A 97967-nucleotide genomic window follows, 5' to 3' on the forward strand; every position below is an offset into this window, starting at 1 on the left:
GGCAGGCACTGCACGACACAATAACCCGGAATCATCGGTGCCGGACAATGTGGCAACTGCTGAGGAAGGTTAGCCATTTTATGGAAACCGTCAGTCCATTCCCCGGGGCGAAACATGGGCAGGCAAAAGTGTAGCGGTATTAGGCGCACCTATTTAGAAAGAAATTTTAATCCCACGTTGTAATAAAAACTTATTCGCCGGCCAGGCAAAGACGAATCCGGTTAACAACGCCAGCTGCATCATAAACCAGAAATTCATCGTTAGCGGCTCAAGTTGATTCTGTAAAATAAAGTGAAACGCCAGCGTCATATACAAAAACATGCCAGCCTGATAAACCATCAGAGAGAAAATATCGCTTTTGATCGCCTGCCAGAGGGTCCGAAAAAAAGCCATCCCAACAATCTGTTTTAACGCCAGATATTGCAATATTACGCCAAAAAAAAGTGACAGTATGAGTGAAAGGATTGCATGAGTGACTACCACAGAGTGGAAAGGTTGATGGCTTAGCAAGGGAAGCAGCGGCACGGCAAGGACATCGCCTAATACACAACCTGCGGCGCCATGGCTGGTCGCAAAAAAGAGCTGTTTCAGATCCGGCGATTCAACCCTGTGTTGCCGCAATCGGGGCGTCGCCGGGCGGTTATTACGGCCAAAATACCACCATGCCAGCCAGCCCACAAAAGGCATGTAAAGTCCGGTAACTGGCCATACCAGGTTCATAATTCGCAAGGGTTGAGGGGCGCGAACCAGGTCTTTAACGATCATCAACGAGGTGAAGATACCCAGTGAAATGAACAGCATCGCCAGTCTGTCTGACATCACTCATTCCTTAGCATGGTAGGCAAGCAAATGGATCAGTTAACTTATTTGTATCATTGATTCAGTCAGTTAGATTATGTATCAGCATGAAAAAACTTCCAGCCTTGATAAATCAGTCTCTTCAACGGGCAGAATCACAGATAAACCATAGTAAAATTAAGTGTTAAATTTATTTAATGCATGCTTACTAATGGAATGAATTTAAGTCAAATTTGATTAATCATAAAATAAATATATATAAATTAATGTTTTATTTTTTATACGATGATGTTTTTTTATCGATATTCTCTGGATACAACAAATCTTCGAGGATTTCTTAGTAAATTACTTAACAAAAGAGTGGCTCAGGTATATTGAATATTTATAAGAGAAATCCTATCCTGAAATACACATCTCTGTGTGCAAATTTAATGATTATTATCACCTTGCTCAGCGCTAATACATTTGGCCGCCAGTGATAATTTCAGCCGTTATTGATTCCGGGAATTCTGCTGCTGGTGAAGGATTAATGATAAGGATGTACAGAAATTTTTGTTAATGATGTCCGTGCCGCCAGGAGCCTTTTACCGGCGCTGCACCTTTATTTCCTTATTAAGGATAAGTGTTGATGCAGTGAATAACTCTTCTTTATTGTTGTTGCGAGGCTGGAATGACCGTTGAAACTTATTTCAGTTGGCGAAATGAAGTGCAATCGGCTTTTCATTCTGCCAGAGAGGCTGAAGACATCATCCTGCTGACGGAACAACAGACCCACCGACTGGGATTTGATTTTTATGCCTTGTATATCCGCCATCCGGTTCCCTTTACCCGGCCACGAATATTTATCTACAGCAATTATCCGGAAAAATGGGTGAAAACATGGCAGAAACAAAACTTTGCGGAGATCGATCCGATTATCAAATACTGCCAAATCCCAGGGACGCTTCTGGTCTGGAATGATGCGGTTGTCAGGGAAGGGTTACAGGTTTTTGAAGCGGCGAAAGAACATGGGGTACGTTCTGGATTTTCCTGTTCAAGGATGGTGAAAAATCGGGCCATCGGCGTATTATCTATGGCGTCCGAAAAGTCTTTTGATGATATGGTATTTACCCAGGAAAGCTATCTTAAATTACAGTATCTTACGGACCTGATTCTGGAAGCGCTTCAACGTGTGAAAGACACGTCGATGTCGGTGAGCGATGTGGAAATGAGTCAGCGAGAAATCGAGATCCTCAGATGGACCGCTGAAGGCAAAACGTCAGCAGAGATTTCGTTAATCCTCTCCATTTCGGAACATACGGTAAATTTTCACCAGAAAAATATGCAAAAAAGATTCAATGCATCTAACAAAACTCAGGTGGCCTCTTATGCTGCCGCCATCGGTTTGATTTAGCTGAGTGACAACTACCAGATTTAGTAGTTTCAGATTGACAGCCGGTTGTCTACCCTGCGCCTGGGTAACAGCCCTGAATGCGCTACAGGAGTGGCAGGAGAAGGAATGCGAGCGGGAATCAATAATAATGAAAATTATCCAAACTAAATTTAAGGACATGCCATCCTCCTTATTGGCAGAATTGGGTAGCTATCGCTACAGTGTTTTCGCCCGCGGTGAAGGATGGCCTGTGCCGCCTCGTTTAAATACCCCAGGGCAGGAATATGACCGATTCGATCGCTCTGAAGTCGTCTGGCTGATTGCCTGGCATGCACAACAGGGCATTTGCGGCTGTGCCCGGCTGATGCCCTGGGAAGATCCAACAGCAGCGAACGCCAGTGATGTTAAAAGCAAACTGCCCGGTGGCGCGTCACGACGCGTGTGGGAAATGTCACGTTTTTCAGCGCGTCTGGATGTTGACCCAGAGCTACCGCTTACTATTCTGTGGCACTGTGTTCAACTGGCAGAACAGTCTGGCATCGATTTTTTGTACAGCGCCGCCACGCCAATGCTGGAGCAGATGTTTGCTCAACATCTGGTGGAGTACCAGCCATTAACAGCTGGCATCATTCAGTCCGAAGAAAATTTGTTTGCGGTAAAAATACCGACACATCAGCCACATCTGGCAACGCGTTTTCGGGGCGCACGGCGTTTCAGTCCTGAAGAGGTCCTGCCCTCGTTGGGCGTGTCTTTTAACTGGCAAGGGCGAGGGCGTTAACCGTGCCATTTAGTCCACAAAGCGATCAGTACCCATGCAGCAAGCCCCCAGCAAGCCACGGCGCTGCACAGCGCCAGCGGCAGTTTCATCATGCCCACAAACAGCCATAGCGAAAGCAGATAGAAAAAGTAGGGAATAATGGCCCACATGCCAAAGAGGATGGTGGTTCGTAGCGCCTCAATACCTCGCTCACTGGCGACAATATAGTGTGCGATAAGGGCAAATGTCGGAAAAAGGGGAAGGAGTCCTGCGATGTAGTAGTTGCGGGTTTTGGACAGGATAGCGATAGCGATCACCACCAGTGCGCCCAGCACAGCTTTAAATAATAAGCCCATTGTTTCTTCAGCATCAGTTAAAAACCTGAGATTGTGATAACCGCTTACGAAAAGCAATGGGCGGAGAGAAATTACTGGCGATAGGCTTGTTTTATCTGCCCGATGGTGTGGGTAAACACATCTGCCTGTTGGCGGTCGGTTAACTGAGCAATATATTTTTCCATGTTAATAATGACTTTACCGGCGTCTGCCTGTCCCATTCCTTTAAGCATAAATGTTACCAGCGCCTTCATGCAGGCCATCTCCTGAGCCAGAGCCTCTTTGCTGGTAGAAAAATCAGTGTCACCCATGTATTCCCCTCTTTTTGACTGTTCAGACGCAAATGTTTTTGGCAGCAAGTATATCACAAATTGTCCTGTGGTATGGGGCCATGGACAGGAACTCGTCTGTGGTCTGTTCCGGAATAATGGCGTTTTTTTCAGTTCTAACAGTAGTGAAAAAGAGGTAAGATCGCTGATTCAAATACCATCATCAACGTCGCTGGTATTACCCTTTTGGAGAGACCTGTTTGATAAGCGTTCTTCTTGTTGATGACCATGAACTGGTGCGTGCAGGTATCCGCAGGATACTGGAAGATATCAAAGGTTTTCAGGTTGTCGGTGAAGCTAACTGCGGCGAAGACGCGGTGAAATGGTGCCGGTCTAACCCTGTTAATGTGGTATTGATGGATATGAATATGCCGGGTATTGGCGGTCTTGAAGCAACCCGCAAGATCGTGCGATATAACCCGGATATCAAAATCATCATGCTGACTATCCACACTGAAAATCCTCTGCCGGCACGTGTAATGCAGGCGGGAGCCGCTGGCTATCTGAGTAAAGGTGCTGCGCCACAGGAAGTGGTGAATGCTATCCGCCAGGTTAATGCCGGACAGCGCTATATAGCTTCAGATATTGCACAACAAATGGCACTCAGCCAGATTGAACCGCAAAAAACTGATTCGCCTTTTGACAGTTTGTCAGAACGTGAACTACAAATTATGCTGATGATCACCAGGGGACAAAAAGTCGCGGAAATTTCTGAGCAACTCAGTCTTAGTCCCAAAACGGTCAACAGTTATCGTTACAGAATGTTTAGTAAACTTAACATCAGCGGCGACGTTGAATTAACTCATCTGGCCATCCGTCATGGCCTGTTCAACGCGGAGTCGTTAACCAGTAGTGAATGACGTTTTTGATGCCAAATCCTTTCTCAAGTCGGTGACCAGCCAGCCCGGCGTCTATCGTATGTATGATGCTGGCGGTACGGTCATCTATGTCGGTAAAGCAAAAGATCTTAAAAAGCGCCTTTCGAGCTATTTCCGTGGTAATCACGGAAGTCGTAAAACCGAAGCGCTGGTGGCAGGTATCCATCAGATTGACGTTACAGTAACCCATACCGAGACCGAGGCGTTGCTGCTTGAACATAACTATATCAAGCTGTACCAGCCTCGTTATAACGTGCTGCTGCGCGATGATAAGTCGTATCCATTCATTTTTCTCAGTGCCGACAAACATCCTCGTCTTGCCAGCCATCGCGGTGCAAAACATGCGAAAGGTGAGTATTTCGGCCCATTTCCGAATGGCTATGCGGTGCGGGAAACATTGTCTTTATTGCAGAAAATTTTTCCGGTACGCCAGTGTGAAAACAGCGTCTATCGCAATCGCTCTCGCCCCTGTCTGCAATATCAGATTGGTCGCTGTCTTGGCCCCTGCGTTGCGGGTCTGGTCAGTGAAGAAGAGTATGCACAGCAGATTGAATATGTTCGCCTGTTTCTTTCTGGCAAGGATGACCAGGTTCTGAACCAGCTGGTGAGTCGGATGGAAGCGGCCAGCCTGGCACTAAAATTTGAGGAAGCAGCCCGGTTACGCGATCAAATTCAGGCAGTCAGGCGCGTTACTGAAAAACAATTTGTCTCCAATAATGGCGACGATCTGGACGTTATGGGCGTGGCTTTTGATTCGGGCATTGCCTGTCTGCATGTTTTGTTTATCCGTCAGGGGAAAGTATTGGGCAGCCGCAGCTATTTTCCTAAGGTGCCGGGCGGAACCGAACTGGCCGAAGTGGTACAGACTTTTGTCGGGCAATTTTATTTGCAGGGAAGTCAGGTTCGCACGTTGCCCGGTGATATTCTTCTTGATTTCACACTGCCTGAAAAAGAGCTGCTGGCTGAATCGCTCAGTGAAATGGCAGGACGTCGGGTGACTATTCAGAGTAAACCCCGTGGTGACCGGGCGCGCTACATGAAACTGGCACGCACCAACGCCAGCACGGCGCTTAGCAGTCGTTTGTCTCAACAGTCGACAATCCATCAACGATTACAGGCGCTGGCAGAATTACTGGATTTACCGGCGATAAACCGCATGGAGTGCTTCGACATAAGCCATACCATGGGGGAGCAGACGGTGGCCTCCTGCGTCGTGTTCGACAATAACGGTCCGCTGCGGTCAGAATATCGTCGCTACAACATTAGCGGCATCACACCGGGTGATGACTACGCGGCGATGAATCAGGTTTTGCGCCGGCGTTACGGCAAAGAACTGATTGAGACTAAGATCCCTGATGTGATCCTGATTGATGGCGGTAAGGGGCAACTGGCGCAGGCGAAAAATGTTTTTGCCGATCTTGATGTGAACTGGGATAAAGATCGGCCCATTTTGCTGGGCGTGGCCAAAGGTACCGATCGTAAGGCCGGATTGGAAACGCTCTTTTTCGAACCTGAAGGTGAAGGGTTTTCACTGCCGCCTGATTCGCCAGCCTTACATGTAATACAGCATATTCGTGATGACTCTCACAATCATGCAATTACAGGACATCGCAACAAGCGGGCAAAAGTGAAGAACACCAGTGCGCTGGAAACCATTGAGGGAATTGGTCCTAAACGTCGACAGATGCTGCTCAAGTACATGGGGGGCCTGCAACCGCTGATGAATGCGACCATCGATGAAATAGCGAAAGTTCCGGGAATCTCGCGTCTTCTGGCGGAGAAAATCTTTTATTCGCTGAAACACTAGGCATTGCAACCCTGCCGCCATTGTAGGAACATAGGGACAAATTCTACTCTGCCCAGATAGTTAGCGTAATTATGCATTTTAACATTCCGACGTTACTGACTCTGTTTCGTGTCGTCCTGATCCCGTTCTTTGTGCTAGCCTTCTATCTGCCGTTTCAATGGGCTCCACTGGTTTGTGCGTTGATTTTTATTTTCGCAGCGATCACTGACTGGTTTGACGGTTACCTTGCCCGTCGATGGAAACAGACCACCCGTTTTGGTGCGTTCCTCGATCCGGTGGCTGACAAGGTCATGGTGGCGATGGCACTGGTGCTGGTTGCCGAATATTTTCATTCATGGTGGATAACCCTGCCTGCCGCAACGATGATCGCGAGAGAGATTATTATCTCTGCTCTGCGCGAGTGGATGGCAGAAATTGGCAAACGTAGCAGTGTGGCCGTGTCATGGATTGGTAAAGTGAAGACAACGGCGCAGATGCTGGCCTTATTTGCGCTGCTGTGGCGACCTGACAGTACTGTTGAAGGCATTGGTGTGATTGCTCTGTACATTGCGGCAGTGCTGACATTCTGGTCAATGTTTCAGTATTTGAGCGCGGCACGTGGCGATCTGTTTGAACGCTGATCGATGCGATTTAAAAAGCAGCAAACAGATGGATAGTGAGGATAATTGTGTTGACTCATTTCTCCAGGTCAGTAGAATGCAACGCATCGAAAGCAAGCTGATTGCCAGAAGATAAATAAAATCAGCGTCTTCTGAGAAGTTGATAAGTAAATGCGGGAATAGCTCAGTTGGTAGAGCACGACCTTGCCAAGGTCGGGGTCGCGAGTTCGAGTCTCGTTTCCCGCTCCAGATTCCATCATTAGCTAATGTTGATGATAAAAGATTATGGCGCGTTGGCAGAGTGGCCATGCAGCGGATTGCAAATCCGTGAACCTCGGTTCGACTCCGGGACGCGCCTCCACTTTACACCCTGCCCGGGTGGTGAAATCGGTAGACACAAGGGATTTAAAATCCCTCGGCTTTATGGCTGTGCGGGTTCAAGTCCCGCCCCGGGCACCACCGATTAAAATATATAAAAACAAGCACTTAGAAAGCAATGTGATACCGCCGCAAGGCGGTTTTTTTGTCTTCAGATTGCCTTTTCAGAATATTATTTCCCTCTACTGCCCACCAACGACAGGGACGATGGCTATTTTTCTGTCATAACGAGCGGTCTGCTCAACGTTTTTATGACCTGATATAACCTGCTTATCGTACAGATTGCCGCTCAAATCAGAGATTCCTTTTGCCTTCAAATCGTGAAAAGTGAAATTAAAATCCGGTTCAGGAAATGTTTTTTTTGCTTCCAGCCTGGCTTTCATCTACCGACTGTTAAAACCATCCCTTGTATATTTTGCACCGCTATCCTGATGTATTATAAAAACGCCGCTCATTCCTTTTTTGAGAGGGAGGGAATTAGCGTCCTGGATCACGCCTTCAAGGCGAGGAGTCCACCCCTTGATCTGAGCAACGCTTGTTTTGCTCTGTTTTATCATTATTCCTTCAGGCATTATCTGGCTTTTTTTCATATCCAACATGTGGTGAGACGCTGTAGAGCACCTGATACTCAGCATTTGTTATATATCGGTCTCTCGCCACTACTTTAAATTGTTTAATACCTTTGTAGGATTTTCTTTCACTAACCCCCGCTCATACCCCCATCGAAAAACGCGGGACATAAAAGCTTTTTCCCTGTTGGCCTGAGTGCGACTCTTTAAACCTCGTTTATCCATGTATTTACGGACATGTTCAGGCTTAATACTGTCAGGCGGCATCTTTGCAAAGACAGAAAGAAATTTTTTAGCATATTTCAGGTAATCTTTTCTTGTTTCTGGTGACAACTCGAAAAAGTCAGCAGATTTAAAAAATCTTTCTGTTAGCCCTTCAAAGAGGCTTTCGTCTTCACGGTCATTAATCAACGCTTCATATGCTGACTATACTTGAGCAGGGGTAGATTCAGGGCCACACAGGCAAATGGTCCCACCATTTTTCGGGTTAAACTCATATGCAGGCCTGCCACGATAGGTTCGTGGTGGAATCCACGCATCATCCCTGCTCTTACGTGTACGTGCCATTTAATCCAATGCTCCAAAATCAGGCTCAAAACTATCCACAGCCCCTAAATTTTTTTGTGCATTGAAAAGCCCCAGCCAGGCTGGGGGTTCAGTAAAGCTTTCAGCTTTGGGCCAGTTATAAAAACCCCTTTTGATTTGTTAAAACACCTTGCGGTCTGGCAACTGCAAAGGTCTAACAAGAAATCAAAAGGGGGTCCCAATGGGGGACGAAAAGAGCTTAGCGCACACCCGATGGAACTGTAAATATCACTTGGTTTTTGCCCCGGAGTACCGGAGGCAGGTGTTCTGAGGTGAAAAACGCAGGGCAATTGGTACTATTTTAAGAAAGCTGTGTGAGTGGAAAAACGTGAATATCCTGGAAGCCGAATGTTGTGCTAATCACATCCATATGCTTCTGGAGATCCCGCCGAAGCTGAGCGTGTCGGGTTTCATGGGATATCTGAAAGGTAAAAGTAGCCTGATGCTCTATGAGCAGTTTGGCGATTTGAAATTTAAATACAGAAACCGTGAGTTCTGGTGCCGTGGGTATTATGTAGATACGGTGGGTAAAAATACATCGAAAATCCGGGAGTACATAAAGCACCAGTTGGAACAGGATAAATTGGGAGAGCAGTTATCAATCCCGTATCCAGGTAGCCCGTTTACGGGCCGTAAGTAAGGAAGTTGGATGCAAATGTCAGATCGTATGCGCCTGTCAGGGCGCTGCTGGTAACAGAGCTTTAGAGGCGCATATGAAAAACCTCCGGCTATGCCGGAGGATATTTATTCTGGCTAAGAGTATTACTTAATCAGGGTCACAGATCTGACTTTCCATTTTCCTGCGTTCTGAACCATGCAGTCCGCTACAACATGATTTTTATTTTTCCCGAAGGCAATGTAAACATTTGTGCAGGCTGCATCAAAATCTGAAGAGATCACGCTGATTTCTTTCCAGTCGTTGTCGTAATCCTGCGCCTTAATGAACATATCCGCATCAGGCATATCTTTGTCGTTGCTGTCTCCGGAATTAAGCTCCTTCAATGCTTTGATTGTGTCGCTGGTAACGTACTCACCCAGCGTTTTATAATCAGTCAGAGGCGATTTATCTTTCAGCAGCTGCCCCATATACCACTTATTAAACACAAGGGCTGCGGCTTCCTGCTGAGAAAGTTCGCCAGCTGAGACGACCAGCGGTGACAGCAGCAATAATGTGAGGATAATTTTTTTCATATTAGTTGTGCCTGTAAACAGCGTAAGAGGGGTGCAGATTTCTGTAACTCTGACCCGGGTACATCGTGCGTTGAATAAAATCGCTGATCCACTGGCGACCGTCGTAGATGCAGGCGTGGCCGTATGGATGACCGGGGATCGCCTGAATAACAGCAATGTCTCCCTCCTTCGGTTCGCCGGACACCTTGAATAGCTGGTTTTTCCTGGCTCTGAAGTAACAAGTCTTTCCTTCTTGCATCTAAATATATTTGGCACATTTTAGGAAGAAGGGTGGCTGCATAACCTTGTTTTTTTTCGAACCGTCGATATAAATTATTAACTTTGTCCGGTCTATAACATCATGAGTAATCGAGGTTTCTAAGTTCTTTGCGGCAAGAAAAGGGGGGTAGTCCCATCAATTTCCAGCCTTCCATTCATTCCTTATCTGGAGCGTCCGAAGGCATTGAGTATTGATGTTGCTGACGAAACCCTTGTACCATCTTCAAGAACAGCACAGTCAAGCATCGTGTCACCAACAGGTAAAGAACCCTGGTAGATCGCTTTAAGCAAAATCTGTTCCTCTGACATTTTTTATCCTTATCAAGTCAAAGTATCGTGTGTCCATCACCCGAACGTCTCATCCGGCCACTAAATCACTGTTTCCGTTTGCTATAAATCCACGATGCTGTGAACGCAAGCAATACAGACAAAGCAACCTTGATAAGGATGACAGTGAATTCAAAACTGTTCATAGCTTCTTCGCCGTCACCGCTAATAGTGATGTTGTGATCAACGAAACCACCTATGAGACTATCTGGAACCAGAACCATTGCGGCAACGAATACGATAAGAAAAATGATAATTTTCATCTTGCAGTACATTTAGAAAAGTCAGGAACACCACGCACATCAATCCGACCATAAGCCATAAGACCATTACTGCCAGGCACGCGAACCTTTTTGCGATTGAGTAATGATCTTCTGAGTATCTGGAATTCAGAAGATCGATAAAAAGTGATACAGCCCCATGACACACCAGACCCATCTGTATTGAGCGGGTGAAGTCTGAAACTTCCACGTCGAGCCCCGTTAACGAAAACGTGATCGCTCATTGTCTGGGCACTGTACAGGCCAAACCATTCTGAATGGTGATTTTTATAGAGATGGTACATGTCAATCGCCTCAGAGCGGATCTGATTAAGTAAGCTACCTGTTGGCCTGTCAACAATCCAGTATGTGCCCGGTGGAATAGCCGCTTTCTCAATGTCAGAGCAGTTGGGCTGATTGATGAACCGGTCAATACCTGACAAAACGTCATAGGAACCGACCCCATAGCATTCCAGTTTCAGGCTTTTACCTTCCTTTGAGAGCTTTCCATAATCCATTTGGCAAATTTGCACTTCTGCGCTCCTGTTGAAAGTCATTCAAACCATAACTTACTGTCAGTTCACGCTGATAAATCGATCATAACCTGGCCTTAACATTAGTGAGTTATGGTGATTTAAACAGTCTGGATGGGTGTACAGATACAGGATAGGTGGGGAAATCAGTTGCCCGGATTTCCGGGCTTAGGACTGTTTATCAAACCTCATTGACCAGCCTCATATCGGCCTCTTCAAACATTTCCTCAAGCAGCCTGTTTAGCTTCTCTTTTTCACTTTTAGGTGATCGCGTTTTATTATCGTCTGCTTGCAGCACTCCCGGGAGTACAGGGGATGGCCGAACCGAGCAGGGCAGAGGCAATTATATATCGTGTTCAGGATCAGCTTTATTAAGGTGGGCCAGTACCGCAGGGGATAAAAGGCAGCACATCTCGGGCAGGCGTCTTAATTCTGTCTGACCCGGTTGTGGGAAAATATGCCAGTTGCTACTCTGTTTCCCACACCATTGATGGGCGGAAATTAACAGGGAAGGAGTTTTATTATGCTGGAACCAAAAGAAGGACTACTGACCTTCAGGGCTGAAGGAAATAACCTGGCTTGCAGTCGTTATTACTCAAGAAAGTTGCACTGGCCCGGCGTGGCATCGAAATGTAATGCATATGGCCAGGGTGTTACCTTTGGACGTGGTTATGACATGAAGCACAGATCTGCCGGAGAAATCATTGCTGATTTAACCTATGTAGGTATCCCTCTGGGTCAAGCGAAAAAAATAGCCGGAGGCGCTTATAAAAGTCATTGCGCGGCCAGCGATTTCGTAAAAAATAACACAGGTTCTACGATTGAATTAACCGAACATCAACAGCTGAGGCTGTTCGAAAAAGTCTGTGCCAGGTATGTAAAAGATTCCATCCGGTTTTATTATAAATATAAAAAACAGAATTCGGTTTTATGGAATAAACTGCACGGGACGCTTCAAGAGGTATTTGTTGATATGAAATATCAGGGGTATTAAGGCAGGAAATGGTTGCTGTTTTTGGGAGGGGAAATAAGAATGATATCATCACATTAATAAAAAATGACCCAACTCTTTTCAGGGATGAAGTGGGCCAGGGGGCGTATTAAATTCATACAGGAAAATATGAAATGAAAAAATATCATTTAATGGTAACATTTCTCTTTGCAATGTTTGTATCGGGTACATGGGCCAGTGCGAAAGATAATAATCTTCCCTGTATGGGTTTTTCGCACACGGTCGAAGTTTCCGCGTGTATGTTTGATCTGGCTGAAAGTAAAAAAGAAGCCTACACAAAGGAATATAAAGTTTATCTCGGAACCATTACCACCAAAGAAGAACGGCCTTATGATAAGGTGGTTATTGCAAATCTGGTAAGAGAGGCCAGAAAAAACTGGGACATCTATAATGAGAAGGAGTGTCGTGCGGAAGCTTCAATATATGAAGAAGATTCTTATGGCTTCAACGATAAATACAATTCCTGCCTGATAAAACATTATGATGAAAGAATAAAATATTACAGAGAAAATAAATTTTAAACTTACTTTAAGATTCTGACGCTTCAGATGACAGGGAAAAACTGACAAATCCTCGTCATTTCGTCGCGTACGCGCGCGTATGTCCTGTAAATACCCGGGCAGGAACAAGAACATCATCATTAAATCGACGTTCGGTCACATCTGTTAACTGATTATGGCTATTTCTGGTTAGGGTGTCTTTTGTCCTGAATGAAAATTAAGCAGGTGCGTAAATTATTTCACTGCAATAAAGGGAACACTGCTGTCCGGGAGCATCGTTGCAGGCAATTTTCCATCCCAGCGCTCAGCGGCGGTAAGCGCTGTCAACTGGGAATTATTTTGCAGTGCTTCGGCCCTGAGCCGGATAGCCTCAGCTTCGGCCGCCCCTTTTAATTTGATTGACTCTGCTTCGGCCTTTGCTGAAACCAGCTGACTGTCCGCCAGCGCCTGTGCCTGAGTTACTGCAATTTGCGCTTCAATTCTGGCTGTTTCAAGATTTTGTTTATGGGTGGCAATAGCCACTTCGGCTTTCATCCGATCTTCTATTGAATTTTCATAGTCTGCGGAGAAATTGATCCCTTCAATCTGGACGCTGTCGATTATTACCGGGCCGGTGATATTATTTTTCAACGCATTCTGCACGTCCTGAATGAGCATTTGCCGATGCTGAACCGCACTCAGCGCCGTATGCTGTCCAAAAATGATTTCAACCTGTGCAGGTATTTTTCGCGCAATCAGACGCTCCTTAAGGCTTTCAACGGTTAAATAGGAGGTATAAAGATTTCTCACTTCTGATGAGGGGATATGAAAATTGACGGAGACAGAGAGGGTGGCAGGCTGCTGATCCCGGCTGTAGGATTGAATGTTTTCAAATAACATTGCCTGCTTCTGAATAGAAATTTTATGGACTTTTTCAATCAGGGGGATTTTGAAGCCAAGTCCCGGATCTGTCACCCTGATGATTTTTCCATATCGTAACAGCACACCCCTTTCGCCCTCGCTGATGGTGAAGCATCCGCTGAGAACCAGGACCAGAGTAATAAATAATATACCTGGAATGATAATTCTTTTTTTGTTTCGTTCCAACATGAAAGCTCCTTTTCATATCGCTGTCGGTTCAGCTTTTGGTGTTTACTTCATTGTTTTGCTGCTGGCATCGTAATCAATATCGTGGTGAACTGGATTGTAATGCAGGAAAGAAGAGAGGTGTGTATTTTTTGCGTAAATCTCACTTTATTGCATGTGATATTACCGTCTGTGTTGTTTCTGAGATTTCCGGATAGTGCAAAAAATGGCTGATTGATGATGAAACAGTTGCCGAAATTCAGCGTAATGGTAGCAGGCGTTATTCAGATCAGAAGCAGAATCAATCGCTGGTTACAGAAAACTTGAAGGAGTATTTATCCATGAAAGGAAGTAAGGCAGGAAAATTCAACGTGTATGCTATTCCCTTCTCAGCGATGATTATTGGCGTTGCATTGATCTTTGCTGCCCTGATTGAACAGGGATTGATATTGCAACCCGCCGGGAGTCTGGCAAAAGGTCAGGTCATAGCGACGTCATCGGGACACGTTAACCTTGGAACCATCTATGCTGAAAATAAAATGCTCGACGTTATTCTTACCACCAGTCAGAAATCCGGACAGGAGATGATACTCATGTCGCTAACAGGAATAAATCCATGGGATTACGAGGCGTTAATTGGTGAAGCGTTAAAAAAAAGCATTATTACCAGTAAGGCAGGTTATAAAGTTCAGTACAGTATGAAAGGAGATATTGATAATGTTACCCTGGCCTCTGAGGGGATATTGGTGGTTAAAACATACATTAAATATCAGACAGAGTATCAGCCAGATTTTGACTATTCGATTATTGCCAGAAAATATAAGCTGCCCATAAACGAGCCTGTTAAAAGCTTTACAGTGAAAAAAGTTAAAAGAATTGTGGATAACAGTCAGAAACAATATAAAAAAAACATGTTCCTCGTCGGCGATAATGATGACAGAAAAAGCAGGCGCAACACTGACTGATTTCAGGCGGCGCCGATCAACAATCCTTAATTACTGGCGGGATTTTCTCCTGCCGGTGAGCACGACAGGGTTGCCAGAAAAAAACAAAGCTGTCATATTTTGCCGGTGTTGTTGTGAATATCACCGCGTTGGAACACGCCTTGCTGGTCGCTTTTCCTTTCTCAGTTTCTGCTTCTCTTTCTTTAGCAACGAGTGCTAATATGCCGCCGCCTGAAAAGTATACGCCGGTATCAGAGTTTTTTTCAGCTGAACAATGCGGAAACCCTCCGCCTGAAAATCCCTAACGTCATTTACAGGATTCGAATGAACAATAAACCTGCCTGGGCCTTACTGGCTGCTGTGCTGACATTAACGGGCTGCGCCCGCACTGAGCCGGTTCGCAATATCAATCAGACAGTTTCCAGCCAGTACAGTAGCGAACAAATCAAAAATGCTATTTTGCAGGCCGGTATGTCACGTCAGTGGATGATGCGAGTGGCAGGGCCGGGAGTCATTACCGGTCAACTGGCGCAACGCGGTCATCAGGCTGATATCCGTGTGACTTATGGCAAAGGTCACTACAGTATTGATTATGTAGGAAGTGACAACCTGCGCGCTGATAAAGGCCAGATCCATCGCAGTTATAACCGCTGGGTAAACAATCTGGACCACGATATCCGCTTTTATTTGTCTGCGCAGACCGGCAATTAAGCGCAGAGCCGTCAGGCGGAAAATTTTATCAGCAACCGGAAGTAAAGATACGGCTCTGCAGGCCGACAATCTGATTAACGCTAACGCTTCAACATTGGGTGGCCGCTCGCAAATACGGTCAAATCCGAGTGCTAACCGGGTTGGGCGGACGTTATGCTGTGCGAATTGCCCGTGCAGTATGAATACCAGATTGCCCAGAGAAGATTTGAAGTATGAAATTAGCTTTTTCACTCTGTGACTGGCAGGCAAGTGCTCCTGGCCTTGCCGGACTGGCTGACTGGCAACAGTGGGCCACGAAGTCTCCCGCCATTGACGAAACTTTGCCGCTGGCTAAAGCACAACATCTGCCCATGATGACCGCACGCCGGCTCTCCAGCGGCAGTCGCGCCGCAGTAGAATGCGGTCTGGCCCTGATAAAACGTCAGCCAGTGGATGCCGTGGTCTTTACCAGCCGTCACGGAGAGCTGGAGCGTAATTTGCGCATTTTAACCTCACTGGCAAAGGAGGAGAGCCTGTCTCCGACTGACTTTGCCATGTCGGTACACAATGCCGCCGTTGGCAGCCTGACCATCGCTGCGGCCTTGCCACTGGTCAGTACTTCTCTTGCTGCCGGGGCGGATTCCTTTCAGCAGGGGCTGCTTGAAGTGGCCACTCTGCACTCTGCGGGATATCAACAGGTATTGCTGGTGGACTTTGACGGCGCAATCCCGCCATTTTATCAGCACTATCTGCCTGAAGGCGCGTTGCACAGTCCTTATGCGGTGGCATTGTTGCTGCGCCAGGGAACAGACTGCCGCTGCCAGGCCATTCCGTCAGAAGATCAAACCTCAGACGTTTTGCCGCAAAGCCTGCTTTTTTTACATGCCTGGTTACGACGAGAACGGTCATTTGTGGTGACCGGCGATCGCTTTCACTGGCAGTGGGAGTGTCAGCATGGCTGAATCTCCTGAACGCCGGTCTTCAGTCGCATCTGCGTTAAACCGGCTGTGGCGCATTATGATGACAGGTTTCTGTTTTACGCTGTTCGGCGTGGGTGGCTTAATGCTGTCGCTGGTGTGGTTCAATTTGTTACTGATTTTTCAGCGTGATATACAGCGTCGCAGGCAACTGGCCCGCCGCAGTATTTCGTTCAGCTTCCGTTTTTTTCTGCGCACCACCCGGGCAACAGGCGTACTGGACTACCGTATCGAAGGAGCCGAACTGCTCAGAAGCGACCGCCGCTGCCTGGTAGTAGCGAATCATCCTTCCCTGATCGACTACGTCATGCTGGCCTCGGTCATGCCGGACGCGGACTGCCTGGTTAAGGCGGATTTACAGCGTAATGTCTTTATCTGTGGGGTGATACGAGCCGCCAACTATCTGGTCAACAGTCAGGCAGAAACCCTGTTGCCCGACTGCCAGCAGCGCCTGGATAACGGTGATGCCATTATTCTTTTTCCTGAAGGCACCCGCACACGCTATGGCGAACCACTCAGACTACAGCGTGGGGCGGCGAATATTGCCGTGCGTTGCGGCTGTGATTTACGTATCGTGCGTATCAGTTGCAGCCAGAGAATGCTGGACAAACAGAGTCGATGGTATCAGGCACCGCCGGAAAAACCGCTGTTCACCGTCAGGGTGGGCGAACGGATCGACAGCCAGCAATTTCTGGCCGGGCATGAAGATGCACAGCCGCTGGCCGCCCGGCATCTGACCCAATTTTTACAGCAAACATTAACACCACAATAATTATTCGGAATCAGGTATGGAACAGCTGGCAGTTGAATTAAAACAGATGATCATCGACACCCTCAATCTTGAAGAGATTACGGTGGCGGAGATTGACAGTGATGCACCTTTGTTTGGTGACGGGCTGGGCCTGGATTCCATTGATGCACTTGAGCTGGGGCTGGCAGTGAAAAATCGCTATGGCGTGATCCTTTCAGCTGAAAGCGAAGAGATGCGTCAGCATTTTTACTCGGTCGCCACGCTGGCGTCTTTTATTCAGGCCCGGCGTAAGCTGGGTGCCTGAACCAACACCTGCGAGAAAGTTATGGACAAGAATCAAATCAATCAGGAAGTTACCGATCTGTTGGTTAAACTTTTTGAACTTGACGCTGCTGATATCACCCCGGAATCCCGTCTTTATGAAGATCTGGAGCTGGACAGCATCGATGCAGTGGACATGGTGGTCCATCTGCAAAAGCGAACCGGAAAAAAAATCAGGCCGGAGATGTTCAGAAGTGTTCGCACCGTGCAGGACGTGGTGGACGCTGTTGAACAACTGATCCACGAAGGCTGAAGCGAAATTTACGCGGGTGCAAAGGTTAAAACATACAGCCAGTGTGCTGCTGATGGTTGCCTGGCCGATAGTTATCTGGCTGGCGCTGACCCACCCGGGCTGGCGCTGGTTGCTGCCGCTGGCTGCCGTACTGTTTATTCTGCGATTGATGATGCTCAACGGCGGTAAAGGGGTGTTAGCGCTGGCCGGAAGAGGCGTGGCGCTGATCGGCGTTTTGCTCAGCGTGGTCAGCCTGTTGCTGAGCAATTATCACCTGTTGTTGTGGTATCCGGTGGTGGTTAACGCAGGAATGCTGTTGCTGTTTGGTTGCTCACTGTTTTCTACCATGCCGCTGGTCGAACGGCTTGCCCGTCTGCGGGAGCCGGAACTGTCGGCGGATGGCGTTGCCTGGACACGGCAGGTCACCCGCGTCTGGTGCCTGTTTTTCATTTTCAATGGCAGCGTCGCGCTGGCGACCTGCCTGTCAAATAATCTTCTCTGGTGGACGTGGTGGAACGGGCTGATCGGTTATCTGTTGATGGGGCTGTTGATGGCAGGCGAATGGCTGTTGCGCCAGCGTCTGATAAAGCAGACATGAGCAGCACCCTCACAGCCACCGGCGACTGGTTGTCACTGGCCGGGGATGCGGCGATCGCCCGACGGGGAGCGCTGATACTGGGCAGAACGCAGTGGCGGCAACAGATCGTCAGCCTGGGTCAGCGCCTGCTCTCACGGCCTGAATCGCGCTGGGCGCTCTGTTTTGACGACAGCTACCTGTTCAGCGTTGCGCTGCTCGCCACACTGCATGCCGGTAAAGTGCCGGTCATCCCGGGGCACTGCCGTCAGTCATTGCTACTGGAGCAGGCGGATGAGTTTGATGCGCTGCTGTGTGACCAGCCGCTGTCGCTTGATTGTCCGGTCTGGCAGCTCAATGAAGCAGTCCCGGCACAGCCTGACGGGACAAAAGCTGCGGCGTTAGCGGGTGACGCGTTACTGCCGCCGATAGCCGCAGATGCCTGCATTATTCTGTTTACATCCGGTTCTACGGGCAAACCGCGAAAAGTCAGTCGTCCGGTAAGCTGTCTGGATGAAGAGGCCCGCTGGCTGGCCGGGCTGTGGGGCGAACGTTTACTGAACTGTACCTTTGTCGCCTCGGTCAGTCATCAACACCTGTATGGTCTGACTTTTCGTATTATTCTGCCGCTGGCGTTGGGACAGCCCTTCGACAGTCGCCAGATTGCTTACAGTGAGCAACTCCCGGCTCTTGATAGCGCTCAGCGTTATGTTTTTATCACCAGTCCGGCATTTATCCGTCGTCTGGACACCGGATTACCGGCTCCGACCTGTCAGCTGATTGTCTCCGCTGGTGGCGTATTACCCCGGGCGGAGGCGCAAAGAGCCGAGGCCTGGTTGCAACAGCCGGTGGCGGAGATTTACGGCAGCACCGAAACCGGCGTACTGGCATCACGCATCGCCACCGCTGAAAACCGCTGCTGGCAGCCGTTCAGCCAGGTGCGGTTTTCAGCCGAAAACCAGCACTGGCGGGTGCGCTCACCGCTCATCCCGCATGATGAGGGGCTGTTGCTGGATGATCGACTGACGTTCAGCGGTACAGGTTTTGACCTGGGTGAACGTCATGACCGGACGGTTAAAATTGAAGACAAACGCGTTTCACTCAGTGATATTGAGCGACGGCTGCTGGCCCTGCCTGGCGTGCAGGATGCGGCGGCGCTGGTGATCAGTCGCCCCGGACGCAGCAGTATCGGGGTGGTGCTGGCGCTGGAAAGCGTTTTCAGTGAGGTCGCGCTGAAACAATTAAAACGCCAGTGGGGGGAGGAACTGAAGCGCTGGCTGGAGCCGGTCGCCATCCCCCGTTACTGGCGTGTGGTCGACACTATTCCGCAAAACAGTCAGAGCAAACGTGCCTGGCCGCAGATACAGGAGTTATTTCATGCTGCCCGTTGAATTAAGTTGTCAGCAACAGGATGGACAGGCGCAGATCCTGCTTCGTGTTGATGCTGAGCTGTTCTGGTTTCGCGGCCATTTTCCCGACCAGCCCATTCTGCCCGGTGTTGCGCAACTGGACTGGGTGATGCACTACGGTTGCAAATTGCTGGCGCAGGGAAAGGTCTTTTCGGCCATTGAAAACATCAAGTTTCAGCAACCGGTCTTACCGGCCAGTCAACTGCTGCTGACGCTCAACTGGGACGCGGCAAAAAACGGGTTGCTGTTCAGCTATCAGACTGCCGACACGCCAGAAGCGCAGCGCGTCAGCAGCGGGAAGATTCTGTTGTGTTAGCGGAGCAGGCGCGCCCGACGGACGCCGTGGATTTCAGCCCCTGCGTGGTGATCCCTTGTTACAACCACGGCGCAACAATGGCTGCGGTGCTGCAACGGCTGGCACCTTTTGCACTGCCGGTATTCATCGTTGATGATGGCAGCGACGAAACGACGCAACGTCAGCTTGCCGCGCTTAGCGACGCGCGAACCGTGCTAATCCGACTGCCACACAATCAGGGTAAAGGCGTGGCGGTGGTGCGGGGATTGCAGGCAGCGGCGGCGGCAGGGTTCAGTCATGCCGTGCAGCTGGATGCTGATGGGCAGCATCAGATTGAAGACTGCGCACGACTGCTGGCAGAAGCCCGACGTTACCCTGAATGTCTGATTTCGGGCCAGCCGATTTATGACAACTCCATCCCCAAATCCCGGTTATATGGCCGCTATATCACCCACTTCTGGGTCTGGATTGAGACGCTGTCATTTTCCATCAAAGACAGTATGTGTGGCTTTCGCGTCTATCCGCTGCAACCCACGCTGGCGCTGGTAGCAGAACAGCCTGTCGGGCGGCGGATGGACTTTGACACTGAAGTGATGGTCAGGCTGTGGTGGCGTGGCACCACCAGTCGCTTTGTGCCCACCCGCGTCACCTACCCGGCGGATGGGCTGTCGCACTTTGATGCGTTGTACGACAACCTGCGGATTTCCTGGATGCACACCCGATTGTTCTTTGGCATGGTGCGGCGCATCCCCCTGTTGCTGAAAAATCGGCCTGACAAACACTGGGCGGGTGTGCAGGAGCGTAAAGGGCTGACGGGTCTGAAACTGATGCTGGCGGTCTGGCAGTATGCCGGACGCATCCCTTTTACCTTGTTGTTGTGGCCGGTTGTCGGCTTCTACTGGTTAAGCGGCGGCCCTCAGCGCACCGCCTCGCGGCAATGGCTGCGGACGATAAAGCGCTATGCCACAGCGCATCAGCGGGATCTGCCCGCTGGCCGCTACACCAGCTTTCACCATTTCCTGCGTTTCGGGGAATCGATGCTGGAGAAAATGGCCAGCTGGCAGGGCTCGCTGCGCTGGGGGAAAGATATCGATTTTGCGCCGGGAGCAGAAGCCGCGCTGGACGCCGACAAACCGGGTGGCCGGTTGATCCTTGCCTCCCATCTTGGCGATATCGAAGCCTGTCGTGCGCTTGCCCGGCAGAAAAGTGGGCTGGTGATTAATGCGCTGGTGTTTACCGATAACGCCAGGCGCTTTCGCCAGCTGATGGATGAAATCGCCCCACAGGCCGCCAGCCAGCTGATCCCGGTTACCGACATCGGACCGGAGACGGCCATGCTGATCCAGCAAAAGCTGGACGCGGGGGAGTGGATAGCCATCGTCGGCGATCGCACGGCGGTGAACCGCCAGCGCGGCGGCGTACGGCGGGTAATATGGAGTGATTTTTTGGGTAAACCCGCGCCGTTTCCGCAGGGACCCTTCGTGCTGGCTGCGGCGCTGCGTTGCCCGGTGCTGTTGATGTTTGCGCTGCGTGAGCAGGGAAAATTGCAGCTGCATTGCGAACCTTTTGCCGATCCGCTGCTGTTACCCCGAGGCAACCGGCAGGTCTGTCTGCAACAGGCGGTGGATCGCTATGCCTCCAGGCTGGAACATTACGCCATGCGGGCCCCGTTGGACTGGTTTAACTTTTTTGATTTCTGGCAGTTGCCGGAACAGACACAACAGCATGATAAGGAGTAACGGTGTTAAACGACCCGCGTTTATCTGTGGAAGTTGAGCTGTGCATTCCGTTTCACGACGTGGATGCAATGGGCGTGGTCTGGCATGGCAATTACTTCCGCTATTTTGAGATTGCCCGCGAGGCGCTGCTGGCGAAATTCAACTACGGCTACCGGGAAATGAAAGCCTCAGGCTGGCTGTGGCCGGTGGTGGATACCCGGGTAAAATACCGCGCGGCATTAACTTTTGAGCAGCGCATTCGCGTTCGCGCCACGGTGGAAGAGGTGGAAAACCGTCTGCGTATTGCCTATCAGATTTTCGATCTGCACAGCGGTCAGCGCACCACCACCGGTTACACCATTCAGGTGGCCGTGGAGGAGGGCAGCCAGACGCTGAGTTTTGTCTCGCCGCCGATTCTTTTTGAACGACTGGGAGTGACCCCATGATCAGATGGTTGTTAAGCGGGCTGCTGATGTGCAGCGCAGCGGTGCAGGCCGTCACGCTGGAAGAGTTGCAACAGCGTTTCGCCAGCCAGACGCAGGTACGGGCGGACTATACGCAGCTACGCAGCATTAAAGGCATGTCGCAGCCGCTGAAGTCTGACGGCAGCATGTTGATTGCTCAGCAGAAAGGATTGTGGTGGCATCAGGCCAGGCCCTTCCCGATGACGCTGGTGCTGGACGACAGGCGGATGGTGCAGGTGATGAACAACCAGCCGCCGCAAATCATCACCGCTGACAGTAATCCGCAGATGTTCCAGTTCAGTCATCTGCTGCGGGCCTTGTTCCGGGCTGACCGTGCGGTGCTGGAGCAAAATTTCAGGCTGGATTTTCACTCTGTTGACCAGCAGAAATGGCGTCTGGTGCTGACACCGAAAACCTCGCCGCTGGATAAGTTGTTTAACACCATCACCCTGCAAGGGGCTGAGTATCTGGAGCAGATCCAGCTTAACGACCGCCAGGGCGACAACACGGAGATCGTACTGCGCAATCAGCGTCTGCAACCGGCCGGTCTGAGCGCAGAGGAGCAGCAACGCTTTGTTTTCTGAACATCCGCGCAGGCTGGCATCGGGGTGGCTGGCAGTCTGCCTGCTGATGCTGGTTACCCTGACGATATGCTGGCCGAAGGCGATCATCAACAGCAGCGTGCTGGCGCTGCTCCCTTCGCAGACCCTGGGTGAGGTGCCCGCCGAACTGCAACAGGGTTTTATGCAGCGGCTGGACAGGCAGCTGGTCTGGCTGGTCAGTGCAGGCGAACGCCCGGATGCTGGCGTTGCCGCCTGGTATCAACAACAGCTTGCCGCTTTGCCGTTACTGCGCAATGTACAGGGAGTAATGGATGCCGGACGCCAGCAGGCATGGGGGCAGTTCGCCTGGCAGCACCGCAACGCGCTGATTGATCCGGCGACGCGGCTCAGGCTTCAGGACGGGGGCGCAGCGCAGGCAGACTGGGTGCTGGCGCAGCTCTATTCTGCTTTCGCGGGCGTCAGTGGCCGGGAGTTAACACAGGACCCGCTGCTGTTGGTGCGCGGGGCGCAGCTTGCCATGCAGCAGAACAGCGGCCAGATGGGGCTGAGTGACGGCTGGCTGACCACCACCGATCAACAGGGCAGGGTCTGGTATTTTCTGCACGCGGAACTGAACGGCGATTCCTTCGATATGCAACAAAGCCATGCTCTGGTCAGCCAGCTGGCAGCGTTGAAAAGTCGTTTACAGCAGCGGTGGCCGCAGGCGCAGCTGCTGTCACGCGGTACGGTCTGGTTCAGTGACTATGCCAGCCAGCAGGCGCGTCATGATGTTTCCACGCTGGGGGTGGTGACCATTGTGGGCGTGTTACTGCTGGTGTTTACTGCGTTTCGTTCATTCCGGCCGCTGTTGCTCTGTGCGCTTTCGGTGGCGGTGGGGGCCGTCGCCGGACTTACTGTGACGCTGCTGGTGTTTGGTGAACTGCACCTGATGACCCTGGTGATGAGCCTCAGCATCGTTGGCATTTCGGCAGATTACACCCTCTATTATCTCACCGAACGTATGGTACACGGCGCTCAGGCCACCCCGGCGCAAAGTATGCAGAAAGTCGTTCGCGCGTTGTTGCTGGCGCTGGGCACCACGGCCATCGCCTGGCTGATTATGGTTTTTGCGCCTTTCCCCGGTATCAGGCAGCTGGCCGTTTTCGCCGCCGCCGGATTGACTGCCTCCTGCCTGACGGTAATTTGCTGGTATCCGCTGCTGGTCAAAGGCCTGCCGGTACGTCCTGTCCCCGCGCTCTGGCTGCTGGCTCGCTGGCTGTCAGCCTGGCGGCGAAAGGCGGCGCTGCGTATCGGGCTGCCGCTGATGGTGGCCGTCATCGGCATTGCCGGGCTGCTGAAGTTACAGGTGAATGATGATATTGCGCAGTTACAAACGCTGTCGCCTGCACTGCTGGCACAGGAGCGGCAGGTGACCCGTCTGACCGGTCAGAGCGCAGATCAGACCTGGATGGTGGTGTACGGCACTACGCCGGAACAGACGCTGCAACGACTGGAAGCGCTGGCACCGCAGTTGGCACGGGTCAGAGCGCAGCACGGGTTGCGGGAATATCGCCTGCTACCTCTCTCCTCGCTGGCGCAACAGCAGCGCGACAGGCTGCTGCTGCAACAGGCCGCGCCAGCCGTGACTGCCCGCCTGCAACAGGCGGGGGTGCCGGTCGGCGCTGTCGATCTGAGCGCGATGCCGCTCAGTCCGCAACAATGGCTGGACAGCCCGAACAGTGAGGGCTGGCGTTTACTGTGGCTGACACTGGCCGACGGGCGCAGTGGCGTGCTGGTTCCGGTGAGCGGCGCCAGCAACAGCGCCGCGCTGGCTGAGCTGGCCGCCTCGCTGCCCGGCGTCAGTTGGGTCGATCGTAAAGCGACGTTTGATCAGCTGTTTGCTTTTTATCGTGCGCTGCTAAGCTGGCTGCTTGGCGCGGCGCTGCTGGCGATTGCTCTCAGCTATATGCTGCGTCTGGGGGTGCGACAGGGGCTGATCTGCGTGTTACCTTCGGTGCTCTCGCTGGGGGGCGGGCTGGCTGCGCTGGCGCTCTCGGGCCACCCACTGAACCTGTTTTCACTGCTGGCGCTGGTGCTGGTGCTGGGCATCGGCATCAACTATACCCTGTTCTTCAGCAATCCCCGTGGTACAGCCATTACCTCACTGCTGGCGGTAACGCTGGCGATGAGTACCACCTTGCTAACCCTGGGGATGCTGGTGTTCAGCCAGACTCAGGCCGTCGCCAGCTTTGGTATTGTATTGTGCAGCGGTATTTTTAGCGCATTTTTACTGGCACCGCTGGCGATGCCGTCCGCGAGGAAGAAAAGATGAGAATGACAATACTGCTGTTGCTGGCCCTGACCTGGCTCACAGGCTGTGCCACTCAACCGGACAACAGTACGCCACAGGCGTGGTTAAAACCTGGCGTGCGGGTCAGCCTGCCCGTGCCGGAGAACGCCGTGCCGTTCAGTCAACAGCAACTGTTGACCGGCACTTTTAAAGGCAAACAGCAGTCGCTGCTGGTCTTGTTAAATGTTGAACGGCAGCAGCTGGTGCTGGCCGGACTCTCTCCGCTGGGGATCCGCCTGTTTCAGGTGCGCTATGATCGCCAGGGGATCCATAGCGAACAGTCGGTGGTGCTGCCGGAAATGCCACCGGCCAGCCAGGTACTGGCCGATATTATGCTCAGTCACTGGCCGGTATCCGCCTGGCAACCGCTTCTGCCAGCGGGCTGGACGCTGACCGACAGCGGTGACCGTCGACAACTTATGGATAATCACGGTGCGCCGGTTGCTGAAATTCGCTATCTGCAACGCGGAGCGCAGCGTCAACCGGTGAGTATCCGGCAGTTCGCTTTTGGCTATTTCATCACTATTCAATCTCTGGATTCACAATGATCTACATTGCGGCGGTCGGCATGCTCAGTGCGCTGGGCAACGATATGGCAGAAACTGCCAGCAATCTGTCGCAGGGAATAGCGCCGGGGATGGGGCCGGATAGCGGCTGGCTGCTGCATGGCCGATCCTGCTGGACAGGGCGGGTCAATGCTCCACTGCCAGCGATCGGCGGCGAGCTGGCGGCGCACAGCTGCCGTAATAATCAGCTGCTGCTGGCGGCGCTGGCGCAAATCCGCCCGCAGGTTGATCAGGCCATCGCACGTTTTGGCCATCAGCGGGTGGCGGTGGTGCTGGGCACCAGCACGGCGGGGCTGGACGAAGCTGATGGCTTTGTTTCCGGCCGGGTGGAGAATTATCACTATTTCAGGCAGGAGCTGGGCGATCCTTCCCGCTTTCTGGCGCAATACCTTCAGCTGACCGGTCCGGCCTATACCCTGTCAACGGCCTGCTCCTCCAGCGCCAGAGCACTAATCAGCGGTAAAAGGCTGATCGAGAGCGGGCTGGCTGATGTGGCGATTGTCGGCGGTGCAGATACCCTCAGCCGGATGCCGCTGAACGGTTTTGACAGCCTGGAGTCGCTCTCACCCGGTCGCTGTGCGCCTTTCAGCACTGAGCGTGATGGGATTACCATCGGCGAAGGGGCCGCGTTGATGCTGCTGACCCGCGAACCACAGGCGGTGGCAGTGTGCGGAACGGGCGAGTCCCCGGATGCTTACCATATGTCGGCCCCGCATCCGCAGGGCGATGGCGCGGAACGTGCTATCAGCATGGCGCTGCAACAGGCGGGGCTGGAACCCGGCGCGCTGGGCTATATCAATCTGCATGGCACCGCCACCCGGCTCAATGACCAGATGGAAGCGGCGGTGATCGGCAGGTTGTTCGGTGAAGCGGTGCCCTGTAGCTCAACCAAACATCTGACCGGACATACGCTGGGGGCCGCAGGAATTTGTGAGGCGGCACTGTGCTGGCTGCTGCTGTCCGGTGATATCCCGCTGCCTGCTCAGGATTTCAGCGACGGCGAACCGGACGAAAGCCTTGCCGCCTGCGGGTTGCTGCTTTGCCCCGCACCGCTGGCGCGACCTTTTGTGATGAGTAATTCCTTTGCTTTTGGTGGTAACAACACCTGTCTGATACTGGGAAAGTATGATGGTTAACTACAGCGCGGCGGCGGCATACCTGCCCCATGATACGCCAATGGTGTTGCTGGATGAGGTGGTGAGCGTTGATGACGACAGTGCCTGCTGTCTTGCCAGAGTCAGGGCTGACGGGGCGCTTGCGCCGTTTCTTGACCGCCAGGGGGAACTGCCAGGCTGGTTTGGTATTGAGATTATCGCCCAGACTGTTGGCGTCTGGTCCGGCTGGCACGGACGGCAGCTCAGTGACACAAAACCTGATCCGGGGATGCTGCTGGGGGCACGCGGCTATCGTTGCCAGCAGCCCTGTTTCCCCGCCGGCGCTGAACTGACGGTCAGTATCACCTTACTGATGCGTGACGAAAAAATCGGCAGCTTCGAGGGGCTGATCACCATTAACGGTGAGCGCTGGGCCAGCGGCAGACTCAACACCTGGCAGCCGTCCAGGCAACAATTACAACAACTTTTGCAACAGGGTAAAAACAGATGACGCGTTCCGTTCTGGTCACCGGTGCCAGCAAGGGTATCGGCAGGGCGATAGCCCTGCAACTGGCCGCCGATGGCTTTACGCTGGTGGTGCATTATCACCGTGACAAAGCAGGGGCAGAGGAGACGCTGCGCCAGATCGTTCAGTCGGGTGGATGCGGACGCTGCCTGGGCTTTGATATTGCCGATCGCCAGCAGTGCCGTGAGCGTCTGGACGCGGATATCGCCGCGAACGGGGCGTATTACGGTGTGGTCAGCAACGCCGGTATCGCTCGCGATGGGGCTTTTCCGGCGCTCAGTGATGAGGACTGGGACAGCGTTATCCATACCAATCTCGACAGTTTTTACCATGTCATTCATCCCTGCATTATGCCGATGATTGGCCTGCGGCGGGGAGGGCGCATCATCACTCTCTCCTCCGTCTCCGGACTGATGGGCAACCGGGGGCAGGTGAACTACAGCGCGGCGAAGGCAGGGATTATCGGTGCGACCAAAGCGCTGGCCATCCAACTGGCGAAGCGCAAAATCACCGTTAACTGCATTGCGCCGGGACTGATTGACACCGGGATGATCGATATGGAACCGCAGGCGAAGGAAGAGGTGATGAAAATGATCCCGATGAAACGAATGGGGCAGGCGGAGGAAGTGGCGGGTCTGGCGAGCTATCTGATGTCGGACAAGGCCGCTTACGTCACCCGGCAGGTGATTTCAATCAACGGAGGCATGTTCTGATGCGTCGCGTGGTGGTAACCGGCATGGGCGGGGTGACGGCTTTTGGTCACCGCTGGTCGCAGGTGGCAGAGAAGATCCTTAGCGGACGCAACGCGGTGCGAAAAATGCCGGAATGGCAGGTGTATCAGGGCTTAAACACCCTGCTGGGCGCGCCGGTAGATGATTTCACCCTGCCGGAGCACTACACCCGCAAGCGCATCCGCTCGATGGGACGGGTTTCCCTGCTGGCGACCCGCGCCAGCGAACTGGCGCTGGAGCAGGCTGGCTTGCTGGCCCACCCGGTGCTGACCAGCGGTGAAACCGGCATTGCCTTCGGCTCATCTACCGGCAGCACCGGCCCGGTCAGCGAGTTCGCCACCATGCTGACGGAGAAGCACACCAACAACATCACCGGCACCACCTATGTACAGATGATGCCGCACACCACGGCGGTTAACACCGGTCTGTTTTTTGGCCTGCGTGGCCGGGTTATCCCCACCTCCAGCGCCTGTACGTCCGGCAGCCAGGCAATTGGCTATGCCTGGGAGGCAATCCGTCACGGATACCAGACGGTGATGGTGGCGGGCGGCGCGGAGGAGCTTTGTCCTTCTGAAGCGGCGGTATTTGATACGCTGTTTGCCACCAGTCAACGTAACGATGCGCCACAGACCACCCCGTCACCTTTTGATCAGGCGCGGGATGGTCTGGTGATTGGCGAAGGTGCCGGAACGCTGATCCTTGAAGAGCTGCAACATGCGCTGGCGCGTGGCGCAACGATTTATGCCGAGATGGTAGGATTTGCCACCAACTGCGATGCGGCGCACATCACCCAGCCTCAGCGGGAAACCATGCAAATCTGTATGGAGAAAGCCTTGCAGATAGCGGATTTACAGCCGGAGCAGATTGGCTACATCAACGCCCATGGCACCGCTACCGATCGCGGTGATGTGGCGGAAAGCCTGGCGACGGCGGCCATTTTTGGCAATCACACGCCCATCTCATCATTGAAAAGCTATTTCGGGCACACCCTGGGGGCCTGTGGTGCGCTGGAAGCGTGGATGAGCATAGAGATGATGCACGCCGGATGGTTTGCGCCCACGCTGAATCTTAACCGACCGGCAGAGGATTGTGGCGAGCTGGATTACATTATGCATCAGCCGCGTGTGCTGCAAACGGACTAAATTCAGTCGAACAATTTTGCGTTCGGCGGCATTAACACTTCACTTATTTTTCGCCGTTATGCGCAGTGAAACCCTCCGTCGCAGCGGCGCGGTCGGCTAAAATCTTTTCCCGCGTCCTGCCCTTTGATGACGGCATTGAACAGCAAAATTCCTTGCCGCTCAGAACATTAGTCTGAAACCCCTATAAATCCTGATGATTATCTTCTCAGTCAGTGACTTACTGGTCGAAAATTGCGCTTGCATTTAGCCGTTCTCTCAGCATAATCCGAATCCGAATAAAAACGATTATCACTTGCATTCTTAATCAGGGAACAGCAATGGCTCAGGTTTTATCAGCACAACACCGCTTCCGACTGACGCTACTGGCGGCAGTGATCGGCTCTCTTACCGCTCCGGCGATAGCCGCAGTAACACAAAGCCCTAACAGCACGGACGAAACCACACAGGATGGCGCAGCGGCCAGCCGCGAACAGACCATGACCGTGGTGGCGAAACCGGACAGCAACTTTACCCCCGGTGGCGATCAGCTGGTTCCGGCTTATCTCGATGGCCAGATCGCCAACGGTGGTCGTCTGGGAATGTTGGGCGAACAGGACGCGCACAGCGTCCCTTTCAACGTGATCGGCTATACCAGCAAAATGATTCAGGATCAGCAGGCCACCACCATCAAAGACGTGGTGGCGAATGATGCCTCCGTCCAGAACGTGCAGGGCTATGGCAACTTTGCTGAAACTTACCGTATCCGGGGCTTTGATCTTTACGGCGATGATATGACGCTGGGTGGTCTGCCCGGTGTGATGCCGCGTCAGGTGGTTTCCACGCAGATGATTGACCGGGTTGAAGTGTTCAAAGGTTCGAATGCCCTGATCAACGGCGCGGCATCCTCCGGTGTGGGTGGGATGATCAACCTTGAACCAAAACATGCGGATGATGTTCCTCTTACCCGCGTTGGCGTGGATTACAGCTCCTCTTCTCAGGTGGGTACTTCACTGGATGTGGGCCGTCGCTTTGGCGATAACAATCAGTGGGGCGTGCGGGTTAATGTTCTGCACCGTGAGGGTGAAACCGCCATTGAGAATGAAAAACGGCGTGCAACCCTGGCGTCCATTGGCCTGGATTATCGCGGTGATAGGCTGCGCACCTCGCTGGATCTGGGTTATCAGAAACAGGCTTTTGACGGTGGTCGCACCGGCGTCAATATCGGCAGTGTGGATTTTATTCCAGCGGTGCCGCGTACGACCAGCAACTACAGCCAGAAGTGGGTTTACAGCAATCTGGAAAGCAAGTTTGGTATGGCGCGGGCAGAGTATGATTTTGTTCCGGGCTGGACGGCATATGGCGCAGTAGGTGGACAGCATTCCCATGAAATGGGGGCCTATGCTGCTCCGACACTGACCGATGAAGATGGCTCAGCCACCATCGGCCGCATGGATACGGCAAAATATGTTGATGCGTTCAGTGGAATGGCTGGGGTGCGCGGTAAGTTTGACACCGGCGTGGTCAGCCACAGCGTTAACCTTGGTTACTCAGCACAAACCAAACGTGAGAAAACTGCCTATGGCATGGCGCTGACCTCTGAAGCGACCAATATTTATGACACCACGGCGGTGCCCGAACCTGAAAATACTTATTTTGGTGGCGATTTGAGTAACCCACGGCCAACCAGCCGGGTGCGTACTGAAGGCGTGCTGCTGGCGGATACGCTGGGCTTTATTGATGACAAAGTGCTGTTCACCGTCGGTGCCCGTCATCAGAAAGTGACGGTGCGTAATTACGCCTACGGCACGGCGGTGGAAGATACCGCTTCTCGCTTTGATCAGTCCCGCTGGACGCCGGGTTATGGTCTGGTGGTGAAAGCCACCGACAGTCTCTCCCTGTATGCCAACCATATCGAGGCATTGCAGCCTGGCTCCACCGCATCCAGTACCGCGCTTAACGCCGGCCAGGTTACCGGCATTGCCCTGTCGAAGCAAAATGAAGTCGGCATGAAGCTGGATTACGGTCGTGTCGGCGGGACGCTGGCGCTGTTCGAAATTAAAAAGCCTACCGGTATTATCGATCCACAAACCAATCTGTATGGCCTGTATGGCGAGCAGCGTAACCGTGGCGTGGAGCTGAATGTGTTTGGCGAGCCGCTGTACGGTGTTCGTCTGAACGGCAGCGCGACCTGGCTTGATCCAACAATGACCAAAACGCAGAACGGTACATACGATGGTAAACAGGCCGTTGGCGTGGCGAACTTCTACACGGTGCTGAGTGCGGAATATGACATTAAGCCTGTTGAGGGACTGACCGCACTGGCACGGATGACGCATTCGGGTTCGCAGTATGCCGACCAGGCTAACAGCAAAAAGCTGGACAGTTACACCGTGCTTGACGTGGGGATGCGCTACCGGATGAAAGTACAACAGAATGACCTGACCTGGCGTCTGGGCCTGGAAAACGTCACCAATCAGAAGTACTGGTCCGGGGTGGAGAGCTATGGCACCTACATTACTCAGGGCGATCCTCGCCAGTTGAAGCTGTCCATGACTTACGATTTTTAATGCGGCGGGCTGCCACGGCAGCCCTTCTTTTGCCTGGTTAAAATTTTTACAGGGTAACGGAAAGAAATTATTTACAAGAAGAACCAAATAAAACGATAAAAATTCCAGATAAACAGTGCAAATCCCGACTCAGGGGCGCGACAGCGGTTTTTTTAGCTGACGCTGTGATACACTCCTTCTTTGCTGAAATTCAGGGGCATGGAGCCTGAAGAAAATGGAACTGCCAAAGCATTAATGTTTTTCATTTAACCGCTCAGGTCACGCTGATTTTTCAGATTTCTCCTGCTTCACCCGGATGGGTATGAAGCGAATCCACCGATACAAGACTGGCAGCGGGCAGAGGATGTTCAGCCAGCAGATAATGGCTGTCATGAGCGACCTTCCCGAAAATGAGCCACCAGAAGAGATTCGCTATCCTCTGGATGATGCACAGTTTGCCATTGTGGTGCTTGTCGTCACTTCTTTTACCCTGATAATGTTTGTTCTGGCGATTACGTTACTGATTACGTAATGGGCTCCTGCACATCGCGGAGAGCGAAATGGAGAAGTAATAAGAATGGATACGAGAGAAGATCGTCTTTTAGCGCTGGTCGGCCTGCTGGTCGCCGTGCTGATTGTTGTCGTGGTGCTGTTTACGCTGACCTGGTTATCTGATGTGCGGCGTGCGCCCGGCAGTTATCCCGGTGCGCAAAACTGCCAGCCTGCTGGCGTTAAATCATCCTGAGCCAGTCTGGCGACTGAAGGTCGCAGCTCAGGCTTCCACCCTGATTCCGTTGCGTCACTGAACGGGCCTGAACTGCATTCAGGCCGTCGCCGACTGCGCTTTCCTCGCGCCATACCCTGCGGATAAGTCACTTCATTTTCATCATCCGGCTGGGATTATTAGCGGCAGTCGGATCGATAATGTATCCTTCAGCATCAAGGTTATTCTGTTGCCCGCAAGGACAGACTGACCGCCCTGGAACCAGTTAAGGAGCACCCGTGGCTGAAGCCTTTATGCCGGAAACAGACAGGCCAGAATCTTCCCGCACGCGTCTGAGGCGGGCCGTTTCCGGGCTGACAGAGAGTCATCCCGGGTACAGCGGTATTCATTCTCTGGAAGAGGGACTGGACGCTTTTGCTGCGCGTTATCTCCTGCTGTCGATGGCTGAGCGCAGCCTGGATATCCAGTATTACATCTGGCAAAACGATATGTCTGGTCGGCTGCTGTTCAGTGCGGTGCTGGATGCTGCCGATCGCGGGGTTAAGGTCCGTTTGTTACTGGATGACAACAATACGATGGGGCTGGACCAGACCCTGAGTGCGCTCAACAGTCATCACAATATCGACGTCCGGCTGTTTAACCCTTTTTCTTTTCGGACGCTGCGGGCGCTGGGTTATCTTACTGATTTTGCGCGCCTTAACCGGCGTATGCACAATAAAAGTATCACCGTGGACGGTGAGGCGACCATCGTTGGCGGTCGTAATATTGGCGATGAGTATTTTGGTGCCGGAGACGAGCCGTTGTTTTCCGACCTTGATGTGCTGGCCGTCGGGCCGGTGGTGCAAGAGGTCACCCTCGATTTCGCACGTTACTGGGACAGCCGGGCGGTACAGCCGCTCAGCGCCGTGGTGGACACCGTACCAGAGCGTGCGGCCATCACACTGCCGGAAGCCTGGCGTAATGATGAGAAAACCCAGCGCTATTTACAGCGCATCCATGCTTCGACCTTTGTCAGCCAGCTTGAAAGCGGAGAACTGCCGCTTATCTGGGCTGAAACCCGTCTGTTAAGTGACGATCCCCGCAAGGGACTGGGGCGGGCGAGGGCCGGTTCGTTGCTGCCGCAACGTATGCTGGAGGTTATCGGTCAGCCGCAACATCAGTTCGATATTATCTCGGCCTATTTCGTGCCCACCCGTGCCGGGGTGGCGCAGCTGCTGTCACTGGTCAGAAAAGGGGTCAGAATAGCGATTCTGACCAATTCCCTGGCGGCTAATGATGTCTCTGTGGTGCATGCAGGCTACGCCAAATGGCGTAAAAAGCTGCTCCGTCATGGCATTACGCTGTATGAACTGAAACCGCATTCTGATTCGCGTGACAAGCCCCATGACCGGGGACTGACCGGTAATTCCGGCTCCAGTCTGCATGCGAAAACGTTCAGCGTCGATAACGAAAAAGTGTTTATAGGCTCGTTTAATTTCGATCCGCGTTCGGCGATGCTCAACACCGAAATGGGCTTTGTGATCAACAGCGATTTACTGGCTACCCGCATCCATCAACGCTTTATTACCCGAATGCGCGATCGCGCCTGGGCTTTGCGTCTGGATAAATGGGGGCGGATCAACTGGATGGAATACCCCGGCGAAAAGGGCGAAGTCGTGCACAAACACGAACCCCGCACCCGTTTTATCCAGCGTTTACTGGTGCGCCTGGTCTGGCGTTTACCGATTGAATGGCTGCTGTAATTTCTGCACCACGCCTGGCTGAACCCCGTGGCTGCGGATTCCATTGCGCAGCCGCCGGGATTTAACGCTGGGGTTTACCCGAGAAGAGAAAACGTAGCAGCGGAATGCGCAGGTGGATCTCATACAGAATAAAGGCAATGCCAAAGACAAACAGCAAACCGGTAAAGAAGCCCAGCGTGTTGTTGCTGATATCCGGCACCAGGAAAATGCCATACAGAATGGTCAGCGGGTGGTGCACCAGATAGATAAACAGTGACGCATTCACCAGGTAGGTAACGCGGGGCGAATGACTGTTCAGCAACCGGTGGCCCAGTGAAAACACCACATTCACCATCCACAATCCCATCATCATCGACACCACGGCATCAATCTCATACAGCCAGCCTTCACCCTTATTCCAGGTCTGATTGGCGACATAAGCGACAAACGCCACGGCCGAACCGATAAATGTCCAGGGCACCGGTTTAACAAATAACGCCTTGAGTGCCGGATATTTCCACGCCATCGCCCCCAATATAAAAAATGGCAGGAAGAACAGTGATTGCATCACACCATAATTGAACAGCCCGTTCCCCAACAGCTGAGGTTCATAAAGAAACAACAGGCGGCGTACACCGCCCCATGCCAGGCTGCACAGCAGAATAACCATGCTCAGTTTTATCCAGCCGAGGCTGGCAAAATCGTTTTCGTCAGCCTCACCACGGCTGAGCCAGCGAAACAGCCAGACCCCGGCCACCGTCAATACCACCAGTACCAGTAAAAACCACAGATGAGAAATCAGATCCCAGCTCAGCGCATTGAGTTTGTCGTACAGCGTAAGGTTGTGCCAGTCACCAATTTTCGTGGTCCAGGCTTTAATCATAAAAAACTGTGGCACCGTCAACAGAGGAACCGCCGCCAGCATGGGAATACCGACCCGCTCCAGGCGTACTTTCAGCCACTGCGGGCGGCTGTAGCGCAGAAACAGCATGTAGGAAAAATAACCGGAAATGACAAAGAACACCTGCATACGAAAGGCGTGGATAAAGTCATTTAAAATGGTCAGCCATTCGGAAGGTGTCGGACTGTTTACAGACCAGGACTGACTGGAATAAATCAATGAGACGTGAAACGGAACGCCTAAAAGCATCAGATAGGCTCTGATTGAATCGAAAAAATACTCTCTTTGCTGTGTTTTTTTTGTCATATTTGTCCACTATTCAAAACGTTACAGCACTGGCTCACCCTGAGCCACGCTAAAGCTTAACGCTTACTGTAGTTGAGAGAACGCGCCTGTACTATCAGGCGAATCTGTATCCGCTAACCACCTGAGAAGCGGGCGACAAAAGCGGCTGTCAGGCGGAACTAAAAGTGTTCTTAAGCTGTCGGAATGCGGAATAATCCATTAAGATGGGTGGATTCAATGAAGGCACGCGAAAGGGGGGGATGTGCTGAGTAAAATTAAGAATAAGCCAGAACTGAAAAAATTAAGCTGGCTTGGTGTTGGCGTTATGTTGTCAATGTATGCCAGTTCAGTTTGGGCTTTTGGCATTGATGACGTTGCAAAACAGGCGAAAGATTTAGCTGCAAAAGGTTACGAAGCGCCAAAAAGCAATTTGCCTGCTCAACTGCATGAAATGAAGTATGCAGATTATCAGCAGATCCAGTTTAATCATGACAAAGCCTGGTGGGGCAAGCTGAAGACCCCGTTCAAGCTGGAGTTCTACCACCAGGGGATGTATTTCGATCAGCCGGTCAAAATAAATGAAGTTGCCGCCTCAACCTCTCGTGAGATCAAGTACTCGCCGGACTATTTCAATTTTGGCAATGTAAAGCACGATCCGGAAACGGTTAAAAACCTCGGTTTTGCCGGGTTCAAAGTGCTTTATCCACTGAACAACAAAAACAAGAAAGATGATGAAATCACCAGCTTTCTTGGTGCCAGTTATTTCCGGGTAATTGGCGCAGGCCAGGTTTATGGCCTTTCCGCACGCGGACTGGCTATTGATACCGCACTGCCTTCCGGTGAAGAGTTCCCGCGTTTTAGAGAGTTCTGGGTTGAGCGGCCAAAACCTGCGGATAAGCATCTGGTGATTTATGCGCTGCTGGATTCGCCACGGGCCTCCGGCGCATACCGCTTCCTGATTACGCCCGGTAAAGAAACCACGGTTGACGTCCAGTCTAAAGTCTATCTGCGTGACAAAGTCGGTAAACTGGGTGTGGCCCCTCTGACCAGTATGTTCCTGTTTGGCGCGAATCAGCCGTCACCTCAGGTTAACTACCGGCCTGCGCTGCATGACTCCAGCGGTCTGTCCATTCATGCCGGAAACGGAGAGTGGATCTGGCGTCCTCTGAATAATCCAAAACACCTGGCGGTCAGTACCTTCACCTTTGAGAATCCTAAAGGCTTTGGCCTGCTGCAACGCGGCCGGGATTTTGCTCAGTATCAGGACCTGGACGATCGTTACGATCTGCGCCCAAGCGGCTGGATTGAACCACAGGGCGACTGGGGCAAAGGCCACATCGAGCTGGTGGAGATCCCCACCACCGACGAAACCAATGACAACATCGTGGCCTTCTGGACGCCGGAGAGCCTGCCAGATAATGGCAAAGAGATGAATTTCAGCTATCGCCTGCATTTCACCCGCGATGAAAATCAACTGCACTCGCCAGAAACAGCTTTTGTGAAGGATACGCTGCGCTCAACGGGCGATGTGAAACAGTCTAATCTGGTGCGTCAGCCAGACGGCACCGTGGCCTTTATCGTTGATTTCACCGGTGAGCAGATGAGTCAGCTGCCGGATAACACCCCGGTGACACCGCAGGTGAGTATCGGAAACAACGGTGAGCTGGTGGAAAACAGCGTGCGTTACAATCCGGTCACTAAAGGCTGGCGGTTGATTATGCGTCTGCGTGTTAAAGACAGCAAACAGCCGACGGAAATGCGTGCTGCACTGCTTAACGGTGATAAAACGCTGACAGAAACCTGGAGCTATCAGTTGCCTGCCAATGAATAAGACTACTGCGATACCCACAGAATATACAGATGCGTTGCCCCTTTCAGCTGAGCGTAAAGGGGCGCTGAAAGATGCGCTGCCGGTTGAATCTGAAGAGATGTTCAGCCAGCTGCACCAGTCGCTGGCTGAGGATGCCTTGCCGCCGGGGCGCCCTGATGATGCGCCGATGGCGTCGGTTAAAACGCGGATCGATATGACATGGCCTGATTCCGTGGGCAATGGCGAACAGTTCGCGAAGGACGCGCTGGATCGTACCACTCTGAAGGCGATGCCACGTCACACCCGTTCATCCATGTATCCGGAAGCCTGGCGCACCAACCCGGTGTCACGCGCGTGGGACTCCCTGCGTGGGCGTAAAAGCAAACCGCGTTACAGCAACAATGCAGAAGTACAGCGTTCAGAAGAAAAGTGGCGACATGTTGGTTCAATTCGCCGCTATATTCTGCTGATCCTGACCATTGCCCAGACGGTGGTGGCAACCTGGTACATGAAAACCATCCTGCCTTACCAGGGATGGGCGTTGATCGACCCGGTTGAAATGATCAATCAGAACTGGCAGCAGTCGCTGATGCAAATCCTGCCTTATATCCTGCAAACCGGCATACTCTTCCTGTTTGCGGTGCTGTTCTGCTGGGTCTCTGCCGGTTTCTGGACCGCACTGATGGGCTTCCTGCAACTGTTGATCGGCAAGGATAAATACAGCATTTCGTATGCCTCCAACGGCGATGAGCCCATTAACCCGGCGCACCGCACCGCGTTGATTATGCCTATCTGTAACGAAGACGTGGAACGCGTGTTTGCCGGTCTGCGCGCCACCTGGGAATCGGTGGTCAGAACCGGTGAACAGCAGCATTTCGACGTTTATATCCTCAGCGACAGCTACAACCCTGATATTGCCGTCGCAGAGCAGAAAGCCTGGATGGAGCTGGTGCGCGATGTCGGTGGGGAAGGGCGCATTTTCTATCGCCGCCGCCGTCGCCGTGTGAAACGTAAAAGCGGTAACATCGATGATTTCTGCCGCCGTTGGGGCAGCCAGTACAGCTACATGGTGGTACTGGATGCGGACAGCGTGATGAGCGGTGAGTGTCTCACCGGTCTGGTACGCATGATGGAAGCCAATCCTAAAGCCGGGATTATTCAGTCTTCACCAAAAGCGTCCGGGATGGACACGCTGTATGCGCGTTGCCAGCAGTTTGCCACCCGCGTTTACGGGCCGCTGTTTACTGCCGGTCTGCACTTCTGGCAGTTGGGGGAATCCCACTACTGGGGGCATAACGCCATTATCCGCGTGAAACCCTTTATTGAGCACTGTGCGCTGGCACCTTTGCCTGGAGAGGGCTCCTTTGCCGGTTCGATTCTGTCTCATGACTTTGTGGAAGCTGCGCTGATGCGTCGTGCCGGTTGGGGCGTATGGATAGCCTACGACCTGCCTGGCTCGTATGAAGAACTGCCGCCAAACCTGTTGGATGAGCTGAAGCGTGACCGTCGCTGGTGCCACGGTAACCTGATGAACTTCCGTCTGTTCCTGGTGAAAGGGATGCATCCGGTTCATCGTGCGGTGTTCCTAACTGGTGTGATGTCCTATCTCTCTGCACCGCTGTGGTTTATGTTCCTGGCGTTGTCCACGGCATTGCAGGTGGTGCATACGCTGATGGAGCCGTCCTACTTCCTGCAACCCCGGCAACTGTTCCCGGTGTGGCCGCAGTGGCGACCTGAACTGGCGATTGCGCTGTTCTCAACCACGCTGGTGCTGCTGTTCCTGCCGAAGCTGCTGAGCGTGGTGCTTGTCTGGTGCAAGGGCGCGAAACCTTACGGTGGTGCATTGCGGGTCTTCGTCTCGTTGTTCCTTGAGATGCTGTTCTCCGTGCTGCTGGCACCGGTAAGGATGCTGTTCCATACGGTGTTTGTGGTCAGTGCGTTTCTCGGCTGGGAAGTGGTCTGGAACTCACCGCAGCGTGACGATGATGCCACACCGTGGAGTGAAGCCTTTAAACGTCACGGTTCACAGATGCTGCTGGGCATTGTCTGGGCTGCCGGGATGGGCTGGCTTGACCTTAACTTCCTGTGGTGGCTGGCACCGATTGTCTTCTCGCTGATTTTGTCGCCTTTTGTCTCGGTGTTCTCCAGCCGGTCTACCACCGGAATGGCGTCCAAACGTGCCCGACTGTTCCTGATCCCTGAAGAGTACGATCCGCCAAAAGAGCTGTTGGATACCGAACGCTACAACGAGCTGAATCGTTCGCGCGCGCTGAAAGATGGCTTTATGCATGCGGTGTTCAACCCGTCGTTTAATGCGCTGGCCAGCGCGATGGCAACCTCCCGGCACCTGAAAAGTGACATTCTGGAATTTGCCCGCGACCGCCGTGTTGAGCAGGCGTTGAGTGAATCACCGGCAAAACTGGACCGCGATCGTCGTCTGGCGCTGATCAGTGACCCGGTTACGCTTTCCCGGATGCATTACCAGCTGTGGCAACATGCCGATAAGTATCACGACTGGTATAACCACTATCAGTCGCTGAAAATGAATCCTGACGCTATCCAGACCGTGAAGTCCTGACGGCGCAGGTGCTGAAAAACCGGGAATTTTTTTCCCGGTTTTTTTATCTCTGAAGTTAACGAATTTACAGAAACTTTGCGTTTTAGCGTCTTTCTGACGCAAGATGTGGCTGTACAATGACGCGTTTTTATTCAGCCGATGGGAAATGATGATTACAACACTACTGCGGGCAACATTACTGGGGCTTTGTATTGTAATGCTGAGCGGTTGCGGCAGCAATATCAGCCGGACTATGCCGGGCCAGGGGCATGGAAATCAGTTCTATCCCGGTGTGCAGTGGGACGTCCGTGATACGCCCTGGCGCTTCCTGACCATTATCGACCTGCCGCTGTCGCTGGTGGTCGATACCTTATTACTGCCAGTGGATGCCCACCACGGTCCGTATGAGTGACCTCAATCAGGCGTAGTTATCGGAGTCAGTATTGTCGTCTTCCCACTCTGACGCGGCCGCTTCTCCCTCTTCACTGTCAGCGGGCGGCTCCAGCTGAAATTCGCCTTCATCCCACTCGTGCAGGGTATTCTCCGGCAGCCACTCCTGACGCAGGTCTGTTTCATCAAAATCACCGTCAAAAATAGCCTGAGCGGCTTCTCCGCTGCGAAGGGCCAGGCACTCGCCATCATCCCCTTCATCAGTAAAGAATTCAGCCTGCCACATGATATCGCCATCCTGCATGACATATTTTTGCAGGTTAAACTGGCTGACTGAGGCATCCTCTTCATCGGTTTCCGGATTGGCAGCCAGGTACTCTTCTCGCGCCGCATCAATGGCTTCTTCCAGCGTTGCATACAGGTTCATCAGGTTTCTCCATTACACAGGTTGCGGTTTCAGAAAGGATAGTTGAAGACTGACAGGAGGAAAGGTGGCAGTAAAAAAAAACGAAAAGAAAACAGTGCAGTGTGTCAGCCGTTTAGCAAACAGGGTTCGCTTTGCAACAGCAGATAATGCGCCGCAGATTGCAGCGCGGGTGGTTAACATTAATAGAAGGAGGACTCTCCCGCCGGACGGGTCTTAAAGCGCCGATGGAGCCACATATATTGCTCCGGGGCCATCAACACGCCGTGCTCCACCACTTTATTCATGCGGGTGGCGGTGGCGGTTTCGTCGGTCAGCGGTATAGCCTGTTCTTCTGGCAGGATAACCATCTCATAACCTCTGCCATGCGGCAGACGACGCGGAACGAAGGGGATCACCGCCGGATTACCACTGCGAATCAACAGATAACTTCCTTTCGTTGAGGCGGCCTTGTCCACGGCAAAGAAGGGGGCAAACACGCTGCTCTTCGGACCGTAATCATGGTCCGGCGCATACCAGATAATATCGCCATTTTTCAGCGCACGGATCATGCCCTTCAGGTCTTTGCGATCCAGCATACTTTTGTTGGAGCGCATCCGTCCCCAGGTCTGAAGCCAGTCCAGCAACGCATTATCATTGGGACGGTAAACACCGATCCCCGGATTATGGATGCCAAAAATACGTGCGCCCAGCTCCAGCGTCAGAAAATGCATACCGATCAGCAGCACCCCTTTGCCATCCTGATGTGCCTTGTCAATGTGCTCCAGCCCGCTGACCTGAAACCATTTGCTGATACGCCAGTCTGGCCAGAACCAGGCCATCCCGGTTTCCAGCAGCCCCATGCCCACAGATTCGAAATTGCGTTTCACCATTGCTTCACGTTCGGCTTCCGGCATGGCAGGAAAGCAGAGTTGCAGATTGCGACGGGCTACTTCAACGCGACGTTTCAGAAAGCGCATAGACAGGCGGCCAAGCCCACAGCCAAGATGATAAAGCACCGGATAAGGTAGCAGCACCAGCAGGTAGAGCAGACCAATACCCAACCAGGTAAACCAATAACGGGGATGCAACAACGCACGTGTAAATTGAGGCAGCTGAGTCATGAGTTTCCAGATCGTAACAAAGGGGCACCATTATGCTGCCCGGAATGAATTGTCCTTATAACCTATTGTGCCATTTATTAGCGACGAACTGAAATAACACGCTGACTTTCGGCGTGTTTACCATAGCAGAATGAAAAACTGATCGCTGACTGCTTACTGATTTTTACGGCAAAAGGGAGCGCACATTGCATAAACCCGCACAGAAAAACCGCCGCGTCTGACCGCAATCCGGCATCGCCACGGCACAATTCGACGGCAACGGGATTGTGCGCTGAACAATTTCAAATGTGCCCACTATGTTTTACGCGCTATTCAGGTATGATATCGCCCGCAAAATTTCTCTGACGAACCCAGGAAAGTACACCATGCCAGTGTTACATAACCTTGTTTCCAATGAAGAGCTGAAGGCGCGGATGCTGGCCGAAACCGAGCCGCGCACCACAGTCTCTTTCTACAAGTATTTCACCATTGCTGATGCCAAAGCTTTTCGCGACGCGCTGTACGTGCAGTTCACCCGTCTGAATGTATTTGGTCGCGTCTATGTCGCCACCGAAGGGATCAACGCGCAAATCAGCGTGCCTGCCAGCCGTTACGACGCGCTAAAAGCGATGCTGTACAGTTTCGACCCGGCGCTCAACAATCTCAGGATGAATATCGCGCTGGACGACGATGGCAAATCCTTCTGGGTGCTGCGGTTAAAAGTACGCGAGCGCATTGTTGCTGATGGCATCACCGATGAAACATTTGATGCCAGTAATGTCGGCGGCTACCTGAAAGCGGGAGAGGTCAACACGCTGCTGGACGATCCGGATGCGCTGTTTGTGGATATGCGCAATCACTATGAGTATGAAGTCGGCCATTTTGACAACGCGCTGGAGATCCCGGCGGATACCTTTCGCGATCAGCTGCCCATGGCAGTAGAGATGCTTCAGGACAATAAAGACAAAAAAATAGTGATGTATTGCACCGGCGGTATTCGTTGTGAAAAAGCCAGCGCCTGGATGCGTCACAACGGTTTTGAAAACGTCTATCACATTGAAGGGGGCATTATTGAATATGCCCGTCGTGCGCGGGAACAGGGTCTGCCGGTGCGTTTTAAGGGCAAAAACTTTGTTTTCGATGAAAGAATGGGAGAGCGTATCTCCGAAGATGTGATTGCTCACTGCCATCAGTGTGGTGCTCCCTGTGACACGCACGTTAACTGTAAAAATGATGGCTGCCATCTGTTGTTCATTCAGTGCGCGGCCTGTGCAGAAAAATACCATCACTGCTGTAGCCCAATCTGCATGGAAGAACTGGCGCTCTCTCCGGAGGAACAGCGGGCAAGACGTGCCGGGCGTGAGAATGGCAATAAAATCTTTAATAAGTCGCGCGGTCTGCTGAATATGACGCTGAATATCCCGTCAGAGAAGTAGCCTTTGCGGCCTGATGAAGCAGAACAAGCCCGCCAGCCACTCGCTGGCGGGCTGTTTATTACTGGCGGAGTCCTTCAACAGAAATCATCAGCTGAACCTGTTGTGATGCCGGACCCAGATCGGTGGTGATATTAAAATCCTTCAGTTTCAGAGTGGTGTCTGCGGTGAAACCGGCACGATAACCCCCCCACGGATCCTTACCTTCACCCATCTTTTTAGCTGCCAGCGTCACCGGTTTTGTGAAGCCATTCAGCGTCAGGTTGCCGGTAATTGCCAGCCCGTCACCCTCTTTTTTCACTGACGTTGACACAAAGGTCGCCTGCGGGAATTTTGATACGTTCAGAAATTCCGCGCTGCGCAGATGTTTGTCACGTTCAGCATGGTTGGTATCCACACTGGCGGTCTTGATAGTGACATTGACTTTATCTTTCGCCGGATCGGCTTCATCGAAAGTGAAGCTGCCGTCGAAGTCTTTAAACGTCCCGTACAGCCAGCTGTAGCCCAGGTGCTGAATGCGGAACTGTACAAAAGCATGTTGCCCCTGCTTATCAATCTTATAGTCGGCGGCATGTGCGGCACCCATGCTCAGCATCAGCGTGGTGGTCAGGGCTAACAGGTTTTTTTTGATCATCTTTCCTTCCTTTTGCAGAGGTTAGTCGGGTGATTTACCCAGCATCCGTTTCAGCGTGCTGTCCCGGTCGATAAAGTGGTGCTTGAGCGCAGCCAGCGCATGCAGCACGGAGAGGATCACCACGCTCCAGGCCAGCCACAGGTGGATTTCTCCCGCCAGATCGGCCTGCTCACCGAGCCCTTCAAGCGTCGCAGGCACGGAAAACAGACCAAAGACTTCAATGGGTTGACCATCGGCAGTGGAGATGAGATAGCCGCTAATGAAGATGGCAAACAGGATGCCGTAAAGCAGCAGGTGCACCGCAACGGCACTGATGCGGGTCGCAGTAGAATAGCTGGCAAGGGGTTTCGGCGGCGGGGAAATAAAGCGCCAGATAACCCTTGCCACCATCACCGTAAACAGGGTAATGCCGATACTTTTATGCAGCTCGGGAGCCGGGTGATACCAGCTGTCATAATAGCCGAGAGTGACCATCCACAGGCCGAGGGCAAACATGCCGTAAACAGCGAGTGCCACCAGCCAGTGCAGCAGCACACTAATATGACCAAAACGGGTTGGGGTATTTTTCCACTGCATCAGGGGATCCTGTCAGCAATTTTTGCCCAGACTGAACGCGCTGAAACATAAAATCAACAAATAAATACCATCACTAAATAAATTTGTTATTTTTTTCAAAAAAACTGAAATAAACACGGCTTGCTGTGCATTTAATTCGTTGTAGGGTGACTTTAGCCAACAAATCCTTTCATCATATCATTGCGACGGAACGATCCTGACGGGATTGATTCCTTCGGTTTATTTGACCTTGTTTTATCTGTGTTAAGCAGGTGGTCGTATTTTACTTATCATATTCAATGTTAACAAAGCAGGAATGCTTGACAGTTGACAGCCGGTAATGCCAGAAAACTGGTGTTCAAAACTCGCCTGCACCGGGGTGATGCCAGAAGCTTTGGCTGGTGGAGATTGCAGCGAAGGTCATTCAGTTTCTGCTGGCTTAAAACCAGCACAGTGATGCATCAGCAATAAACTTTACCCGTGCGGAAGAGGGGAAGCGCTGCCCGGCAACCGGTCATTTCTGCTAATCGATGGCTGCTCAGCCAACGCTGTCGAACAGCATTACCGCAAAGGCAGAAGGAGATCAGAGATTCGCCGTTATCCGGCCCGAATTAATCGGTAATAACAAAAAGGCGGGCTAATTCATCCGGGAAAACGGCGCAAATTACGCCGTCTTTATTCTTTTAAAATCGTGCAAGTGAAAAGGGAGATAAATCAAATTCCGTCGGTTTACCCTGCGCGAAATTAGCGGCAATTTCGCCGAGTACCGTGGCAAATTTAAAACCGTGACCGCTGAGCCCACTTATTAACAGCCGGTCAGAAGAATCGGAAAATGTATCAATAATAAAGTCTTCATCAGGCGAATTATCATAGGTGCAGGATTCGCCATGCAGGCAAACGCCGCACCCGGGCAGGAACTGGCGCAAAAATGAAAACAGTTCACTGCCATCTTCCGCCCGGCTACCGAAAGAGGTGCGCTGCTGTGGTGTGCTGATCGGTTGACCGCCGTCGTGCTTACCAATTTTAATCGCGTTATTTTCCGCCGGGAAGCCATAGTAATGGCCGTCTGCTGTTTCAACGGTAAAGGCCGGAAAACGGTTATTTTCACTGTAGCGTCCGTCAGCCTGATGCCATGCAAACACTTTTCTCACCGGCGTGATCGGTAACTGTGGCAGCAGGGTTTTTACCCAGGTACCGGCGCTCAGCAGCAATTTGCGACCATGAAATGTTCCCTCCGCGGTATGCACCAGCTGAAGTCCGTCACGTTCTTCAAGTCCATCGACCGCGCAGTTAAACAGCTGAGCACAGCCTGCTTCTCTGGCAAGGCGGATTAAATGGCGCACGGCCACTTCCGATTTAAGGTAGCCAGAACTCGCCTCAAAAACCCCAATATAGTCTTCAGGCACAGCAAGTTGCGGCCAGCGGCGGCTAATCTCTTCACCACGCAGGGTTTCAACCGGCAGGGAAAAAGCCGCCGCGCTTTGCAGGACACCGGCAATAAAATCAGACGATTCGGGCGCGAGGTTAATCACGCCGCAGCGCTGCATAATACGTTCCCCGCAGGCCGCCTCCAGCTCATCCCACAGTTGCTGAGCCCGCAGCAGCATGGGGACATAGCGAACACCTTCGCCATAAGCATGGCGGATCAGGCGTGATTCCCCATGGTGGCTGCCCTTGCGATGGGGAGGATGCGCCCGGTCAATCATCAGCACATTCAGGCCTGCCCGGCGTGCGTACCAGCCCGCAGCTGCACCGACCGAACCACTACCTGCCACGATTAAGTCATACACCATCTGGAGCAGATTCCTTTATTCAATGCTTAAAGCAGGGAGGATAACAAAATGCAGCCATAATGAAAAAGGCACTCCGGAGAGTGCCTTGCGGAAAACAATCTGAAAATCAGTGCTTACGGTAATCGCGGTCCTGGTAACCGGTCGCTTCAATCTTGGCAATACCAGCTTCAAGAATGGAGATAAACTGCCGGGCGACATCAGTGGTTAGCCAGTAGGTCTGACCGACCTCGGCCTCATCAGTCTGCTGCTCGTCACTGGAGAGCGAATGCAGACGGATCATCATGGCATCATAGCTGTCGACGGTACTGATATCCCATCCGATGAGGGGATGTGTCTGGATAACATCTTTGTTTCTGTCCATTGTAACCCCCTTTATAACTCGTATTAGTAATGACGACGTCATTGAGGTTCGATGCGGCCTTTTTTTACAGAGCAAAGTAATTATAACAGGATTTTAAATTCGCGCAGCAGCGAAATTTTTATCGCCGGGAGTGAACTTTTAATTACTGTTTATTTAATTCTCAGCCGATAATAATCGTCCGTACACAAACAGAAAATACGCCTTCAGTATAGTCTGAATATTATTTCTGAGGTGACAATTTATCCGCTTATCATCCGTGCACGATGTACGGGAGTGATGCCAGGGATAAGGGCTGAAAGAAAGACCAGAGAATCTGCGCGGGAATAAAATAAATGGCGGTAAAAAGTCGCCTCACAGAGCATCATTTTTTAATTGCATTTGAAAGGTTACCGAAGAGTAGAATCTGGCGGGTTGTGGTGGAAAGCATGGTGATATGGCAAAGAGAGAATGTGCCTGAAACCTTTATACAAGAAGAAATTTTAATGAAAGGGCTGTAAAAAAGCCGGATGGCGAAATCCGGCAAACAACGGAAAAAAATGGGCAGTGCCGATTAATCGTGAGTAAACCAGTCGTCTGCGCTTTCCCAGATTTCCTGCAAAATTTCCGTCACGCGACCTTTCACCTCATGACTGCCACCCATCACCGTCAGGTTGTTGGCTCCCGCATAGCGCACCGAGACGCTGTGAACAGATTCAGGAAACTGCTGGTTAATTCGTTTACCCAGCTCGGCGCTGAGTGCCTCGATGGCACCCGCTGGCAGCGGGGTGGTTTTTGCTACAGTGACTTCAACACGCATAAAAGCCTCCGAATAAGATACTGTAAATATATACAGTTAAATCATCCGAAGCAATCTCTCTGGCAAAAAAATCAGCGCGCCACACGCCAGTTCAGTGTCTCTCCTGCCAGAAACGGCACCAGCGTATCATCACCCAGTTGGACACTCTCCGGTACGGTCCAGGGTTCGCGCACTAACCGAACCGTGCCCTCATTCAGCGGCAGGCCGTAAAAACGCGGACCGTTTTCGGAGCAGAAGGCTTCAAAAAAGCGCAGGGCATCCATCTCTTCAAACACCGTAGCGTAGGCTGGCAGCGAAGACGGCGCATTGAACACCCCGGCACAACCACAGCTGGCCTCCTTGCGATGGCGCAGATGGGGGGCGGTGTCAGTGCCAAGAAAGAAGCGATCGTTACCGCTGGCGACCACTTCGCGCAGCGCCTGCTGATGGGTATTGCGTTTCAGGACCGGCAGACAGTAAAGATGCGGACGTACGCCGCCAACCAGCATATGGTTGCGGTTGAACATCAGATGTTGTGGCGTGATGGTCGCAGCAATAAAGCGATTACCTTCCCGCACATAGTCGGCGGCTTCTTTGGTGGTGATGTGTTCGAACACCACTTTCAGTTCCGGATACTGCCTGCGCAGTGGCTCCATGACCGTGTCGATAAAGCGGGCTTCCCGATCAAAAATATCAATATGTGCCTCGGTCACTTCGCCGTGAATTAACAGCGGCATACCGATTTTCTGCATGCGATCCAGCACCGTGGCGATACGGCTAATGTCAGTCACCCCGTGACTGGAATTGGTGGTGGCATGGGCCGGGTAGAGTTTGGCGGCGGTGAATACGCCGCGGCTGAAACCGTCTTCTATTTCATCTGCATTCAGCGAGTCGGTCAGATAACAGGTCATCAGCGGCGTGAAATCATGTCCGGCGGGTACGGCGGCAAGGATACGCTCACGATAGGCTTCCGCCGCCGCCACGCTGGTAACGGGCGGAACCAGGTTAGGCATCACGATCGCCCGGCCGGAAACCTCGCTGGTAAAAGGCAGCACGGTTTGTAACATTTCATCGTCACGCAGATGAATATGCCAGTCGTCAGGGCGACGGATCAGAAGTTCCTGGGGTTTTGCAGTCATAACAGGCTCCGGCAGAAGTGAGATCGGTATGGCGAATTTGGCCGGGGCCAAGCATAAGCAGAAAGGCGTCGGTTTGCACCTGCTTTGTTGATATGCAGACTAAAAATTGCCGGAGAGCGTTCTCTGTCCGCCAGCGAACAGAGAACGAAAGATTAATCAGTGAAAGGGATAATCAGCTTGCCCGGCTGCACTTCCAGACCTTTGGCGAAGCGTTTTGCCAGCGATTCGGTTTTGCTGCGGTCGGCGCTGAGCACATAAGCCGGTTTCTGATTGAAGTAATCTTTCAGCGACTGGTTGAGATAAGGCGTCAGGGTTTTCAGCACACCCTGCATTTTTTCGGGTTGCACCTGCACATCCACCAGTTGCAGATCCTGCAAATAAATCGCCCCCTGTTCCTTGTTAAACACCGGCTGCGCCTTCATGGTCAGCGTCATCGTCGCTTCCTGCGGCCCAAACAGCGAACTGATATTCACTTTTGCATGACCGGTCAGCGTCACTTTGTTGGGCTCCTCGCGGCCAATCTGACTGCTGAGGTCACTGAGCACGATGTGCGCATCCACCAGTCCGGCGACACCAAGCTGTTTTTCGTAATTATTGTGCTTTTGCAGCGCCTGATTGATTTCCTGTTCACTGATGGTGTACTGCGTCAGTTGGTTGCAGCCGCTGAGTAGTCCCACCAACAGCAGGGCGCTCAGCCCGGCAAAAAATTTTTTCATCATAATCCTCATCATGTTATGCGGTCAGTAACCCTCCTGACCGGAGATGACAGCTTGCCCGACATTGCGGTCAGAGTCACCAGGATTACTGCTCAGAGTCAGGCCATATACCCGTTATCGCGCACCAGGGTGTCGCGCAGTATCCGGAGGGAGAGCCAGCTGCGGTCACGCCACAGGATTATTTTACGGGTAACAGCGGGGATGTTTATAATCATTAAGGGAAATCAGACGTGGTGGCTGGATAAGGTCAGGTCTGCGCGACACCGCGCATGGGGATTTCTGCCGTTTTCAATTATCACCTAAAGGATTCAGGAGAGAAGATGTTTGGCTATCGTTCTGCTGTCCCGAAAGTCCGCCTGACAACTGACCGGCTGGTGGTTCGTCTGGTTCATGAGCGCGATGCGTGGCGTCTGGCTGATTACTATGCTGGTAATCGTGCCTTCCTAAAACCCTGGGAACCCATTCGCGACGACAGCCACAGTTATCCTTCCGGCTGGCAGGCGCGTCTGGGATTAATCTCCGAAATGCACAAACAGGGCAATGCTTACTATTTTGCGGTGATGGACCCTGATGAAACGGAGATCCGTGGCGTGGCGAATTTCAGCAACGTGGTCAGAGGCTCATTTCACGCCTGCTACCTTGGCTACTCTCTGGCGGAGAAGTGGCAGGGGCAGGGGATGATGTTTGAGGCGTTGCAGTCGGCTATCCGTTATATGCAGCGCCAGCAGCGCATCCATCGCATCATGGCTAACTACATGCCACACAACCACCGCAGCGGTAACCTGCTGGCCCGGCTTGGCTTTGAAAAAGAGGGCTATGCCCGGGATTATTTACTGATTGATGGTCAGTGGCAGGATCACGTGCTGACCGCACTGACCACCAAAGAGTGGCAACCCGACCGACGTGGACAATCATCCTGATGAAAATCGTACTTTCCGCCCTGGAGGCGAGGGTGGTGGGCTGCCTGCTGGAAAAGCAGGTCACCACCCCGGAGCAGTATCCGATGTCGCTGAATGCGGTCGTTACCGCCTGCAACCAGAAATCCAACCGTGAACCGGTAATGAGTCTGAGCGACGCAACGGTGCAGGACACGCTGGATATGCTGATAAAAAAACATCTGGTCACCGCCCTGAGCGGCTCAGGCAGCCGGGTGGTGAAATATGAACACCGGTTCTGTAACACGGCTTTTGGCCAGTTAACGCTGAGTCCGGGGGAATTCGCGCTGGTGACCACGCTGCTTTTACGTGGTGCGCAGACGCCGGGCGAGCTGCGGATCCGCAGCGGCAGACTGCATGAGTTTGCTGATGTAAGCCAGGTGGAACAGCGACTGGCGACGCTGGCCTCGCGCGATGACGGTCCATTTGTGGTGCAACTGGCGCGCGAGCCGGGTAAACGCGAAAGCCGCTATATGCATCTGTTCAGCGGCGCAGTGGAACAAACGGTGGACGAAAGCCCTGCCGATACCGATGAAACGCTTGCCGATCGGGTCAGCGCGCTGGAGCACGAGGTGGCGCAACTAAAACAACAGCTGGCAGATTTGTCAGCAAAAATCTGACTGCTGGTTTACCGCGTAAAGGAGAATGAGATGGGCAGGTTGAGAACGGGAATCGTCGGGCTGGGTGCTATCGCACAGAAGGCCTGGCTGCCGGTGGTGACCCGGACAGAGGGCTGGCAGATGTCGGGAGCGTTTTCGCCGGACCAGCAAAAAGCCGCCAGAATTTGCGACAGCAATCGCATCCCGCTTTTTTCCTCGCTGGAACAACTGGCCGCCGCCAGCGATGCGGTATTTGTCCACACCTCCACCGCCAGCCATTTTGCCGTGGTAAAACAGCTGCTGCTGGCGGGCGTCGATGTCTGCGTCGATAAACCGCTGGCGGAAAGCCTCGAGCAGGCGGAACAGTTGGTGGAACTGGCGCAGCGCAAGGGGCGCAAACTGATGGTGGCGTTCAACCGCCGTTTCGCGCCACGCTACCTGCAACTGAAGGCGGAGCTGCATCAGCTGGCCTCACTGCGCATGGAGAAACATCGCTGTGACAGCGTGGGCCCACAGGATCTCTTTTTTACCTTACTGGATGACTATCTGCACGTCGTGGACACCGCGCTGTGGCTCGGTGGCGGCGCGGCTGAATTGCAAAGTGGCAGCCTGCTAACCACCGATGCAGGTGAAATGCTCTACGCCGAGCACCATTTCCGTCACGGCGACAGCCTGATAACCACCAGTATGCACCGCCGGGCAGGCAGCCAGGGAGAAACCGTGCGGGCGGTGGCCGATGGTAGCCTTTGGCAGGTCGATGAAATGCGTGATTTTCAGCAGGAGACGGCAGGGCAGTTGATTATCGACCCGCCGCCCGCCTGGCAAACTACCCTGCAACAACGTGGATTTGCCGGTGTGGTGCGGCATTTTATCGACTGCGCTGCCAATCAGACCGAGCCGCAAACGTCCGGAGAACAGGCGCTGATGGCACAGCGCGTGGTGGAAAAACTCTGGCGCGACAGCCGGGGTGAATAACGCTGTAACAATCGGCTGTGGTTATTTCCTTGCATATCAGTAGACTGTGCCCCTTGCGCCTTTGTGAGAAGGGGCAACGAACCCTAAAACTGCACCTATGTTGTCGTAACAATCAGGAAACGCATGAACCTGTTGAAATCACTGGCAGCGGTCAGCTCAATGACCCTGTTTTCTCGCGTGCTGGGATTTGCCCGCGACGCCATTGTGGCGAGAGTTTTTGGCGCAGGGATGGCAACGGATGCCTTCTTTGTGGCGTTCAAACTGCCTAACCTGCTGCGTCGCATCTTTGCTGAAGGGGCATTTTCTCAGGCGTTTGTCCCCATCCTCGCGGAATACAAAAGCAAGCAGGGAGAGGAGGCCACGCGAATATTTGTCTCCTATGTCGCCGGATTACTGACGCTGGCCCTGGCGGTGATCACCCTCGCCGGGATGTTTGCTGCGCCCTGGGTGATTCTGGTTACCGCACCAGGATTTGCCGACACGGCGGATAAATTTGCGCTGACCTCCTCGCTGCTGCGGGTGACCTTTCCTTATATTCTGCTGATCTCGCTGGCGTCGCTGGTCGGCGCGATCCTCAATACCTGGAACCGTTTTTCGGTGCCCGCTTTTGCGCCGACGCTGCTTAACGTCAGCATGATCGGTTTTGCCCTGTTTGCCGCACCGCACTTTCATCCCCCGGTGATGGCGCTGGCGTGGGCGGTGGTGGCCGGTGGCGTATTGCAACTGGGTTATCAGTTACCGCATCTGAAGAAAATTGGCATGTTAGTGCTGCCGCGCATCAATCTGAAGGATGCGGGCGTATGGCGGGTGATGCGGCAGATGGGACCGGCGATTCTTGGCGTGTCGGTCAGCCAGATCTCACTGATTATAAATACGATTTTTGCCTCCTTTCTGGTTTCCGGCTCGGTGTCCTGGATGTATTACGCCGACCGTCTGATGGAGTTTCCTTCCGGCGTACTGGGCGTGGCGCTGGGTACAATTCTGTTGCCGTCACTGGCGAAAAGCTTCGCCAGCGGCAATCATGCGGAATACAACCGCCTGATGGACTGGGGACTGCGCCTCAGTTTCCTGCTGGCGCTGCCCAGTGCGGTGGCGCTGGGTATTCTGGCGAAACCGCTGACCGTCTCCCTGTTTCAGTACGGCAAATTTACCGCCTTTGATGCATCGATGACGCAACGTGCGCTGGTGGCTTACTCGGTCGGGCTGATGGGACTGATTGTGGTAAAAATTCTCGCGCCTGGCTTCTATTCCCGTCAGAACATTAAAACACCGGTCAAAATCGCCCTTTTTACGCTGCTGATGACGCAGCTGATGAACCTGAGCTTTATCGGCCCGCTGAAACATGCCGGGCTGTCGCTGTCGATTGGTCTGGCGGCCTGTCTTAACGCCCTGATGCTGTACTGGCAGCTGCGCAGGCAAAAGATCTATCAGCCAGAGCCTGGCTGGTTCAGTTTCCTGTCACGTCTGATTATCGCCGTGTTGGTGATGGCGGCCGTGCTGCTGGGGCTGATGTGGGTAATGCCGGACTGGGATCAGGGCAATATGCTGTGGCGGCTGACTCGCCTGGCTGGCGTCTGTGCGGCGGGTGGCGTAGCCTATTTTGCCGTGCTGGCGCTGCTGGGATTCCGTGTACGTGATTTTGCCCGCAGTACGGTGGCATAAGATCATTATTATTGTCATACCTTTCAATGCAAGCTGAACCCGCCAAAACGGGTAGGCTGATAAAATGCGTGCGCTGACAATATTACGTTGAGCACAGGCTGCCAGCGGCAGCCTGAAAATATAAAATACCTCAGCCCAGCCTGAACTGTTGCGTTGCTGTCTGATTACGTTGCCAGAGACGAATGGCAGTAGCGTATTCCGTGGGAGAATTATAAATATCAAGGACCATTTCAGGGTTTCTGTAGTTTGAAATAACATAGCTACCGTTGCTCTGGTATTCTAAATGCCAGTAATGCTCATCTTTCCATTGGTTGTTTTGAAGCCAAACTACGTCTCCAAGTGATACAATCCAGGCAATGATTTGATTGTCATCAAGGCAGGCAATTTGATAAACGTTATCTCCTTTTTCTGAAGCTTTGATGAAACGGAACTTCTGTTTATTATCGGTATTATTAATGTCCATAATAAGAAGCGAAGGTGAAATCCCATTTTGGGTTATGACTTTATTGGCATCAGACGCTGTGATCAGGCGGTGGATACTTTGATCTTCAGGTGCGCTTTCCTCCACGAAAAAACGTTGAGCTGAGGTTTGGTTTCTCCCCCAGATTTGAAGTCTGTTACCATTATCAGTTACTGAAGAAGGCACGTCCAGAACCTGATCATCCATTGCGTAATTTTCAATAACATATCCTCCCTCGCGTTGGTTAATTAAATGCCAGTAGTGCTCATTTTTCCATTGGTTCTTGTGCAGAAACACCTCATTTCCGTTCGTTGTATTCCAGGCAATAATATGTTCGCTTTGTGGGTGAGCAATCTGGAAAACGTCCGGACCTTTATCAGGTGTTTTGATCAGCTGAAATGTGCTATCACTCATTTGAACATCGAAATCCCAAACAATCAGTGCTGAACTGGACGGGGATTTTTTTATTAATTTATTGGGGTTAAGACTTGTTTTTATTACCACGTTACTTTTATCTTCTGGTATTTTTCGTGTCCAGAGATTAATAGTATGAATAAGTGTCTTGTTCCGCCAGTCATTGGCTTTGACCAGATATATAAACATATTTTCATCAGTTATTTCTGTGATGAGATACGTTTGTTGAGAAGCGGACCCTGAGAGAAATACTGGCACGTTAGCATCAAGATAATTAGTATAGGCACGACTGTAACCCGAAATGGTGTGATAGTGGCCAGCAAATACTGCTTTAACATTATATTGCTCAATCAGCCTTTTCAACTGTAGCCTTGCCTGCTCCGGCCAGCCATTCGGTTTATGTACATTGATAAAGCAAGCTCTTTCACCTGCATTTCGCAAAACATTCTCCAGCCAGCTAAACTGATTATCTGCACGTAAATGCATACTGAGTCTTTGCCAGTCGTTAACACCCTGGGCTGAACGTGTTCTTGGGAAATCATAGCCGGTCATGCCGGGAAAGTTATTGAGTTGGATGAAACGTAAATAGGGTCCTTCATCCCATGAATAACTGAAGCTTCCGGTCCAGGTTTCCTCAAAGAGATGCCTTCTGGCCTCTAAGGATTTATTGGTCAGGGAAAGCTGACGATAGTGAGTGTAGAAATTGTGCATGGAACCAATGGCCGCCTGATTTTGCCATGTATCGTTATAATTATTTTCAATATCATGGTTGCCCAACCCGTAACAGTAGGGAGGCCGTAAAGTGGCTAATAAGGAAGCCATAACATCTCTTTGCCATTGATGACCATATGCTGTCATATCACCATTAATAATAACCCGTGTATCAACTCCCATTGTTTGATGATATGAATTAATACTTGAATATTGACTGCTGATTAATTGATGAGAACGGCTTTGCTGTACATCGCTGCTTTCACTTCCACCTGCATCTGTCACGTTGGTCCATGGATATTGAGGGTCAGAAGTTATTACAATACTTTTTAAATTCATGGCAGGTTTCCTTTATATGAATAAAACGATGAGCCTTTCATTTTTACTTTAATTTTACAGGGTGTGATGTTGTGGAAATCAGATGTTCATCCCCTGGTTTTTATCAGTTATTTTTATCGACTTTTATATTTGAAATTTAATCAGTGTTATGATTTTAATGTGTGGATTTAATTTTTCAATTTCGAAAATTAACGCTGGATGGTAATTTTTGATGGGGGTAAATTTCAGGCAGATAAAGGTATTTCTCTGCCGCTTAAAATGAGAAAAGTATGTGCTAATGTCTTAATACTAATAATAAATATCAAAAATGAGGCTGAATGATACGGTGAACTCTTCCTGAATAGCTGTACCTGGTACAGTTGCTGTTTATTGACAGCACAACGGATACATCATAAGCCTGATGCAGTAAGAACCGACTAAAACAAAGTCAAAGATAGACTGGGAGAAAGAGAAGTATCATTCCGCATAGCTATTAAGTGGCTCTTGAGCAAAAGGGGATTTTAAGACAGTCATAAGCGAGGGGGATTTTCAGCAGCAGGATGTCAGTCCCGGCGCTATCATCTGATTTGATGTTATGCAGGATGCAGGGGATACAAAAAGATCATCAGAATGTCTGTTTACTGCTGATTACGCATGACTGTGAGCCAGCCATGCGCATCGGCTTATCTTATTACTTACACCATTCATGCCCTTTAAACCTTACGGCTGATAAAGGCGCTTGAGGTAGCCTGACCGTCCGGGCCATAAAATTTCTGCGTCTGATGCGGGCGCAATACCTGCAACGCCTGATCAGTGAAGCTGATTTGGTGATTCAGTAACAGCCCGTTATGCAGATTGGTGTCACGCAGCTTCATGGTCTGCTCCTGAATGGCAGCCCAGCGACGCGACAGTTCGCTGTGTCGGCTGTAAGGCGCATGGAAGCCAGCGTCTTTTTCAGCGTCGCGGCGCATCTGCTCAAGAAAGTTGAGCGTCGCCAGCAGGGAGTTTTTATCTTCGGTGATACGTTGCAGTAAGCTGCTATTTATCTGGCCGCCTGAGAGCTGTTGCTGCTCTGATGTCATTACGTCGGCCAGACTTGCCAGCACTTCCAGCATCTTATCAAGGGCGGTCAGCAGCTTGTTCATTTACTCAGTTACCTTCTAAAGAATCTTTCGCCTGCTGAATCAGGGCATCAGCGATTTTGCCGGTGTCCATTTTCAGTTCGCCATTACGAATAGCGGTTTTCAACTGTTCCACCCGCGCGGTGTTGATATCCTGCGAACTCGATTTAGTCAGCTGTGACTGGGCACCACTCAGCACAACCTGAGAAGCGGTGGTGGTGGCAGTCGCTTTGCTCTCAACCTGACGTGTTTTCGGTGCAGACGTGTCGGCAGTATCACGGGTCTGAACGGTACTGGCTGGATTCAATGGTTGAGTTCTGTCAATGCTCATATCTGACTCCTGTAAGCTCAGGCAAATTGTCACCTGGAAAATTAGTATATTGCGTCTGTTATTTATTCTATCGGCAGAACTAAGGCTATCTTTAGCCCTTTATAGCGTTATAAGAATATTCCCATCCGCAGCCACTTTTCCGCTGACAATCTGCCCTGAATTCATGCGCACCCGCACCGGCTGTGTCGAGGTCGCATTATTCATCGCCCGTCCTTCGCTGGAGATATTAAACCCTTCCCCGCTGGCGATGACCGTCACGTTTTGTCCCGCCTTAACCCGCCACGGCTGGCGAACCATCATCAGGGTTACCGGCTGGCCCGGTACGATATCCCGCAGCGTCACCGCATCGGTCACCTCAGCGGCCGTCATCACCGTGCGGGCGGGCAGGGTATCCAGACGACCGTGCTGGACCTTCAGATCGGCAGCGGCGATCGCTGAACCGCGTGCAACCTGACGGGCTGCGACGATGTAGTTGCCGGTCACCTGCACTTCAATTTGCAAATAGCGGCGGTTCTGCCCACAGTTGGCGGCGACGCTCATGTTGCCCCACATGCGGCTGTTGCCAGGCAGGGAAAATTGCGGCGTGTCGCAGGCAGGCCACTGCGTCTGAGGGGTTTTCACCACCACCACCAGGGTATCGGCATTCTGGCCGCTTTCTCCATACCGCGTTTTAAAAAACTGATTCAACTGATCCGTCAGTGAAGCGGCACTGGCCGACAGCGTGACCAGGCTCAGCAGCCCGGAGATCAGCAAAGTAAACCCACGCATCGTCTTCTTCCCCCCTTTATCAGATGGCATCGATTCTACTCGTGAGTCTGCCTGGTCAAGGCGCAAATTAGCGACGCTTTTTAGCGCTATTCCGTCGATAGCAGTTTGCCTCCCGCGATTATGCTGTCAGCTCTGAATGCTCACTATGCGGAGGAAGCATGCTCGACAAACTCGACGCCGCACTGCGGTTTAATACCGAAGCGTTGAACCTGCGCGCCCAACGGCAGGAGGTTCTGGCGTCCAACATCGCCAACGCGGACACCCCCGGCTATCAGGCACGCGATATCGATTTCGCCAGCCAGCTGAACAAGGTGATGGAGCAGGGGCGCGCGCAGGGTTCGGGCCTGCAACTGGCGGTGACATCTGACCGCCACATTCCGGCGGAGTCCAGTCAGGCAGCGTCGATGGACCTGATGTACCGGGTTCCTGACCAGCCGTCTGCTGACGGCAACACCGTCGATATGGACCGCGAACGTACCCAGTTTGCGGATAACAGCCTGAAATACCAGACCGATCTGACCGTCATCAGCGGCCAGATCAAGAGCATGATGTCCGTGCTACAGGGGCAATAATTTATGGCACTGATGAGTATTTTTGATATTGCCGGTTCAGCGATGAACGCCCAGTCACAGCGTCTGAACGTGGCGGCCAGTAACCTGGCCAACGCCGACAGCGTGACCGGACCTGACGGACAGCCTTACGTGGCGAAGCAGGTGGTTTTCCAGACCGCTGCTGAGTCAGGTTCTGCTACCGGCGGCGTCCGCGTGGCGCAGGTGGTGGACGATCCGACCCCGGCAAAACTGGTTTACGAACCAGGCAACCCGATGGCTGATGCCAAAGGTTACGTGAAGATGCCTAACGTCGATGTGGTCAGTGAAACGGTGAACACCATGTCCGCTTCACGCAGCTACCAGGCCAACGTCGAGGTGTTGAACACCGTTAAACAAATGATGATGAAAACCCTGACGATGGGTCAATAAGGAGCTGCCTGATGAGTATTGCAGTAGGCGTTAATGAATCCACAGACAACACGGCGATTACCACCACGTCGTCGACCACCGACACCACGGCGGCCGACCTGCAAAGTAACTTCCTGACCCTGCTGGTCACGCAGTTAAAGAACCAGGACCCGACGAATCCGATGGATAACAGCCAGTTAACCACACAGCTGGCGCAGATCAATACCCTCAGCGGTATTGAAAAACTGAACACCACGCTGGGATCGATCTCCGGTCAGATCAACAGCAGCCAGACGCTTCAGGCATCCACGCTGGTCGGTCACGGGGTGATGGTTGATGGCTCGCAGGTGCTGGTTGGCACCAGCAGCGGCAGCACCTCCACCACGCCGTTTGGCGTCAGCCTGGAGCAGGCGTCCACCAGCACCACGGCCACTATCAGTGACTCGTCCGGCAAGGTGGTGCAGACCATCAATCTGGGCGCGCTCAGTGCGGGTGTTCACACGTTCTCCTGGGATGGTTCACAGGCCGACGGCACCACGGCCACCGATGGAAAATACAGCGTAGCGATCAGCGCCAGCAACGCCAGCGGACAGCTGGTGGCGCAGCCACTGAACTATGCACTGGTTAACGGGGTAACTAACGACACCAGCGGTGCCGTTCTGGACCTCGGCACGATGGGCACCACTACCGTCGCGAATGTTCGTCAGATTATATAAATAACCCCTTTTCAGGAGACTACACATGGCATTTTCCCAGGCAGTGAGTGGCTTAAACGCCGCCGCCAGCAACCTTGACGTTATCGGCAACAACATCGCCAACTCGGCGACCGTTGGTTTTAAATCTGCCAGCGTCTCTTTCGCCGATATGTTCGCCGACTCGAAAGTGGGTCTGGGAACCAAAGTGGCGGCGGTGACGCAGGATTTCAGTGACGGAACCACCACCTCTACCAGCCGTGGCCTTGACGTGGCGATCAGCCAGTCCGGCTTTTTCCGCCTGGCTGACACCAGCGGTGCGGTTTACTACAGCCGTAACGGCCAGTTCACGCTGGATTCAGACCGTAATATCGTTAACTCCGATGGTCTGAAACTGACCGGCTACCCGGCAACCGGTACACCGCCAACCGTGCAGACCGGTGCGAACCCGGTGGCGCTGAGCATCCCAACCACCGCGATGCCGGCAAAAGCCACCACCACTGCGGCGATCACCGCTAACCTGAACTCAACGGATACCGTGCCAACCACCACGCCGTTTGATTCAACCAATACCGCGACCTACAACAGCAAAGCGTCAATGACCACCTATGACTCGCTGGGTAACGCGCACACTATCAACCTGTACTTTGTCAAGGGTGCAACCGACAGCACCACCGACCCGACTAACCCGACCACCACCTGGAACGTGCAGGCTGTGGACTCGAGCACCGGTGCCAGTGCGGGCAGCTGGGATATGACCTTTAACAGCAGCGGTCAGCTGACCTCCACCGCCACCCAGACGATCAGCATGGCCACGCTGAACGGTTCTTCTCCGAGCACCTTCGCGCTGGATCTGACCGGCAGTCAGCAGCAGAACACCGGCACCGACACCTTCGGCAACCCAACGCAGAACGGTTACAAGCCAGGCGACCTGACCAGCTACCAGATCAATGACGACGGCACCGTGGTCGGCAACTACTCCAACGAGCAGACCCAGACGCTGGGACAGATTGCGCTGGCTAACTTTGCCAACCCGGAAGGGCTTAAATCTGAAGGTAACAACGTCTGGTCAGCTACCGCTTCTTCCGGACAGGCGCTGGTCGGTCTGGCGGGCACCGGTAACCTCGGCACCTTGACGGCAGGCGCGGTGGAGTCTTCCAACGTTGACCTGAGTAAAGAGCTGGTGAACATGATCGTGGCGCAGCGTAACTATCAGTCTAACGCCCAGACCATCAAAACCCAGGACCAGATCCTCAACACCCTGGTCAACCTGCGTTAACCTGGCTAACAGGGGAGTCAAATGGATCACGCGATATATACCGCAATGGGGGCTGCCACTCAGACCCTCGATCAGCAGGCAGTGACGGCAAGCAACCTTGCCAACGCCTCCACGCCGGGTTTCCGTGCGCAGCTTAATGCGCTGCGTGCGGTGCCGGTGGAAGGGCTGTCGCTGCCCACCCGCACGCTGGTGACGGGGTCCACCCCGGGTGCCGATATGACGCCTGGGGCAATGGACTATACCGAGCGCCCACTGGATGTCGCCGTTCGTCAGGATGGCTGGCTGGCAGTGCAGGCGGCAGATGGCACAGAGGCCTATACCCGCAACGGTAACATGGAACTCAACCCGGCCGGACAGCTCACCATCCAGGGTAACCTGGTGATGGGCGACGGCGGGCCGATTGCCGTGCCGCAAGGGGCGCAGGTGACCATCGCGGCTGACGGTTCGATTACCGCGTTGAATGCAGGCGATGCCCCTAATGCCACAGTTCAGTTGGGCCGTCTGAAACTGGTGAAAGCCACCGGTTCAGAAGTGACGCGCGGTGATGACGGCCTGTTCCGTCTCACCGCCAGCGCCCAGGCGCAGCGTGGTGCCGTGTTGCAAAACGATCCCACCGTTCAGGTTATGCCTGGCGTGCTGGAGGGAAGCAACGTCAATTCAACGCAAACCATGGTTGACATGATTGCAAACTCACGCCGCTTTGAGATGCAGATGAAAGTGATCTCCAGCGTCGATGACAATGAACAACGCGCTAACCAGCTGCTGTCAATGAGCTGAGGACAGAGGAAAACCCAATGATTCGCTCTTTATGGATTGCCAAAACCGGTCTTGACGCCCAGCAAACTAATATGGACGTCATCTCCAACAACCTGGCTAACGTCAGCACCAACGGCTTTAAACGCCAGCGTGCCGTATTTGAAGATTTGATGTACCAGACCATTCGTCAGCCCGGCGCGCAGTCGTCCGAGCAGACCACTCTACCTTCCGGGATGCAGTTAGGTACGGGTACGCGTCCGGTGGCGACGGAACGTCTGCACACCCAGGGCAACCTGAACAAAACCGACTCCTCAAAAGACGTGGCGATCAGCGGCCAGGGTTATTTTCAGGTGCAGATGCCTGATGGCACCACCGCTTACACCCGTGACGGTTCATTTCAGACTGACCAGAACGGTCAGCTGGTCACTAACGCTGGCTTCCCGGTGCAGCCGGCCATCACTATCCCGGCTAACGCCCTGAGCATGACCATCGGTCGTGACGGTGTGGTCAGCGTCACCCAGCAGGGCCAGACCGCCGCCGTTCAGGTTGGTCAGCTGACGCTGAGCACCTTTATTAACGACGCCGGTCTGGAAAGCATGGGTGAAAACCTGTACCAGGAAACCCAGGCCTCCGGTGCACCGACCGACAGCACGCCGGGTAACAACGGCGCGGGGCTGCTCTATCAGGGCTATGTTGAAACCTCTAACGTTAACGTGGCGGAAGAGCTGGTCAGTATGATCCAGACCCAGCGTGCCTACGAGATCAACAGTAAGGCAATCAGCACCTCCGATCAGATGCTGGCGAAATTAACTCAGCTGTAACAGTAAAAGCCGGGTTCGCCCGGCGCTAATGACAAGAACTTTTTCATTAAGGTCGTGATTCCATGGCGCAGCAAATCTCAATGCCTGGACGTTTGTTGGTAGCCACGTTGCTCCTGACGCTTAACGGTTGTGCTTTAGTTCCCCGTAAACCGCTGGTCGAAGGATCGACAACGGCCGAACCGCTGCCTGCGTCACCGCAGGTGGTTAACGGTTCCATTTTTCAGGGCATCATGCCGATGAACTACGGCTATCAGCCGCTGTTTGAAGACAGACGCCCACGCAATATTGGCGATACGCTGACCATTACCCTCCAGGAAAACGTCAGCGCCAGTAAAAGTTCTACCGCGTCGGCCGGACGCGATGGCAGCGCCACGGCGGGCCTGACGGCGGTCCCCAGCGCGATGGCTGGTCTGCTGGGTGGCGACAAAGCCACCGTTGACGGCAGCGGCAAGAATACCTTTGCAGGTAAGGGTGGCGCGACGGCGAATAACACCTTTACCGGCACCATCACCGTTACCGTGAATCAGGTTCTGCCCAACGGCAACCTGAAAGTGGTCGGTGAAAAACAGATTGAGATTAACCAGGGCACCGAATTCATCCGCTTTTCGGGCGTGGTCAACCCACGCACCATCAGCGGCAGCAACAGCGTGATTTCGACCCAGGTGGCGGATGCCCGCATTGAATACATCGGCAACGGTTATATCAATGAGGCACAGACGATGGGCTGGCTGCAACGGTTCTTCCTGAACCTGTCACCATTCTGAGAGGCGATAATGCGTAGATTTCTTCAACTCACCCTGCTGCTGCTGGCGACCGTCAGCTCACTGGCCTGGGCCGATCGCATCCGCGATCTGACCACCGTGGGTGGCGTGCGGGATAACTCCCTGATTGGTTACGGGCTGGTGGTGGGACTGGACGGCTCCGGTGACCAGACCACCCAGACGCCGTTTACCACCCAGAGTCTGAACAACATGCTGTCACAACTGGGGATCACCGTCCCCAGCGGCACTAATATGCAGCTGAAAAACGTTGCGGCAGTGATGGTCACCGCCAAACTGCCGGCGTTTGGCCGTCAGGGCCAGGTGATTGACGTGGTGGTCTCCTCGATGGGTAACGCCAAAAGCCTGCGCGGCGGAACGCTGCTGATGACGCCTTTAAAAGGGGTTGATAATCAGGTCTACGCGCTGGCGCAGGGCAACATTCTGGTGGGGGGAGCGGGTGCGTCAGCCGGTGGCAGCAGCGTAACCGTTAATCAGGTAAACGGCGGACGGATCACCGGGGGCGCGACCATCGAGCGTGAACTGGCCAGTAATTTTGGTACTTCCAACGTCATCAACCTGTTCCTTAATGAAGAAGACTTCAGCATGGCGCAGCGCATTGCTGATGCGATCAACGCCCGCTATGGCTCGGCGCAGGCGCTGGATGGCCGTACCGTACAGGTGCGGGTTTCTGCCAACGGCACCTCTCAGGTGCGGTTGCTGGCGGAGATTCAGGACATTGACGTCTCGGTTCCGCTTCAGGATGCCAAAGTCATTATCAACTCGCGTACCGGCTCGGTGGTGATGAACCGCGAAGTGATGCTCAGCAGCTGTGCCATCGCGCAGGGTAACCTGTCGGTCACCGTTAATCAGTCACAGAACGTCAGTCAGCCCAATACGCCGTTTGGCGGCGGGCAGACGGTGGTAACACCGCAAACCCAGATCGATATGCGTCAGAGCGGCGGCTCGCTGCAAAGCGTCAATGCCAGCGCCAACCTGAACAGCGTGGTGCGTGCCCTGAATGCGCTGGGGGCATCGCCTATCGACCTGATGTCCATTTTGCAGGCGATGCAGAGTGCAGGCTGTCTGCACGCCAAACTGGAAATAATCTGATGGGTGATTCTCAATCTCTGATGAGTGCGGCTTACGACAGCCGCTCACTGAACAACCTGAAACGTCAGGCCAGCAGCGACCCGAAAGCACACGCAAGGGAAGTAGCAAAGCAGGTGGAAGGGATGTTTGTACAGATGATGTTAAAAAGCATGCGTGACGCGCTGCCGCAGGATGGACTGCTCAGCACCGAGCAAACGCGCCTGTATACCTCAATGTACGATCAGCAGATTGGGCAGCAGATTGCCGCAAAAGGACTGGGACTGGCCGACATGATGGTCAAACAGATGGAACAGGCCACCACGCCCGATGAAAAAGCGGGCACCGTGCCGATGCTGCTGGATAAGAACTTTATTAATACCCTGCCGCCGCTGGCGATGGAGCAGCTGGTACGCAAAGCGGTGCCGCGCCTGCCCGCTGCTGATACCCCGCTCAGCGGTGACAGCAGCGATTTTATCGCGCAGCTGTCGCAACCTGCGCAGCAGGCCAGTGCGGAAAGCGGTATCCCGCACCACCTGATCCTCGCCCAGGCGGCGCTGGAATCAGGCTGGGGACAGCGGCAGATCCGTACCGCAGATGGCAAGCCAAGCTACAACATTTTTGGTATCAAAGCCTCCGGCAACTGGCAGGGGAAAACCACCGAAATCACCACCACCGAATATGAAAACGGCGTGGCGAAAAAAGTGAAGGCCACCTTCCGGGTTTACGACTCTTATTTCGACGCGCTGAACGACTACGTCAGACTGATTGGTAACAACCCCCGTTACGCGGCGGTCACCACGGCGTCAACGCCGGAGCAGGGCGCAAAAGCCCTACAGGCGGCCGGTTATGCCACCGATCCTAACTACGCGCACAAACTGGTGGGGATGATCCAGCAGTTCAAATCCATGGGCGAGAAAGTGGTGAAAGCCTACAGCCAGGATATTGGTGATTTGTTCTGATTAAACGATGTGCTGAGACGCCAGTTTTTTCGGTTTTTTCGCTCAAGTTTATCGCGTCTGAACCGATAACGATAAGAGGCCGGATTTGTGTTAAAGCAGACCGGCACCGATTTTAATGCCGGCCCGTGCTGTCAGGGTAAAAAAGGAACCGACATGTCTAACTTAATCAATACCGCGTTAAGCGGGATAAACGCCGCCTCGGCAGCGTTGAATACCACCAGTAACAACATCAGTAACTACAGCGTTGCCGGCTATTCACGTCAGACCACGGTCCTTGCCCAGGCCAACAGCACGCTGAGCGGAACCAATTACTACGGTAACGGAGTGTCGGTAGCCAGCGTTAACCGTGAATACGATGCGTTTATTACCAACCAGCTGCGCGCGGCGAGCACCAGCTCCAGCGCGCTGACCACGCAGTATTCACAGCTGTCAAACATCGACGATATGTTCTCCAGTTCGACCAACACCCTGTCGACCAACATGCAGGACTTCTTCGCCTCGCTGCAAACGCTGGTCAGTAATGCCGATGACTCCTCATCGCGCCAGGCGGTGCTGGGCAAAGCGGATGGGCTGGTCAACCAGTTCCAGGTGACGGATACCTATCTGAAAAATCTCGACAGCAGCCTGAACACCTCAATCAGTTCGACGGTGGACCAGGTTAACGGCTATGCCAAACAGATTGCCAACATCAACCAGCAGATCACCAAGCTGAAAGGCGCGGGTGACGGCAGCGCGCCTAATGCACTGCTCGATCAGCGCGATCAGCTGGTCAGTAAACTGAACGATCTGGTCGGTGTTACCGTCAGTCAGCAGGATGGTGGCAGCTACAACGTCAGCATTGGTAATGGTATCAGCCTGGTGCAGGGCGACAGCTATAACCAGCTGGCAGCGGTGGCCTCCAGCGCCGATCCGACCCGCACCACTATCGCGACGGTGGATGCCTCTACCGGTGCTAAAACTGAAATTCCGGAAAAACTGATCACCACCGGTTCTCTTGGGGGGCTGCTGGCCTTCCGGACCGATCTGGACAACACCCGCAACCAGCTGGGGCAACTGGCATTAGGCCTGGCCAGCAGCTTTAACACCCAGCACGAGGCAGGTTACGACAGCAACGGTGATGCCGGTGAGGCCTTCTTCAACTATGGCAGCCCGTCGGTCACCACCAACACCAGCAACAAAGGCACTGCGTCGATGACGGCGACGGTTACCGATGCCAGTGCGGTGCAGGCTTCCAACTACAAAGTGAGTTATGACGGCACCAACTGGAACGTCACCCGCCTGTCGGATAACGCGTCCGTAACGGCCACCTCTGGCACCGACAGCTCCGGCAATGCCACCCTGAGTTTTGATGGATTACAGCTGACGCTGGGCGGTACGCCAGCCAGCAAAGACAGCTTCCTGGTGAAGCCGGTTGCTGATGTGATCAGCAATATGAGCGTAAATATTACCGATGAAGCTAAACTTGCTGCCGCCGGTGCCGATGATGGTGTCAGTGACAACACCAACGCCCAGTCACTGCTGAATTTACAGACCAAAAAAGTGATTACCGGTAACAGCACCCTGACGCAGGCTTATGCCAGCATGGTGGCGGATATTGGTAACAAAACCAGCACGCTGGAAACCACCAGCACCACGCAGACCAACGTGGTGACGCAGCTGACCAATCAGCAGCAATCTGTTTCCGGCGTAAACCTGGATGAAGAATACGGTAACCTGACCCGCTATCAGCAGTACTACACTGCCAATGCCCAGGTGATCCAGACCGCCAGCACGATCTTTAACGCACTGATCACCGCGGTCAGCTAAGGATAAGGAGTTAACTATGCGTCTCAGTACTTTGATGATCTACGATCAGCAGATGCGGGGTATCTCAACCTCCCAGGCCAGCTGGTTGAAAGTGGGTGAGCAGCTGTCATCTGGCAAGCGTGTGGTCAACCCGTCTGACGATCCGGTTGCTGCCGCGCAGGCGGTGGTGTTGTCACAGGCTCAGGCCCAGACCAGCCAGTACAAAACCGCCCGTGGCTTTGCCACCACCAGCATTTCGGAAGAAGAGAACAACCTGCAACACGTCACCAGCACCATCCAGGATGCGCAGACCATCGTGGTTGCCGCCGCTAACGGCACGCTTTCCGATGATGACCGCGCCTCTTACGCGTCGCAGCTGACCGGTCTGCGTGACCAGTTGCTCAACCTTGCCAACTCCACCGATGGCAACGGACGCTATCTGTTTGCCGGTTACAAGACCAATACCGCGCCTTTTACCCAGGATTCCAGCGGCAATGTCACCTACACCGGCGGCACCACCGCCATCACCCAGCAGGTGGATTCCAGCCGCACGATGGTGACCAGCCACACCGGCGATCAGGTGTTTATGGCCCTGACCAGCAATGCCAAAGCCGAACCCGATGGCAGCGCCAGTGAAGCGAATATCTTCACCACGCTGAATACGGCAATCAACGCGCTGAACACGCCGATTGCCAGCGCTGACGATGCTGCGGTACAGGCTTCGTCCGATGCGCTGGACAAGACTAACCGTGGCCTGAGCAACTCGCTGAACAACGTGCTGAAAGTGCGTTCAGAACTGGGAACGCAGCTGAATGAGCTGAGCAATCTGGATGCAAAAGGGGACTCCACGCTGGTCAATCAGACCACGCAGATGAGTAACCTGGTGGATGTCGATTACACCAGCGCTATCTCCTCTTACACCATGCAGCAGACGGCGCTTCAGGCGTCGTACAAGGTGTTCACTGACATGTCATCCATGTCACTGTTTAAACTGAACGCCTGATCATTTTTGTTTTTGAACGTGCTTAAACCGGGTACGTTTAGTTTCCCCGTCATCAGCCTAACCTGCTGTTGACGGGTTTTTTTTGGCTGTTTTCAGCCGGTGTCGACGCTTGCAAGAAAAATGGGGGCGAGGCGGTAAGAGTCCGTGAAAGGAATATCTTTGACAGAGGTGACTATTTACCCATGCTGATAAATTTCTGGTTTTTAAATCCGTTTTATTTTATGAAAAAAAGGCGGCGAATGCATATTGGTTGTAATTGATGCGTTATTAACATGCCAAAATAAAATATAAATAACTTTGTTTTTTTAACGTAATTGTTATCGAAATGATTGCTTTTTTATTTTCAGTCATTGCCAGTCTGACGTTAAATGTTTCATAAGAATCATTTTTCATCCGGTTTATTGATTAAAAAAATGGACCTGTCAGGAATTTTTTTTATTTTTCATCTGTTGCGTTGCTTTATTAATATCTGGTATTACGATTGTTAAAATTATCAGTATTATTCTTTAAAGGATGAGTTCGGACTCTGTTTTTATTACCTGATAGCATCAGCGTCACTGTTTTCCTGTTCGTTGAGAAGACTTCCCATCACCATCCGGAGATTCTTTTCACACTCCTTCAGGCAGTAAATATAGGTTTTCAGTTCCGGGAAAGAGCGGTCAATACTGTAGTTAAAATCGGTGTTAAGACAGTGTTTATTTTTATAAAACGACACCATCGATTCGCTGATCAGACCGACCGCATCGCCGCTACTAATCAGAAAAAGATAGTTATCAATATCATCAACGATAATCACCTGGGCAGCGGGGCAGGCGGTGAGGATCTTCATGTGGGCCGTTTTAATGTAGTGTTCATGGAAGCCGTTACGGGGAATGATAATCGGGATTTTTTTCATATCGCTGATTTGGTAACGTTCAATCCCCTTTGCCAGCAGATAACATACCGGCTCACTATAGAACTCCATCGAACTTAGCCCATTTTCGGTTATCTCCCGGTGAGAAATAACCGCCTGAATTTCACCTGAGAGCAGGGATTCCAGCGAGTTTGTCGCATCACTGGAACAGTAAGAAACTGACTCTGTTTTCTTCCTTTTTTTTATTAATATGTTGAACAAAAAATGATTCAGATTCTCGACGCCAATCATCAGACTCCTTTTAAGGTTCAGGCTGTTGGTTTTCTGGGAAAAGCTGGCTTCGATTTCAGATATTTTCATGTAGTGAGGCATTATCTTTTCATACAGCTCGAGCCCCTTTTTCGTCAGGGTAAAATCATGGTCGGTGCGTGAAAATAGTTTATATCCCAGTTCGTCTTCGAAGAGCTTTATTCTTCTTGATATTGGTGATGAGGTGACAAAAAGAATTTCGGACGCTTTTTTGAGCGATTTTTCTTTCGCCAGAACAATAAATCATTTCAGATTAGATGAAACAAACATACTGCCTCCTGGTGGGGGTATTTAGCGTCAACTTTAATCAGTTGAAATATAACACACTACAGAATTGTCTGAACGGGATTAATCCTAAGATTTTCTGATATTTATCAGTGTTTTCATCATGATACTATTTTTTAAATGACATTTTTAATTTTTAAACTTGTGCGTTTTTTATCATCTGCATAAGCTGCGCGAAGATTCCAGTGGTGACAACATGAGTTAACAGTACCAGAGATTAAAATAGTATGAAACAGGAGGTGAAATCTGAGGCGGTATATTTTATTTTTCATTGAGGTATATTCTCTTATTTATTTTTTATGGTGGCTAAAAATAAATATTTTTATCTGTAATTCTGGAATATGTAATAATCCTGAGCAGCCTCGCACTGTGATTAACCCTTTTCATCTTAACACGATGCTCAGTAACATTTCGGCCCAGCTCAAATGGCTAATTTCCCCCCGACTGAAAGCAGGGTGCACAAACATCTTAAGATGAACGGCGCAGTTGCACAGTGAAAGAAAAAGAATAAAAAAGAACCAATACAAAATACAGATAAGGTTTTTTCAGCTGTTATAACTTCATCAGTCCATGATTGTCTTCTCCTCATTGCAGATAAAAAGATCGTCTGATTTTAAGACCTGCCAGGCACCAGAGATAAATGGGTCAGGCTTATTTACTCTTCTTTTAACCGGCCTGCGCTAGTCATATTTTGATTTGCCATTTAAATATTTTTTCCGCATGTAATTTTTCTGTTAAAACCCCCAGCCTTTTTCTTAACAACAGCCCTGATCTGTTTTTTATCCACAAATAAAAATCTTTTTATGCTTATTTTAATGAGCTTAATTTGATTGTCTCATTTTGAATTGATATTGATGACGATACCCTTATGTCTCCTGTTTATATTAAATCCCGATAATAATCATCCGTTTCAGTCAGTTGCCAAAAAATCATTTCATTACGGCAATTATTGAAATTGAATGTGTTCTTTGTGCGGTTAGTATTAATTGCATAAGAGTTTTCAGGAAAAAATTATTTTTCTGAGGAAAGTAAACAACATCGTGAAATTCACGATGTTTCTGGTTAATTCAATACTACAATCGGAGTGGTTATGTCTGAGAGAGGAAATTCACTACAGAGTGGTGATAATAAAATTGTATTGGGTTTCTGGCACAACTGGCCATCAACAGGTGGTCAGGGATACAGGATGGGCAGCTTTACCGAAATGACCCTGTCTGAAATTCCCGTGCAGTACAATGTGATTGCCGTGTCTTTTATGAAAGTGCTGGATGTTGGCGATCGTATTCCGGACTTCAAACCCTATAAAGGGTCTGAGGCTGAATTCCGTCATCAGATTGATCTGGTCCATGCTCAGGGGCGTAAAGTGCTTATTTCTCTGGGGGGCGCAGATGCGCATATTGAACTGAGCCATGGTGATGAAGACGCACTGGTAGAGCGTATTATTGCGCTCACTAATCAGTATGATTTCGACGGGCTGGATATTGACCTCGAACAGGCGGCGATCACCGCAGCTGATAACCAGACGGTTATTCCTGCTGCGTTAAGAAAAGTAAAAGATCATTTTCGGCAGCAGGGAAAATACTTCACCATCAGCATGGCTCCGGAGTTTCCCTACCTGACTCAGGGGGGGCATTACAGTCCCTATATTAAAAACCTGGAAGGTTATTACGATTATGTCGCGCCACAATATTATAATCAGGGCGGTGATGGACTATGGATCGATGGTGTCGGCTGGCTGGCACAAAATAATGATGCGCAGAAAGCGGATTTCCTGTTTTACCTGACTGAAAGCCTGGTCACCGGCACCCGCAATTTTATTAAAATCCCGCACGATAAATTTATTATCGGTCTGCCGACCAATAATGATGCGGCGGCGACAGGCTATGTAGTCGATCCGCAGGATGTGTACAGTGCGCTCGACCGTCTGGACGCAGCCGGTTTGCCGATTCGTGGCCTGATGACCTGGTCCGTCAACTGGGATGCGGGTGTGACTGCGCAGGGACAACCCTACAACTGGGAATTTATCAACCGTTACGGTTATCTTGCTGGTGACGGCACTGTACCGCAACCCTCTCCACAGCCCGATCCCGCACCACAGCCAGAACCATCGCCACAGCCGGATCCGGCACCAGAGCCAGAACCGTCGCCACAGCCCGACCCGGTGCCACAGCCGGACGAACTGCCGCAATGGCGAGCCGGTGTCCGCTACAGTGATAACGATCGGGTCAGCTGGCAATCACAGAATTACCTCTGTGTCATGCAGCACGATTCCAATCTGTTCTGGTCGCCTGACGTGGCGCATTCACTCTGGCAGCCTGCATTGCGAACCGCTCTGCGTCCGGGCGCTGCTGCGGATGCCTTCACCCAAAGCGGCACGCCCGCATTGCGCCACGGCCATATCGCCACGCCGGCATCCCGCGCCTGGTTTGCATGGCGCAAAGGCCAGCTGAATGCCGGACAGCTTAACCAGCGTGAAGCAGGTAAATTCTTCCCGCAAACTGCCCGTGGCCTGGCCGATGTGGTTGCGCCAACCGATTCCACCAATGCGCTGCCGCCGCCCGATGGCAGAATTGCCAGTGCCAATCAGGGCGATGGCCTGTTCCTTGATGAACCGGGCACACACTGGGAAAAACATACCGTTTCTTCCTCCTCGCTGTTGCAGTTTACCTGGACCTACACCGCCGCGCACTCTACCCGACGCTGGAACTATTTCATCACCCGGGAAGACTGGGATCCGCAACTGCCGCTGAGTCGCGCCCAGTTTGAAGAGACGCCATTCTTCAAAGTGGAGTTTACTGAACAGCCATTCTGGAGCTTTGGTTCCCTGCTGCGTCCATCCGGCCCAAGCGTGCATGACGTTCCTCTGCCGGTGCGCAGTGGCTACCACGTTCTGCTGGCAGTCTGGGAAGTGGCGGACACCGGTAATGCCTTCTATCAGGTTATCGACCTCGATTTTGTCGGCGGTGAAAATCCGGGTGATACAGGCCCTGTTTCCCCGGCGGGTTTGCATGCCAGCCATGTCACCAGTGATTCGGTATCCCTGGCCTGGAATGCGTCAGTCACGGCGGGAGCCTCTTACCGTCTTTATTGCAATAACACCCTGATCCACAGTGGTTCATCGCTGTCGTTCACCGACAGCGGACTGGAGGAAAATACCGCTTACACCTATGCGGTCAGCGCGGTCAATCGGGCCGGGGTGGAATCAACTCGGAGTCAGGAAATGATTATCAGCACCCTTGCTGCGGCTGTGCCGGGCACCACGCCGCCAACGGCACCGTCTCATCTGCACAGTATGGCGGAGACCGCCACCAGCATTTCGCTGATGTGGGGCGCGTCCGATGCCAGCAATCCGTTACAGCACTATCTGATTTACCGTGAAGGTTATGAAATCGCTCGTGTACCCGCATCGCAACTGCGTTATACCGATGTCGGCCTGTCTGCGGAAACCACGTACCGTTACTTTGTCGCCGCGCTGGATTCACGGGATCTGCTCTCTGTACCCAGTAATGTTCTGTCGGTCACCACCAGCAGTGCTGGCGGTAGTGACAGCGGCGGTGGTGACAGCGGTCTTTATCCACAGTGGACGCTGGGCACATTCTATGCCACGGGGGCGAATGTCAGCCACGCAGGTAAAAACTGGCGTTGTCTGCAAGCGCATACCGCCTGGGTACAGGACTGGGCACCTGGTGAAGCCCCCGCACTCTGGGCAGAAATTCGCTAAGCCCGAACGGAGGTAGTGAAACTGGCCAGAGGGAGCTGGTCAGTTTCCGAGCCTGGCCCATCAGGACTGTTTTACCTGCCATTCTGAACCCGGGCAGTGCCCGAAATCCTCACGTACGAGCTGTACGCTCCGGTTTCTGCGCGCTGCCCGTGTCCGGACTGGCTGCGACAATAACGCCTGGTGGGACCTCTTAATATCTTTTATGTCGCCATAACAGCAAGAAGCTGTGCCGGCAGAGGTAACTGTTGCGGATTATTCAGAATGCCATTCACTTCCCGCTACCGGAGGCGAATGCCAGACTCTGTCCGATCGGATATTCAGATACGCTGACGGCACAGTTTTTTATTATTTCTGACCAGAAATTGGGTTGAATTAATCAGAGGTGCCAATGGTTTCCCTCTATGACACTATTTTGCAGCATTGCTCAATATGGGCGGTGGCTTATTTACCGACGCTGTTCTCGGCATTATCTGCGCTTTGTATCGCTTTTTTTATGGGGGTATATGACCGCAGAAAACCCTGGGAAATTATGTCCGGTCCTTTTGTCTGCGCCATATTTACCCTGGCTATTTCGGGGTCGCTGGAATCTCTCGGCCTGCCTGATAACGCGGTAAATCTGGTCGGCGGCATTATCGGTTTTATTGGTGTGGATAAATTACGTTACCTCGTCGAAGGGAAATTATTTAATCGCTTTGGAGTGACAAAAAATGAAAATCAGTGATAACGGTATTGCCTTTATTAAAAAGGAAGAGGGAGAGAAACTGCACGCCTATCTTGATGTGGCAGGTATTCCGACCATTGGCGTCGGTCATACCGGTGAGGTAAATGGCATGCCGATTGCCCGAAATACCCACATCACCGCAGAAAAATCGACCGAGCTGCTGAAAAAAGATTTAGCGACGGCGGAAAGAGCGATTGAAAAGAATATCACCGCGCCACTGTCTCAGAATCAATATGATGCACTGTGCAGCCTCATTTTTAATATCGGTGCGGGTGCCTTTGCCGGTTCATCAGTGAAAAGAAAACTTAACGCCTGGGATTATCAGGGAGCGGCAGACGCTTTTCTGTTGTGGAAGCGGGCAGGTAAAGCGCTGGATATCCTGCTACCGCGCCGCGAAAGAGAGCGCCAGCTGTTTCTCTCCTGAAAAGGCGTACCAGACAAGCAGAAGAAAAAAGAATAATAAGAAGATAATCCGGAGGCCGTAGCGCTTCCGTTACCAGTCCCGTCGCCGACGGGTTTTTTTTTATCTGGCAATAGGCGGTACTCCCGGAAATTCATCACGCTGTCATGCGCCGTTAACCCGGCTGTCATCTTTTCCCCTGATGCTGTTTGTTGAAATCACCACGCGATTACCGCGTTGTCACATTGTTCAGACCACGAAGGGGTAAGCGATGCTGAACAAATCCGCACATCCACTCCCGGTTTACCGGGAGGCCACTCCGCAATCCTGGCGATGCCCACTGTCTGCGCCGGTGCGTCTCAGCCAGCATCTGCCTGAGCAGCACAGTCATCCCGACGGTGAGAAGCTGCTGGCGGTACTGCGTCCCTGTAACCCGGAAGTGGCCACCGCCCTGGGGCTGGTCGAGGGGGCAACCGTGATCCACCTTCGTATGCTGCGCCGGATCGAGGGCGTACCGGTGTCGGTAATAAACCACTATCTGACCGATGCCAGCGGCTGGCCGCTTTTGCAGCAGTTCAGCGGCGGATCGCTGCATCAGTTTATGCAGCAGGAAATGGGGATGGTGTTGCATCATGACCAGACCCGAATTGCAGTGCGCCGTGCGCAGGCCAAAGAAAGCAGGTTGCTGGAGGTGTCACTCCATTCGCCACTGCTGTGCGTGCGAACGCTGAATCGCTGCGCCAGCGGTGCAACGCTGGCGGAATATTCCGTCAGCCTGACCCGCGCCGATATGATTGAACTGACGGTAGAAAACTGAATGGTGCGACTGAAAGCAGGAACCCACAAATGACCTTACTTGCCTGTTTTAACCCTCTGGCGGGGGATGGCGAGGATACCCGCCGACGTATTCGTAAAGCTGTCAATGAACCTGGCGTGGTGGTTTCTTTGCCTGCGCAACCGGGATGGGGCGATGCCTCTGCGGCGGCAACCACGCTGCTGATGACGTTGCCGCAGTGCGAAACGCCGGTCTGGCTGGACAGCGGCCTGCACAGCGAGGCACTGCTTAACACTCTGCATTTACACACCGGGGCTTCGGTGTCAGCTGATAAAAGGGTGCCGTTTGCCCTGCTGCATACCGAATCAGACATCGCTCCCGACGGCTTTTGCCATCAGCTATCGGCAGAAAAACGCACCACCCTGATTATCGAGGTCACGGCGCTGAGTGGCGGTCTGACCCTGCGGCTCAGAGGGCCGTCGCTGAGGGAAACGCGTGCGGTGGCTCCCCGGCTGTCGGAAACGGTGCTGCATTATCTGCGTCAGCGTCCACAGGGTATGGCTCAGCGAGTGGATATGATTTTTACCTGCAAAGAGAAAATGATGGCCCTGCCATCCACCACCGATGTGCAGGTTTGCTGAAGCTGGCCAACAAGGCCTGCTGTCAGCTGGCCTCCCCCGCTGGCGGTGTTGAGCGGGGGAGTGATGCGCGCGGCTGGAGGCTTATCCCAGCGCCGTTTCCCACCACAGCCTGTTCAGCGCATAGTCGCGATTATCGGGATTGGGTGCTTTCTCCCACGGCTTATCAATGATGTAGTGAATATTCTTCACCTTCGCCATATCCCAGATGGCCGCATGCTGGAACGGCAGAGTTTTCAGCGCATTGTAAATCCAGGGCAGCGGTTGCCAGCGCTGATGATAGAAATCGTTGAGGAAATCCTGCTCGGCAAACAGATAGCGCGATAAATCATCCAGCGAGCAAAGATGCTGCATCATATCCTCAAACACCTGCTGGTCTGGTTTCACCACCAGCAGGCCGCCGTTAAGGTAGTTTTCCACTTCGTCAGGTTGCTCGGTGTGTTCCACACCCCGACAGTAGCTGTAAAAACAGTTCTCGGGCCGCCAGCTTTTGGGATAGCTGGCAATTTTGCCAGGATTGCAACGGCAGGCGTGGCAGGCGGCGATCCAGCCCTCAGGCAGCGTCAGTTCAAACAGCTCATCCATGTTACGGGTGACCAGCATATCCGCATCCAGAAAAACAATGCGTTCAAACTCGGTCATCCGCCAGATGTTCAGTTTGGTCCACACCTCAGAAAAGCGTTCGCTGGCGTAGTGCGTGTGCTGGTTATCATCCGCAGCCAGCGTGGTCACTTCACGCAGCAGGCAGCCAGCCCGGACCAGCATCTGACGGCTGGCGGCATCGATATTGCGGGTGACCAGCACCACCAGCGGCCAGGAGGTGTTGGCCTTTTGCAGCGATTTATGCAGCGCCTTCACCCCGTTAAGGTAATCAGGCTCGGTAAGCAGGGTAGCCCATGCTTTCATTCATTTTCTCCTTATTATCAGTCGAGCAGTCTGGCGGTAAATGTGTTGGCAAATTTATGCTGTGGGTCCAGTGCTTCGCGTATTTCGCAAAACGCCTGCCATTGTGGATAGAGCGCAGGCCAGTCGTACAGCGTATCATCGAAATATTTTCCCCAGTGAGGTCTGCCGCCGACCGCTGCCAGCACTTTTTCCACCGCCTTCAGAAACGCCACGCCTTCTTCTGAAAGCGAGCCGTCCTCGGCGTAATAGACCACAAAACCAAAAAAACAGGTCTCCTGCTGATACGCCGGGCTGAGCCAGCTGGCCGACGGGCCGGTACAGCGCAGGATGATCGGATAGTGCATATGCGGCTGGGTTTCGCTGTGCCACTGTTTGATCTCTGCAATCACCTGCGGGACGTGCGCCAGCGGGATACCTATCTCCACGTTGATTTGCGGCGTGGCAATGCCCCGACAGAACACCTGATAAATATCCCCGGTCACGTCTGAGAAATCTTTGAAACGGGTGACGGTGCGAAACGGTTTTCCCTGATCGTCAACGATCTGCGTGTCGCTGCGCATATTATCCAGCGTCTGATCCACCGTGTCATTCATCGCGTCGCTGGTCTGCTGCTGTTTTACCAGATCGTCGTTATTATCGTGATACTCTTCGGTTTCCTCGCGGTCTGCCCGGCGGGCATTCCAGACATGTACCTGATTTTCATCAGGAAACCACCAGATTTTACTCAGGGCATAATCCTGGTTCCACGCCAGCAGATCCTGGCCCAGGGTGTCAGCGTGGGCGGCACTTTTAAAGCAGGTATAGACCGCTAACGGCTGGATGCGCAGGGTCACCTGGGTGACCACGCCCAGACACCCCAGACCCAACTGCACCGCCGCGAAAGCCGGGTGCTGACGATCAAACTCCTCAATGCTGCCATCAGCCATCACCATCCGCAGGCTGAGAAGCTCATCGGCCAGCGAGCTCTGTTTTAACCCCTGGTCGTGCGTGCCGGTGGACAGCGCCCCGGCCAGCGTCTGGACGGCGATCACCCCCGGTGAGGCGGATAACATTCTGTCCATCTCCGTCAGCGTCTGGTACACCTCCTCCAGCGGGGTGCCTGCGGCAAAGGTGGCGCTGGTATCGGTGGATGACAGCAGGCCGCGCAGCTGACAGAGATCGATCAGCACATCCTCCTGCGCCGCCAGCTTCAGCATTCGGCCTGAAGACATCCGGCTGCCCATCACGCGGATCTTTCCTTTGCTGCTGCGAACCAGCTCCTGTAATTCCTGCTCGGTGGCGGGGGTGCGCACCGTGCTCTTGTCGGCCAGCAGGGTATTCTGCGCCCAGTTCCACAGCCCGGCTTCGCTGCCGTCCAGTTGAGGTTCGCGAAGGGGATAACCGTTCTTTTCGGATGACATCAGTAGCTCCAGATTCAGGGCGAAACAGCAGGATGGTATTGGATGGCAGAACAGCATTCTCCGGCTCTGACCGTTCAAGCGTAGCTGAATTACCCCGGAATGACAGAGCTCAGGCGTGCGGCGTGATGCTGACGGACTTCAGAGCGGACGCAGGTAGCGCAGGGTGGCTTCCACCACCAGTCGGCGGTTGCGGGTAATGCTTTGCTGCTCTGTTTCATCATTGCCGAACAGCGTGTGAAACGTATAGCGGTTAGCCACGTTGTGAGTGCAGATGCTGCTGATCAGGCGATGGACGTCCACCGTGGCCACCTCCGGATTGAACACGCCCGCCGCTTTCCCGCGTGACAGAATGCTGTCCAGCACGTCCAGCGCGCTCTGATTCAGCGTCTTTATTCGCGTTGACTGGCTGATAAAACGGCCCTGCATCAGGTTTTCGCTGCACACCAGCCGCAGGAAATCAGGATGGTAAATATGGTAATCGAAGCTGGCTTCCGCCAGTCGCACCATCGCCTCTTCCGGGGGAAACTGTTGCAGATTCAGCCCCATTTCATGCTGGCGTATCGCCAGATAAACCTGCTCCAGCACCTCGACGTAGAGATTTTCTTTGTTGTTGAAGTGGTAAACCACCATGCGTTTGGTGGTACCGGCCTGCTGCGCAATCTGCTCCATGCGTGCGCCCTGCAAGCCGAACCCGGCAAAGGCGCTCAGTGCTGAGGCGAGGATGCGTTTTTTCAGGCCTTGCGGATCATTTTTTCTTTTTTCAGTAGCAGACATAGCAGGTCAGTCAGTCCGTGGTGGTGAAAATGTTCATCAGGATACACAGCGCCAGGACTACCACAGTTACAGGCGGATGATGTGCAGGTCAGCGGTCAAAAAAAGCGTGGGTGCCGTCGATCACGCTGTGATGATGCTGTTTGATTTGCTCATCCAGTTGCGTCCTGTCCGGCAACGGCTGGCCGCGCACCACCGCTTCACAGGTGAAGCAAAACAGCAGAATAGCCCGACTACACAGATGTGCCGCATCACTGTAGCTCTCCAGCGAGACAAAGTATGCGGCGTCACTGGCACCACGCTGCTGACAGCTGTCCCAGACCGCCATCAGCGCCCGCCAGACCTCCGTTGCCTCACCCAGCAGGGCGGTTCTGCTGAGGGAAAAAGCCACGATTTCCGCCATGCGCACAAACAGCGGCTGACGGCTGGCGGAGGTGAACAAAATTTCCAGGGTCTTCTGCCACTGCGTCAGGGTGGTGGAAAACAGGGCGTTTTGCAACTGTTCCGGGCTGGCGTGTTGCCAGGGAAATGCGGCAATCAGCCCGCTGAACTGCTGTTGCCAGGCAATACAGGCCGCCTCATCCTCGCAGGGCACCGGCGGCAGCTGCTGCGCCAGCTGTTGAAACCGTTGCAGTTCACGCTGACGCTTCTGCTCCGACCCTTTAATCAGCCGGGCCTTACGCTGTTGCAGACCGTGTAGCGCATCGAGATCGTGGCAGGTTGCCATGGCGATTTCACCGGCCAGCAGCGCTTTATTGATGATCTGGATACGCGCTGTCGAGGTGACAACCGAACGCTCGGCCAGCAATTCATTTCGGCGGTTAAGGTAAGCCGCAGCAGGACACAGAAAGTGGCTCATCAGCATTCTCATGGTCAGAAAGGCAACGGCGGCGGTTGCCTGTGTAGAGCAGGGAGTATGACACAAGATCGGCCGGTACAACCGGGCCGCGTTGCTTTTCAGCCGAATGCCAGAGGGCTTTAGCCGCCAGGCAGATAAAGTTTGCACAAGTTGATATTTCCCTCTGTGCGCGGCACGCGGTTAAATTCCTTTCAGACCCGCTAACCGCAAGGAAAATACCATGCGAACCTTTGCCCTTCTGACCACCACGAGAAAATGGCTGACCGCGCTGCGCCCGACGTTTTCTCTTACCCTGCCTGCCGATCAACCCGCTGACAGCGCCCGGTTGAGTGAATCGCTGTTGCCAACTGGCCTGTATGGCTTTGAAACCGGCTACCTGCTGGCGAGAGCGCGGTATGAGAAATAGCCGTCACCCTCACCGCATCCGTTATTGTTACTGGAATGAGTTATGCGCTCTGAAGCCCGTTCGCGTTCTGACTGAACGGGCCATGGCGCTCAGGCCTCGTTCAGCGGCCATGTGTCACACTCTGTGCCGTTTACCCACAGACGGCGGTGTTCCTGATGCGGCAGGGTGATATGCAGTTTTTTCCAGCCGGGCTGAAAGTGGCCTTCAGTCGTGATGGTCAGTCGGATAGCGCGGTCGTCACAGGTCATCCGCCAGTTCAGCCACAGGGCATTGCCCTGTTGATAGCCCCAGGATTCACCGTCATCCTCAAACAACAGGCCCTCAGCGCTGCCCACGCCTTTTAACGGGAACAGCTTCAGCTCTCGCTGATTATCTTCCGCCACATTCACCGCCCGCAGATGCTGACTGAGCGGCAGGCCCGCGCCTGCGCGCACCAGCAGCGGCAGTTTTTCCAGCGGGGCGGCCAGCGTGACCCACTGCCCGCCGCTGTACCACTCGCCGCTGTAAAAATCGTACCAGCCGGTGAGATTATCCGGCAGCCACAGCGACCGCTGACGCTGGCCCGGTTCCACCACGCTTGCCACCAGCAGGTCGCGCCCCAGCATAAACTCATCGCCTTCCACAAAGGTCTGCGCATCATTTTCATGGTCGAGAAAGGTGGGGCGCAGCATCGGCTCATCATCGGCATGGGCCTGCCACAGCAGGGTATAAAGGTAAGGCAGCAGGCGATAGCGTAGTTCGATGGCGTCACGAATGGCGGGGGTCACCGCCGGATACATCCAGGGTTCGTTGACCGTGTGGTCATCATTCCAGGAGTGAATGGTAAAGCGGGGATGCATCACGCCATTCTGTACCCAGCGCACAAAGAGTTCGGCGTCCGGCTTGTCCCCGGCAAAGCCGCCAACATCGTGACCGAGGTTATACAGACCGGAAAGGCTCATACCCAGCCCCATGCGTATGTTATACCGCAGGGTCTGCCAGCTGGTGCGGTTATCCCCGCTCCAGGTCTGCACGTAGCGCTGCATCCCGGCGCAGCCGGAACGTGAGATCAGAAAAGGGCGTTTCTCCGGCGCGAAACGCTGCTGCGCTTCCATTGAGGCGCGCATCATCAGCAACGGCATCACCGGGCGGATATCCTTTATCGCCAGGCTGCGGCCAAAGCCGTGACAGCGCGCCTCGCCATCCCACACTTCATATTCGTTGTTGTCGTTCCAGGTTGAATCTATGCCCATCTCCAGCAGTTGGCGGGTTACCCCCTGTTGCCACCAGGTAATGGTGGCGGGGTTGGTAAAGTCGAGGTGTGAGCCTTCATCGTCCCAGAATGCAGAGCGCTCAGGCTGGTCGCTTTCAGAGTCGCGGATAAACAGACCCTGCGCGGCAACGGCCTGGTACTGGGGGTGATCCTGCAACAGACAGGGCTTGATATTGGCGGCCAGATGCAGCCCGGCGGCGTGGAAGGCGGCGCTCATCTGCTGCGGCTGCGGCACTTTTTCCCGGTTCCAGTTAAATACGTAACGCTTGTTGTTGATTGAGGTGTAGCCGGAGGAGAGCTGGAACGAATCACAGGGGATCGCCTGTTCGCGGCAAAGCCGGATAAAGTTCATCAGCTGCTGCTGCGCGTCGGGCGCATCGGTGTAGTGCATGGTCGAGCCGCTGTAACCGAGGCTCCATTTCGGGCCGAACAGCGTTTTACCGGTGAGACGAACAAAGGCTTTGGTGACATCCAGCACCCGGCAGCCGGTGAACAGGTAGTAATCGATATCGCCACTTTCCGCCTGCCAGCGGCGATAGGGTTGATGATAGTTATCCAGCTCGTTGCCCAGGTCCAGCTGGGTGTTGCTCAGATTGTCGTAATAGAGGCCGAAGCTGATGTTGTCGCGCCGGGTCAGGGTAAAAGGAATATGTTTATACAGCGGGTCGGTGGTGGCGGCGTTGTAGCCCATTGCATCCAGATTACGCATCTCATACCGTCTGCCGTTACGTTGCAAATCACCGGCTTTCTCCCCCAGCCCGTAGTAGCGTTCGTCGGGCTGGCGGCGCAGATAGTGGGCGACGCCATCCCCGTGGGCATTCAGCAGATAGGCGCTGGTGGTCCGGTCGCCGGTGAGAAACTGCCATTCGCCGTGCGGATCAAGATAGTGCCACTCCAGCCACAGCGGCTGATGCACCGTCACCCGTAACTGACGGGTGGTCAGCACCAGGCTGTCAGCCTGTTCGCTGACGGTAAAAGCGGGCAGGCTGAATCCCGCCAGGCTCTCGCGCGAACGTCCCTCCCAGGGCACGTCGCCCTGCGGGGCAATGCTCCAGCTGCGGTCGGGATTAAATTCGCCCTGACGTTTTACCGCCACCCGGATCAGGTTTTCTTCCAGCACATACAGGCAGAGATGATGCCTGCCATCAACGATTAACTGAAGGTGGTGCGCATCCGACTGCGCCAGGGTCCAGTGTTTAAGGGTTTTCATGGTCAGTCTCACTCTCAGGCGCGCGTGGCGCGGCGTTCAGCAATAAAGGCGATCAGGAACGGGGCACCGATCAGATCGAAAAATCCCATCGCCACAAACAGCGGATTGAATCCAATCCGGTCGGCGGTGACCCCGATAATCAGCGAGAAGATAAAGCTGGAGATCCACGCAAACGAACCGCGCATTCCGTTGACCGTTGCCATCTGCCCTTTTTCAAACGACTCCACCACCAGCGCGCTGAGCATGCAGGAGATAATCTGGTGCCCAAAGCCGCCAATGGAGATCAGCACAATCGCCATATACGGATTACGGGTGGTGGCGACCAGCGCCAGCGACAGCATCAGAAAAGCACCGGTAACAGAGCTGGCAACAATGGAGTTAACCCGGGTGCAGCCAAAAAAACGCAGGTAGATGCGCGTCAGATAGCCGCTGACCACGCTGCCCAAATCGGCGGCCAGAAAGGGCAGCCAGGCAAACATGGCGATCTGCTTCAGATCCATTCCCATCTCTTTCGCCAGGTAGAGCGGCACCCAGAAGCTGAGCACGCCCCACGCCGGTTCGGCCATAAAAGCTGGCAGGGCGATGCCGTAGAAACGTTTGTTTTTGCAGACGGTTTTCAGCGCGGTGAAAAAGGGCAGTTTCAACGCAGGCGGTTCATTATCCTGCCGGATATAGGCCAGCTCTTCTCCGCTGAGGTTGGGATGCTTTTCAGGCGAGTGATAGAACAGCGCCCAGGCCACCACCCAGCACAGCCCCAGAATGCCGGTGAACAGGAAGGCACCCTGCCAGCCAAACGAGCCGTGGGCAAAATAGATGATTGGCGGTGCCAGCATCGCCCCCATAGAGAAGCCAACCCCGGCCCAACCGGCAGAGACCGGTCGCTCCTTTTTCGGAAACCACTCTCCCAGCGTTTTGGCATTCGCCGGGGTGGCGGCCGCCTCCGCGCCGCCCATAAAAAAGCGCAGCAGCAGCAGATGCAGCCAGTTACTGGCTCCGGCATGAAACAGGCAGGCCAGCGCCCAGACCGCGGCACAGATTAAAAAGCCTGCCTTCAGGCCGATGACATCAATCAGCCAGCCACACAGCGGCTGAAACAGGGTATAGGCCAGCTGGAAAGCGCCGACGATCCAGGAATATTGTTCAGTGGTGATGCCGAGGCTGGTTTTCAGCTCCGGCGCGAGGATGCCCAGCGAATTGCGGGTAATGTAGTTGACGGTGACGCCGGTCAGAAACAGCACCAGCACCCACCAGCGCAGATTGCGGATAATGCGCTTACTTTTTATTGCGGTCCCTGTCAGTACAGTGCGGTTCATATTGTTCTCCACGTTGAGTCGGCTGTGGTGCGAAAAAACAATAAGAAGGCGGCGGCATACTGCGCGGCTGCATTGATAACGGCTGTTTTTGTTTCGCGAAACCGAGTGAAACACAGCCGGCATCACCGGTCGCCATACAGAGGGCTTTATTGTGATTTGGTTAACCAATTTTATCTTTATGGGTCGATCGCGGTCACAAAACGGGCAGGTTCAGGCAGCGTCAGGCGCTAAAAGGCCGATTATGCTTACTGTGATGCAAACTGGTTGACCTTTTTTCAGGCCGCCTGGCCGATGCAGCAAACGCTTAAATCATCCCGGAGGAGAGAAAATGGAACAAACATGGCGCTGGTATGGCCCGAACGATCCCGTCTCGCTGGCCGATGCCAGACAGGCGGGCGCGACCGGCATTGTCACTGCTCTGCACCATATCCCGAATGGCGAAGTGTGGAGCGTGGCAGAGATCCGCAAAAGGCAGGCCATCATTGAACAGGCGGGGCTGGTCTGGTCGGTAGTGGAGAGTGTCCCGGTTCATGAGGAGATCAAAACCCGCTGCGGACAGGTTGACCAGTGGATCGCCAGTTACTGCCAGACGCTGCGCAATCTGGCCGCGTGCGGCATCCGCACCGTCTGCTACAACTTTATGCCGGTGCTGGACTGGACGCGCACCGATCTTGCCTGGCCGCTGCCGAACGGGGCGAAAGCGCTGCGTTTTGACCAGATTGAATTTGCCGCCTTCGACCTGCATATTCTCCGGCGTCCCGGTGCCGCCGCAGATTATCAGCCGCACGAGGTGGAGCAGGCCGCCGCCTGTTTCGCCGCCATGAGCGAGGATGCCAGGGCGCGCCTGACCCGCAACATTATCGCCGGCTTGCCTGGCTCGGAAGAGGGCTACACCCTGGAGAAGTTCCGCGCCCAGCTGGCGCGCTATCAGCACATCGACAAGGCTCGCCTGCGGGAGAATTTTGCCCATTTCCTGCGGGAGATAATTCCGGTGGCCGAACAGGTCGGCGTGCGTATGGCGGTGCATCCGGACGATCCACCCCGACCTGTACTGGGCCTGCCGCGCATTGTCTCTGACGTCGATGATATGCAGTGGATGGTGGAGACGGTCAGCAGCCCGGCCAATGGGTTCACCTTCTGTACCGGTTCTTACGGGGTGCGCGCCGATAACGACCTGCCTGCAATGCTGCGACGTTTTGCCGAACGCGTCTGGTTTATTCATCTGCGCGCCACCCTACGGGAAGAAAATCCCAACAGCTTTCATGAGGCGGAGCACCTGGGCGGCGATGTGGATATGGTGGCGGTGATTAAGGCGATTGCGACAGAGGAACAGCGCCGTAAAAGTCTCGGCGAGCCGGATGCCATCCCGATGCGTCCCGATCACGGTCATCAGATGCTGGACGACCTGCACAAACAGACCAATCCGGGTTATTCTGCGATTGGCCGCCTGAAAGGGCTGGCTGAAATTCGCGGCGTCGAACTGGCCGTTCGCCGTACGTTGTCCACTGACGGAGCCTGAGATGATCCCCGACACGTCTGCATCACGTCCTTATCAGCAGGTGGCTGCCCGACTGCGCGAAATGATCCTCCGGGGCGCGACCGCCGTTGGCGATCGCCTGCCCGCCGAGCGGGAGATTGCCGGGCAGCTTCAGGTGACGCGCACGCTGGTGCGTGAAGCGTTGATCATGCTGGAAATTGAGGGGCTGATTGAGGTGCGACGCGGGGCCGGAATTTATGTTGTCGCCATGCCCGCATCCGGCCAGCGCCAGGCGGCAGGCGGTCAGGCACCGCAGCAGGAGAGCGCCGGTCCGTTTGAACTGTTGCAGGCGCGACAGTTGCTGGAGAGCAACATTGCCGAATTTGCTGCCCAGCAGGTGACGCCTGCTGATATCAGCAAAATGCGCCAGGCGCTGCTGCTGGAGGAGCAGGAGCTGGCGACCGACAGCCTGGACGACACGGAAAAGGGCGACCGGCTGTTTCATCTGGCCATTGCCGAAGCCACTCACAACAGCCTGCTGGTGGAGCTGTTCAGGCAGTCATGGCAGTGGCGGGTGAATAACCCGATGTGGGCGCAGCTGCATCGCCATCTCGACAGTTCCCACTACCGGCAGGCGTGGCTGGAGGATCACCGGCGCATCCTCGCGGCGCTGATAAAAAAAGATCCCCGCGCCGCGAAATGCGCCATGTGGCAGCATCTTGAAAACGTCAAACAGCGACTGCTGGAGTTTTCCGATGTCGATGACCTTAACTTTGATGGCTATCTGTTTGCCTCATGGCCACTGGGCGAAGGCAGTGAATGAGCGGGCCAGCCGCGCAGGGCGATGCTGCTCTGCCGTCGTGCGCACCGGCGGGCCGTTTTTACTCTCCCGCCGTGCAGTCAGGCCGCCTGTTCCTGTGGGATGTGGATATCGGCGCTGATCCTCTCCCCGTTGTGGTCAAACACCATGCAGTGATGCGGCCAGAAAGAGGGGCGTAATTTCTGATAAGGACGGAAATGCACATCACCCGGCAGCAGCATTTTAAAACCGTCATGGCCGTGGCTCTGACCAAACAGACAGGTGTTGTTGCCCAGGCGCTCCACCACTTCGCAGTGGAAATCAAGCTGTAACGGCGCGTCGCCGCCCATCTGCAACTGCTCCGGCCGGATGCCCAGCGTCACCTTGTCTCCGGGCTGCAATGGCCGCTGCGGCACCGGTAAGGTCAGCAACCGTTCCCCTTCGTTGATGCTGACCACCAGTCCGTCGGCCCCGAACTGGACGACGCTCGCGGGCAAAAAATTCATCTTCGGCGAGCCGATAAATCCGGCCACAAAGCGGTTCACCGGGTTGTAATAGAGCGCCATCGGTGCGCCGACCTGTTCCACCCGGCCGTCATTCATCACCACAATTTTATCCGCCAGCGTCATCGCTTCGACCTGATCGTGGGTGACATATACCATGGTGGTTTTCAGTTCCTGATGCAGCCTGGCGATATGCAGGCGCATCTCCACGCGCAACTCCGCATCAAGGTTCGACAGCGGCTCATCAAACATAAACACCCGTGGATTGCGCACGATAGCCCGGCCAATCGCCACACGCTGCCGCTGACCGCCGGACAGCTCTTTGGGTTTACGCTCCAGCAGATGGGAGAGTTGCAGCGTTTTCGCCACCCTCTCCACCAGACGGGCAATTTCCGCTCTGGCCATGCCGTTGACCTTCAGCCCGTAGCCGATGTTTTCCGCCACGCTCATATGCGGGTAGAGCGCATAAGACTGGAACACCATGGCCACGCCACGATGTGCCGGGGCGACATCATTGACGGGCCGATCGTCAATCAGGATCTGGCCGTCACTGACTTCCTCCAGTCCGGCAATCAAACGGAGCAGGGTGGATTTGCCGCAGCCCGACGGGCCGACAAACACCGTGAATTCGCCTGCCTCAATATCCAGAACAATATTTTTCAGCGTTTCTGTTTTGCCAAAGCGCTTGATGACATTTCTCAGTCTGATGCTGGACATGTAAATCCTCATCGCAAATCGGGTGGATGAACAATAAATGTATTACGTATAACAAATTGATGTTTTTGCCGGCAACCCTTATCCGGCCTGAGCTGACTATAGCGCTGCGATGAAACCTGCCCTAACGGCGATTTTGATTTATGTAACAGCGATCACACATTGGTGAGAACAGGCTGGAGATAAGTCGGGCTGGCGCGTAGCGTATGACATTAACAGGGTTGACTGTCTCCTCCTCTACAGGCCGCTTAATCAGCAAGTTGTGATGTTAAAAGCCGGGAAGGATATCGGATGCCGAAAGAAAAATGTAATACGCTCACATGAGGCCGACAATGAAAAGTAAAACACGCATCACGCTGCTGCTGTCAGCACTGCTCCTGAATCAGACGGTTTACGCGGCTCAGCAGCTGACCGTCTGGGAGGATATTAAGAAGTCGGACGGCATTAAGACGGCGGTCGCGGATTTCAGCCGGCAGTTTAATGTCGAGGTGAAAGTGCAGGAGATGCCTTTCACCCAGCAGATTGAGAAGCTGCGGCTGGATGGCCCGGCCGGGATTGGTCCCGATGTGCTGGTTATCCCTAATGACCAGTTGGGGAGCGCGGTGGTGCAGGGGCTGCTGGCCCCGTTAAAGGTCGATGCGGCGGCGCAGGCGGCGTATACGCCTGCGGCGATGGCGGCGTTCACCGAGGGAAAGGTGGTATACGGCATTCCGAAAGCGGTGGAAACCCTGGTGCTGATTTACAACAAAGATCTGCTGCCTGCTCCGCTCAGCACGCTGGAGGAGTATCGCGTCTTTTCAAAAAAACAGCGCGAAGCGAAGCAGTACGGCCTGCTGGCCAAGTTTGACCAGCTCTATTACAGCTGGGGAGTGATGGCACCGATGGGGGGCTATCTGTTTGCTAAACAGAGTTCCGGGGCGCTGAACACCAAAGATATCGGCCTGAACACGCCGGGCAGCGTCGCCGCCGTGACCCTGCTGAAAAGCTTCTTCAGTGAGGGGCTACTTCCTGGCGGCATTCTGGGGGACAGCGGGCTGAACGCGATTGACTCGCTGTTTACCGAAAAGAAAGCGGCGGCGGTGATCAATGGCCCGTGGGCATTTCAGCCTTATCAGGCTGCCGGTATTAACTATGGCGTTGCGCCATTGCCGATGCTGCCGGATGGCAAGCCAATGAGCTCATTTCTCGGCGTGAAAGGTTATGTGGTGTCGACCTGGAGCAAAGACCAGGCGCTGGCCCAGCAGTTTATCCAGTTTATTAACCAGCCGCAGTACGTCAAAACGCGCTATCAGCAGACTCAGGAGATCCCGCCGGTGGTGGCGCTGATGAACGATCCTGTGATTAAAAATGATGAAAAAGCCAATGCCGTGGCGGTGCAGGCTGCGCGGGCGGTGGCGATGCCTGGCGTACCGGAAATGCAGGAAGTGTGGGGACCGGCCAACGCGGCGCTGGAACTGAGCGTCTCCGGCAAGCAGCCGCCAAAAGCGGCGCTGGATGCCGCCGTTAAGCAGATTTCCATGCAGATCGACGCAATGCAGGCCAGCAATCAGTTACCGGGCCGCAACCTGAGCCGCCAGAATAAGGATAATGATGTGATTATTTCTCCCAGTGAAAAGCTGACGCTGACCCCGCGTTCACGTCGCCATGCCATAACCGGCGCGCTGCTGGCACTATTGCCGGGATGTGGTCAGTTTTATCATCGCCAGTGGCTGAAAGGCGGCTGTTTTCTGCTGCTGCTCAGCAGTTTTGCCGGGGTGTTCCGCCAGGTGCTGCCACAGGGATTATGGGGGCTGTACACCCTGGGGGAGCAGCTACCACGGGATAACTCCATCTTTCTGCTGGCGGAAGGGATTCTCAGCCTGTTGATTGTGGCTTTTGGCCTGGCGCTCTGGCTGCTGTCGCTGCGCGATGCCTGGCTGAACGGCGCAAAGCGCGATGCGGGACAGCCGCTCAACAGCGTCCGTAAGCAGTATCAGCTGTTGTTGCGCGATGGCTTTCCGTATCTGATGATTACGCCGGGATTTATCCTGCTGGTGTTTGTGGTGGTGTTTCCCATTCTGTTCGGCTTCGCCATTGCCTTTACCAACTACAACCTTTACCACTCGCCACCGGCCAGACTGGTGGACTGGGTGGGCGCTAAAAACTTTATCAATATTTTCAGCCTCTCTGTCTGGCGCTCCACCTTTGTTGACGTGTTGCAGTGGACGGTGGTGTGGACGCTGCTGGCTACCACCCTGCAATGTACCGTTGGCGTGCTGCTGGCGATTCTGGTCAATCAGAAGGACCTGCGCTTTAAACCCCTTATCCGCACCATTTTTATTCTGCCGTGGGCGGTGCCGGGATTTGTCACCATCCTGGTGTTTACCGGCATGTTTAACGACACCTTCGGGGTGATTAACAACACCATTCTCGACTTCTTTGGCATTGCGCCAAAAGCGTGGCTGACGGACCCTTTCTGGACCAAAACCGCGCTGATTATGATGCAGACCTGGCTGGGCTTTCCGTTTGTGTTTGCCATGACTACCGGGGTGTTGCAGGCCATTCCGGACGATCTCTATGAGGCGGCGATCATGGACGGTGCGAGCGCCTGGACCCGACTGAAAACCATCACCCTGCCGCTGGTGCTGTATGCCATCGCGCCGATCATCATCACCCAGTACACCTTCAACTTTAATAATTTCAATATCATATATCTGTTTAACAACGGCGGCCCGGCGGTGGCAGGCTCCAGCGCGGGCGGCACGGATATCCTGGTTTCATGGATCTACAAGCTGACCATGTCATCGTCGCAGTATGCCATCGCCGCCAGCATCACCATTCTGCTGTCGATCTTCGTGGTCGGCCTGGCGCTGTGGCAGTTCCGCGCCACCCGCGCATTTAAACAAGATGAGATGGCGTAAGGAGCACTCATGGCAAAGTCGGTCAGTATTAAACGCGAAAAATGGTTGCGCCTGTCGCTCAGCTGGCTGCTGGTGGGGCTGGTTTCGCTGATTATCATCTATCCGCTGGTGTGGACGGTGGGCGCATCGCTGAATGCGGGAAACAGCCTGCTCAGCAGTTCCGTGATCCCGGAAAACCCCTCGCTGCAACACTATCGTGACCTGTTCAACGGCAGCGTGCCTTACATGACCTGGTACTGGAATTCACTGAAAATCAGCGTGCTGACCATGCTGCTGACCCTTGCCAGCGTCAGTTGCACCGCTTATGCCTTTTCGCGCTTTCGTTTTAAGGGGCGGCAGAATGGTCTGATGCTGTTTCTGCTGTTGCAGATGATCCCGCAATTTTCAGCGCTGATCGCCATCTTCGTGCTGTCGCAGCTTCTTGGGCTGATTAACAGCCATCTGGCGCTGGTGCTGATTTATGTCGGCGGGATGATCCCGATGAACACCTATCTGATGAAAGGCTATCTTGATGCCATTCCGAAAGATCTGGATGAATCGGCGCGCATGGATGGCGCGGGCAATTTCCGCATCTTTATTGAAATCATTATGCCGCTGTCAAAGCCGATCCTCGCGGTGGTGGCGCTGTTTTCTTTTACCGGCCCGCTGGGGGATTTCATTCTCTCCAGCACCATTCTGCGCACGCCGGAGCAGTTCACCCTGCCGATTGGCCTGTATAACCTGGTGGCGCAGAAAATGGGTGCCAGCTACACCACCTATGCGGCGGGCGCGGTGCTGATTGCGCTGCCGGTGGCGCTGCTCTATCTGGCATTGCAAAAATACTTCGTCTCCGGCCTGACCTCAGGCAGTACTAAGGGATAAACATGTTACCAAAATCGTTACTACTCGCCCTGGCGCTGGCCTGGGCGGCACCGCTGCCTGCGGCAAATTCACCGGTTATTGCCTCTGCTGCACCCTGGCCGGCGGGCTTTATCAGAGGGGCGGATATCTCCACGCTGGCGGAACTGGAGAAGCAGGGGGCGAAATTCTATAACGCCGACAACCAGTTACAGGACCCCATCGCCATTCTGAAAGCCAACGGGATTAACACCATCCGGCTGCGGCTGTGGGTCGATCCTTATGATGACAGCGGCCAGGCTTACGGCGGCGGGACGGACGATCTGCCCACCGTGCTGGCGCTGGCTAAGCGGGTGAAGGCCGCCCGGATGAAGCTGTTACTGGATCTGCATTACAGCGATTTCTGGACCGATCCCGGCAAGCAGTACAAACCCAAAGCCTGGGAAAAACTGAATTTTGTCCAGCTACAGCAGCAGGTCCACGATTACACCCGCGACACTATCGCCCGTTTTAAGGCTGAAGGGGTGATGCCGGATATCGTGCAGATCGGCAATGAACTGAACGGCGGCATGCTGTGGCCCGACGGCAAAAGCTGGGGGCAGAACGGCGGCGAGTTCGACCGGCTGGCGCTGCTGCTGAAAGCGGCCATCAGCGGCCTGCGTGAAAACCTCAGCGATCCACATCAGGTAGCCGTGATGCTGCATCTGGCGGAAGGCACCAAAAATGAGACCTTCCGCTGGTGGTTCGATGAAATAACCCGACGTCAGGTGCCGTTCGATGTCATCGGCCTGTCGATGTACACCTACTGGAACGGTCCGATTAGCGCCTTGCAGGCCAATATGAACGACATCAGCCAGCGCTACGGCAAAGATGTGATGGTGGTGGAGGCGGCTTACGCCTGGACCCTGGAAAACTGTGACGCAGCGGAGAACAGCTTCCAGGCCAAAGAGGAGAAGGCGGGCGGTTATCCGGCCAGCGTGGCCGGGCAGGCGGCGTATCTGCACGATCTGATTAAAGCGGTGCAGGCGGTGCCAAATCAGCGTGGTAAGGGGGTGGTGTACTGGGAGCCTGCGTGGATCCCGGCGACCGGCAACAGCTGGGCAACGCCTGCCGGAATGAAATACATCCATGATCAATGGAAACAGGGCAATGCCCGTGAAAACCAGGCGCTGTTTGACTGCCAGGGCAAAGCCTTGCCTTCATTGAAAGTCTTCAATTAACCGGCTGGCACAGAGCCAGATGCTGCTGATTTTAAAGAGGAAGTGCGATGACTAAATTTCCACCGCTGATACCGGGGGTCAATACCCTGCTGCATGGTGCGGACTATAACCCTGAGCAATGGGCGCACCTGCCGGGTATTGTCGATGATGACGTGGCGATGATGAAACAGGCCCACTGTAATGTGATGTCGGTTGGCATCTTCAGCTGGTCAACGCTGGAGCCGGAAGAGGGACGTTACAATTTTGCCTGGCTGGACGCGCTGCTGGACAAGCTGCATGAAAATGGTATTGCGGTGTTTCTCGCCACCCCCAGCGGCGCACGTCCCGCCTGGATGTCGCAGAAATATCCGCAGGTTCTTCGTGTCGGGCGGGATCGCGTGGCGGCACTGCATGGTGGGCGTCACAATCACTGCCTGACCTCGCCGGTTTATCGTCAGAAAGTGCAGGCAATCAACCGCCAGCTGGCGGCGCGTTACAGCCATCATTCGGCGGTGATTGGCTGGCATATTTCTAATGAATACGGCGGTGAATGTCATTGTGATGGCTGCCAGCAGGCATTTCGTGACTGGTTGCAACGCCGCTATCAGACCCTGGATAACCTTAATCAGGCCTGGTGGAGTACCTTCTGGAGCCACACCTACAGCGACTGGTCACAGATTGTTTCGCCTGCGCCGCAGGGTGAAGTCTCCATTCACGGGCTGAATCTGGACTGGCGGCGCTTTACCACCGACCAGGTGACGGACTTCTGCCGTGAGGAGATAGCGCCGCTGAAGGCCGTCAATCCCCAGCTGCCCGCCACCACCAATTTTATGGAATATTTCTACGATTACGACTACTGGAAGCTGGCACAGCCGCTCGATTTTATCTCCTGGGACAGCTACCCGATGTGGCATAACCAGCAGGATGAAACCACGCTGGCCTGCTACACCGCCATGTATCACGACCTGATGCGCACCCTGAAACAGGGCAGGCCTTTTGTGCTGATGGAGTCAACGCCGGGTGCCACCAACTGGCAGCCAACCAGCAAGCTGAAAAAACCGGGGATGCATATTCTCTCTTCGTTGCAGGCCGTCGCCCACGGCGCGGACGCGGTGCAGTATTTTCAGTGGCGAAAAAGTCGTGGTTCGGTAGAGAAGTTTCACGGCGCGGTGGTGGACCACGTCGGACACCTGGATACGCGCACCGGGCGCGAAGTGACTGAGCTGGGCCGGATGCTGGCGGCGATGACGCCGGTGACCGGCAGCCGCATTGAGGCGAAGGTGGCGATTATTTTTGACTGGGAAAGCCGCTGGGCGATGGATAATGCGCAGGGCCCCCGCAACATCGGTCTGCACTATGAGCGCACGGTTAATGAACATTATCGTGCCTTCTGGGAGCACGGCGTGGCGGTGGATATCATTAATGCCGACGTTGATTTCAGCGGTTACAGTCTGGTGATCGCGCCGATGCTGTATATGGTTCGCGAGGGGTTTGCCGCGCGGGTGGCCGCGCATCTGCATCAGGGCGGCCATTTTGTTGCCACCTACTGGAGCGGCATCGTCAATGAGAGCGACCTCTGCCACCTTGGCGGTTTTCCCGGTCCACTGCGTCCACTGCTGGGCATCTGGGCGGAGGAGATAGACAGCCTGACCGATGAGCAGTTTAACCGCGTCAGCGCAGTTGACGGCAACAGCCTGGGGCTGAAGGGGACGTACCAGGCACGCGAACTCTGTGAGCATATTCATCTGGAAGGGGCAACCGCACTGGCGCTGTATCAGGATGATTTTTATAGCGGAATGCCGGCGGTGACGGTTAATCAGGTGGGGCAGGGACGCGCCTGGTATATCGCCTCCCGCAACTGCCTGGCGTTTCATCGTGATTTTTACGCTGCGCTGATTGAACAGCTGGCGCTCCCGCGTGCGCTGGCCGCCGATTTGCCGTCTGGCGTCACCGCCCAGCGGCGAAGTGATGGCGAGCAGGCATTTATTTTCCTGCAAAATTTCAGCGGCCAGCCTTGCAGTGTGACGCTGCCTGAGGGGCACAGCGACCTGATTACCGGCGAAGTGCTCAGCGGCGAGCTGCCGCTTTCCCCCTGGGGCTGCCGGGTACTCTCCACGCCACTGTCCTTTACCTGAAGCATACGGCTGTCCCGCAGATGACAGCCTGCGGGTATGGCGATGGTAGCGGATGCTCCCGAACGCCGGGGGCCTCTGGTTGATATCCACTCTGGCAGGCATATGCCTGCTTTTTTTATCCGTTGGAGGAGAGAAGTATGGTGAGTCTGAAGTCGTTCAGGCATTACATCGACCAACCGGCAGCGACAGTGTCCTCTGCTGACGAAGAGTTACTGGACCAGCTGCTGTGCTGTTTTGGCGGACGCGATAACATTCAGCGGGTGGATGCCTGTCTGACTCGTCTGAGGGTGACGGTAAAATCTCTGGCGCTGGTGGACTCAGACGGTCTGCAACAGGCCGGCGCCATTGGGGTGGTGATTCTGGGTCAGGAGGTACATGCCATTTTTGGTCTGGCGTCGGATAGCCTGCGGCAGTTACTGGAGGCGCGGTTCTTTCAGGGCAACAAAAAAGGATAACCAGTAACGGTTATCCTTAAGCGTATCGCGACAACAGGGTCAGACCGGCAGTGGCGGCCTGCTGCTTACCACCAGGCCTCCACCTGCACACCGAAGTTCCAGGTATCGTTGCTGGTGTTGTCCTGGAAACTGTGGCCGTTTTCAGAATCGTTAAGATAAGAGGCGAAAACTCTCAGCTCCGGGCGGGACATAAATTCCGGACCGGCAGCCAGACCCAGCGCCAGGGTATATTTCTGCCCCGCCTGCTTGTAGTCGCTGCCATCCCTGTTTTCATCCTTCTGCCAGAAACTCCCCACCTCGCCAATCCCCCTGACATAGTTGGTGAACTGATACTGCGCGCGTCCCACCAGAGAGAGTAAGGTACTCTTTGCCGTCTCTGCGGTGACGTCATCTGCCGACCCCCAGGTAAAGACCTGATTAAATGACAGCTTGTCAGTGACCGGTAACAGGCCGGTATTGATCACGCGGTAGCCGGTGGCGCTGGTGGTGTCATGCCACATGTCATACCAGCCGCCACCCTGCGAGATCATATTCTGTGCCAGCCCTTTGTCGGCATACTGCAACACCAGTTTCTGGTAACCCCCCCACATATCCTGACTGATTTCACTGGTGAGCATCACGCCATTGTCAGCATCATACAGCCCGCCATACTCTTTCTGCTGCCGGGTGGGATTCGGCATGGCATAGTCAACGCCAAACTCGGTCCAGGCACCGTTCCAGGGTTTCCATCCGGCATAGCGCAGATCGAGGTAGTTGATATTAACGTCGTTATCGCCATTTACCCGATAATCCAGATCGTTGGCATCACCGCGGATCCACGCCAGCGAGACGGCACCAGGACCCAGGGTATAGTTTTCGATACCGGCACCCGAACCAGAAATGTTCCAGTATTTGGTATCGATAATGTGCAGGTCATGGCGCTGGTAATAACGTTTACCTCCCCAGATCACTGCGTTTTTATCACCGGGCACCAGCCCTTTAATCTGGAGATTCAGCTGACGCAGACCGAACTGCGCATCATCGCCAAAGGTGGTTTCATTATCGTTGGAGCCATCGGAGAACATGCTGACCATGGTATCCACGTAGAAGCTGACATCATCTTTTTTGTATACTTCGCTGCCCAGCTCCACTTCGCCATAGGTGTCAGCTTCATTGCCGAGACGACCCAGTTTATTTTTTTGCCACTCTTCCATGCCACCATCACGCGATACCCCAACCCCGCCGCGCAGATAGCCGTGGAAGTCGATGTTATCAATGGCAGCATACAGGGCGGGTGAGGTCAGTGCTGTGGCAAGCGCCACAGCGGCAGTGCGTAGCCTGGTGTTCATACTCTCTCCTGAAATTTGTAATACGTTCACATAACGGAGGTAGTAAACGGCTTGCTGTTGTGGGCTGGCAATCGAATTGTCAAAGCTGTGTGATTTAGTGCAAATAAATCAGCCATAATTGTAACGATTGGTGATAGCGATCACCAATCGTGAAATGTGAACGTCTGACTTTTTTCAATGTTATAGTGCAATTTTATCTGCCTGAGCGGGTTTGCTTCAGCGCTGTGATACAATTTTGCCAACTGATAACAGGGACACGAGTGATGAAATCAAAAAGTGCCACCCTGGAAGATGTCGCCCGCCATGCGGGGGTGTCATACCAGACGGTTTCCAGAGTGTTAAACAAGTCGGCGAACGTTTCGCAGGCGACGCGGCACAAGGTGGAAGAGGCGATTGAAGCCTTACGCTATGTGCCAAACCGACTGGCTCAGCAACTGGTGGGCAAGCAGAGCACCACGCTGGGACTGGTCACCACCTCGCTGGCATTACATGCGCCTTCACAGGTGGCTGCGGCGATTAAGCATTACGCCAATGCAGCCAGCTATCAGGTGCTGATTGCGATGATCGGTGAGAACGTCAAACAAAGTTTGCAGGACTCACTTAATGAGCTGAAATCGCAACTGGTGGACAAGGTGATCATTAACGTGCCGCTGGAGAGCGAGGATGCTGAACGTATCGTGGAAGAGAACCAGGATATTTTGTGTCTGTTCCTTGATGTGGACCCTTACAGCTCGGTGTTTAACGTTTCGTTTAATCCCGCTGATGGCACCCGTGCCAGCGTGAAATATCTCTGGGAGCAGGGGCACCGTGAGTTTGCTCTGTTGGCCGGACCAGAAGGCTCAGTTTCTGCCCGTCTGCGTCTGAAAAGCTGGCTGGAGACGCTGGAAAGTTACCGCCTGCAGCCGGTCAATATTTGTCATGGCAACTGGGATGCGCAGAGTGGTTACAGTGGCGCATTGCAGCTGCTGCGTGAAACGCCCAACTTCACGGCACTGTTGGTGGGTAACGATCAGATGGCATTAGGGGTATTGAGCGCGTTTCATCAGCAGGGGGTGGCCGTACCGGGGCAAATTTCGGTAATCGGTTACGATGATACTTATGAGAGCGCGTTTTTTTATCCTGCACTGACCACCGTCTCGCTCGATCTTAATTTGCAGGGCAAAGAGGCGGTTGAGCGTATTCTGCACGCAGATGAGCAGGAGACGGGACATTCATCATCAATCCTGCCCGCCCGACTGGTGGTAAGGAATTCCACCGCAGCAATGGGGGAGCAACGTCTGGATTTAAGCCAGATCGCCGAACAGCTACGTTTGCTTGCCGGACGGCTGGGGTGACGTAAAGTCATCTCTTTAATGTCGCTGACTGTAAATTTCGTCAGGTGAAAAGTCAGCAGCACTTAACAGGAGAGGGGAGGCCGCTTAGGGATATCGGGGCTTGCCGCCTGATCAATTCATCCGACCAGATTGATTCTGCGCAGTTTTGCGGCTCAGGCCGCATGACGGTGAACCGGTTTCACGTCATTCTTTTAACTCTCTGATGCTCATCCATTTTCCCGGCAAAGGGACATGCCTCTCGTGATTTCTCACGTCATAATCCTGATTATAGCTTTACACCTGTATAGCATGTGACCTATATTATTAAGGAGGATTTGTGTGGGCGATTAAAACAACGGATACCTTTGATAACTGGTTCTCGTCACTGAATGACAGCGATCGGGCCTGTGTACTGGCTGCCCTGATTGTTTTGAGGGAGAAGGGACCCGGCTTATCAAGACCTTACGCTGACACGCTACATGGTTCGCGGTTCAGCAACATGAAAGAGTTGCGCATTCAAAGCCGCGGCGACCCGATACGCGCGTTTTTCGCTTTTGACCTAAACCGCCGGGGCATCCTGCTCTGTGCCGGTAATAAGGTGGGTAATGAAAAACGTTTCTACCGTGAGATGATCCCGCTTGCTGACAGGGAATTTACTCACTGGCTTAACATGTTAAACAACAAGGAGTAGCGCGATGGGCAGAACCCTGGAACAGCTTATTGCCGATGAAAAACCGGAAGTCGTCGCTGACGCTCAGACAACAGCCACGGAGATTCTGCTTAATATTCACCTCGCCGAGCTGCGCGAAAAAGTGCAAAAAACGCAGGTTGAAATGGCGCAGTCGCTGGGGATCAGGCAGCCCACCGTTGCTGCGATGGAAAAACCCGGTCGCGACCTGAAACTTTCCACCCTGAAACGTTACGTTGAGGCGGCGGGAGGACGATTGCGTGTGGATGTTGAACTGCCTGATGGTTCTCACTTCGGCTTTGCGCTGTGAGTGTTGCCGGGCATGAGGCGAGAAATTACCTTCTCCTGATTGCAGGGAATATCGCTGTCGCAAAAGCAAAAAACCAGATGTCCGAAGACATCTGGTTTCTCTAAATCTGGCTCCTCTGACTGGACTCGAACCAGTGACATACGGATTAACAGTCCGCCGTTCTACCGACTGAACTACAGAGGAATTGTTTCAACGGAGCGCATGTTATCTGCCACTCCTGACATTGTCAAAGGCGTTATGCAGCTTTCAGCTGCGTTTGCTGGCAAAAACAGCAATTTGCTGATTTTCTCCGCCCTTCGAATAAAATAACGGCGCTGGAGTGGGTTAACGGGTGGCAGCATCTGCATCATTTCCCAAACCCAAACCCAAACCCAAACCCAAACCCAAA

96 protein-coding genes, 4 tRNA genes and 9 pseudogenes are annotated in these 97967 nt (G+C 53.5%); 75 read left to right on the forward strand and 34 right to left on the reverse strand.

Annotated elements, in window-relative coordinates:
* A pseudogene (locus tag BG55_RS22620) lies at window positions 1–134 on the forward strand (IS630 family transposase); the annotation flags it as partial.
* Between the two features lie 19 nt (window positions 135–153).
* On the opposite strand, the gene BG55_RS14720 reads toward BG55_RS22620, so the two are convergent.
* On the reverse strand, window positions 154–819 hold the full coding sequence (locus tag BG55_RS14720; RefSeq protein WP_034938996.1) for a DUF4396 domain-containing protein: 666 nt from the start codon (window positions 817–819) through the stop codon (window positions 154–156).
* A 649-nt stretch (window positions 820–1468) separates the two neighbouring features.
* Here BG55_RS14720 and sdiA point away from each other — a divergent pair.
* Window positions 1469–2191 (forward strand): autoinducer binding domain-containing protein, encoded by a 723-nt coding sequence (gene sdiA, locus BG55_RS14725; RefSeq protein WP_034938999.1) that lies wholly within the window; start codon window positions 1469–1471, stop codon window positions 2189–2191.
* 127 nt (window positions 2192–2318) lie between these two features.
* Entirely contained in the window at window positions 2319–2948 is a 630-nt protein-coding gene (locus BG55_RS14730) for an acyl-homoserine-lactone synthase (protein ID WP_034939001.1), read from the forward strand.
* Here BG55_RS14730 and BG55_RS14735 read toward each other — a convergent pair.
* Both BG55_RS14735 and BG55_RS14740 read right to left on the reverse strand, forming a co-directional pair.
* Window positions 2945–3283: a GlpM family protein gene (locus tag BG55_RS14735; RefSeq protein ID WP_034939004.1), complete on the reverse strand. Its 339-nt coding sequence runs from the start codon at window positions 3281–3283 to the stop codon at window positions 2945–2947. The two genes, BG55_RS14730 and BG55_RS14735, sit on opposite strands and share 4 nt — an antisense overlap.
* A gap of 71 nt (window positions 3284–3354) precedes the next feature.
* A complete protein-coding gene (locus tag BG55_RS14740) occupies window positions 3355–3573 on the reverse strand; it encodes a DUF2594 family protein (protein WP_034939005.1) in 219 nt (72 codons plus the stop codon).
* A 218-nt stretch (window positions 3574–3791) separates the two neighbouring features.
* Between BG55_RS14740 and uvrY the strand changes: the two genes are divergently transcribed.
* The 6 genes from uvrY (at window position 3792) to BG55_RS14770 (ending at window position 7334) form a co-directional block, all read left to right on the forward strand.
* The gene (gene uvrY / locus BG55_RS14745) at window positions 3792–4451 is read left to right on the forward strand and encodes a UvrY/SirA/GacA family response regulator transcription factor (protein ID WP_034939007.1); all 660 of its coding nucleotides are present in this window, start codon (window positions 3792–3794) and stop codon (window positions 4449–4451) included.
* On the forward strand, window positions 4444–6276 hold the full coding sequence (gene uvrC, locus BG55_RS14750) for an excinuclease ABC subunit UvrC (protein ID WP_034939009.1): 1833 nt from the start codon (window positions 4444–4446) through the stop codon (window positions 6274–6276). The genes uvrY and uvrC overlap by 8 nt, the downstream gene beginning before the upstream one ends.
* Window positions 6277–6347: 71 nt before the next feature.
* A complete protein-coding gene (pgsA, locus tag BG55_RS14755; RefSeq protein WP_034939012.1) occupies window positions 6348–6896 on the forward strand; it encodes a CDP-diacylglycerol--glycerol-3-phosphate 3-phosphatidyltransferase in 549 nt (182 codons plus the stop codon).
* Between the two features lie 152 nt (window positions 6897–7048).
* Window positions 7049–7124: transfer RNA gene (locus BG55_RS14760), tRNA-Gly, on the forward strand.
* A 38-nt stretch (window positions 7125–7162) separates the two neighbouring features.
* Window positions 7163–7236: transfer RNA gene (locus BG55_RS14765), tRNA-Cys, on the forward strand.
* Between the two features lie 11 nt (window positions 7237–7247).
* Window positions 7248–7334 (forward strand) — tRNA-Leu (locus BG55_RS14770).
* A gap of 101 nt (window positions 7335–7435) precedes the next feature.
* Here the strand turns inward: BG55_RS14770 and BG55_RS21960 are convergent.
* A pseudogene (locus tag BG55_RS21960) lies at window positions 7436–8389 on the reverse strand (phage integrase central domain-containing protein).
* 199 nt (window positions 8390–8588) lie between these two features.
* On the opposite strand from BG55_RS21960, the pseudogene tnpA reads away from it, so the two are divergent.
* A pseudogene (gene tnpA / locus BG55_RS14785) lies at window positions 8589–9047 on the forward strand (IS200/IS605 family transposase).
* A 122-nt stretch (window positions 9048–9169) separates the two neighbouring features.
* Here the strand turns inward: tnpA and BG55_RS14790 are convergent.
* Window positions 9170–9598, reverse strand: a complete 429-nt coding sequence (locus BG55_RS14790; protein ID WP_034939018.1) for a DUF3828 domain-containing protein — start codon at window positions 9596–9598, stop codon at window positions 9170–9172.
* A gap of 70 nt (window positions 9599–9668) precedes the next feature.
* Between BG55_RS14790 and BG55_RS23530 the strand changes: the two genes are divergently transcribed.
* A complete protein-coding gene (locus BG55_RS23530) occupies window positions 9669–9791 on the forward strand; it encodes a hypothetical protein (RefSeq protein ID WP_420889621.1) in 123 nt (40 codons plus the stop codon).
* Between the two features lie 439 nt (window positions 9792–10230).
* Here the strand turns inward: BG55_RS23530 and BG55_RS14800 are convergent, their stop codons facing one another.
* Together BG55_RS14800 and BG55_RS14805 are read right to left on the reverse strand one after the other, a co-directional pair.
* Window positions 10231–10446 carry a hypothetical protein gene (locus BG55_RS14800; protein WP_034939021.1) on the reverse strand — a complete coding sequence of 72 codons (216 nt, stop codon included), beginning with the start codon at window positions 10444–10446 and terminating at the stop codon, window positions 10231–10233.
* Window positions 10443–10976 (reverse strand): DUF2778 domain-containing protein, encoded by a 534-nt coding sequence (locus BG55_RS14805; RefSeq protein ID WP_034939023.1) that lies wholly within the window; start codon window positions 10974–10976, stop codon window positions 10443–10445. The genes BG55_RS14800 and BG55_RS14805 overlap by 4 nt, the downstream gene beginning before the upstream one ends.
* 264 nt (window positions 10977–11240) lie before the next feature.
* Here BG55_RS14805 and BG55_RS23455 point away from each other — a divergent pair.
* From BG55_RS23455 to BG55_RS14815, 3 genes and pseudogenes are all read left to right on the forward strand, one after another.
* Window positions 11241–11348 (forward strand): annotated as a pseudogene (locus tag BG55_RS23455) (type II toxin-antitoxin system death-on-curing family toxin); the annotation flags it as partial.
* A 151-nt stretch (window positions 11349–11499) separates the two neighbouring features.
* Window positions 11500–11970, forward strand: a complete 471-nt coding sequence (locus BG55_RS14810) for a DUF8812 domain-containing protein (RefSeq protein WP_052018874.1) — start codon at window positions 11500–11502, stop codon at window positions 11968–11970.
* A gap of 131 nt (window positions 11971–12101) precedes the next feature.
* Entirely contained in the window at window positions 12102–12509 is a 408-nt protein-coding gene (locus BG55_RS14815; RefSeq protein WP_034939024.1) for a lysozyme inhibitor LprI family protein, read from the forward strand.
* 213 nt (window positions 12510–12722) lie between these two features.
* Here BG55_RS14815 and BG55_RS14820 read toward each other — a convergent pair whose 3' ends face one another.
* Window positions 12723–13577: an SPFH domain-containing protein gene (locus BG55_RS14820; protein ID WP_034939025.1), complete on the reverse strand. Its 855-nt coding sequence runs from the start codon at window positions 13575–13577 to the stop codon at window positions 12723–12725.
* Between the two features lie 299 nt (window positions 13578–13876).
* Between BG55_RS14820 and BG55_RS14825 the strand changes: the two genes are divergently transcribed.
* From BG55_RS14825 to BG55_RS14920, 23 genes and pseudogenes are all read left to right on the forward strand, one after another.
* Window positions 13877–14518 (forward strand): hypothetical protein, encoded by a 642-nt coding sequence (locus BG55_RS14825; RefSeq protein WP_152542792.1) that lies wholly within the window; start codon window positions 13877–13879, stop codon window positions 14516–14518.
* A 113-nt stretch (window positions 14519–14631) separates the two neighbouring features.
* The gene (locus BG55_RS22875) at window positions 14632–14802 is read left to right on the forward strand and encodes a hypothetical protein (RefSeq protein ID WP_160170862.1); all 171 of its coding nucleotides are present in this window, start codon (window positions 14632–14634) and stop codon (window positions 14800–14802) included.
* 19 nt (window positions 14803–14821) lie between these two features.
* On the forward strand, window positions 14822–15208 hold the full coding sequence (locus tag BG55_RS14830) for a hypothetical protein (RefSeq protein WP_034939029.1): 387 nt from the start codon (window positions 14822–14824) through the stop codon (window positions 15206–15208).
* 212 nt (window positions 15209–15420) lie between these two features.
* Window positions 15421–16149, forward strand: a complete 729-nt coding sequence (locus tag BG55_RS14835; RefSeq protein ID WP_034939031.1) for a beta-ketoacyl synthase chain length factor — start codon at window positions 15421–15423, stop codon at window positions 16147–16149.
* Window positions 16142–16936, forward strand: a complete 795-nt coding sequence (locus BG55_RS14840) for a lysophospholipid acyltransferase family protein (protein WP_034939034.1) — start codon at window positions 16142–16144, stop codon at window positions 16934–16936. Before BG55_RS14835 ends, BG55_RS14840 begins: the two co-directional genes overlap by 8 nt.
* Before the next feature lie 16 nt (window positions 16937–16952).
* Window positions 16953–17219, forward strand: a complete 267-nt coding sequence (locus BG55_RS14845) for a phosphopantetheine-binding protein (RefSeq protein WP_034939037.1) — start codon at window positions 16953–16955, stop codon at window positions 17217–17219.
* A 21-nt stretch (window positions 17220–17240) separates the two neighbouring features.
* Entirely contained in the window at window positions 17241–17489 is a 249-nt protein-coding gene (locus BG55_RS14850; RefSeq protein WP_034939040.1) for an acyl carrier protein, read from the forward strand.
* Window positions 17490–17505: 16 nt separating this feature from the next.
* A complete protein-coding gene (locus BG55_RS14855; RefSeq protein WP_034939042.1) occupies window positions 17506–18066 on the forward strand; it encodes a COG4648 family protein in 561 nt (186 codons plus the stop codon).
* On the forward strand, window positions 18063–19433 hold the full coding sequence (locus BG55_RS14860; protein ID WP_034939045.1) for an AMP-binding protein: 1371 nt from the start codon (window positions 18063–18065) through the stop codon (window positions 19431–19433). The genes BG55_RS14855 and BG55_RS14860 overlap by 4 nt, the downstream gene beginning before the upstream one ends.
* On the forward strand, window positions 19420–19767 hold the full coding sequence (locus tag BG55_RS14865) for a 3-hydroxyacyl-ACP dehydratase FabZ family protein (protein ID WP_034939049.1): 348 nt from the start codon (window positions 19420–19422) through the stop codon (window positions 19765–19767). The genes BG55_RS14860 and BG55_RS14865 overlap by 14 nt, the downstream gene beginning before the upstream one ends.
* On the forward strand, window positions 19761–21485 hold the full coding sequence (locus tag BG55_RS14870) for a glycosyltransferase family 2 protein (protein WP_071995029.1): 1725 nt from the start codon (window positions 19761–19763) through the stop codon (window positions 21483–21485). The genes BG55_RS14865 and BG55_RS14870 overlap by 7 nt, the downstream gene beginning before the upstream one ends.
* Before the next feature lie 2 nt (window positions 21486–21487).
* Window positions 21488–21910, forward strand: coding sequence for an acyl-CoA thioesterase (locus BG55_RS14875; protein ID WP_034939052.1), 423 nt, complete (start codon window positions 21488–21490; stop codon window positions 21908–21910).
* The gene (locus BG55_RS14880; RefSeq protein ID WP_034939053.1) at window positions 21907–22512 is read left to right on the forward strand and encodes a LolA family protein; all 606 of its coding nucleotides are present in this window, start codon (window positions 21907–21909) and stop codon (window positions 22510–22512) included. The genes BG55_RS14875 and BG55_RS14880 overlap by 4 nt, the downstream gene beginning before the upstream one ends.
* Window positions 22513–22558: 46 nt before the next feature.
* Window positions 22559–24802, forward strand: coding sequence for an MMPL family transporter (locus BG55_RS14885; RefSeq protein WP_152542799.1), 2244 nt, complete (start codon window positions 22559–22561; stop codon window positions 24800–24802).
* Window positions 24799–25368: a DUF3261 domain-containing protein gene (locus BG55_RS14890; RefSeq protein WP_235192772.1), complete on the forward strand. Its 570-nt coding sequence runs from the start codon at window positions 24799–24801 to the stop codon at window positions 25366–25368. Before BG55_RS14885 ends, BG55_RS14890 begins: the two co-directional genes overlap by 4 nt.
* Window positions 25365–26522, forward strand: coding sequence for a beta-ketoacyl-[acyl-carrier-protein] synthase family protein (locus BG55_RS14895; protein WP_034939059.1), 1158 nt, complete (start codon window positions 25365–25367; stop codon window positions 26520–26522). The genes BG55_RS14890 and BG55_RS14895 overlap by 4 nt, the downstream gene beginning before the upstream one ends.
* Entirely contained in the window at window positions 26515–26991 is a 477-nt protein-coding gene (locus tag BG55_RS14900) for a hotdog family protein (RefSeq protein WP_034939060.1), read from the forward strand. Before BG55_RS14895 ends, BG55_RS14900 begins: the two co-directional genes overlap by 8 nt.
* Complete coding sequence (locus BG55_RS14905) at window positions 26988–27719, forward strand: 3-ketoacyl-ACP reductase FabG2 (RefSeq protein ID WP_034939062.1); 732 nt, start codon at window positions 26988–26990, stop codon at window positions 27717–27719. The genes BG55_RS14900 and BG55_RS14905 overlap by 4 nt, the downstream gene beginning before the upstream one ends.
* Window positions 27716–28948 (forward strand): annotated as a pseudogene (locus BG55_RS14910) (beta-ketoacyl-ACP synthase). The gene BG55_RS14905 and the pseudogene BG55_RS14910 overlap by 4 nt, the downstream one beginning before the upstream one ends.
* 248 nt (window positions 28949–29196) lie before the next feature.
* On the forward strand, window positions 29197–31425 hold the full coding sequence (locus BG55_RS14915) for a TonB-dependent receptor (RefSeq protein ID WP_034939064.1): 2229 nt from the start codon (window positions 29197–29199) through the stop codon (window positions 31423–31425).
* 370 nt (window positions 31426–31795) lie between these two features.
* Complete coding sequence (locus tag BG55_RS22625) at window positions 31796–31936, forward strand: hypothetical protein (RefSeq protein WP_200871629.1); 141 nt, start codon at window positions 31796–31798, stop codon at window positions 31934–31936.
* 45 nt (window positions 31937–31981) lie between these two features.
* On the forward strand, window positions 31982–32149 hold the full coding sequence (locus BG55_RS23020; protein WP_200871627.1) for a hypothetical protein: 168 nt from the start codon (window positions 31982–31984) through the stop codon (window positions 32147–32149).
* A 272-nt stretch (window positions 32150–32421) separates the two neighbouring features.
* Window positions 32422–33870 (forward strand): phospholipase D family protein, encoded by a 1449-nt coding sequence (locus tag BG55_RS14920; RefSeq protein ID WP_034939203.1) that lies wholly within the window; start codon window positions 32422–32424, stop codon window positions 33868–33870.
* Between the two features lie 61 nt (window positions 33871–33931).
* Here BG55_RS14920 and mdoC read toward each other — a convergent pair whose 3' ends face one another.
* Window positions 33932–35056 carry a glucans biosynthesis protein MdoC gene (mdoC, locus tag BG55_RS14925; RefSeq protein ID WP_034939066.1) on the reverse strand — a complete coding sequence of 375 codons (1125 nt, stop codon included), beginning with the start codon at window positions 35054–35056 and terminating at the stop codon, window positions 33932–33934.
* 271 nt (window positions 35057–35327) lie between these two features.
* On the opposite strand from mdoC, the gene BG55_RS14930 reads away from it, so the two are divergent.
* The 3 genes from BG55_RS14930 (at window position 35328) to BG55_RS14940 (ending at window position 39814) form a co-directional block, all read left to right on the forward strand.
* Window positions 35328–36866, forward strand: a complete 1539-nt coding sequence (locus tag BG55_RS14930) for a glucan biosynthesis protein G (RefSeq protein ID WP_200871628.1) — start codon at window positions 35328–35330, stop codon at window positions 36864–36866.
* On the forward strand, window positions 36859–39423 hold the full coding sequence (mdoH, locus tag BG55_RS14935) for a glucans biosynthesis glucosyltransferase MdoH (protein WP_034939071.1): 2565 nt from the start codon (window positions 36859–36861) through the stop codon (window positions 39421–39423). Before BG55_RS14930 ends, mdoH begins: the two co-directional genes overlap by 8 nt.
* Before the next feature lie 148 nt (window positions 39424–39571).
* Entirely contained in the window at window positions 39572–39814 is a 243-nt protein-coding gene (locus BG55_RS14940) for a YceK/YidQ family lipoprotein (RefSeq protein WP_071995030.1), read from the forward strand.
* 6 nt (window positions 39815–39820) lie between these two features.
* Here the strand turns inward: BG55_RS14940 and BG55_RS14945 are convergent, their stop codons facing one another.
* Both BG55_RS14945 and BG55_RS14950 read right to left on the reverse strand, forming a co-directional pair.
* Complete coding sequence (locus BG55_RS14945; protein ID WP_034939073.1) at window positions 39821–40219, reverse strand: MysB family protein; 399 nt, start codon at window positions 40217–40219, stop codon at window positions 39821–39823.
* A gap of 179 nt (window positions 40220–40398) precedes the next feature.
* Window positions 40399–41319 (reverse strand): Kdo(2)-lipid IV(A) acyltransferase, encoded by a 921-nt coding sequence (locus BG55_RS14950; protein WP_034939075.1) that lies wholly within the window; start codon window positions 41317–41319, stop codon window positions 40399–40401.
* A 365-nt stretch (window positions 41320–41684) separates the two neighbouring features.
* Between BG55_RS14950 and trhO the strand changes: the two genes are divergently transcribed.
* Window positions 41685–42734 carry an oxygen-dependent tRNA uridine(34) hydroxylase TrhO gene (trhO, locus tag BG55_RS14955; protein WP_034939076.1) on the forward strand — a complete coding sequence of 350 codons (1050 nt, stop codon included), beginning with the start codon at window positions 41685–41687 and terminating at the stop codon, window positions 42732–42734.
* 58 nt (window positions 42735–42792) lie between these two features.
* On the opposite strand, the gene BG55_RS14960 is transcribed toward trhO, so the two are convergent.
* The 4 genes from BG55_RS14960 to bssS all read right to left on the reverse strand — a co-directional run bounded on the left by BG55_RS14960 (window position 42793) and on the right by bssS (window position 46074).
* On the reverse strand, window positions 42793–43362 hold the full coding sequence (locus BG55_RS14960) for a YceI family protein (RefSeq protein ID WP_152542802.1): 570 nt from the start codon (window positions 43360–43362) through the stop codon (window positions 42793–42795).
* A 24-nt stretch (window positions 43363–43386) separates the two neighbouring features.
* Window positions 43387–43941, reverse strand: coding sequence for a cytochrome b (locus BG55_RS14965; RefSeq protein WP_034939081.1), 555 nt, complete (start codon window positions 43939–43941; stop codon window positions 43387–43389).
* 662 nt (window positions 43942–44603) lie between these two features.
* Window positions 44604–45713 carry an N-methyl-L-tryptophan oxidase gene (gene solA / locus BG55_RS14970; protein WP_034939082.1) on the reverse strand — a complete coding sequence of 370 codons (1110 nt, stop codon included), beginning with the start codon at window positions 45711–45713 and terminating at the stop codon, window positions 44604–44606.
* A gap of 106 nt (window positions 45714–45819) precedes the next feature.
* Window positions 45820–46074 carry a biofilm formation regulator BssS gene (gene bssS, locus BG55_RS14975; protein WP_034939085.1) on the reverse strand — a complete coding sequence of 85 codons (255 nt, stop codon included), beginning with the start codon at window positions 46072–46074 and terminating at the stop codon, window positions 45820–45822.
* A gap of 332 nt (window positions 46075–46406) precedes the next feature.
* On the opposite strand from bssS, the gene BG55_RS22880 reads away from it, so the two are divergent.
* On the forward strand, window positions 46407–46571 hold the full coding sequence (locus BG55_RS22880; protein WP_160170863.1) for a hypothetical protein: 165 nt from the start codon (window positions 46407–46409) through the stop codon (window positions 46569–46571).
* Window positions 46572–46624: 53 nt separating this feature from the next.
* Here the strand turns inward: BG55_RS22880 and dinI are convergent, their stop codons facing one another.
* From dinI to BG55_RS14990, 3 genes are all read right to left on the reverse strand, one after another.
* Complete coding sequence (gene dinI, locus BG55_RS14980; protein WP_034939086.1) at window positions 46625–46870, reverse strand: DNA damage-inducible protein I; 246 nt, start codon at window positions 46868–46870, stop codon at window positions 46625–46627.
* 71 nt (window positions 46871–46941) lie between these two features.
* Window positions 46942–47988 (reverse strand): dihydroorotase, encoded by a 1047-nt coding sequence (pyrC, locus tag BG55_RS14985; protein WP_034939089.1) that lies wholly within the window; start codon window positions 47986–47988, stop codon window positions 46942–46944.
* Window positions 47989–48140: 152 nt separating this feature from the next.
* Window positions 48141–48704, reverse strand: a complete 564-nt coding sequence (locus BG55_RS14990; RefSeq protein ID WP_034939209.1) for a lipoprotein — start codon at window positions 48702–48704, stop codon at window positions 48141–48143.
* Window positions 48705–49024: 320 nt separating this feature from the next.
* On the opposite strand from BG55_RS14990, the gene rimJ reads away from it, so the two are divergent.
* The 4 genes from rimJ to murJ all read left to right on the forward strand — a co-directional run bounded on the left by rimJ (window position 49025) and on the right by murJ (window position 52875).
* The gene (gene rimJ, locus BG55_RS14995; RefSeq protein ID WP_034939091.1) at window positions 49025–49624 is read left to right on the forward strand and encodes a ribosomal protein S5-alanine N-acetyltransferase; all 600 of its coding nucleotides are present in this window, start codon (window positions 49025–49027) and stop codon (window positions 49622–49624) included.
* Window positions 49624–50259 (forward strand): DUF480 domain-containing protein, encoded by a 636-nt coding sequence (locus BG55_RS15000; protein ID WP_034939094.1) that lies wholly within the window; start codon window positions 49624–49626, stop codon window positions 50257–50259. The genes rimJ and BG55_RS15000 overlap by 1 nt, the downstream gene beginning before the upstream one ends.
* 30 nt (window positions 50260–50289) lie before the next feature.
* Entirely contained in the window at window positions 50290–51213 is a 924-nt protein-coding gene (locus BG55_RS15005) for a Gfo/Idh/MocA family protein (protein ID WP_034939095.1), read from the forward strand.
* A gap of 123 nt (window positions 51214–51336) precedes the next feature.
* Window positions 51337–52875, forward strand: a complete 1539-nt coding sequence (gene murJ, locus BG55_RS15010; protein WP_034939098.1) for a murein biosynthesis integral membrane protein MurJ — start codon at window positions 51337–51339, stop codon at window positions 52873–52875.
* A 130-nt stretch (window positions 52876–53005) separates the two neighbouring features.
* Here murJ and BG55_RS15015 read toward each other — a convergent pair whose 3' ends face one another.
* The 4 genes from BG55_RS15015 to flgA all read right to left on the reverse strand — a co-directional run bounded on the left by BG55_RS15015 (window position 53006) and on the right by flgA (window position 56998).
* Entirely contained in the window at window positions 53006–54799 is a 1794-nt protein-coding gene (locus BG55_RS15015) for a metallophosphoesterase (RefSeq protein ID WP_034939101.1), read from the reverse strand.
* Window positions 54800–55491: 692 nt separating this feature from the next.
* Window positions 55492–55923 carry a flagellar export chaperone FlgN gene (gene flgN / locus BG55_RS15020; protein ID WP_034939102.1) on the reverse strand — a complete coding sequence of 144 codons (432 nt, stop codon included), beginning with the start codon at window positions 55921–55923 and terminating at the stop codon, window positions 55492–55494.
* 4 nt (window positions 55924–55927) lie between these two features.
* Window positions 55928–56230, reverse strand: a complete 303-nt coding sequence (gene flgM, locus BG55_RS15025) for a flagellar biosynthesis anti-sigma factor FlgM (protein ID WP_034939104.1) — start codon at window positions 56228–56230, stop codon at window positions 55928–55930.
* Window positions 56231–56329: 99 nt separating this feature from the next.
* A complete protein-coding gene (gene flgA / locus BG55_RS15030) occupies window positions 56330–56998 on the reverse strand; it encodes a flagellar basal body P-ring formation chaperone FlgA (protein ID WP_034939106.1) in 669 nt (222 codons plus the stop codon).
* Between the two features lie 158 nt (window positions 56999–57156).
* Here flgA and flgB point away from each other — a divergent pair, with 158 nt between their 5' ends.
* The 11 genes from flgB to flgL all read left to right on the forward strand — a co-directional run bounded on the left by flgB (window position 57157) and on the right by flgL (window position 67102).
* Complete coding sequence (gene flgB / locus BG55_RS15035; protein ID WP_034939108.1) at window positions 57157–57570, forward strand: flagellar basal body rod protein FlgB; 414 nt, start codon at window positions 57157–57159, stop codon at window positions 57568–57570.
* 3 nt (window positions 57571–57573) lie between these two features.
* Window positions 57574–57978, forward strand: coding sequence for a flagellar basal body rod protein FlgC (gene flgC / locus BG55_RS15040; RefSeq protein WP_016189529.1), 405 nt, complete (start codon window positions 57574–57576; stop codon window positions 57976–57978).
* 11 nt (window positions 57979–57989) lie between these two features.
* Complete coding sequence (gene flgD / locus BG55_RS15045) at window positions 57990–58673, forward strand: flagellar hook assembly protein FlgD (protein WP_034939113.1); 684 nt, start codon at window positions 57990–57992, stop codon at window positions 58671–58673.
* A gap of 25 nt (window positions 58674–58698) precedes the next feature.
* Complete coding sequence (gene flgE, locus BG55_RS15050) at window positions 58699–59928, forward strand: flagellar hook protein FlgE (protein WP_034939116.1); 1230 nt, start codon at window positions 58699–58701, stop codon at window positions 59926–59928.
* A gap of 21 nt (window positions 59929–59949) precedes the next feature.
* Window positions 59950–60705 carry a flagellar basal body rod protein FlgF gene (locus BG55_RS15055; RefSeq protein ID WP_034939119.1) on the forward strand — a complete coding sequence of 252 codons (756 nt, stop codon included), beginning with the start codon at window positions 59950–59952 and terminating at the stop codon, window positions 60703–60705.
* A 17-nt stretch (window positions 60706–60722) separates the two neighbouring features.
* Entirely contained in the window at window positions 60723–61505 is a 783-nt protein-coding gene (gene flgG / locus BG55_RS15060; RefSeq protein ID WP_034939121.1) for a flagellar basal-body rod protein FlgG, read from the forward strand.
* Window positions 61506–61567: 62 nt separating this feature from the next.
* The gene (locus tag BG55_RS15065) at window positions 61568–62269 is read left to right on the forward strand and encodes a flagellar basal body L-ring protein FlgH (RefSeq protein ID WP_034939124.1); all 702 of its coding nucleotides are present in this window, start codon (window positions 61568–61570) and stop codon (window positions 62267–62269) included.
* A gap of 9 nt (window positions 62270–62278) precedes the next feature.
* Window positions 62279–63376 carry a flagellar basal body P-ring protein FlgI gene (locus BG55_RS15070; RefSeq protein WP_034939127.1) on the forward strand — a complete coding sequence of 366 codons (1098 nt, stop codon included), beginning with the start codon at window positions 62279–62281 and terminating at the stop codon, window positions 63374–63376.
* On the forward strand, window positions 63376–64314 hold the full coding sequence (gene flgJ / locus BG55_RS15075; protein WP_034939129.1) for a flagellar assembly peptidoglycan hydrolase FlgJ: 939 nt from the start codon (window positions 63376–63378) through the stop codon (window positions 64312–64314). The genes BG55_RS15070 and flgJ overlap by 1 nt, the downstream gene beginning before the upstream one ends.
* 153 nt (window positions 64315–64467) lie before the next feature.
* Entirely contained in the window at window positions 64468–66120 is a 1653-nt protein-coding gene (gene flgK, locus BG55_RS15080; protein ID WP_034939211.1) for a flagellar hook-associated protein FlgK, read from the forward strand.
* 16 nt (window positions 66121–66136) lie between these two features.
* The gene (gene flgL, locus BG55_RS15085) at window positions 66137–67102 is read left to right on the forward strand and encodes a flagellar hook-associated protein FlgL (RefSeq protein ID WP_034939132.1); all 966 of its coding nucleotides are present in this window, start codon (window positions 66137–66139) and stop codon (window positions 67100–67102) included.
* A gap of 535 nt (window positions 67103–67637) precedes the next feature.
* Here the strand turns inward: flgL and BG55_RS15090 are convergent.
* Both BG55_RS15090 and BG55_RS23535 read right to left on the reverse strand, forming a co-directional pair.
* On the reverse strand, window positions 67638–68315 hold the full coding sequence (locus BG55_RS15090; RefSeq protein ID WP_034939135.1) for a type 2 periplasmic-binding domain-containing protein: 678 nt from the start codon (window positions 68313–68315) through the stop codon (window positions 67638–67640).
* Between the two features lie 45 nt (window positions 68316–68360).
* Window positions 68361–68504, reverse strand: a pseudogene (locus BG55_RS23535) (LysR family transcriptional regulator); the annotation flags it as partial.
* A gap of 1135 nt (window positions 68505–69639) precedes the next feature.
* Between BG55_RS23535 and BG55_RS23540 the strand changes: the two are divergent.
* The 6 genes and pseudogenes from BG55_RS23540 to BG55_RS15120 all read left to right on the forward strand — a co-directional run.
* Window positions 69640–70866 (forward strand): annotated as a pseudogene (locus tag BG55_RS23540) (glycosyl hydrolase family 18 protein); the annotation flags it as partial.
* Entirely contained in the window at window positions 70843–72270 is a 1428-nt protein-coding gene (locus tag BG55_RS23545; RefSeq protein ID WP_420889622.1) for a lytic polysaccharide monooxygenase, read from the forward strand. The pseudogene BG55_RS23540 and the gene BG55_RS23545, both read left to right, overlap by 24 nt.
* Before the next feature lie 388 nt (window positions 72271–72658).
* Window positions 72659–72991, forward strand: a complete 333-nt coding sequence (locus tag BG55_RS15105) for a phage holin family protein (protein ID WP_034939137.1) — start codon at window positions 72659–72661, stop codon at window positions 72989–72991.
* The gene (locus BG55_RS15110) at window positions 72978–73415 is read left to right on the forward strand and encodes a lysozyme (RefSeq protein ID WP_034939140.1); all 438 of its coding nucleotides are present in this window, start codon (window positions 72978–72980) and stop codon (window positions 73413–73415) included. The genes BG55_RS15105 and BG55_RS15110 overlap by 14 nt, the downstream gene beginning before the upstream one ends.
* A 313-nt stretch (window positions 73416–73728) precedes the next feature.
* A pseudogene (locus BG55_RS15115) lies at window positions 73729–74208 on the forward strand (UTRA domain-containing protein); the annotation flags it as partial.
* A gap of 29 nt (window positions 74209–74237) precedes the next feature.
* Complete coding sequence (locus BG55_RS15120) at window positions 74238–74807, forward strand: phosphonate C-P lyase system protein PhnH (protein ID WP_034939143.1); 570 nt, start codon at window positions 74238–74240, stop codon at window positions 74805–74807.
* 81 nt (window positions 74808–74888) lie between these two features.
* On the opposite strand, the gene BG55_RS15125 is transcribed toward BG55_RS15120, so the two are convergent.
* The 4 genes from BG55_RS15125 to BG55_RS15140 all read right to left on the reverse strand — a co-directional run bounded on the left by BG55_RS15125 (window position 74889) and on the right by BG55_RS15140 (window position 78740).
* On the reverse strand, window positions 74889–75710 hold the full coding sequence (locus tag BG55_RS15125; RefSeq protein WP_034939146.1) for a glycosyltransferase family 8 protein: 822 nt from the start codon (window positions 75708–75710) through the stop codon (window positions 74889–74891).
* Between the two features lie 17 nt (window positions 75711–75727).
* On the reverse strand, window positions 75728–77110 hold the full coding sequence (locus BG55_RS15130; protein WP_034939149.1) for a D-arabinono-1,4-lactone oxidase: 1383 nt from the start codon (window positions 77108–77110) through the stop codon (window positions 75728–75730).
* A 138-nt stretch (window positions 77111–77248) separates the two neighbouring features.
* Window positions 77249–77884 (reverse strand): TetR/AcrR family transcriptional regulator, encoded by a 636-nt coding sequence (locus BG55_RS15135; RefSeq protein WP_034939152.1) that lies wholly within the window; start codon window positions 77882–77884, stop codon window positions 77249–77251.
* Between the two features lie 88 nt (window positions 77885–77972).
* Entirely contained in the window at window positions 77973–78740 is a 768-nt protein-coding gene (locus tag BG55_RS15140; RefSeq protein WP_152542795.1) for a hypothetical protein, read from the reverse strand.
* A 220-nt stretch (window positions 78741–78960) separates the two neighbouring features.
* On the opposite strand from BG55_RS15140, the gene BG55_RS15145 reads away from it, so the two are divergent.
* A complete protein-coding gene (locus tag BG55_RS15145) occupies window positions 78961–79146 on the forward strand; it encodes a hypothetical protein (RefSeq protein WP_034939158.1) in 186 nt (61 codons plus the stop codon).
* Window positions 79147–79235: 89 nt separating this feature from the next.
* Here BG55_RS15145 and BG55_RS15150 read toward each other — a convergent pair whose 3' ends face one another.
* Both BG55_RS15150 and BG55_RS15155 read right to left on the reverse strand, forming a co-directional pair.
* Window positions 79236–81608, reverse strand: a complete 2373-nt coding sequence (locus BG55_RS15150; protein WP_034939160.1) for a glycoside hydrolase family 31 protein — start codon at window positions 81606–81608, stop codon at window positions 79236–79238.
* 14 nt (window positions 81609–81622) lie between these two features.
* Complete coding sequence (locus BG55_RS15155) at window positions 81623–82921, reverse strand: MFS transporter (RefSeq protein ID WP_152542797.1); 1299 nt, start codon at window positions 82919–82921, stop codon at window positions 81623–81625.
* Window positions 82922–83249: 328 nt separating this feature from the next.
* Here BG55_RS15155 and uxuA point away from each other — a divergent pair, with 328 nt between their 5' ends.
* On the forward strand, window positions 83250–84440 hold the full coding sequence (uxuA, locus tag BG55_RS15160) for a mannonate dehydratase (protein ID WP_034939163.1): 1191 nt from the start codon (window positions 83250–83252) through the stop codon (window positions 84438–84440).
* Between the two features lies 1 nt (window position 84441).
* Window positions 84442–85221 (forward strand): FCD domain-containing protein, encoded by a 780-nt coding sequence (locus BG55_RS15165; RefSeq protein WP_034939165.1) that lies wholly within the window; start codon window positions 84442–84444, stop codon window positions 85219–85221.
* A gap of 77 nt (window positions 85222–85298) precedes the next feature.
* On the opposite strand, the gene BG55_RS15170 is transcribed toward BG55_RS15165, so the two are convergent.
* A complete protein-coding gene (locus tag BG55_RS15170) occupies window positions 85299–86417 on the reverse strand; it encodes an ABC transporter ATP-binding protein (protein ID WP_034939167.1) in 1119 nt (372 codons plus the stop codon).
* A 329-nt stretch (window positions 86418–86746) separates the two neighbouring features.
* Between BG55_RS15170 and BG55_RS21995 the strand changes: the two are divergent.
* The 6 genes and pseudogenes from BG55_RS21995 to BG55_RS15195 form a co-directional block, all read left to right on the forward strand.
* A pseudogene (locus tag BG55_RS21995) lies at window positions 86747–87964 on the forward strand (extracellular solute-binding protein); the annotation flags it as partial.
* A gap of 42 nt (window positions 87965–88006) precedes the next feature.
* On the forward strand, window positions 88007–89314 hold the full coding sequence (locus tag BG55_RS15175; protein ID WP_034939224.1) for a carbohydrate ABC transporter permease: 1308 nt from the start codon (window positions 88007–88009) through the stop codon (window positions 89312–89314).
* A 9-nt stretch (window positions 89315–89323) separates the two neighbouring features.
* Window positions 89324–90175: a sugar ABC transporter permease gene (locus tag BG55_RS15180; protein ID WP_034939170.1), complete on the forward strand. Its 852-nt coding sequence runs from the start codon at window positions 89324–89326 to the stop codon at window positions 90173–90175.
* 2 nt (window positions 90176–90177) lie between these two features.
* Window positions 90178–91371: a glycoside hydrolase family 53 protein gene (locus BG55_RS15185; protein ID WP_034939173.1), complete on the forward strand. Its 1194-nt coding sequence runs from the start codon at window positions 90178–90180 to the stop codon at window positions 91369–91371.
* A gap of 47 nt (window positions 91372–91418) precedes the next feature.
* On the forward strand, window positions 91419–93485 hold the full coding sequence (locus tag BG55_RS15190) for a beta-galactosidase (protein WP_034939176.1): 2067 nt from the start codon (window positions 91419–91421) through the stop codon (window positions 93483–93485).
* A 137-nt stretch (window positions 93486–93622) separates the two neighbouring features.
* Window positions 93623–93940 (forward strand): PTS sugar transporter subunit IIB, encoded by a 318-nt coding sequence (locus BG55_RS15195; protein WP_034939178.1) that lies wholly within the window; start codon window positions 93623–93625, stop codon window positions 93938–93940.
* A gap of 65 nt (window positions 93941–94005) precedes the next feature.
* On the opposite strand, the gene BG55_RS15200 is transcribed toward BG55_RS15195, so the two are convergent.
* On the reverse strand, window positions 94006–95268 hold the full coding sequence (locus BG55_RS15200; RefSeq protein ID WP_034939181.1) for a maltoporin: 1263 nt from the start codon (window positions 95266–95268) through the stop codon (window positions 94006–94008).
* A gap of 263 nt (window positions 95269–95531) precedes the next feature.
* On the opposite strand from BG55_RS15200, the gene BG55_RS15205 reads away from it, so the two are divergent.
* The 3 genes from BG55_RS15205 (at window position 95532) to BG55_RS15215 (ending at window position 97579) form a co-directional block, all read left to right on the forward strand.
* On the forward strand, window positions 95532–96602 hold the full coding sequence (locus BG55_RS15205; RefSeq protein WP_034939183.1) for a LacI family DNA-binding transcriptional regulator: 1071 nt from the start codon (window positions 95532–95534) through the stop codon (window positions 96600–96602).
* Window positions 96603–96918: 316 nt separating this feature from the next.
* Window positions 96919–97272, forward strand: coding sequence for a type II toxin-antitoxin system RelE/ParE family toxin (locus BG55_RS15210; protein WP_034939186.1), 354 nt, complete (start codon window positions 96919–96921; stop codon window positions 97270–97272).
* Between the two features lie 4 nt (window positions 97273–97276).
* On the forward strand, window positions 97277–97579 hold the full coding sequence (locus BG55_RS15215; protein ID WP_034939189.1) for a transcriptional regulator ProR: 303 nt from the start codon (window positions 97277–97279) through the stop codon (window positions 97577–97579).
* Window positions 97580–97686: 107 nt separating this feature from the next.
* Here BG55_RS15215 and BG55_RS15220 read toward each other — a convergent pair.
* A tRNA-Asn gene (locus BG55_RS15220) sits at window positions 97687–97762 on the reverse strand.
* Window positions 97753–97967, reverse strand: a 215-nt coding sequence (locus BG55_RS23300; RefSeq protein ID WP_235192774.1) for a hypothetical protein, incomplete at its 5' end; no start/stop codon positions are given. The genes BG55_RS15220 and BG55_RS23300, both read right to left, overlap by 10 nt.

The organism is Erwinia mallotivora, assembly GCF_000590885.1.
In the GTDB taxonomy this organism is placed as follows: Bacteria; Pseudomonadota; Gammaproteobacteria; order Enterobacterales; family Enterobacteriaceae; genus Erwinia; species Erwinia mallotivora.

Bases quoted from the DNA above. Each gene is read 5' to 3' on its own strand.
- BG55_RS15195 (WP_034939178.1), top strand. From the start codon at position 93,623: ATGGTGAGTCTGAAGTCGTTCAGGCATTACATCGACCAACCGGCAGCG.
- BG55_RS22880 (WP_160170863.1), top strand. From the start codon at position 46,407: ATGGCGGTAAAAAGTCGCCTCACAGAGCATCATTTTTTAATTGCATTT.
- BG55_RS14850 (WP_034939040.1), top strand. From the start codon at position 17,241: ATGGACAAGAATCAAATCAATCAGGAAGTTACCGATCTGTTGGTTAAA.
- BG55_RS15190 (WP_034939176.1), top strand. From the start codon at position 91,419: ATGACTAAATTTCCACCGCTGATACCGGGGGTCAATACCCTGCTGCAT.
- flgM (WP_034939104.1), bottom strand. From the start codon at position 56,230: ATGAGCATTGACAGAACTCAACCATTGAATCCAGCCAGTACCGTTCAG.
- BG55_RS15145 (WP_034939158.1), top strand. From the start codon at position 78,961: ATGCGAACCTTTGCCCTTCTGACCACCACGAGAAAATGGCTGACCGCG.
- BG55_RS15120 (WP_034939143.1), top strand. From the start codon at position 74,238: ATGACCTTACTTGCCTGTTTTAACCCTCTGGCGGGGGATGGCGAGGAT.
- BG55_RS14895 (WP_034939059.1), top strand. From the start codon at position 25,365: ATGATCTACATTGCGGCGGTCGGCATGCTCAGTGCGCTGGGCAACGAT.
- BG55_RS14865 (WP_034939049.1), top strand. From the start codon at position 19,420: ATGCTGCCCGTTGAATTAAGTTGTCAGCAACAGGATGGACAGGCGCAG.
- murJ (WP_034939098.1), top strand. From the start codon at position 51,337: ATGAACCTGTTGAAATCACTGGCAGCGGTCAGCTCAATGACCCTGTTT.
- flgC (WP_016189529.1), top strand. From the start codon at position 57,574: ATGGCACTGATGAGTATTTTTGATATTGCCGGTTCAGCGATGAACGCC.
- BG55_RS14965 (WP_034939081.1), bottom strand. From the start codon at position 43,941: ATGCAGTGGAAAAATACCCCAACCCGTTTTGGTCATATTAGTGTGCTG.
- BG55_RS14900 (WP_034939060.1), top strand. From the start codon at position 26,515: ATGGTTAACTACAGCGCGGCGGCGGCATACCTGCCCCATGATACGCCA.
- BG55_RS14905 (WP_034939062.1), top strand. From the start codon at position 26,988: ATGACGCGTTCCGTTCTGGTCACCGGTGCCAGCAAGGGTATCGGCAGG.
- BG55_RS14790 (WP_034939018.1), bottom strand. From the start codon at position 9,598: ATGAAAAAAATTATCCTCACATTATTGCTGCTGTCACCGCTGGTCGTC.
- BG55_RS14920 (WP_034939203.1), top strand. From the start codon at position 32,422: ATGCCGGAAACAGACAGGCCAGAATCTTCCCGCACGCGTCTGAGGCGG.
- BG55_RS15150 (WP_034939160.1), bottom strand. From the start codon at position 81,608: ATGAAAACCCTTAAACACTGGACCCTGGCGCAGTCGGATGCGCACCAC.
- BG55_RS15130 (WP_034939149.1), bottom strand. From the start codon at position 77,110: ATGTCATCCGAAAAGAACGGTTATCCCCTTCGCGAACCTCAACTGGAC.
- BG55_RS14945 (WP_034939073.1), bottom strand. From the start codon at position 40,219: ATGAACCTGTATGCAACGCTGGAAGAAGCCATTGATGCGGCGCGAGAA.
- BG55_RS14940 (WP_071995030.1), top strand. From the start codon at position 39,572: ATGATTACAACACTACTGCGGGCAACATTACTGGGGCTTTGTATTGTA.
- BG55_RS14740 (WP_034939005.1), bottom strand. From the start codon at position 3,573: ATGGGTGACACTGATTTTTCTACCAGCAAAGAGGCTCTGGCTCAGGAG.
- BG55_RS14810 (WP_052018874.1), top strand. From the start codon at position 11,500: ATGCTGGAACCAAAAGAAGGACTACTGACCTTCAGGGCTGAAGGAAAT.
- mdoH (WP_034939071.1), top strand. From the start codon at position 36,859: ATGAATAAGACTACTGCGATACCCACAGAATATACAGATGCGTTGCCC.
- BG55_RS15205 (WP_034939183.1), top strand. From the start codon at position 95,532: ATGAAATCAAAAAGTGCCACCCTGGAAGATGTCGCCCGCCATGCGGGG.
- flgD (WP_034939113.1), top strand. From the start codon at position 57,990: ATGAGTATTGCAGTAGGCGTTAATGAATCCACAGACAACACGGCGATT.
- BG55_RS15065 (WP_034939124.1), top strand. From the start codon at position 61,568: ATGGCGCAGCAAATCTCAATGCCTGGACGTTTGTTGGTAGCCACGTTG.
- flgG (WP_034939121.1), top strand. From the start codon at position 60,723: ATGATTCGCTCTTTATGGATTGCCAAAACCGGTCTTGACGCCCAGCAA.
- BG55_RS15200 (WP_034939181.1), bottom strand. From the start codon at position 95,268: ATGAACACCAGGCTACGCACTGCCGCTGTGGCGCTTGCCACAGCACTG.
- flgA (WP_034939106.1), bottom strand. From the start codon at position 56,998: ATGCGTGGGTTTACTTTGCTGATCTCCGGGCTGCTGAGCCTGGTCACG.
- BG55_RS14950 (WP_034939075.1), bottom strand. From the start codon at position 41,319: ATGACTCAGCTGCCTCAATTTACACGTGCGTTGTTGCATCCCCGTTAT.
- BG55_RS14735 (WP_034939004.1), bottom strand. From the start codon at position 3,283: ATGGGCTTATTATTTAAAGCTGTGCTGGGCGCACTGGTGGTGATCGCT.
- BG55_RS14800 (WP_034939021.1), bottom strand. From the start codon at position 10,446: ATGAAAATTATCATTTTTCTTATCGTATTCGTTGCCGCAATGGTTCTG.
- BG55_RS15185 (WP_034939173.1), top strand. From the start codon at position 90,178: ATGTTACCAAAATCGTTACTACTCGCCCTGGCGCTGGCCTGGGCGGCA.
- BG55_RS15180 (WP_034939170.1), top strand. From the start codon at position 89,324: ATGGCAAAGTCGGTCAGTATTAAACGCGAAAAATGGTTGCGCCTGTCG.
- flgK (WP_034939211.1), top strand. From the start codon at position 64,468: ATGTCTAACTTAATCAATACCGCGTTAAGCGGGATAAACGCCGCCTCG.
- BG55_RS15090 (WP_034939135.1), bottom strand. From the start codon at position 68,315: ATGAAAATATCTGAAATCGAAGCCAGCTTTTCCCAGAAAACCAACAGC.
- BG55_RS15165 (WP_034939165.1), top strand. From the start codon at position 84,442: ATGATCCCCGACACGTCTGCATCACGTCCTTATCAGCAGGTGGCTGCC.
- sdiA (WP_034938999.1), top strand. From the start codon at position 1,469: ATGACCGTTGAAACTTATTTCAGTTGGCGAAATGAAGTGCAATCGGCT.
- flgL (WP_034939132.1), top strand. From the start codon at position 66,137: ATGCGTCTCAGTACTTTGATGATCTACGATCAGCAGATGCGGGGTATC.
- pgsA (WP_034939012.1), top strand. From the start codon at position 6,348: ATGCATTTTAACATTCCGACGTTACTGACTCTGTTTCGTGTCGTCCTG.
- BG55_RS15140 (WP_152542795.1), bottom strand. From the start codon at position 78,740: ATGAGCCACTTTCTGTGTCCTGCTGCGGCTTACCTTAACCGCCGAAAT.
- dinI (WP_034939086.1), bottom strand. From the start codon at position 46,870: ATGCGTGTTGAAGTCACTGTAGCAAAAACCACCCCGCTGCCAGCGGGT.
- BG55_RS14820 (WP_034939025.1), bottom strand. From the start codon at position 13,577: ATGTTGGAACGAAACAAAAAAAGAATTATCATTCCAGGTATATTATTT.
- trhO (WP_034939076.1), top strand. From the start codon at position 41,685: ATGCCAGTGTTACATAACCTTGTTTCCAATGAAGAGCTGAAGGCGCGG.
- BG55_RS15135 (WP_034939152.1), bottom strand. From the start codon at position 77,884: ATGTCTGCTACTGAAAAAAGAAAAAATGATCCGCAAGGCCTGAAAAAA.
- pyrC (WP_034939089.1), bottom strand. From the start codon at position 47,988: ATGACTGCAAAACCCCAGGAACTTCTGATCCGTCGCCCTGACGACTGG.
- BG55_RS14720 (WP_034938996.1), bottom strand. From the start codon at position 819: ATGTCAGACAGACTGGCGATGCTGTTCATTTCACTGGGTATCTTCACC.
- BG55_RS15170 (WP_034939167.1), bottom strand. From the start codon at position 86,417: ATGTCCAGCATCAGACTGAGAAATGTCATCAAGCGCTTTGGCAAAACA.
- solA (WP_034939082.1), bottom strand. From the start codon at position 45,713: ATGGTGTATGACTTAATCGTGGCAGGTAGTGGTTCGGTCGGTGCAGCT.
- BG55_RS14730 (WP_034939001.1), top strand. From the start codon at position 2,319: ATGAAAATTATCCAAACTAAATTTAAGGACATGCCATCCTCCTTATTG.
- BG55_RS15055 (WP_034939119.1), top strand. From the start codon at position 59,950: ATGGATCACGCGATATATACCGCAATGGGGGCTGCCACTCAGACCCTC.
- BG55_RS15215 (WP_034939189.1), top strand. From the start codon at position 97,277: ATGGGCAGAACCCTGGAACAGCTTATTGCCGATGAAAAACCGGAAGTC.
- BG55_RS15125 (WP_034939146.1), bottom strand. From the start codon at position 75,710: ATGAAAGCATGGGCTACCCTGCTTACCGAGCCTGATTACCTTAACGGG.
- BG55_RS15155 (WP_152542797.1), bottom strand. From the start codon at position 82,921: ATGAACCGCACTGTACTGACAGGGACCGCAATAAAAAGTAAGCGCATT.
- bssS (WP_034939085.1), bottom strand. From the start codon at position 46,074: ATGGACAGAAACAAAGATGTTATCCAGACACATCCCCTCATCGGATGG.
- BG55_RS15005 (WP_034939095.1), top strand. From the start codon at position 50,290: ATGGGCAGGTTGAGAACGGGAATCGTCGGGCTGGGTGCTATCGCACAG.
- BG55_RS15070 (WP_034939127.1), top strand. From the start codon at position 62,279: ATGCGTAGATTTCTTCAACTCACCCTGCTGCTGCTGGCGACCGTCAGC.
- BG55_RS14890 (WP_235192772.1), top strand. From the start codon at position 24,799: ATGAGAATGACAATACTGCTGTTGCTGGCCCTGACCTGGCTCACAGGC.
- rimJ (WP_034939091.1), top strand. From the start codon at position 49,025: ATGTTTGGCTATCGTTCTGCTGTCCCGAAAGTCCGCCTGACAACTGAC.
- BG55_RS22625 (WP_200871629.1), top strand. From the start codon at position 31,796: ATGAGCGACCTTCCCGAAAATGAGCCACCAGAAGAGATTCGCTATCCT.
- BG55_RS15015 (WP_034939101.1), bottom strand. From the start codon at position 54,799: ATGAATTTAAAAAGTATTGTAATAACTTCTGACCCTCAATATCCATGG.
- BG55_RS14860 (WP_034939045.1), top strand. From the start codon at position 18,063: ATGAGCAGCACCCTCACAGCCACCGGCGACTGGTTGTCACTGGCCGGG.
- flgN (WP_034939102.1), bottom strand. From the start codon at position 55,923: ATGAACAAGCTGCTGACCGCCCTTGATAAGATGCTGGAAGTGCTGGCA.
- BG55_RS14815 (WP_034939024.1), top strand. From the start codon at position 12,102: ATGAAAAAATATCATTTAATGGTAACATTTCTCTTTGCAATGTTTGTA.
- BG55_RS14840 (WP_034939034.1), top strand. From the start codon at position 16,142: ATGGCTGAATCTCCTGAACGCCGGTCTTCAGTCGCATCTGCGTTAAAC.
- BG55_RS15110 (WP_034939140.1), top strand. From the start codon at position 72,978: ATGAAAATCAGTGATAACGGTATTGCCTTTATTAAAAAGGAAGAGGGA.
- BG55_RS14830 (WP_034939029.1), top strand. From the start codon at position 14,822: ATGAACAATAAACCTGCCTGGGCCTTACTGGCTGCTGTGCTGACATTA.
- BG55_RS15105 (WP_034939137.1), top strand. From the start codon at position 72,659: ATGGTTTCCCTCTATGACACTATTTTGCAGCATTGCTCAATATGGGCG.
- mdoC (WP_034939066.1), bottom strand. From the start codon at position 35,056: ATGACAAAAAAAACACAGCAAAGAGAGTATTTTTTCGATTCAATCAGA.
- flgB (WP_034939108.1), top strand. From the start codon at position 57,157: ATGCTCGACAAACTCGACGCCGCACTGCGGTTTAATACCGAAGCGTTG.
- BG55_RS14880 (WP_034939053.1), top strand. From the start codon at position 21,907: ATGATCAGATGGTTGTTAAGCGGGCTGCTGATGTGCAGCGCAGCGGTG.
- BG55_RS14835 (WP_034939031.1), top strand. From the start codon at position 15,421: ATGAAATTAGCTTTTTCACTCTGTGACTGGCAGGCAAGTGCTCCTGGC.
- BG55_RS15000 (WP_034939094.1), top strand. From the start codon at position 49,624: ATGAAAATCGTACTTTCCGCCCTGGAGGCGAGGGTGGTGGGCTGCCTG.
- flgE (WP_034939116.1), top strand. From the start codon at position 58,699: ATGGCATTTTCCCAGGCAGTGAGTGGCTTAAACGCCGCCGCCAGCAAC.
- BG55_RS14915 (WP_034939064.1), top strand. From the start codon at position 29,197: ATGGCTCAGGTTTTATCAGCACAACACCGCTTCCGACTGACGCTACTG.
- BG55_RS23020 (WP_200871627.1), top strand. From the start codon at position 31,982: ATGGATACGAGAGAAGATCGTCTTTTAGCGCTGGTCGGCCTGCTGGTC.
- BG55_RS14990 (WP_034939209.1), bottom strand. From the start codon at position 48,704: ATGAAAAAATTTTTTGCCGGGCTGAGCGCCCTGCTGTTGGTGGGACTA.
- uxuA (WP_034939163.1), top strand. From the start codon at position 83,250: ATGGAACAAACATGGCGCTGGTATGGCCCGAACGATCCCGTCTCGCTG.
- BG55_RS14885 (WP_152542799.1), top strand. From the start codon at position 22,559: ATGCTGGTTACCCTGACGATATGCTGGCCGAAGGCGATCATCAACAGC.
- flgJ (WP_034939129.1), top strand. From the start codon at position 63,376: ATGGGTGATTCTCAATCTCTGATGAGTGCGGCTTACGACAGCCGCTCA.
- BG55_RS14845 (WP_034939037.1), top strand. From the start codon at position 16,953: ATGGAACAGCTGGCAGTTGAATTAAAACAGATGATCATCGACACCCTC.